This is a genomic window from Pseudoclavibacter sp. CFCC 14310, from assembly GCF_008831165.1.
In the GTDB taxonomy this organism is placed as follows: Bacteria; Actinomycetota; Actinomycetes; order Actinomycetales; family Microbacteriaceae; genus Pseudoclavibacter_A.
The window spans coordinates 342,886-432,901 of the sequence record NZ_WBKC01000004.1 but is presented as its reverse complement, the minus strand read 5'-3'; the positions used below and the strand labels follow the sequence as shown (position 1 = coordinate 432,901).

General features: G+C 65.5%; 75 protein-coding genes (1 of these 75 cut by a window edge). 50 read left to right on the top strand and 25 right to left on the bottom strand.

The window, feature by feature from the left end:
* Nucleotides 1-426 precede the first annotated feature (426 nt).
* From F8O06_RS11460 to F8O06_RS11445, 4 genes are all read left to right on the top strand, one after another.
* The gene (locus F8O06_RS11460) at nt 427-1,848 is read left to right on the top strand and encodes a Na+/H+ antiporter NhaC family protein (protein ID WP_158038671.1); all 1,422 of its coding nucleotides are present in this window, start codon (nt 427-429) and stop codon (nt 1,846-1,848) included.
* Nucleotides 1,849-1,982: 134 nt separating this feature from the next.
* Nucleotides 1,983-3,578 carry an N-acyl-D-amino-acid deacylase family protein gene (locus tag F8O06_RS11455; RefSeq protein ID WP_158038670.1) on the top strand — a complete coding sequence of 532 codons (1,596 nt, stop codon included), beginning with the start codon at nt 1,983-1,985 and terminating at the stop codon, nt 3,576-3,578.
* Nucleotides 3,571-4,776, top strand: coding sequence for an amidohydrolase (locus F8O06_RS11450; protein ID WP_158038669.1), 1,206 nt, complete (start codon nt 3,571-3,573; stop codon nt 4,774-4,776). Before F8O06_RS11455 ends, F8O06_RS11450 begins: the two co-directional genes overlap by 8 nt.
* Before the next feature lie 40 nt (nt 4,777-4,816).
* Nucleotides 4,817-6,175 carry an aminopeptidase C gene (locus tag F8O06_RS11445; protein ID WP_225733491.1) on the top strand — a complete coding sequence of 453 codons (1,359 nt, stop codon included), beginning with the start codon at nt 4,817-4,819 and terminating at the stop codon, nt 6,173-6,175.
* Between the two features lie 18 nt (nt 6,176-6,193).
* Here F8O06_RS11445 and F8O06_RS11440 read toward each other — a convergent pair whose 3' ends face one another.
* The 7 genes from F8O06_RS11440 to F8O06_RS11410 form a co-directional block, all read right to left on the bottom strand.
* Nucleotides 6,194-7,786 (bottom strand): serine hydrolase domain-containing protein, encoded by a 1,593-nt coding sequence (locus F8O06_RS11440; RefSeq protein ID WP_158038667.1) that lies wholly within the window; start codon nt 7,784-7,786, stop codon nt 6,194-6,196.
* Entirely contained in the window at nt 7,783-8,529 is a 747-nt protein-coding gene (locus tag F8O06_RS11435; protein ID WP_158038666.1) for a type 1 glutamine amidotransferase, read from the bottom strand. Before F8O06_RS11435 ends, F8O06_RS11440 begins: the two co-directional genes overlap by 4 nt.
* A gap of 123 nt (nt 8,530-8,652) precedes the next feature.
* Nucleotides 8,653-9,741 (bottom strand): dipeptidase, encoded by a 1,089-nt coding sequence (locus F8O06_RS11430; RefSeq protein WP_225733490.1) that lies wholly within the window; start codon nt 9,739-9,741, stop codon nt 8,653-8,655.
* A gap of 52 nt (nt 9,742-9,793) precedes the next feature.
* Nucleotides 9,794-10,672: an aminodeoxychorismate lyase gene (locus tag F8O06_RS11425; RefSeq protein ID WP_158038665.1), complete on the bottom strand. Its 879-nt coding sequence runs from the start codon at nt 10,670-10,672 to the stop codon at nt 9,794-9,796.
* Between the two features lie 99 nt (nt 10,673-10,771).
* Nucleotides 10,772-11,944 carry an o-succinylbenzoate synthase gene (gene menC / locus F8O06_RS11420; RefSeq protein WP_158038664.1) on the bottom strand — a complete coding sequence of 391 codons (1,173 nt, stop codon included), beginning with the start codon at nt 11,942-11,944 and terminating at the stop codon, nt 10,772-10,774.
* Nucleotides 11,941-12,744, bottom strand: coding sequence for a MurR/RpiR family transcriptional regulator (locus tag F8O06_RS11415; RefSeq protein WP_225733489.1), 804 nt, complete (start codon nt 12,742-12,744; stop codon nt 11,941-11,943). The genes menC and F8O06_RS11415 overlap by 4 nt, the downstream gene beginning before the upstream one ends.
* Entirely contained in the window at nt 12,741-13,595 is an 855-nt protein-coding gene (locus tag F8O06_RS11410; protein WP_192496941.1) for a GNAT family N-acetyltransferase, read from the bottom strand. Before F8O06_RS11410 ends, F8O06_RS11415 begins: the two co-directional genes overlap by 4 nt.
* Before the next feature lie 505 nt (nt 13,596-14,100).
* Between F8O06_RS11410 and F8O06_RS11405 the strand changes: the two genes are divergently transcribed.
* Nucleotides 14,101-15,333: a M20/M25/M40 family metallo-hydrolase gene (locus F8O06_RS11405; RefSeq protein WP_158038662.1), complete on the top strand. Its 1,233-nt coding sequence runs from the start codon at nt 14,101-14,103 to the stop codon at nt 15,331-15,333.
* Between the two features lie 10 nt (nt 15,334-15,343).
* Here F8O06_RS11405 and F8O06_RS11400 read toward each other — a convergent pair whose 3' ends face one another.
* Nucleotides 15,344-16,492 (bottom strand): C39 family peptidase, encoded by a 1,149-nt coding sequence (locus tag F8O06_RS11400; RefSeq protein ID WP_192496940.1) that lies wholly within the window; start codon nt 16,490-16,492, stop codon nt 15,344-15,346.
* Between the two features lie 284 nt (nt 16,493-16,776).
* Between F8O06_RS11400 and F8O06_RS11395 the strand changes: the two genes are divergently transcribed.
* The 15 genes from F8O06_RS11395 (at nt 16,777) to F8O06_RS11325 (ending at nt 31,137) form a co-directional block, all read left to right on the top strand.
* Complete coding sequence (locus F8O06_RS11395) at nt 16,777-18,624, top strand: ABC transporter substrate-binding protein (RefSeq protein WP_158038660.1); 1,848 nt, start codon at nt 16,777-16,779, stop codon at nt 18,622-18,624.
* A gap of 119 nt (nt 18,625-18,743) precedes the next feature.
* Entirely contained in the window at nt 18,744-19,787 is a 1,044-nt protein-coding gene (locus F8O06_RS11390; protein ID WP_158030514.1) for an ABC transporter permease, read from the top strand.
* Entirely contained in the window at nt 19,784-20,710 is a 927-nt protein-coding gene (locus F8O06_RS11385; RefSeq protein ID WP_225733488.1) for an ABC transporter permease, read from the top strand. The genes F8O06_RS11390 and F8O06_RS11385 overlap by 4 nt, the downstream gene beginning before the upstream one ends.
* 2 nt (nt 20,711-20,712) lie before the next feature.
* Complete coding sequence (locus F8O06_RS11380) at nt 20,713-22,365, top strand: ATP-binding cassette domain-containing protein (protein ID WP_158038659.1); 1,653 nt, start codon at nt 20,713-20,715, stop codon at nt 22,363-22,365.
* Nucleotides 22,362-23,372 (top strand): S66 peptidase family protein, encoded by a 1,011-nt coding sequence (locus F8O06_RS11375; protein ID WP_158038658.1) that lies wholly within the window; start codon nt 22,362-22,364, stop codon nt 23,370-23,372. The genes F8O06_RS11380 and F8O06_RS11375 overlap by 4 nt, the downstream gene beginning before the upstream one ends.
* Before the next feature lie 21 nt (nt 23,373-23,393).
* Nucleotides 23,394-23,939 (top strand): Lrp/AsnC family transcriptional regulator, encoded by a 546-nt coding sequence (locus F8O06_RS11370; RefSeq protein ID WP_158038657.1) that lies wholly within the window; start codon nt 23,394-23,396, stop codon nt 23,937-23,939.
* Nucleotides 23,936-24,757 carry a serine hydrolase gene (locus F8O06_RS11365; RefSeq protein ID WP_225733487.1) on the top strand — a complete coding sequence of 274 codons (822 nt, stop codon included), beginning with the start codon at nt 23,936-23,938 and terminating at the stop codon, nt 24,755-24,757. Before F8O06_RS11370 ends, F8O06_RS11365 begins: the two co-directional genes overlap by 4 nt.
* Nucleotides 24,754-25,845, top strand: a complete 1,092-nt coding sequence (locus tag F8O06_RS11360; RefSeq protein WP_158038656.1) for a C45 family autoproteolytic acyltransferase/hydolase — start codon at nt 24,754-24,756, stop codon at nt 25,843-25,845. The genes F8O06_RS11365 and F8O06_RS11360 overlap by 4 nt, the downstream gene beginning before the upstream one ends.
* Nucleotides 25,845-26,642: a serine hydrolase gene (locus F8O06_RS11355; RefSeq protein WP_158038655.1), complete on the top strand. Its 798-nt coding sequence runs from the start codon at nt 25,845-25,847 to the stop codon at nt 26,640-26,642. The genes F8O06_RS11360 and F8O06_RS11355 overlap by 1 nt, the downstream gene beginning before the upstream one ends.
* A 142-nt stretch (nt 26,643-26,784) precedes the next feature.
* Nucleotides 26,785-27,120, top strand: coding sequence for a 30S ribosomal protein S6 (rpsF, locus tag F8O06_RS11350; protein ID WP_225732897.1), 336 nt, complete (start codon nt 26,785-26,787; stop codon nt 27,118-27,120).
* Nucleotides 27,121-27,122: 2 nt separating this feature from the next.
* The gene (locus F8O06_RS11345; RefSeq protein ID WP_158038654.1) at nt 27,123-27,752 is read left to right on the top strand and encodes a single-stranded DNA-binding protein; all 630 of its coding nucleotides are present in this window, start codon (nt 27,123-27,125) and stop codon (nt 27,750-27,752) included.
* A 202-nt stretch (nt 27,753-27,954) separates the two neighbouring features.
* A complete protein-coding gene (gene rpsR / locus F8O06_RS11340) occupies nt 27,955-28,218 on the top strand; it encodes a 30S ribosomal protein S18 (protein ID WP_158030521.1) in 264 nt (87 codons plus the stop codon).
* A gap of 30 nt (nt 28,219-28,248) precedes the next feature.
* Nucleotides 28,249-28,701, top strand: a complete 453-nt coding sequence (rplI, locus tag F8O06_RS11335; RefSeq protein ID WP_158030522.1) for a 50S ribosomal protein L9 — start codon at nt 28,249-28,251, stop codon at nt 28,699-28,701.
* A gap of 217 nt (nt 28,702-28,918) precedes the next feature.
* Nucleotides 28,919-29,632 (top strand): GntR family transcriptional regulator, encoded by a 714-nt coding sequence (locus tag F8O06_RS11330; protein ID WP_158038653.1) that lies wholly within the window; start codon nt 28,919-28,921, stop codon nt 29,630-29,632.
* Nucleotides 29,633-29,778: 146 nt separating this feature from the next.
* Nucleotides 29,779-31,137 carry an aspartate aminotransferase family protein gene (locus tag F8O06_RS11325; RefSeq protein WP_158038652.1) on the top strand — a complete coding sequence of 453 codons (1,359 nt, stop codon included), beginning with the start codon at nt 29,779-29,781 and terminating at the stop codon, nt 31,135-31,137.
* A gap of 19 nt (nt 31,138-31,156) precedes the next feature.
* On the opposite strand, the gene F8O06_RS11320 is transcribed toward F8O06_RS11325, so the two are convergent.
* Nucleotides 31,157-31,933 (bottom strand): GntR family transcriptional regulator, encoded by a 777-nt coding sequence (locus F8O06_RS11320; RefSeq protein WP_158038651.1) that lies wholly within the window; start codon nt 31,931-31,933, stop codon nt 31,157-31,159.
* Nucleotides 31,934-32,207: 274 nt separating this feature from the next.
* Here F8O06_RS11320 and F8O06_RS11315 point away from each other — a divergent pair, with 274 nt between their 5' ends.
* Together F8O06_RS11315 and F8O06_RS11310 are read left to right on the top strand one after the other, a co-directional pair.
* Nucleotides 32,208-34,364 (top strand): alkaline phosphatase family protein, encoded by a 2,157-nt coding sequence (locus tag F8O06_RS11315; RefSeq protein WP_158038650.1) that lies wholly within the window; start codon nt 32,208-32,210, stop codon nt 34,362-34,364.
* Nucleotides 34,365-34,419: 55 nt separating this feature from the next.
* Nucleotides 34,420-37,080 carry an LPXTG cell wall anchor domain-containing protein gene (locus F8O06_RS11310; protein WP_158038649.1) on the top strand — a complete coding sequence of 887 codons (2,661 nt, stop codon included), beginning with the start codon at nt 34,420-34,422 and terminating at the stop codon, nt 37,078-37,080.
* Between the two features lie 41 nt (nt 37,081-37,121).
* Here the strand turns inward: F8O06_RS11310 and F8O06_RS11305 are convergent, their stop codons facing one another.
* Complete coding sequence (locus F8O06_RS11305; protein ID WP_158038648.1) at nt 37,122-38,513, bottom strand: NAD(P)/FAD-dependent oxidoreductase; 1,392 nt, start codon at nt 38,511-38,513, stop codon at nt 37,122-37,124.
* Nucleotides 38,514-38,810: 297 nt separating this feature from the next.
* Between F8O06_RS11305 and F8O06_RS11300 the strand changes: the two genes are divergently transcribed.
* Nucleotides 38,811-39,383 (top strand): cupin domain-containing protein, encoded by a 573-nt coding sequence (locus tag F8O06_RS11300; RefSeq protein WP_158030526.1) that lies wholly within the window; start codon nt 38,811-38,813, stop codon nt 39,381-39,383.
* A gap of 132 nt (nt 39,384-39,515) precedes the next feature.
* Nucleotides 39,516-40,991 (top strand): peptide MFS transporter, encoded by a 1,476-nt coding sequence (locus tag F8O06_RS11295; protein WP_158038647.1) that lies wholly within the window; start codon nt 39,516-39,518, stop codon nt 40,989-40,991.
* Between the two features lie 66 nt (nt 40,992-41,057).
* Here the strand turns inward: F8O06_RS11295 and F8O06_RS11290 are convergent, their stop codons facing one another.
* Complete coding sequence (locus F8O06_RS11290; RefSeq protein WP_158038646.1) at nt 41,058-41,702, bottom strand: TetR/AcrR family transcriptional regulator; 645 nt, start codon at nt 41,700-41,702, stop codon at nt 41,058-41,060.
* 567 nt (nt 41,703-42,269) lie between these two features.
* On the opposite strand from F8O06_RS11290, the gene dnaB reads away from it, so the two are divergent.
* From dnaB to F8O06_RS11255, 7 genes are all read left to right on the top strand, one after another.
* On the top strand, nt 42,270-43,724 hold the full coding sequence (dnaB, locus tag F8O06_RS11285; RefSeq protein WP_158031742.1) for a replicative DNA helicase: 1,455 nt from the start codon (nt 42,270-42,272) through the stop codon (nt 43,722-43,724).
* 277 nt (nt 43,725-44,001) lie between these two features.
* Entirely contained in the window at nt 44,002-45,834 is a 1,833-nt protein-coding gene (locus F8O06_RS11280) for an N-acetylmuramoyl-L-alanine amidase (protein ID WP_192496939.1), read from the top strand.
* A gap of 58 nt (nt 45,835-45,892) precedes the next feature.
* Nucleotides 45,893-47,488, top strand: coding sequence for a peptidase C39 family protein (locus F8O06_RS11275; protein WP_192496938.1), 1,596 nt, complete (start codon nt 45,893-45,895; stop codon nt 47,486-47,488).
* A 46-nt stretch (nt 47,489-47,534) separates the two neighbouring features.
* Nucleotides 47,535-48,149: an HdeD family acid-resistance protein gene (locus F8O06_RS11270; RefSeq protein WP_158038643.1), complete on the top strand. Its 615-nt coding sequence runs from the start codon at nt 47,535-47,537 to the stop codon at nt 48,147-48,149.
* Nucleotides 48,146-48,628 (top strand): hypothetical protein, encoded by a 483-nt coding sequence (locus tag F8O06_RS11265; RefSeq protein WP_158038642.1) that lies wholly within the window; start codon nt 48,146-48,148, stop codon nt 48,626-48,628. The genes F8O06_RS11270 and F8O06_RS11265 overlap by 4 nt, the downstream gene beginning before the upstream one ends.
* Nucleotides 48,629-48,908: 280 nt before the next feature.
* Nucleotides 48,909-50,360 carry an aspartate ammonia-lyase gene (locus tag F8O06_RS11260; protein WP_158038641.1) on the top strand — a complete coding sequence of 484 codons (1,452 nt, stop codon included), beginning with the start codon at nt 48,909-48,911 and terminating at the stop codon, nt 50,358-50,360.
* 69 nt (nt 50,361-50,429) lie between these two features.
* Complete coding sequence (locus tag F8O06_RS11255) at nt 50,430-51,335, top strand: LysR family transcriptional regulator (RefSeq protein WP_158038640.1); 906 nt, start codon at nt 50,430-50,432, stop codon at nt 51,333-51,335.
* On the opposite strand, the gene solA is transcribed toward F8O06_RS11255, so the two are convergent.
* Nucleotides 51,316-52,443: an N-methyl-L-tryptophan oxidase gene (solA, locus tag F8O06_RS11250; protein WP_158038639.1), complete on the bottom strand. Its 1,128-nt coding sequence runs from the start codon at nt 52,441-52,443 to the stop codon at nt 51,316-51,318. The two genes, F8O06_RS11255 and solA, sit on opposite strands and share 20 nt — an antisense overlap.
* Before the next feature lie 262 nt (nt 52,444-52,705).
* Between solA and F8O06_RS11245 the strand changes: the two genes are divergently transcribed.
* From F8O06_RS11245 to F8O06_RS11215, 7 genes are all read left to right on the top strand, one after another.
* Entirely contained in the window at nt 52,706-53,656 is a 951-nt protein-coding gene (locus F8O06_RS11245) for a transporter substrate-binding domain-containing protein (RefSeq protein WP_158038638.1), read from the top strand.
* An 83-nt stretch (nt 53,657-53,739) separates the two neighbouring features.
* Nucleotides 53,740-54,642: an amino acid ABC transporter permease gene (locus F8O06_RS11240; protein WP_158038637.1), complete on the top strand. Its 903-nt coding sequence runs from the start codon at nt 53,740-53,742 to the stop codon at nt 54,640-54,642.
* Nucleotides 54,639-55,400, top strand: a complete 762-nt coding sequence (locus tag F8O06_RS11235; RefSeq protein WP_158038636.1) for an amino acid ABC transporter ATP-binding protein — start codon at nt 54,639-54,641, stop codon at nt 55,398-55,400. Before F8O06_RS11240 ends, F8O06_RS11235 begins: the two co-directional genes overlap by 4 nt.
* Before the next feature lie 3 nt (nt 55,401-55,403).
* Nucleotides 55,404-56,147, top strand: a complete 744-nt coding sequence (locus F8O06_RS11230) for an SDR family NAD(P)-dependent oxidoreductase (RefSeq protein ID WP_158038635.1) — start codon at nt 55,404-55,406, stop codon at nt 56,145-56,147.
* A 64-nt stretch (nt 56,148-56,211) separates the two neighbouring features.
* On the top strand, nt 56,212-57,138 hold the full coding sequence (locus F8O06_RS11225) for an NAD(P)-dependent oxidoreductase (protein WP_158038634.1): 927 nt from the start codon (nt 56,212-56,214) through the stop codon (nt 57,136-57,138).
* A gap of 83 nt (nt 57,139-57,221) precedes the next feature.
* Nucleotides 57,222-58,394: a pyridoxal phosphate-dependent aminotransferase gene (locus F8O06_RS11220; protein ID WP_192496937.1), complete on the top strand. Its 1,173-nt coding sequence runs from the start codon at nt 57,222-57,224 to the stop codon at nt 58,392-58,394.
* A gap of 47 nt (nt 58,395-58,441) precedes the next feature.
* Complete coding sequence (locus F8O06_RS11215; RefSeq protein ID WP_158038632.1) at nt 58,442-59,827, top strand: NAD-dependent succinate-semialdehyde dehydrogenase; 1,386 nt, start codon at nt 58,442-58,444, stop codon at nt 59,825-59,827.
* Between the two features lie 34 nt (nt 59,828-59,861).
* Here F8O06_RS11215 and F8O06_RS11210 read toward each other — a convergent pair whose 3' ends face one another.
* The 3 genes from F8O06_RS11210 to F8O06_RS11200 form a co-directional block, all read right to left on the bottom strand.
* On the bottom strand, nt 59,862-61,154 hold the full coding sequence (locus tag F8O06_RS11210) for an MFS transporter (RefSeq protein ID WP_158038631.1): 1,293 nt from the start codon (nt 61,152-61,154) through the stop codon (nt 59,862-59,864).
* A 303-nt stretch (nt 61,155-61,457) separates the two neighbouring features.
* Complete coding sequence (locus F8O06_RS11205) at nt 61,458-61,862, bottom strand: tautomerase family protein (RefSeq protein WP_158030558.1); 405 nt, start codon at nt 61,860-61,862, stop codon at nt 61,458-61,460.
* Between the two features lie 67 nt (nt 61,863-61,929).
* Nucleotides 61,930-63,276: an aminotransferase class III-fold pyridoxal phosphate-dependent enzyme gene (locus F8O06_RS11200; RefSeq protein ID WP_158038630.1), complete on the bottom strand. Its 1,347-nt coding sequence runs from the start codon at nt 63,274-63,276 to the stop codon at nt 61,930-61,932.
* Between the two features lie 303 nt (nt 63,277-63,579).
* Between F8O06_RS11200 and F8O06_RS11195 the strand changes: the two genes are divergently transcribed.
* On the top strand, nt 63,580-65,220 hold the full coding sequence (locus F8O06_RS11195; protein ID WP_158038629.1) for a PucR family transcriptional regulator: 1,641 nt from the start codon (nt 63,580-63,582) through the stop codon (nt 65,218-65,220).
* Here the strand turns inward: F8O06_RS11195 and F8O06_RS11190 are convergent.
* Complete coding sequence (locus tag F8O06_RS11190) at nt 65,186-65,599, bottom strand: hypothetical protein (RefSeq protein WP_158038628.1); 414 nt, start codon at nt 65,597-65,599, stop codon at nt 65,186-65,188. The genes F8O06_RS11195 and F8O06_RS11190 overlap by 35 nt on opposite strands.
* Between F8O06_RS11190 and F8O06_RS12555 the strand changes: the two genes are divergently transcribed.
* Entirely contained in the window at nt 65,567-65,713 is a 147-nt protein-coding gene (locus F8O06_RS12555; protein ID WP_158038627.1) for a helix-turn-helix domain-containing protein, read from the top strand. The two genes, F8O06_RS11190 and F8O06_RS12555, sit on opposite strands and share 33 nt — an antisense overlap.
* A gap of 17 nt (nt 65,714-65,730) precedes the next feature.
* Here the strand turns inward: F8O06_RS12555 and F8O06_RS11180 are convergent, their stop codons facing one another.
* The 5 genes from F8O06_RS11180 to F8O06_RS11160 all read right to left on the bottom strand — a co-directional run bounded on the left by F8O06_RS11180 (nt 65,731) and on the right by F8O06_RS11160 (nt 72,240).
* Complete coding sequence (locus F8O06_RS11180; RefSeq protein WP_158038626.1) at nt 65,731-67,530, bottom strand: acetyl/propionyl/methylcrotonyl-CoA carboxylase subunit alpha; 1,800 nt, start codon at nt 67,528-67,530, stop codon at nt 65,731-65,733.
* Between the two features lie 2 nt (nt 67,531-67,532).
* Complete coding sequence (locus F8O06_RS11175; RefSeq protein WP_158038625.1) at nt 67,533-69,209, bottom strand: carboxyltransferase domain-containing protein; 1,677 nt, start codon at nt 69,207-69,209, stop codon at nt 67,533-67,535.
* A gap of 1 nt (nt 69,210) precedes the next feature.
* Nucleotides 69,211-70,008, bottom strand: a complete 798-nt coding sequence (locus F8O06_RS11170) for a putative hydro-lyase (RefSeq protein WP_158038624.1) — start codon at nt 70,006-70,008, stop codon at nt 69,211-69,213.
* Entirely contained in the window at nt 70,005-70,781 is a 777-nt protein-coding gene (locus tag F8O06_RS11165; RefSeq protein WP_158038623.1) for a LamB/YcsF family protein, read from the bottom strand. The genes F8O06_RS11170 and F8O06_RS11165 overlap by 4 nt, the downstream gene beginning before the upstream one ends.
* Before the next feature lie 151 nt (nt 70,782-70,932).
* The gene (locus F8O06_RS11160) at nt 70,933-72,240 is read right to left on the bottom strand and encodes an NRAMP family divalent metal transporter (protein WP_158038622.1); all 1,308 of its coding nucleotides are present in this window, start codon (nt 72,238-72,240) and stop codon (nt 70,933-70,935) included.
* Nucleotides 72,241-72,464: 224 nt separating this feature from the next.
* On the opposite strand from F8O06_RS11160, the gene F8O06_RS11155 reads away from it, so the two are divergent.
* Nucleotides 72,465-73,127, top strand: a complete 663-nt coding sequence (locus F8O06_RS11155) for a GntR family transcriptional regulator (RefSeq protein ID WP_158038621.1) — start codon at nt 72,465-72,467, stop codon at nt 73,125-73,127.
* Between the two features lie 3 nt (nt 73,128-73,130).
* Here F8O06_RS11155 and purB read toward each other — a convergent pair whose 3' ends face one another.
* Together purB and F8O06_RS11145 are read right to left on the bottom strand one after the other, a co-directional pair.
* Nucleotides 73,131-74,510 carry an adenylosuccinate lyase gene (purB, locus tag F8O06_RS11150; RefSeq protein WP_158038620.1) on the bottom strand — a complete coding sequence of 460 codons (1,380 nt, stop codon included), beginning with the start codon at nt 74,508-74,510 and terminating at the stop codon, nt 73,131-73,133.
* Nucleotides 74,511-74,584: 74 nt separating this feature from the next.
* A complete protein-coding gene (locus F8O06_RS11145) occupies nt 74,585-75,358 on the bottom strand; it encodes a nuclear transport factor 2 family protein (RefSeq protein ID WP_158038619.1) in 774 nt (257 codons plus the stop codon).
* Between the two features lie 193 nt (nt 75,359-75,551).
* On the opposite strand from F8O06_RS11145, the gene F8O06_RS11140 reads away from it, so the two are divergent.
* From F8O06_RS11140 to F8O06_RS11130, 3 genes are all read left to right on the top strand, one after another.
* Nucleotides 75,552-76,943, top strand: a complete 1,392-nt coding sequence (locus F8O06_RS11140) for an NAD-dependent succinate-semialdehyde dehydrogenase (RefSeq protein ID WP_158038618.1) — start codon at nt 75,552-75,554, stop codon at nt 76,941-76,943.
* Between the two features lie 102 nt (nt 76,944-77,045).
* Nucleotides 77,046-78,218: a pyridoxal phosphate-dependent aminotransferase gene (locus F8O06_RS11135; protein WP_158038617.1), complete on the top strand. Its 1,173-nt coding sequence runs from the start codon at nt 77,046-77,048 to the stop codon at nt 78,216-78,218.
* 26 nt (nt 78,219-78,244) lie between these two features.
* Nucleotides 78,245-78,703, top strand: coding sequence for an Lrp/AsnC family transcriptional regulator (locus F8O06_RS11130; protein WP_158038616.1), 459 nt, complete (start codon nt 78,245-78,247; stop codon nt 78,701-78,703).
* A gap of 56 nt (nt 78,704-78,759) precedes the next feature.
* Here F8O06_RS11130 and F8O06_RS11125 read toward each other — a convergent pair whose 3' ends face one another.
* Nucleotides 78,760-79,950 carry a helix-turn-helix domain-containing protein gene (locus tag F8O06_RS11125; protein ID WP_192496936.1) on the bottom strand — a complete coding sequence of 397 codons (1,191 nt, stop codon included), beginning with the start codon at nt 79,948-79,950 and terminating at the stop codon, nt 78,760-78,762.
* Between the two features lie 192 nt (nt 79,951-80,142).
* Between F8O06_RS11125 and F8O06_RS11120 the strand changes: the two genes are divergently transcribed.
* From F8O06_RS11120 to F8O06_RS11100, 5 genes are all read left to right on the top strand, one after another.
* Nucleotides 80,143-81,489, top strand: coding sequence for an MFS transporter (locus tag F8O06_RS11120; protein ID WP_158038614.1), 1,347 nt, complete (start codon nt 80,143-80,145; stop codon nt 81,487-81,489).
* A 68-nt stretch (nt 81,490-81,557) separates the two neighbouring features.
* Nucleotides 81,558-83,240, top strand: coding sequence for a thiamine pyrophosphate-dependent enzyme (locus F8O06_RS11115; RefSeq protein WP_158038613.1), 1,683 nt, complete (start codon nt 81,558-81,560; stop codon nt 83,238-83,240).
* 3 nt (nt 83,241-83,243) lie between these two features.
* Nucleotides 83,244-84,668: an aminobutyraldehyde dehydrogenase gene (locus F8O06_RS11110; RefSeq protein WP_158038612.1), complete on the top strand. Its 1,425-nt coding sequence runs from the start codon at nt 83,244-83,246 to the stop codon at nt 84,666-84,668.
* Between the two features lie 72 nt (nt 84,669-84,740).
* The gene (locus F8O06_RS11105) at nt 84,741-86,381 is read left to right on the top strand and encodes an amidohydrolase (protein WP_158038611.1); all 1,641 of its coding nucleotides are present in this window, start codon (nt 84,741-84,743) and stop codon (nt 86,379-86,381) included.
* Nucleotides 86,382-86,435: 54 nt separating this feature from the next.
* Nucleotides 86,436-88,493: an amidase gene (locus F8O06_RS11100; protein ID WP_158038610.1), complete on the top strand. Its 2,058-nt coding sequence runs from the start codon at nt 86,436-86,438 to the stop codon at nt 88,491-88,493.
* Between the two features lie 3 nt (nt 88,494-88,496).
* Here F8O06_RS11100 and F8O06_RS11095 read toward each other — a convergent pair whose 3' ends face one another.
* Nucleotides 88,497-89,711 carry an MFS transporter gene (locus F8O06_RS11095; RefSeq protein ID WP_158038609.1) on the bottom strand — a complete coding sequence of 405 codons (1,215 nt, stop codon included), beginning with the start codon at nt 89,709-89,711 and terminating at the stop codon, nt 88,497-88,499.
* Nucleotides 89,712-89,883: 172 nt separating this feature from the next.
* On the opposite strand from F8O06_RS11095, the gene F8O06_RS11090 reads away from it, so the two are divergent.
* A protein-coding gene (locus F8O06_RS11090; RefSeq protein WP_158038608.1) for a histidinol-phosphate transaminase crosses the window boundary here: on the top strand, nt 89,884-90,016 show its beginning. The gene runs 968 nt beyond the window's last position; the window shows 133 of its 1,101 coding nt (coding positions 1-133); it begins with the start codon at nt 89,884-89,886; its stop codon lies off the right edge, out of view.

Below are 90,016 nucleotides of genomic sequence, written 5' to 3'. Positions count from 1 at the left end.
CCCGGTTGGTGTCGGGCCCTCCCCTCCCCCGCGCCGGGGACACAGAAACATCTTGTGTCTGTCCCCGCGGCTCTCTCGTTAAGCCCGTTCTCTGCGAGCATCGCACCGCGGCCCTGACCCGCCAGGCCGTCGCGACCGATCCGGCTCACGTTCGGGAAAGTTCGGCCTCTGAGCGGCATCAGCAGGACTCGAAGAAGCTATACGATTCATATGATCACTAAGGTGTGGCTCATATGTAGCGAGAATGTCCTCGTCGAGCACGTCGCCTCCCTAGATATATCCGGCAAATGCGCCTGTAATCGTATATTTGCGCCCGAGATCGGTGACGAGCGTTCGCTGTCGACTTTAGGATTCGAAACACAACTGCAACATCCTTGCATTAGCTTGGCCTGAGCTCGGCTGTAGATCCCCCGCGGAAGGAACCTGATGTCCACAGCGCTGCATGCCCACCTCGAGAAGAGAGGCCCGCTCTCGACGAAAGAGCGCATCACCTATGTGATCGCCCTGGTCGGTATCGTCGCCTCAGCTGTACTCGGCGCGTTCAACAGCGCTCCCACGCTTTGGGGAGTGCTGCCGATCGTTCTCTACGCCGTGCTCTGCCTGATGGGCATGGACGTCGTGATCGCCACGGTCGCGGCGATCATCGCAGGCTTTGCCATGCTGCATCCCAGCCCGAAAGACGCCGGGGTCATGCTCGGCGACTCTTTGGCAGACTCGCTCGTGGTCATCGGTCTCATCATCATGCTTGGTGCCGGTGTGGGTGAGGTGCTGCGCGAGACGGGAGTCGCCGAGAAGATCGTGCGAAGCATCATGGGCCTGGTCGGCGGCCGTGGCCAGACCGCGATCAGCATCGGCATCATGGTGTCATGCCTGGTTCTGGTGCTGAGTCTCGGCACACTGGCCGGTGCGCTGGCGATCGCAGCACCCGTGCTGATTCCGATCGCAGCTCGCGTGGGCTTCACGAAGTCTGCGACTGCATCGATGATGTTCACCGGTGGATGCGCCGGTCTCGCTCTCGCTCCGTTCGCCGGTTCGAACGTGGTCATCATGGAGGCTGCCGAGGTCGGGTATCTCGACTTCGTCATCTACGGTGCCGGCCCGCTTGCTCTGCTCACCATGATCTTGGGCGTCTTCGTCGTGCGTTGGATGCAGAAGCGCACGAAGGACGATGCGAGCGACTACTACGAGACGATCGAGCCGGTGCAGAGCGAACCCGGTGAGAAGCGCCGTGTGGGCGCGGCCACTCTTGCCTTCGTGATCACGTTGGTCGTCAGCGTCGCCTATGCGATCGTCTCGAACTCGGGAACGACGTTCCCGCTGTTGGCCCTGCCTGTCATCGCCGTGGCCACGGGCCTGGCCGGCGGCCTGTCGCTCGTCGGTGTGCTCAAGCGCATGTACGACGGGATGTCGGGCATGATCAGCATGTTCGCACTGTTCTGGCTGCTGGCCGTGCTCTTCGCACAGATCGACGCATTGGCTCCGTTCCAGGTCATCCTCGACAGCTTCGGCGACAGCCTCGCCAGCGGATCGGCCTATGCGTTCACCATCATCATCGCGCTGCTCGGCTGGGTCGGGGTTCCCGGAGGAACCGCAGCACAGGTGGTGCTCATCGACAAAGTGTTCGGGGGCATCGGAGCCGCCCTCGGCGTTCCGGCCAGCGCCTGGGTCATCGTGCTGCTCTTCGCCTCGAAGGCCGACACCTATGGTCCGTTCCCGAACGGCAACATGATCGGAGCCATGGGTCTCGCAGGGTCGAGAAACCTGAAGAACATGATCATCACCGGATGGCTGCTGCTTGTGCCGACCTGTCTGATGTACTTGGTCATTCTCTTCTTCGAGACCCGATGAGTCTCTCTCGCTGATCAGCGATGAGTCTGCGCCGCCTCTGACACCATGTCGCGGTGCAGACTCATCGCCCGTATCAATGACCATCTGCACAATCGACAATTACGCGACAATCACGAACTGAGGAGTCGGAACCCATGGCTGAATGCGATCTCTCTTTCGATTCGGCGACCGTCATCGACGGAACGGGGCGCGCGCCGTTCACCGCCAACGTCGGCGTCAGCGACGGAATCATCGTCGCGATCACCACAGAGCCGCTCGCAGCACGAGAGCACGTCAACGCAGTGGGAAAGGTCGTGTGCCCGGGATTCATCGATCTGCATTCGCACGCTGACTTCTCGATTCAGGGAGCGGCCTCGGCAGAGACACAGCTCACACAGGGAGTCACCACTTTGGTGACGGGAAACTGCGGCTTCTCGCCGTTTCCCGTGATCGATCTCGACATGATGCGCGAATCCATCGGCTTCATGGATACGTCTGGGACGACGTTCGACTGGACGGACCTGCGTGGCTTCCGGCGTGCGATCAATGCCGCGCAGCCCGCTGTCAACATCGCTCCACAGGTCGGACACAATGCGCTGCGCATCGCCGCATTGGGCATGGAACGACGACCGCCGACAGAACCTGAGTTCGCACTCATGCAGGCCATGCTGGAGCAGGCGGCTGGCGATGGCGCCTTCGGCTTCACCTCGGGGCTGATTTACACCCCGGGCGTCTTCGCCGACGCCGAAGAGCTGCGGGCGCTCGCGGCGACTGCGCATAGAAGTGGCATGCTCTACTCGACGCATATGCGCAACGAGACGAACCGTCTGGTCGATGCCGTCGACGAAGCCCTCGACGTCGCCCGTGCCACAGGGGTTCGACTCGAGATCTCTCACCTGAAGGCCATGGGGCCCGAGAACCACGGAACAGTCGTCGATGCGCTCGACCGTATCGAGGCAGCGAGAGCGGAGGGCGTCGATGCGACCACCGACGTCTACCCGTATACGGCATCCAGCACCACGCTGACATCGCGGATGCCGCCGTGGGCCATGGACGGCGGGCCTGAGGCACTGGTGCGCCGACTCGGTCACACCGAGACGCGCGCCAAGATCGCGGGTGAGCTGGCTGCTCGCTTCGGGCACGATATCGACCCGGCCGGAGTCATCATCGCCGACCTCCCGGCCGGGCGCTACTCTTGGGCCGTCGGGCACTCGCTCGTGGACATCGGAGCTCGTGAAGGGTGCACTGCGCAGGAGGCGGCCCTGCGGGTTCTCGAACACCACCATGCGGCCGTCTCGATCATTAACCACTCGATGGCCGAAGCCGACGTGCGCACCATTCTGCGGCATCCGATCACTGCCGTCGCCAGTGACGGCTGGATACTCGACATGAGTCGCGAGGGCAATCCGCACCCACGCAGCTTCGGCACGTTCACCCGTGTGCTCGGGCATTACGCCCGTGAGACGGATGTGCTCGATCTCGTCGAGGCCGTGCGCAAGATGACGTCACTGCCGGCATCTCGGATCGGGCTGGCGAGGCGGGGACGTGTCGCCACCGGAGCGATCGCCGATCTCGTCATGTTCGACCCGATCACGGTGGCCGACCGGTCGACCTACCAGAGCCCATGGCAGCTGTCAGTGGGCATCGAACGGGTGCTGGTCGCCGGAGTGACCGCTCTCAACGACGGACGCCCCACGGGCGCGCGGGCCGGGAGCGTGCTCGACCGCAGAACGGAGGCTGCTCATGCATGATCTGCTGACCGAACACCTGCGCAGGCGGCTGGCAGAGAGCACCGCCACCGACACCGAGCGACGCAGCGTGGCAGGCATGCTGTCAGAGCTGAGTGCGGTGCACAGCCTGTCGCAGGCCGTTCACGACGACCCTGAGACCGCGTTCGACGAGCATCGAAGCGCGCAGCGAGCCCGTGACTTTCTCGGCCAGCGCGGGTTCGTCGTCGAAGACGTCGCCGATCTGCCCACAGCCTTCACCGCCGTGTACGACGCAGGCGAACCCGCGGGCAGTGATCCGTTCACGGTTGCCGTCTGTCTGGAGTACGACGCACTGCCGCAGATCGGCCATGCGTGCGGGCACAACATCATTCTGGGGCAGGGGCTCCTGACCGCTGTCGGGCTGGCAGCAGTCGCCGAAGAGACCGGCATACGGGTCGTCGTCATCGGCTGCCCCGCCGAAGAGCACGGTGGCGGCAAGATTCTGCTGCTGGAGCAGGGCGCCTTCGACGACGCAGACATCGCGATCATGGCCCACCCCGTGCCTGACGGATACAGCTACGACGCCCACAGCGCCCGATCGCTCGCAATCGGGCGCTTCCGCGCGGAGTTCACCGGAGTCTCAGCACACGCAGCGGCAGCACCTCATCTGGGCCGCAACGCCAATGATGCGGCAGTCATCGCGCAGGTCGCGGCAGGGCTGCTGCGTCAGCAGATTCGGCCGCAGGAGCGCATGTCGCTCATCGCGCGAGACGGGGGATGCGCCACCAACGTCATCTCTGACCATGCAGTTCTCGACTTCGAGTTCAGAAGTGACACGCTCACGGGCTTTGCTGCGTTGTCAGCACGCGTGACGCGCTGCCTCGAGGGCGCCGCGCATGCGGCCAACGTCGAACTCGCCATCACCTCGACCGAGCCGACATACGAACCACTGGCGCAAGACCCGGCGCTCGCCGATGCCTGGAACGAGGTGATGTCCCGGTTCGGTCGATCGCTGCTGCCCGACCGGCTGCCGGTGCCGGGCTCCACAGACATGGGCAATGTCTCCCAGCGCATCCCGAGCCTGCACCCATGGGTCAGCATTCCGGGAGTGCAGCATCCACTGCACTCTCAGGGGTTCTGCGCGGCAGCCGATACGATCGTCGCCTATGAGACGATGATCGACACGGCACTCGGACTCACCTGGGCCGCCCTTGCCTCGACCCCGAGAAGCCGCGAGTGACCTCGCACCGCCAACTCCACCAGAGATGAAAGAAGCAACTGTGTCCATTCCCGAATCCTCCCTCTCACCTGATCTGCTCGGTCAGCTCCGACAGCAGTTTCTCGCCGACCCCGCACGTGTGCGCGCGGAGAACGCCGTCACCAAGTCGAAGATCGACGACATCGCGCTGAATCGTCAGCGTCTGATCGACACGCCTCGCAGCATGTCGAATCGCCTTGACGACTGGGAGGCCGCCAACCAGAAGAACAGCGGGCGATGCTGGCTCTTCGCCGCGCTCAACCTGCTGCGCAGCGACACGCGAAAGAAGCTGGGGGTCAAGAACTTCGAGTTCAGCCAGAACCATGCCATGTACTGGGACAAGATCGAGCGAGCCAACTACTTTCTCGAAGACGTCATCGCCCTGGCCGACCGTGAGCCGGATGACCGCCTCATGTCGTTTCTGCTGAAGAACCTGCTGAGCGACGGCGGGCAGTGGAACATGGAGGTCAGCGTCTTTCTGAAGCACGGCGTGGTGCCCAAAGAGGTCATGCCAGAGACCGAGTCGTCGGGCAATACGAGCCGCATGAACTCATCGCTCAGCACCCTGCTGCGCAAGGGCGCCAAAGAGCTGCGCGAACTCGTGCGATCCGGCGCCAGCCTCGACGACGCCCGTGCGTTCAAAGACCGCCTGCTGGCCGATACACACACCATTCTGACCATTCACCTCGGTGTGCCGCCGACCGAGTTCGAATGGCAGTGGAACGACGACAAGAACGAGTTCCATCGTGCGGGCGTGTTCACCCCCCAGCAGTTCCTCGCGGAGTACACCGACATCGACCTGCGCGACTACATCTGCCTCGTCGACGACCCGCGCCCTGAGCATCCCAAAGGCTCGACGCTCACCGTCGCCCACTTGGGCAACGTCGTCGGCGGAGACCCGGTGCTCTACCTCAACGCAGACATCGACACGATCAAGAGCGTCACGGCGGCCACGATCGCCGACGGCGAGCCGGTCTGGTTCGGCTGCGACGTCGACCCGCAGTTCTACCGGGAAGACGGCGTCTGGGCTGCCGACCTGTTCGACTACTCCGGCGTGTACGGCGTTGATCTGAGCACGACGAAAGAAGACCGCATTCGCTACGGCGACAGCGAGATGACGCACGCGATGCTCTTCACCGGCGTCGACCTGGCCAGCGACGATGCAGAGCAGCCCGGCGCACCCCGTCGCTGGCGAGTCGAGAACAGCTGGGGCATCGAGAAGTTCGACAAGGGCTTCTGCACCATGCACGATTCCTGGTTCGACGAGTACGTCTTCGAGGTCGTCGTTCGCAAAGACCGTCTGCCCGCCGAGCTGCAGGCCGCGATCAGCGCCGAGCCGATCGTGCTCGACGCGTGGGATCCGATGGGCGCGCTCGCCTGACCTTGCCGGGTGGCTGCCTCACCGACCAGGTTCGGCAGTCACCGGCAGGCTGCGCATGGCACTCGGCCGATCGTCGGCACCGGCGTCTCCCGCGACCACGCTGAATGCCTGGACGAGCGGGTGACTCAGCCCGACCATCCGCAGCGTGCAGATCAGCTCGCCGGCTGCACCCGGCACACGCCAGCGCAGCACGGCCTCAGTGGGCGCGTCGATCAGGCGGGCTTCGAGGGCGGATGCTGCGGTCGGCACGCCCCCGACGCGCGCCCTGGCAGCGTTCAGAGCGGCGTCTCTCACATCGACGGGCTCGTCAGTGAGGACGTTTCGTGCGAAGAGATCGCTGAGCGATGCGATCGACTGCTCGCCGGTGCGCACGTGCGCATCGAGCAGCCGGGCGGCGCGCAGCGTTTCGGGCCATGGGCGCAGCTGAGCCCCGAGCACACCGGCAGGCTCGGCTCGGCTCGGCTCGGCAGCTGATGTGAGCACGACCTCGTCGAGCAGCCGGTCGTGCACGTCGATCGCGATGGCTGCGGCACTGGTGGCGTCGCTGTTGCCGAAGACGACCACACCCACGCCGCTGTCGACGTGCCAGCGCATATGCGAGGTGAACCCGGGCAGCCCTCCCGAGTGCTGCACGATGCGCCCGAGACGTCGATGGTGTTCGACGACCAGACCGTAGCCGTATCCGGCACCGGTGAGCGGCCGGCTCGACAGCCGTTCGTCAGTGCCGGCGATGATGGTGTGCACTCGCTGCAGCTCGCGACGCGCCGCAGCCGAGAGCACGTCTTCGCTCAGCGGGTGGTCTGTGAAGGCGGAGCGCAGAAAACGGCCCCATGCGGCGATGTCGTCGACGGTGCTGAAGAGCGCCCCGATGCAGCCGAGCGCGCCGCAGCCGACATAGGGCTCGTTCGCCCACGACGCGCCGGAATCGAAGGTGCGCCAGCCGGTCGCGGCGTCAGGCCGAGCAGACTCCGTCGCAATGTCGTCGAGTGAGTAGGCGGTGTGGTGCAGGCCCAGGGGGCGCAGCAGCCGCTCTGAGACGAACCGTTCGACGGGCTGCCCGGTCACCTGCTCGATGGCGCGCCCGATCAGCGAGATGCCCAGGTTGGAGTACTGGTAGGTCTCGTCCGGAGGCAGGGCGAGACGAAGTCCGTCGCTCAGCACCCGGCTCATCTCGGCCCGAGAGGCGCCGAGGTGGTTGTCGCCCCAGGGGTTGTCTTCGGCCAGGCCGCCGCGGTTCGACATCAGCATGTCGAGCGTCACGTGCACCGGTCGACCCTGGTAAGTCGCCGCTGCGAACTCGGGTACATAATCGGTGACCGGTGCGTGCATGTCGAGGCGGCCCTCATCTCGCAGCACCAGCGCCGCAGCGCCCAGAAAACTCTTCGACATCGAGGCGATGCGATAGATCGTGTCACGTGTCGGCGTGGCCGCATCTCGTCGCTGGTGACCTCGGCCGATCCAGGCGACCACACCATCCGCGTCGAACACCGCAGCGCTGAACGAGGGCGCCATGCGCAGTGTTGCCGCATCGAGACGCTGCTCGAGCGCCGCCGCACCGGCAGCCGCCAGCGCGTCGCGATCAGGTCGCAGATGATCGACGTGCAGACTCATCGCGAGACCTCGGCGTGCTCGCGCACTTCGCTGGCGAAGGCGTCGGCCAGCGCGCGGCTGATCGCGGTGTTCTCGCCGTCGTGGGCGTCGGCCTCGGCGATCATGTGGGCCAGGTCGAAGTTCTGCTCTGCCAGCGCTGCGTCATCCCAAGTGCGCAGCCGCTCGGCATTCACCTCAGGGTGAAACTGCAGGCCGCGCACATGCCGACCGAGTCGGAAGGCCTGGAACTCGCAGTCGGCGCTGCTGGCCAGCAGCACGGCCTGATCGCCGAGCGCGGTGATGCGATCCTCGTGGTTCTCGATCATGGGCGCAGAGGGGGCCAAGACGCCGATCACCGGGTCTGCCGTTCCCTCCGATGTGGTGCTGATGCGGGTCATCCCTCGCTCTGGCACACCCGTCTTGGCCTTGACTGTGCCGCCGCACACCTGGGCGAGCACCTGACCGCCGAGGCAGATGCCGAGGGTGGGCAGGTCACGGTCGATGGCCTCAGCGGCGAGCCGACGCTCCTGAGCGAGCCAGGGCGCACGCTCGTCATCGTCGGGCATGAGCCCCCCGCCGAGCATCACGAGCCCGTCGTACCCGTCGAGGCCCGCCGGCAGGCCCTCGCTGCCGATCCGTTGGTCGAGGTCGAGTCCGGCCTCTTCAAGCCACCGCTCCAGCCGTCGCAGGCCGCTCGACGTGGAGTTGACGACGACGAGCACACGAGGTGCGGTGCGGGCTGTCAGACGGTCGGTGGTGGTCATGGTCGCTCTCTTCTGTTGGTGCAGCTGGTCTGTAAGTGCAACCGGTCTGCCTATGGAGCCGGTCTGTCGGTGCAGGTGGTCTGTCGATGAATGCTGGTCGTGGGATGCCGCGCGGGCGTGCCCTCAGCGCTCGCCTGCGAGAAAGGCGAGGTGGTTCGCGTCTGAGGCCTCCAGAACGCGCAGCACGTTCTCGTGGGCGACTTTGTCGAGATCTGCGTTCGACCAGCCACGGTCGGCGAGCTCGGCGAGCAGCCGGGGGTAGCCGCTGACGTCGTCGAGTCCGCTGGGCATGCTGCCCGTGCCGTCGTAGTCAGCGCCGATTCCGACGGCGTCGACGCCTGCGAGATCGCGCACGTGCTCGATGTGGTCGGCGACGTCGGCGACGGTCACCATCGGCGGCTCTCCCTGCTCGCCGCCGATGACCCAGTCGCGTCGCGCCTGGCTGACGAACGAGGGCACGAAGGCCACCATGTGCAAGCCTCCGGTGGCACCGATGCGCCGAATCAGCTCGTCAGGCACGTTGCGCGGGTGGTCGCACAGGGCGCGCGCTCCTGAATGGCTCACCAGCACGGGCAGGGTGGATGCGTCGAGCGCGTCGCTCATGGTCGCATCCGAGACGTGGGCGAGGTCGACCAGCATGCCGATGCGGTTCATCTCGGCGACCACCTCCCGGCCGAACTCGCTCAGCCCATGACTGCGCGGTTCGTCAGTTGACGAGTCTGCCCACGGAATCGTCTGAGCCCAGGTGAGCGTCATATAGCGGGCGCCGAGCCGGGCGTACGAGCGCAGTACGCCAAGCGACTCGTCGATCTGGTCGCCGCCCTCGATGCCGATCAGCGATGCGATACGGCCGCGCTGCATGGCCTGCCGAGCGTCTGCCGCAGTGCGGGCCAGCTGCAGATCGTCGGGATACTGCGCCGCCAGCCGATGCACGAAGTCGATCTGCTCCAGCGTCGCGGTCACCTGCTCGGCGCCGTGCAGCGCCTCGTCGTCGACCCAGACCGACCAGAACTGGCCACCGACGCGACCGGCTCTCAGCCGTGGCAGGTCGGTGTGCAGATCTGGCAGACCCGTTCCGACTCCGTCGACACGGTAGTCGTGGTGCTCGCGGCAGGCCCAGGCAAGGTCGTTGTGCCCGTCGAAGACGAGCGGCAGCTCGGCTGCTGCGGGGAATGCCGCTGATGCGGAATCAGTGAGGCTCTGTGACGACATGGTGCTCCTCTGTGCTGCTGTGCTTGCGCGTGTGCTGCTGTGCTTGCGCGTGCTACTTCGTGCGCACCAGCAGCGCGTCGTTCAGCTGATCGGTGATCTCACGAGCGATCGGCATGGCCTGCCCATCAAGCTCGCGAACGGGAGCCGCGCACCGGGTGCTCGACAGCATCCACAGGCCGTCGACACGACCCAGCTCGTCGGCGGTGACCTCACGGTACTCGGTCTCATGGCCCAGTGACTCGAGCACGGCGAACGCGTCGGCCTGCGTGGTGCCCGCGAGGATGCCCTGGTCGGTCGACGGGGTGACGAAGCGCCCGTCGATGAGCAGGATCACGCTCGAGGTCGGCCCCTCGAGCACGAAGCCGTCACTGCTGATGAAGATGACGTCGTCGGCGCCGCGCCGCGCGGCCTCGCGCAGCACGGCCTTGTTCACCGCGTATGACAGAGTCTTCGCGCCCTGCAGCAGCCAGGGCGAAGTCTTCGCCACGTCGTGACGGTAGCCGCGGTCGAGAGTGACGGCTGAGATGCCATGCTCACGCTCGCCGTCGTGCTCATCGCCTTCGAAGACGTACACCCAGCCGACCGGCACCCCGGTGCCTTCGATTCCGCGGGTCATGATGAACTTCGCCGAGAGCAGATCAGCCGGCTCGTGTGCGGCGACGGCGGCCTCGATGGCCGCCTGCCAGACGTCGAGCCGCGGCTTCGGCAGATCGAGCATGGCGGCCGAGTGCGCGAAGCGGGCGAGATGCGCGTCGATGGCCATCAGAATGCCGTGCTGGACGCCAGCCGTCTCGAAGATGCCGTCACCGCGGGTGACGCTCAGATCCATGACGTTGATGTGCGGCGCATCAGGATCGGCCTGGTGGAACCGCTGTTCAGCGCTGACGCCTTCGGCGAGTTCGTCGACGAAGAACAGGACTGGTGCTGACATTGTGACTTCTTTCGTGCGGGTGCTGGTGTGCTTGTGGTGGGAGACAGGGCGGGGGAAGCTGTACGCGGTTCCGTCGAGATGTACGCGGTTTCGCTGGGATCAGGCCGATGTGAGCGGAACCGTGTGCATCTCAGCGGATCCGTGCGGAGCCGACTCCGCCAGATCGGTGTCGAGGTGGCGCAGCCGGTTCTCGGCGACCCAATCGGCGTCGACCTCGTGTCCGATGCCCGGGGCCGACGGCACGGCCACGGTGCCGTCGTGCGCGACGACCGGCGGCACGATGACGTCGCGAGCGTAGTACTTGTCCGAGCCTGAGACGTCTGAGGGCAGCGTGAAGCCTGGCAGCGACGAGATGGCCACGTTGGCAGCGCGCCCCACGCCGAACTCGTGCATGCCGCCGCACCAGACGGGGATGCCATGCTCGGTCGCAAGGTCGTGTGCCGCCTTCGCGACGGTGAGCCCGCCCATGCGCGACACCTTGATGTTGAGCACGCGGCCGGCGTCGAGCGCGATCATGGTCTGCAGATCGTCGAGCGAGACCACCGACTCGTCGAGGCACACCGGAGTCTGCAGACGCTGCTGCAGTCGGGCGTGCCCCACGAAGTCGCGTGGGGCGAAAGGCTGCTCGATCATCGTCAGATGCGCCGCGTCAAGGCCCAACAGGTAGTCGATCGTCTGGTCGTCGCTGGTGTACGCGCCGTTGGCGTCGACGTGCAGATCGATGTCGGGGTGCGCGGCACGCACTGCGTGAACCGGCTCGAGATCCCACCCCGGTGCGATCTTCAGCTTGATGCGGTGGTAACCGGCGACCAGCTGCTTCTCGACCTGCTCGAGCAGCGCGTCGATGGTCGGCTCGATGCCGAGAGACACGCCCGCGCGCACCTCGTGCCGGGTGCCGCCCAGCGCCGATGCCAGCGAGACGCCCTCGGCCTTCGCCCACAGGTCCCAGGCCGCGCCGACGAAGCCGGCCTTGGTGAACTCGTGACCGCGGATCTTCGCCCAGGCGGTCTCGAGCTCGGCAGGCGTCGCCCAGTCGGCATCCAGCGCACGGGGCACGAGGTAGCGCTCTGAGATCAGCCAGGCGGTGTCGGTCGTCTCTGGGCAGTAGAAGGGGTCGGCGGGTGAGGCGATCTCACCCCAGCCGGTGCGACCTGCGTCGTCGGTCAGCTCGACCAGAATGTGATCGAGACTCGACTTGCGATGCGAGCTGGTCTGAAAGCTGTGCACGAGTGGCAGACGCACCTCGTGCAGCTGGATGCGGGTGATCTTCATCGGTCGGAGTTCCCTCTCTGGTGGTCGTGCTTGCGGTGCTTTCGGGTTGCGCTGCGCCGCGCGCCCGCGCGTCGGTCGCCCTTGTCTGCGGGGTCGCTGTCGGCGGCGGATGCGTCGGTTGCGACCGGCTCTGCATGATACAGCCCCAGCGTGGCGCTGATGCGATCGCGCAGGGTCAGCCGTCGTCGGGCGCCTTTGGCGCTCGCGGCGGTGAGCGCGCTGAGCACGTGGCAGACGGCTGCCACGGATGTGGGGGAGTCGGCATAGGAGGCCGAACCGGTCTGCACGATCACGAGGCATGACGCCAGCGACGCAAGCGGGGCATCCGCCGAGTCGGTGACGACCACCAGCGTGCCGCCGGCCTCGGCGAACAGGCGACCGAAGCGCACGCTCTCGGCGCGGTAGCGACGCAGCGAGAAGACCACGAGCACGTCGGTGGCGCGCACGTCGGTGAGCACGGTGAGCTCGGTCAACGACTGGCCGTCGACGCTGAACACGTTCGAGAGTGCCGCCGAGAGGTCGGCGGCGAGCAGCGCGGCGTAGGTCGCCGACTTGCCTGCGCCCACGATATAGCGACGACGAGCGCCGAGCAGGGCGGCAGCGGCCGCCGGCAGAGCGCCCGATTCGGTCAGATGCTCGAACGTGGTGTTGAGCGAGGCGACCTCAGCCTGCATCAGACGGGTCTGCAGCACCTCTGCGGTGGCGTTCGTCTTGAGACGTTCGCCGAACCGGTCGTGCGGTGATGAGAGGGCGCGGTCGTGCAGGCGCTCGGCTCGTTCCTGTGGGGTGTCTGGCGTCACTTTGCGGCCTTCTTCGGTGCAGGCGTCGGGGCATCATCGGCTCGTTCCACCGCGAGGTAGACCGACGTCTCAGCGGTCAGACGCCGGCAGCTCACGATGACGAAGCCCTGGTCGTACAGGTCGTGCAGGCTCGACCGCAGGTTGGCCCGGCCCCAGCTGATCGCCTCTGTCTCGTCGTCGCCAGAGCTGATGCCCGCATCGATCGGCACCCAGCGTCGATCGCCGTCGGCGATCACGTGCCCCCAGTCGCTCTCGCCCAGTGCGGTCTGCGGGGCGAGGCTGCGGTATCGGGCATAGGGGTCGGGGCGGTCGTCCAGAATCCACTCGACGAGCACGCGGTCGGTGCGCTCGCGGCCGTAGTAGTCTTCGACGAACTTCACGCCGACGCCGCCCAGCGAGTTGAAGTTGAAGTGCCCGTTGCGTGAGAGCATCGGGTCGAACGTCCAGTGCATGCGGTGAGAGCCCCAGCCCAGCGCCACCTGCTTCTGCTGCTCTTTGAGCATGCGGCCGATGCCGTGCCCTTGGAATGCCGGATCGACGACGGCTGCCTGAGAGTAATGGAAAGAATGAGTCCCGTCGGTTCCTGGGAAACCGTAGGCGAAGCCGATCAGGTCGCCCGAGGGAGCCCGCACGCCCACCGCTGAGCCGCCGTTGTGCACCAAGGCGCTGAGCAGGTTGCTGTTGAGGGCCAGCCCTTTGTCGCCGTAGCGGAAGACGCGGTTGTAGAGCGCGCTGGCCTCGATGAACTCGGCGTGCTCCGAGAGCGTGCCGCTCCAGAGCGCCAGGTCATGCGGGCCCGCGGCCTCGGCCGCTCGTTTCGAGTCGGGCTGAGAAGTCGTGCAAGTGTTCACAAAAGACGAGTATACGTATCCTATGTTTCAGGTTTGTTAGCAAGATATACGGTGACTCCCGCATTACTTCAGGGAAGGTATCCTCGGTTTATGTGTCACATCGTCGGTGATGGTTATGTGTCGCGTCACCGGTGATGAAGGCGCGACGACGCACTGCATCGGCGGTCGAACCCGGTCGGTCAGGTGCTGCCGGGTCGTGCAGCGTTCTGGTGTAATTCGTACCGAGCGCTGTATCTGAGGTGCAATGAATGTGGTGAACGTCGGATTTCGCCACATTTGTTGCACATCAGTGTGGCCGTGGCAGTGCCGAGAGTGGCGGTGGCAGTGCCGAGAGTGGCGGTGGCAGTGCCGAGAGTGGCGGTGGCAGTGCCGAGAGTGGCCGTGGCAGTGCCGAGCGTGCACGTGCGACTGCCGCGCGGTTCGAGAGTGCAGAAGTCGCAGGGAGCACAGCATGCGTGCAGGGCACGCATGGCGATCGCAGAACGAGAGACTAGAGGAAGCGACGATGAACGCGGTGACGACGAGCAATGAGATCCACGAGCGAGTGCAGAACGGCCGAGAGCAGGTGTTCGAACGGCTGCGCGAGCTGGTCTTGCTTGAGACTCCCTCGTTCGCCCTCGAAGCGTCACGGCAGATCACCGATCTGCTCGGCGCCTGGTTCGAGGCGGTCGGCGGCACGGTCGAGCGTGTCGAGACCGAGGCCGGCGTACACCTGCTGATCGAGGTGCCGGGCACCGGCCGGTTCGACGCGCAGGCCGCCGAATCCGCACCTGGCGCCCCCGTCGCCGCAGCATCCGCCGTTTCGGGCGCGCCGGGCGAGGCCGACCTGCGGCCGCTGCTGCTGATCGGCCATTCCGACACGGTCTGGCCCTTCGGCACGCTGCAGGGCGACGTGCCGTGGGCCGTCGACGGCGACGTCGTTCGGGGGCCGGGCGTCTACGACATGAAGAGCGGTGTGATCTGCATGCTCACCGCGCTCGAGGTGCTGCGAGATCGTGAGCATCGCCCCGTGCGCATCATCATCGTGGCCGACGAAGAGGTCGGGTCGCCGACCTCACAGCAGCTGATGCGGCGTGCGCTGCAGGGCGTCGCCGGAGCGATCGGGTTCGAGTCGCCGCACCCCGACGGAGCGCTGAAAGTGGGTCGTCGCGGCAGCACGCGAGTGCGCATCGCGGTCACCGGGCGTGCCGCCCACGCCGCGCTCGACCCGAAGAAGGGCATCAGTGCGATCGACGAGCTGGTCGACCAGCTCGTGCGGGTGCGTGGCATCGTGGCGGCAGCGAGCGAGCATACCGAGGTGCTGTGCAACTCGGGCACGATCAGCGGCGGTACCCGCGCCAACGTGGTGGCGGCGCAGGCCGAAGCCGAGCTGGGGCTGCGCTTCATCGACGGCGAGTCGGAGCGCACCGTGCTCGACGCCCTGCAGCATCTGACTCCGGTTCGCGAGGGAGCAGTGGTCGACGTCGAGGTGCTCAGCCACCGCCCGGCATGGCTGGCGGGGGATGCCGACGCGGCGCTCTGCGATCGGGTCGCGCGGGCCGGTGCGGCGATGGGGGTCGAGATCTCAGGCCGACCGGCCGCCGGCGCCGGTGACACGAATCTGGTCGGGTCGCTTGGCGTGCCGACCGTGGACGGATTCGGCCCGCTGGGCGGCGGAGCGCATGCGGTGAGCGAACACATCGTGCTGCCGACGCTGTACCAGCGCATCGAAATGCTGGCGGTGCTGCTGTCGGAGTGAGCCGCCCCGCTTACCAGGTCGGCTCGTCGGCGGGCGCGGGCGGAAGCGGCACGTCGGTCGGGTGCACGAGATAGACGGTTCGGTTGCTGCGCCGCCATGCCAGGTCGAAGACTCCGCGAGGGTATGTGCGTCTCACGCCGGCGTCGTCCGGTGCGGCCGGGTCGTTCACGACCACGTCGCCGCTCGCTGTGAAACCCGCGATGACGAGCAGATGCCCGTCGGTCTCGTAGCCGGCCTCTGGCAGCTCGTCGCTGGTGAACGACACTGAGGCCGCCAGGGGAATGCCGCCGTCGGTCAGCGTCTGCGCCTCGGCCAGACTGTGCAGCCGAGTCACGAGAGCCTCGAGGCCCTGACCGTCGGCTTCGCGGCGGCCGACATGGGCGACGTTGAACGACCAGTTTCCGGCGCGCGAGTATGCGGCATCGTAGGTGCGCAGCGCCGTCCACGGCACCGGATGCTCTTTCGTCTCGGCGTCGAGGGGACGACCGCGCCAGAACTCCTGCAGCATCACCATCGAGGTCGGCGAGCACCACGATTCGCCGCCGCCGCCGACCGCTCGGTGAGTGTCGGCGTGCAGCATCTGTGATCGCACCGGCACGGCGAGCGGTGCTGTCCGGGGCTTCCGAGAGGCGTTCGCGCCCTGCTCATTCGCGCCCTGCTCGTGATTCTGGACCTGCTCGTGATGCTGGCACTTGCCGGGCGCGAAACCGGAGAGGGCGGCAAGATGCAGCACGACCTGGACGGCCGCCTCACCGGCTGGCTGCGCATCTGTCTCTATCTTCAGCCGTGCGGCGTTCAGGCGCCTGGGGGCCGCGGCCGTGAGCGTGTCGACCTGCAGAGACACGATCTGCGAAGTCGTCTGTGCGGAGGTGTCGGAGGATTCGCTGGAACGCGTCGTCGCCGACGGCGTGGTGATGTCGGCAGGCAGGTCGTTCCAGTGGGCTGTCGGCAGCCAGCCGGTGGTGGTGCCGTCGTCGAGACGAGCCTCCAGTGAGACGACGACCGTCGCCTCGGGCGGAGCCGAGAGGTTCCAGGAGGGCACGATCTCGGTGGCTCCGAAGTCGAATGTCACCCACGGAGAGATCCACTGGCCCTCGATGGCGAGAGGGCCGGTCATCCGGTGCAGAAGACTATGAGGGGCGTGAGGGGATTCTGGCATGATACGCATCATATATACGTTGCGCCATCGTTCGGCATATGCCCGGCCAGACGAGTAAACTGGTGCAGTGGGAAGCGATGGCGCTGGAAAAGATCCATGATTCATGCAAGGGCGCATGAATTCAACGAGCGATTCTGCTAAGTCACAACATTGTTTCCGATACGTAAAAAGATCAACGAAAGCCCTGTTTCGGTTTGACGTGTGTCGGGCCATCGGCTTGCATCATGTTAGCGAGCTGATGATCCCGTCATGATCATCGATCTCTGAACAAAGGAACAGCTACTATGCGATCTGGAAAAATCTCTCGACGGGTGCGACCGCTGGCCGCAACGTTCACGACCGCGGCACTGGTGATGGGCTCTGCCTTCGGCATCGGCGCTGCGGCATTCGCCGAGCCGGCGCAGTCGTCTGTGACGACGCAGGCAGAGGGCGAGGGCAGCGAACAGGTGCTGCGCATCGCCACGTCGGGCCACGTCGACAGCTTCAACCCGTTCACCTCGATCTACCTGACGCCCACGCAGATTCTGCGCAATGTCTACGAGAACCTGGTGCAGAACGATCAGCAGGACGGATCTCCGACCAAGGGCCTGGCCGACTCATGGACGGTCGAAGAGGACGGCAAACGCTGGGTCTACAAGATGCAGTCCGACCTGAAATGGTCTGACGGCCAGCCGATCACCTCGGCAGACCCGAAGTTCACCTACGAGCAGATGATGAACGACTCAAAGCTCGGCACGGCCAACGGCAACCTGGTCTCGAACTTCGAGAGCGTCGAGGCCCCCGACGACCAGACTCTGGTCATCAACCTCAAGACCCCCCAGGCGCCGAACCCCGGCCTCGAGATTCCGGTGGTGCCGAAGCACGTCTGGGAGGGCATCGCCGACAAGGGCGACTACGCCAACGACACCGATGTCGTGGGGTCAGGGCCGTTCCTGCTCTCGAGCTATTCGGCCAACCAGTCGATCACGCTCAAGGCCAATGACAACTTCTGGCAGGGTCGCCCCAAGATCGACGGCATCCAGTACGTCTACTACACGAACTCAGACGCACAGGTGCAGGCGCTGCGCTCAGGCGACATCGACTTCGTGACCGGGCTGAGCCCGACGCAGTTCAACGCGCTCAACGGCGCCGACGGCGTCACCACCCATTCGGGCGAGGGCCGCAGGTACACCTCGATCAGCATCAACTCCGGGCTCAAGACGCCCGAGGGCGAGGCCTACGGCACCGGATCACCGGCGCTGCAGGACAAAGCCGTGCGACAGGCCATTCGACAGGGCACCGACTCCGAGGCACTGCTCAAACAGGTGCTCGACGGTCAGGGCACTGTGGCGACCAGCTTCATCCCCTCGGCCTTCGACCAGTGGCACCTGCCGGATGACGACTCAGTGATCAAGAGCTTCGACCCGGACGCCGCCAAGCAGCTGCTCGAAAACGACGGCTGGAAGGCCGGCGCCGACGGCATCCGCGAGAAGAACGGGCAGAAGCTGTCGCTGCGACTGCTCGTCGACGCCGACGAACCGACCGAGCAGTCGATCGCCGAGTACTTCAAGCCGTGGATGCAGTCGATCGGCATCGCCGTCGACGTGCAGTCGTCTGACTCCGACACGATCAGCGATCGCGCGGCCAAGGGCGACTACGACATGTACTTCAGCGGCTGGAGCGTGAACCCCGACCCCGACTACCAGCTCGGCATCAACACGTGTGAGAACCTGCCCGATGCCGAAGGAAACAACGGCACCACGCAGGACGGCTACTGCAACCCTGAGTTCGACAAGCTGTACGCACAGCAGCGCTCAGAGCAGGATCATGACAAGCGCACCGAGATCGTTCGCGACATGCTGCGTCTGAACTACGACGACACCGCCCAGGTCGCGCTGTGGTACGGCAAGGCGCTTGAGGCCTACCGCTCGGATCGATTCACCGGATTCGGCACGCAGCCTGCCTCGAACGGCATGATCGCCGGTCAGGCAGGCTACTGGAGCTACATCAACGTCGAGCCGGCGTCAGAGGCAGGCAGCGGGTCAGGCACCGCAGTCGGTCTGTGGGTGGGCGCAGGAGTGCTCGTCGTGGTGATCATCGGCGGCGTCATCTTCTTCGCTCGTCGCAAGAAGCGCGCTGACGACGTCGAATAGGTCGAGAATGCTTCATAGGGGTGCGCTCGCAGAGGTCGGGCGCACCCCGCTTCGTCTGCCGGCCGTCTCGCGACGGTCGGCAGACACAACTGCAACAGTCGAGATTTCAAGGAGTCGACATGCCTGATGTCGTGGCGCCCGTCGGGGCGGTGCTGCAGAACGAGGCAGACGAAGAGAGCGTCGCTGGCGGCGGCTCAGGTCTGCGGTATCTGCTGAACAAGGTCGGCGGGGCGCTCATCAGCCTCGCCATGGTCATCGTGCTCGGATTCTTCGCGTTCAAGATCCTGCCCGGCGACCCGGTGCGTGCCATGGCGCGTGAGAAGCAGATGAGCGCCGAGCAGATCGCCCAGCTGCGGCAGGAGTACGGCCTGGACAAACCGCTGCTCGCGCAGTTCTGGGACTATCTGGTCAACGTGTTCTCGGGCAACTTCGGCGAGAGCTATGTGTACCACCAGTCGGTGTCATCGCTGATCGTGCAGTATCTCGGCCCGACGCTGCTGCTCACGGCGACCTCTGCGGTCATCGCGATCGCACTCGGCCTCTGGCTCGGGCAGAAGGCGGCCTGGCAGGCCGGCGGTCTGTTCGACAAGATCACGACCGGCACGTCGCTGGTGTTCTGGTCGGTGCCGACCTTCTGGCTCGGCCTGATTCTGCTGATGGTCTTCGGGGGCACGCTGCACTGGTTCCCGACCGGCGGCATGGTCTCGCCCAACGCACCTTCGAGCGGCTTCGGACTGGTGCTCGACGTGATCAGCCACATGATTCTTCCCGTGATCACCATGGTCGCGGTCATCTACGCCCAGTACGTCATGGTGATGCGCGCTTCGCTGCTCGAAGAGATGTCGGCCGACTACCTCACGACCGCACGTGCCAAAGGCCTGCGCGAAGATCTCGTTCGTCGCCGTCACGCAGTGCCGAACGCGCTGCTGCCGACGGTGACACTGGTCTTCATGCACCTCGGCGGTCTGATCGCCGGCGCCGTCACCGTCGAGACGGTGTTCTCATGGCCAGGTCTCGGCAAACTCACCTATGAGGCGATCAGCGGTCCTGACCTGCCGCTGCTGCAGGGCACCTTCGTCGTCTTCTCAGCGATCATCATCCTGATGAACCTGATCGCCGACCTCATCTACCGGCAGCTTGACCCGAGAGTGAGGCGGGCATGACCACCACGACCGAAACCACCATGGCATCCACCACATCACCCAGACGGCTGGCCTGGCGCCGCCGCACTCAGGCCATCGGCGACTCGTTCCGACTGTTCAGCCACAGCCGTTCAGGCATGGTCGGTCTGATCTTCTTGGTCGTCATCGTGCTGCTGGCCATTCTCGCTCCCGTGATCGCTCCTGCGCGCATGCTCGACGTCACGCAGCTCATGGATCAGCCACGCTTCGCACCGCCGTCACTGGCGCATCCTCTCGGCACCGACCATCAGGGCCGTGAGCTCTGGGTGCGGATGCTGTGGGGCGCCCGAGTCTCGTTGATCGTCGCGTTCGCCGCCACTGCGATGTCGATGATCATCGGCACCGTGATCGGTATGGCGGCCGGCCACTTCACCGGGTTCACCGGCGGGCTGCTGATGCGCATCGTCGACTTCTTCTTGGTTCTGCCGTCGCTCATTCTTGCGATCGTGCTCTCGACCGTGCTGTCGCGCGGCGTGCTGACGATCGTGATCGCCATCGGCATCACCTCATGGGCCTCGACCGCCCGAGTGGTGCGGGCGCAGACGCTGTCGGTCGAGTCGCGCGCCTACATCGAGCGCTCGCGCGTGCTCGGCGCCGGGCACTGGCACGTCATCTTCAAGCACGTGCTGCCCGCAGTCATGCCGCTGGTGATGGCCAACACGACGCTGACCGTCGGGTCTGCCGTGATCTCGGAATCGACGCTGGCGTTCTTGGGCCTCGGCGACCCGAACCAGCAGTCTTGGGGCACCATCCTGAAGAACTCCATGGACGTCTCGGCTGCGACGAGCGGGTACTGGTGGTACGTGCTCGTTCCCGGCATCGCGATTCTTCTGGTCGTGCTCGCCTTCACCTTGGTCGGCCGCGCCGTCGAGTCGATCGTCAACCCCACACTGAGGAGCCGCTGACCATGCCGGATCTCGTCTTCGACAACGTCTCGATCACCTATCGCACCTCGGGTCGCAACGACCGAGGCACCGTCGCCGCGGTGAAGGGGGTCTCGCTCGCTCTTCCGGAAGGCGGCACCCTCGGTCTCGCCGGCGAATCGGGCTCGGGCAAGTCGACGCTTGCCATGAGCGCGCTCAGGCTGCTGCCCAAGAACGCCCGCATCGATGGCGAAGTGCTGCTCGGCGACAAGCGAGTCGACGAGCTGAGCTTCGGCGAACTGCGAGCCGTGCGCTGGGCCGAGGCCTCGATCGTCTTTCAGGGGGCCATGCACTCACTCAACCCCGTGCGCACGGTGGGGCAGCAGATTCTCGAGGCCCTCGAACTGCACACCAAGGGCAAATGGAAGACCGCAGAGGCACGGCGTGCCCGTCTGCACGAGCTGCTGGAATCGGTCGACCTGGCCAAGGCCAAGGCCGCCAGCTACCCGCACGAACTCTCGGGTGGGCAGAAACAGCGCGTGATGATCGCCATGGCACTGGCCTGCGAACCGCAGATCATCATCGCCGACGAACCGACGACCGCGCTTGACGTGATCGTTCAGAAGCAGATTCTCGACATGATCGCCCACCTCGTCACCGAGCGGGGCATCTCACTGCTGATGATCAGTCACGACCTCTCTGTGCTCGCCACCGCGTGCGAGCGCATCGCCGTGATGCGCGGCGGCGAACTGGTCGAGGTGGGCGAGTCGCACCGCATCTGCACAGAGCCCAGTGAGCCGTACACTCAGCAGCTCGCACACGCCTTCCCGACGATCGGCGACCTCGCCTCGCGCATGCATCCGGTGACGCGCCAGCATCGAGACAAACCCGATGACGGGCTGAACCACGAGATGACCGATGAGGTGCTGCTCGAAGCGCGCAACGTGTCGATCACCTACCGCACCGGCAAACGCCCGCACACGGCTGTGCACGATGTCAACCTCGCCTGCCATCGCGGCGAGATTCTCGCACTGGTGGGCCAGTCGGGGTCGGGCAAGACGAGTCTCGCCCGTGCGCTGCTCGGTCTGCAGCCCGTCGATCCCGGCGGCGAGGTGCTCTACTCGGGCAGCCCCATTCCGACGCGGTCGAAAGAGCTGAGGCGCTTTCGTCAGCAGGTGCAGCTGGTGCTGCAGGATCCATCGGCGGCGCTGAACCCCAAGCTCAGCGTCTACGAGTCAGTGGCCGAGGGGCTGCGCATCCAGGGCTACGGCGGTGACGAGCACGCACGCGTGGTCGAGAGCATCGAGAACGCCGAGCTGCGCCCCGCATCGCGCTATCTGGGAGCGATTCCACAGGAGCTCTCGGGCGGGCAGCGCCAGCGGGTCGTGATCGCAGGCGCGCTCGCGCTGCATCCGTCGATGCTCATCGCTGACGAGCCGGTCGCCTCGCTCGACGCGTCGGTTCGCGGCGAGATCCTCGCCCTGCTGCTGGGGCTGCGTCGTCGCCTGGGGCTCTCTGCACTGGTGATCACGCACGACCTCGGTCTGGCCTGGAACATCGCCGACACCGTCGCCGTGATGCACCAGGGGCGCATCGTCGAACACGGCACGACCGAACAGGTGCTGCTCGACCCGCAGGACGACTACACCAAGAAGCTGCTGCAGGCGGCTCCGCAGATCGAGCGGGTGACGGCGTGAGCGCGGCACCCCAGACCGTCGGCGTTGCCGACCATGGCCATGCCAGCACGGATGCGGGCTTTCTCGACGACGCCTTTCTCAGCGAGGCGCCGCTGCGCCCGGGTGATCGCGTGCGCTTGGTGGCACCCTCCGGCCCGAGCAGCGCGGCCAGCATCGCGTATGCCGTCGAGCAGCTGAGCATCTGGGGGCTGCGTCCCGTCGTCGGTCGCCACGCCCACGACACCGACCGGCAGCTGCCCTACCTTGCGGGCACCGACGACGATCGCCGGGCCGACCTCGTCGAGGCATGGCTCGACCCGGAGGCGCAGGCGGTGGTCTGTCTGCGCGGCGGGTATGGTGCGATGCGGCTGCTCGACGAGATCGACTGGTCGGCGATGCGTGACGCGCGCATCAGCGCGGCCGGGCGAGCCAAGCTGCTCACGGGGTCATCCGACGTCACCGCCCTGCATCAGGCCTGGGGTGCGAACGTCGGCGTTCCCACGCTGTTCAGCCCGATGCCGGCCAACGCGGTGTTTCACGATTCGTCGTTTATTCGAGCCGATGTGCATCGTTGGATGATGGAGCCGTGGGGCGGTCGGGTGATCGCCGGGCCTCAGGCCGAGACGCTCGTCGCCGGCGAGGTGCGAGGGCGTACCTTCGGCGGCAATCTGAGTCTGATCGCGGCATCGATCGGTGCCCCTGAGTTCACGCTGCCCACGGGAGGCATCGCGATTCTCGAAGACATCGAAGAAGACCTCTACCGACTCGACAACCTCATGATCCAGCTGCAGCGCTGCGGCTGGCTGCGTGCGGCCGCCGGCATCGTGTTCGGCTCATGGCACGACTGCGCTCCGTCCGACGACGTTCGTGCGCTCATGATGCACTACGTGGGCGATCTGGGCGTTCCAGTGGCCTGGGAGCTGGGCATCGGGCATGACCCCGAAGCGCCGAGCGTTCCCATGGGCGCGACTGCCCGGCTGTGCGCTCCCGCGTCGGAGCATCCCCGTCTGGTCGTCGAGTCGATCTGAGACGCAGAGAGGTGATGCCTGATGACTGAGAGAGTCGACGAGATCGACCGCATCATCATCGATCTGCTGATGCGCGATGGGCGGGCACGTCTCGCCGCACTGGCCGATGCGACCGGGCTGTCGACGTCGGCCGTGCAGCTGCGTCTGCGCCGGCTTGAGAGCACGGGACTCATCACGGGCTATCAGGCACGAGTCGACTACGACCGGCTCGGGCGTTCGCTGACCGCCCTCATCGAGATCACCCCGGTCGATCCCGGGCAGCGGGACGACGCCCCCGAGCGGCTGCATCACGTCGAGGGCATCGTCTCGTGCTACTCGGTGGCAGGCGCGGCCAGCTACGTGCTGTTCGTGCGCGTGGCAGGGCCCGACGCGCTGGAACAGCTGATCGGCAGCATCCGTCTTCATGCCCGGGTCACAACTCGAACCACGATCATTCTGAGTACGCCCTTCGAACATCGCCATGAACAGCTGGCCGCCACGCCGACGGGAGCGCAGACCATGACCGACACCGCAACGACCGACCCCGCAACGACCGACACCGCAACGACCGACAAGGAGCCGCAGTGACCATCGAGATTCCCGAGCTGCATCCACGTGTGACCTGGTCGATCCAGGCCGCCGATGCGCAGACCGGCGAGGTGCTCGCCTCGCACCAGCCCGATACGCAGTGTGAGACCGCAAGCATCGGCAAGATCTTTCTGCTGATCGAGACTGCGCGGCGACTCGACGAAGGCAGCCTGGTCGCGGAGCAGCGCATCGAGATTCCCGACGAGTTGCGTGTCGCCGATTCAGGTCTGCTGTATCGCATGCACGATCAGCGCATCACCGTGCATGACGCCGCTCTTCTGGTTGGTGCGGTCAGCGACAATCTGGCGACCAACGCGCTCATCCATCTGTGCGGCCTCGACTCAGTGCGCGCGGTCGCACCGGAGCTGGGGTATGCGCGCACGTCACTGCATGACTACATTCGCAACGAGCGCACCCCCGATCTGCCCTGGACGCCGTCGTACGGCACCGCCGCCGAGCTCAGCGACGTGATCGGGCGGCTCGGGCGTCGCGAGATCATTTCGGCTGCCGTCAGCGAGCAGGTGCTCGACTGGCTTGCCGCAGACGTCGACACCTCGATGGTCGCCGATGCGTTCCTGCTTGACCCTCTCGCACACGTCGAACCCGAGTATCAGCAGATGGTGCTGCGTCATAAGACCGGCAGCACCGACTTCGCCCGTATCGATGTGGGCGTCGTCAGTGGGCCGCAGTCAGGCGTCGCCTATGCGGTCGCCGCCAACTGGAAGGGTGAGCCCGACGATCTGCGTGCTCCTGTGCTGCGGGCGATGCATGCCATCGGCGAGCAGATTCGCGAGCATGTCACCGGGCTGCCTGCATGACCGCCCAGGTCGAGTCGCTGCCGACTGTCGCGGGTCTGCCATGGACGGTCTTTCGCGGTGATCGCGAGTCGGTCTTTCTCGCCCTCGGTCGCCATCATGCCGAGCTGATCGCCTCGGTGCGCAGCCGTGTCGATCAGCAGTGGCAGTCGCTGATGAGTCGAATCGACGACCCGCAATGGGCCGAACGACTGAGCCGCATCATCGACAGCACCACTCGACAGCTGCCCGTTGAGGCACAGGAGCTCGCCTGGATCGCTGCAGGGGCCGGTCAGCACGAACTCGATCTCTGGGTGTACAACCTGCGCGGTGATCTCGGTCGCGACGGCACTGGGTGCTCAGACGTCTGCACGGCGAACGAGGGCCACGTCGTGCTGGGCCACAACGAAGACGGAGACGCCCATCTCCGCGACGATGTGCGTCTCATCACACTCGACATCGATGGCGACCCCAGCTGCACCGTGATCTGGTACCCGGGAATGCTGCCCGCGAATTCGTTCGTCGCGACCTCGGCGGGCCTGGTCTTCGGCCTCGACCACGTTCCCGTGACGACCCCCGCCGTGACCGGCTGTGGACGGCACTTCGTCGCGCGTCACGCCCAACGCCAGTCTGACGGGGAGGCGGCGCGCCGTGTGGTGCGCGAGACTCCGTGCGCCGGAGGCTTCTCGTTCGACATCGCAGATGCCCTCGCCGGTCGAGCCGACGTGATCGAGAACGCGGCCGGGCGGGTGAGCGAGGTCTCCGCAGCCTCCGCCGCGGTCTGCCACACCAACCATCTGCGTCTCGTCGACGGCACGCAGGCCGGGCTGAGCGTCGCCGATGACGACGAGTGGCTCGCCGAGAGCCGCGCTCGGCGTCGTGCCCTGTCGTCGGCGGTCGAGAGTGCTGAGACGTCGTCGGGCACGGTGGATGCCGCCGGTGTGCTGGCGGCACTGCGCGCGCCCGGCGTGCTGAACCGGCGTGACGACCTGTATACGCTGGCGACCGCGGTGGCCGACCTCACCGGCGATCGCATCACGGTGCAGGCGTCGACGAAGGCGTGGACAGGGCGTCTGAGCGCCTTCGTTCGGGGCGAGCAGGAGGAGATCTGATGCAGGTGCACGACGATGAGACCATGCAGTGGTCGGCCAAGGTGTTCGACATCGACACCGGCGAGGTGCTGCTGGAGCACTCCGTCGATCGAGTGCTCAACACCGCGAGCGTCGGCAAGGTCTTTCTGCTGCACACTGTGCTCGATCAGGTCGATCGCGGAGAGCGGGTGCTTGAAGAGCGGATCACACGTCGCCCGTCGGAGGTCATCGACAATTCCGGGCTCTGGTATCTGCTGCAGGCTGACACGCTCAGCGTCTACGACATCTGCACGCTGATCGGCGCGGTGAGTGACAACGCCGCCACGAACACGCTGTGTCGAGTGGTGGGGCTGGATGCCGTGCAGCAGCATACCGAGCGGCTGGGCTATCGTGACTCGGGTCTCGACGACATCGTGCGCTGGCCCATGCAGCCAGGGCAGTCGCCGACGCTTTCGCATGGCAGTGCGCGAGAGCTCGCGGACTTCGTGGCGCGCATCGCACGCGGCGAGACGCTCACATCGTCGAGCATCGACGTCTTCACCCGGTGGCTGGGCGCCGGCATGGACTGCTCGATGGTCGCCAGCGCATTCAACGTCGACCCGCTCTCGCATTACTACTACGACCCTGAAGTGTGGCTCTGGAACAAGACGGGCACGATCGGCTGCGCCCGCGCCGACATCGGCGTCGCGATGTCGCAGACACGTCGAGTCGCCTACGCGGTGCTCGCGAACTGGCGTCGCGGCGATGACCGGCGCGACGAGGCGCTGGCGCAGATGCGTGCGGTCGGCGAGGACATCCGGCGGCATCTGCTCAGGTGACTCTGGCAGAACTGCTCCTGCTGCTGATATAATTGGTCGGTCTGTGCCGTCGCATCCGTGTGTCGACGACCGGACAGTGAGATTACCCTCCTGCTGCAGAAGAGCTCTGCGGCCGTTCGAGTCCGAAGGAGGTGGGTGATTCATGTCTCAGAACATCAACAAGTATGAGCTGGCCGTGATTCTCGATCCGTCGGTGGATGACCGAAAGGTTGCCACGACCATCGAGAAGTTCCTGGCTGTCGTCCCGAAAGAGGGCGGCACCGTCGACAACGTCGACATCTGGGGTCGTCGTCAGTTCGCATACCCCATTCAGAAGAAGACCGAGGGGAGCTACGCCTTCGTGCAGATCAGCTCGACTCCTGACACCATCAACGAGGTCGACCGTCTGCTGCGTCTGTCAGACTCCGTGCTGCGCACCAAGGTGCTGCGCGCCGAAGACGCTCGTGTCGTGCTGCGTCAGCCCCGGAAGGCCAGCTGACCATGGCTGGCGAGACCGTCATCACGGTCGTCGGCAACCTGACCGGCGACCCTGAGCTGCGCTACACCCAGAACGGTGTCGCAGTGGCGTCATTCACGATCGCCTCGACCCCGCGCAGCTTCGATCGCGCCTCGGGTGAGTGGAAGGACGGCGATGCGCTGTTCCTTCGTGCGAGCGTGTGGCGTGACTTCGCAGAGCACGTCGCGAAGAGCCTGACCAAGGGCATGCGCGTCATCGCCCAGGGTCGGCTGCGCCAGCGGTCATACCAGGATCGTGAAGGCAACAACCGCACCAGCTACGAACTCGACATCGATGAGGTCGGTCCGTCGCTGCGCTATGCGACGGCTCAGGTCGAGCGCGTCGCTCGTGGTGGTGGCCAGGGCGGCTTCGGCGGCGGCCAGAGCAACCAGGGCGGCGGCCAGGTTGGCGGCGGTCAGGGCGGCTACGGCCAGCAGGGCGGTCAGGGCGGCTTCGGCGGTCAGTCGGCACAGCCTGCCGGCGGTCAAGGCGGTCAGAACCCGGGTGGTCAGAACCGCGGCGGTCAGCCCGGCGGCGACGCATGGGGCGAGCCCGTCTCGAGCGGCGACGGCTGGAATCAGCCGGGCGTCAACCTCGACGACACTCCGTTCTAAGCCGGTCTCAGACAGGGCGGTCGGGCACTTCCCACATCGAGTCATGCCATGTGGCATGTTTCGGCGCGAGAATCCGACATCTGCCATGTCTCGACAGGCAGGCCAGACGACCGGGCAGCCGATCGGCGGGCCGACAGCGCGGAGGCAGGGGCGACCCGGCATCCGCAACACACAGTTTCAAGAACTCAGAAAGAAGTAGAAAATGGCTGGTAAGGGAGCAGCGCGCGCCAAGGCCGCGCGCAACGCCAAGCTCAACCAGAAGGTTGTGCCCTCCAAGGTGATTCGCGTCGACGTCGTCGACTACAAAGATGTCAACACCCTGCGCAAGTTCGTGTCGGAGCGCGGCAAGATTCGCTCACGCCGCATCACCGGTGTGAGCGTGCAGGAGCAGCGCCTGATCGCACGCGCTGTCAAGAACGCCCGTGAACTCGCTCTGCTGCCGTACTCCGGCGCGGGCCGCCACTGAGGCGCGAGAAGCGAAAGGGACTGAAACACAATGTCGAAACTCATTCTGACCCAGGAAGTCGACGGACTCGGCACTGCCGGTGACATCGTCGACGTCAAGGCTGGCTACGCGCGCAACTACCTGCTGCCGCACGGCTACGCCGTCGCTTGGAGCGCCGGCGGCGCCAAGCAGGTCGAGCAGATTCGCGCGGCTCGTGCCGCTCGCGAGCTCGCGACCATCGAAGAGGCCAAAGACCTCAAGCTGCGCATCGAGAACGTGCGCGTGCGCCTCGAGACGAAGGCCGGCCGCGAAGGCCGTCTCTTCGGTGCGGTGAAGCCCGCCGACATCGCCGAGGCGATTGAAGCCGCCGGCATCGGCAAGGTCGACCGCAAGCGCATCGTCATCGCCGATCCGATCAAGGCGACCGGTGACCACAAGGCGCAGCTCAAACTGCACCCGGACGTCGTCGCAGACATCACGCTGCAGGTCATCGCCAAGAAGTGACCTCGCCGTGGTGAGCGCCGCAGGATGCTCTGTCTGAGCTGACTGCCCGCTTCACGTGGCGCGCAGGGCCCTGCACCCTCTCGAGGGGGCAGGGCCCTGCGTCGTTTTCAAACGGCGGACGCAGCGGTGATACTCTGGCCGCGCAGGCTCGGGGAAAGACCAATTGAACGACGCACAGTGCATCGTCCCGCCCATCTCAGAAGGTCGCGATCGACTCATGTCTCGGTATTCAGGCGTCGCCGCAGATCTTCGTCGGCGCATTCTTGACGGTGAATTCCTGGTCGGCAGCCGGCTGCCCTCAGAACAGACGCTCGGTGATGACTATCGTGTCTCGCGCAAGACCGTGCGCAATGCTTTGGCGGCACTGGAACGTCGTGGGCTCATCATGGTCAGACGCGGCAGCGGCTGGTTCGTCGCCCAGACGCAGCAGACACAGGGCTTCGATCAGATGCGCTCGTTCGCGCAGTGGGCGCGAGATCGTGGACTCGCTCCTGGCGGACGCATCGTCAGTCGTGAGCAGACAAAGGCGAACGTGCGCGAGGCACGCATGCTGCGCACGCACATCGATGACTCTGTGCTTCGCATGACCCGTGTGCGCACGCTCCAGGAGCGCACTGTGATGATCGAGCGTTCGACGTGGGCGCCGTGGGTGCTGCCCCTGATTCGCGACGTCCCCGACGACGTCGTATCGACGACTGCGACGCTGCGCGACCATGGTCTCCATGTCGTCTACGGGCAGCACCGCATCGAGGCGGTCGCGGCCTCGAGCGCAGACTCGAGACTGCTCGGCGTGCGCAGAAGCAGCCCGCTGCTGCAGGTGCGTCGCGTCACGTTCTCGCGAGACGGTCGTGTCGTCGAGGTGGGCGAAGACCGCTACCTGCCTGACACCATCGTGTTCGAGATCGCGGCCGCAGGAGCCGCAACGGCCTGATGCGCACACCTGGCCCCACTGACGGGCCGCTGCAGAGCATCGGATGCCCGTCGGTCGGCGTTCGTTCACCTGCCAGACATCGGCGCTCGGTTGACTGGTCGGCGTGTGTGCTCATCTGAGCCCGCGGCCCGCCGAGAGAGAGACTCATGACCAGCAAATCGACCATCATGGACACGAACAGCTTCAGCGCCGACGCCCTTGACCTGCTCGACGGCGAGACCCGCCAGCTGGTTGAGCGTCGCCTGACCGTGCTCGGAGGAGCCTACCGGCTGTTCTATCAGCACCCGGTGCATCTCGTTCGCGGAGAGGGCCAGTATCTCTGGGACGCCGCCGGGGCGAAGTACCTCGACATGTACAACAACGTCGCGAGCGTCGGCCACGCGAACCCCACGGTCGCGCGGGCCGTCGCTGACCAGATGATGCGCATCAACACGCACACTCGCTATGCGCACGAGAACATCGTCGACTACTCCGAGCAGATTCTGGCGACGATGCCGAGTGAGATCACGCGCGCAATGTATATGTGCACCGGTTCAGAGGCAAACGATCTGGCCATTCGGGTCGCACGCGAATACAGCGGCGGCACCGGCATCATCGTGTCGTCCGAGGCCTATCACGGCAATACCGATCTCACTTCTCGGCACTCGCCGGCGCTGGGCGGTGGGCAGCCGCTCGACGCTGCGTGCCGTCGGGTGCGCGTGCCGTCAGCGGATGCCATGGGCGGCCCCGGCTCACTGGCCCGAGAGAACTCGGGGCAGGCCTTCGCCCACGAGATTGAGAAGGCGATCGACGACCTCGAATCGCACGGTGTGCGGTTCGCCGGATTTCTGGCTGATTCGATCTTCTCGTCAGACGGCGTGCACCCCGGCCAGGCCGGCTGGCTGGCCCCGGCGGTCGATGTCGTGCACCGACACGGCGGCGTGTTCATCGCCGACGAGGTGCAGCCCGGATTCGCACGCACCGGTGAGGCGTTCTGGGGATTCGCCCGTCACGGCGTGGTGCCCGACGTGATAACCACGGGCAAGCCGATGGGGAACGGCATCCCGGTCTCCGGGCTCTTCGCTCGCGACGAGGTGCTCTCGGCGTTCAGCGATCGGCTGCCCTATTTCAACACATTCGGCGGCAGCCCGGTGTCAATGGCCGCGGCGCTCGCAGTGCTGCACGAGATTCAGACCCGTGATCTGCAGCAGCACGCGCTGCAGGTCGGCGAGCGGCTGCGCACCGAGCTGCGTCGCGTCGCCGAGCGGCATGCCGGCGTCGGCGAGGTGCGCGGGGTGGGGCTCTACACCGGTGTCGACATCGTGTCACCGGCTGATGGGCAGACAGCCGACGGTGCGCTGGCCCTGGCCGTGCTCGAAGGGCTGCGGGAGCGTCGGCTGCTCACCTCGGTGGCCGGCGCCGCCGGCAACGTGCTGAAGCTGCGGCCACCGCTGGTGTTCGACATGCGCGACATCGACCGGGCATGCACGACTCTCGATGAGACGCTCACTGCACTGGACGCCTGAGCTCAGTGGGCGCCCAGGCTCAGCCGGCGGTGGCCAGGTGCGTCGACGGTGAGCTGCGATCGACCGAGTTCTCGATGACGAAGGCGGCCGTCGCAGGCAGATAGCGATCGTCAGCGTATTCAATGGCGCGGTTCTGCCCATCGTATGAGACTCGACGTGATCGCAGCAGTGGAGCTCCACGGTCGATCTCAAGCCACTCGGCGTCGAGCTGGTGCGCTGCGACGGCATCGATGCGATGTCGCGCCCGCACCGGAGTGATGCGCACCGCGCGCAGCGTCTGGTAGATGCTGGCGTGATCGAGGTCTGCGGTCAGCAGGTGCAGCCCGACGCGCAGGGGAAACCACGAACGCTCGAGCATGGCGGGTTCGCCGTCGAGATATCGCGCCCGGATGTTCGTCACCACCGGGTCGCCGACGGCGATGCCGAGTTCGCGGGCGACCGTCTCGCCTGCCGCTCGCCGCGCAGTGTCGACCACGTGTTGGTCTGGTGTGCGCCCCAGGCTGTTCGCCCACTCAGTGAACGACATAAACGTATCGAACGACTGCCCCGGGATCACACGGTGCACACGTGGCGGTGCACCTCGACCGCCCACGACGGCGCCCTCGGCACGCAGCTGGCTGAACGCCTGTCGAATGGTCGCGCGAGAGACACCGAACTGGCTCATCAGTGCCTTCTCGGTCGGCACACGCTCGCCTTCGGCCCAGGTGCCGTTCTGGATGCGTTCGCGAAGCACCAGATAGACCTGCTCGTGCAGGGGCGGAGTGTCTGTGGGAGAGGGGCGGCCAGAACCTGTCATGACAACAGCCTAGGCCGCCGACCGAATCGGCAGACGGACGACGCGTGGCGAACGACGCGACGACACGCGACATCCGCCGAATCGCTGTCGAGAAGACCCCCAGAGTCGGGGCGATCAGGCCTGCTGTGCGCAGTCGGACCCTCATCTGCGGCTGCAGCACCCGAACGGTACCGAGGCATAACCGCATGTTCACCGCGACTTCATCCGCGACTTCTTGCATAGCGTTCGTGCGGCAGAAGCTGCGCACTGAGTCATCCATCCCCAAGGAGTACCCGTGTCTTCGACCCCTGTTCCCTTCGAGCCAGAACCCTTCGATCGCCCCGAGCTGGTTCCCGAGAATCTGCTGAAGCGCGGGTTCTCACGACGTCAAGTGCTGCAGACGCTCGGCCTGATGGGCGGTGCTGCGGTCATGGGGCGCCTGGGCGGCGTCGGATCGCCGCTCGCTCAGGCTGCCGAGGGATACCAGCTGCCCACCGGTTTCGCCGGAGACATGTCAGATCTCAAACATGTGGTGATCCTCATGCAGGAGAATCGCTCGTTCGACCACTACTACGGTTCGCTGCCCGGTGTGCGCGGGCATGACGACAAGCAGGCGCTGCGCTTTCAGAACGGCACAGATGTCTTCTCGCAGCCCAAGGGAACGTCATTCGTGAGGCCCACACATGTGACGACTGTGGCCGGGATGGAAACCGGACTCGATCACTCGTATGCCGGTGGCACCAAGGCGTGGAACGAGGGCCGATACAACGGGTGGATCGCCGCCAAGGGCGACAGCACCATGAACTACCTCACCGGTGATGAGATGCCCTGGCAGTATTCACTCGCCAGCGCGTACACGATCTGTGACATGAACCACTGCTCTGTGGCTGGCCCCACGACGCCGAACCGTCTCTACCTCTGGAGCGGAATGTCGAACGGCGGCACTGGAAACGGCGGCGAATCGAACGGAGACAAGGCGTGGGAGACCTACCCCGAACAGCTGCAGAAAGCCGGGGTCAGCTGGCGCATCTACGTCGACAACAGCGGCAACGGTTCGAGCTGGGTCGGCGACTATACCGACAACCCGATTCGCGGCTTCGCGAACTTCACCACGAACGGCAGCAGCGCGAAGGATCTCGCGAATCGGGCAGACGCCGAGAAGAACAAGCCCGGTGAGGGCATCATCTGGCGTGCCGGCGGCGAGCCGTACAAGGCGTCGGGCGCGCCCAACAACGATTCGGACGAAAACCTGAACGGCGTGCTGAAGAAATTCATCGACGCCTGCAAACCCGACGCCGAGTTCCCACTGCCCGAGGTCTCATGGGTGGTAGCCCCGTACAAGTGGTGCGAGCATCCCTCGGCCAACCCCGAGCACGGAGCACACTTCACGAACAAGGTCATCCAGACGCTGCAGAGCAATCCCGAGCTCTGGAAGAGCACGCTCTTCATTCTGACCTTCGACGAGAACGACGGCTACTTCGATCACGTGCTGCCGCCGCGGCCTGAGCCCGGCACCAAGGGCGAGTTCTCGGACACCACGCCGATCGGATACGGTGCGCGAGTGCCGATGATCCTCGTCTCGCCCTGGACGCGCGGCGGCTGGGTCTGCTCCGAGGTCTTCGACCACACTTCGGTCATCCGCTTTCTCGAGCAGTGGACGGCCTCGCGAGGCAAGCCGGCCAAGAGCTCGAACATCACCGACTGGCGGCGCACCATCAGCGGCGACCTGACCAGTGCGATCGACTTCGCCCACCCGATCGTCGACACCCCGTCGCTGCCAGACACCTCGGCACTGATCTACATCGCGGACAACGACCCGAAGGCGACTTTCACCGAGCAGGTTCCTGAAGAGCACAAGTGGTCGGCGGTCGCTGAGCTGCAGCATCGTCCGCTGGCGTTTCAGGCGCACGGTACGTTCAGCGAGGATCGTGCACACGGCACCGTTCAGGCGAACCTGTCGTTCGCAGGCGGAGCCCGAGGCAAGGGCGTCAGCCTGCAGGCCTTCCCCGACAAGTATGCGGAGTTCTCGAACACCCCATACACGGTCACGGCTGACCAGCCGCGCACTCACAAGGTGGATGTGTCGAAGTCTGATGGCCGATACGCCTTCAGCGTCTACGGCCCCGACGGCTTCGTGCGCTCGCATGCGGGCACGGTCATCCCGGCCGGCCAGAACACGGGAGGCGTACCGCGCGCAGACGTCGAACTCGTGTCGGGTGCAAAAGCCGGTGTGCGCATCACTCTGCACAATGACGGACGTCGCCCAGTGAAGTTCACGCTCACTGCGAACGACTACGACGGGCGCACGCAGTCGGTGCGTGTCGCACATGACCAGAGCCAGACCATCACCTGGCCCACGAAGAACGGCTACTACGACGTCGTCATCACCGCAGACAGCGGCACCGGGTGGAAGCACCGCTATGCGGGCCGTGTCGCCGAGATCTCGGCCTGAGCTCGCATCCGCGGACATCCCACGAATCACGACAGCGAACCAGGAGAACTCTGAAATGCAATTCTCACTCACCAAACGCCGACGAACGCACCAGGCCACGCGCCTGAGCGTGGTCGGGGCAGCTCTCGCCGCATTGCTCGGCATGCTCCTCGCCCCCAGCACGACGGCCTCGGCCGACCCCTCACTCGATCAGGACTTCACCACTCCCGCCGCCACGCAGATGCCGGCAGGCTGGACCAAGACCGACGTCAACACCGCCGGGATGAAGGACGGCTGGGACGGATGGACGTTCCACACGCTGGACGAGACGGTCAAGAAGTGGGGCGCGGGCGGCAAGTACACCGACTTCACGAAAGCACAGGGACAGGTAGCCATCGTCGAATCGGATCAAAACTCGCCGTCGAGCGGTGCCTTCAGCTCCACTCTGTGGAGCCCCGAATACAGCTTCACTGATGTCGAAGCGGTGCAGATCGCCTTCGACAGTCAGTATCGTCAGGGACAGAACCCGCCGGCGCATCTGCTGGTGAGCGTCGACGGCGGCGATCCGACCGCTCTGGACGAGTTCGCCGACACGCGTTCGAATGAGACCGTCGCCAAGACGGTGAACCTTGCTCCCGGCACCCACAGGGTCAAGTTCGGCTGGGAGTATCTCAAGAGCAATAACAACTGGTACTGGATGATCGACAATGTGCACGTCAAGCCTTTGTCCAGCACGAAGGTCGCCGATTTCACGCCGGCCATGCCGAACCAGGTGGGTGGCTGGACGAAGAACGACGTCAACACAGACGGCATGAAACCCGGCTGGGACGGATGGAGTGCGCACAGCCTCGACGAGATCGACTCCACCTGGGGGTCGAACGGTCGATTCTCGGAGTTCACCAAGGCTCAGGGGTCGGTCGCAGTCGTCGAGTCGGACGGCAACAAACCGACCAGCGGCAAGTTCAGCTCGACGCTGTGGTCGCCCACCTATCAGTTCGACGGCAAGAAGCCGTATGCGCAAATCACCTTCGACAGCCAGTACCGAAGCGGACAGAACTCGCCGGCACACCTGGTGGCGAGCATCGATGGTGCGCAACCGGTCAGCATTGACGACTACTCAGCCGATCGCTTCAACGAGACCGTGACCAAGTATGTCGAGCTCGGCGCCGGGGCACACACCGTCAAGTTCGGCTGGCAGTATCTGAACAGCAGCAACAACTGGTACTGGATGATCGACAATGTCCAGGTGAAGGCAAGCACCGGCCCACACACCGGCACGCAGCTGCCTGACGGTTTCGTGACCGACGCCTTCTATACCCCGCAGACTCCCGCTGGCAGCGATGTGCGACTGCGTGCCGCGGGACTGTGGCATGGCGAGGCTCCGGCGAAGTTCGAGAAGACTGACGGCCCGGACTGGCTGTCGGTGAGCGACGACGGCGTGGTCAGCGGCACTGCCCCGGCCGACGAGGTCGGCAGCTACGTGGATGCCACGGTCAGCGCGCCGCTCGGCGACGGCACCAGCGAGATCACGGTCACAGTGCCGGTGATCGCCGCCGATGCGCGCCCCGAGGTCGTCGCGGCGACCTGGAATCTCTGGGACGCCGGTGCGAACGTCGACGATGCGTTGTCGAAAGAGCTGAAAGCGATCGCCGACAACGGCCTCTCCGTCGTCGGTGTGCAAGAGGACGACGGCACCGTCGCCACGAAGCTGGCCGACGCGCTGGGCTGGTATCACTCGCAGGCCAGTGACGGGCTTGGCCTCGTGTCGGCCTGGCCGCTGTCAGACGAAGCCGACGCGACGGCGGATGCCCCTGCCGCAGCCGCGACCGCAGACATCGCTGGCACAGAGGTGCGTGTGTGGGTGGCGGGTCTGAGTGATGAGCAGTATGGCCCGTACCGTGCCTGCTTCGATGGTGTGCACGATCCTGCGGCGCTGGTACAGGCAGAGAGACAGACCACACGTTTTGCGCAGGCACAGGCTGTTGCAGCGCGCCTCGCCGACGATGTGAAGGCATCAGACGAGACGCCGCTCATGCTGCTCGGCGATCTGGAGTCGCCTTCGGGGCAGGACTGGACGGCTGCGACGGCCGCTCAGCACTGCGGCGTCGGTGCAGTTGACTGGCCGGTGACGGCTGCACTGCGTGCAGTGGGAACCGGCAGCACGCAGCTGACCGATTCGTATCGTGTGGTGCATCCAGACCCGATGGCCGATGCCGGTGACACTTGGTCTGCGTTCGTCACCGAAAACGAAGAGCATGCCGCGGCAGAGCCGCAGGATCGGGTCGACGCCGTCTGGTTCGCAGGCAGCCGCCTGACGGTCGAGGATTCGAGCACCGTCGTCGCCGGCTTCCCGAGTGATGCGGATCCGGCCTCGAACGCCTGGCCGAGCGATCATCGTGCGGTGGCGACGACGTTCTCAATCGGAGAGAAGCCGAGCACGCCCACGGATCCCACTGATCCGACGGATCCGACTGACCCCACTGATCCGACGGGCCCAACCATCCCGGTGGAACCCACAGACCCGACGAATCCATCGCAGACGACCGATCAGCCGGCACCTGATGCCGAGGACGAGTCTCATCGTCAGCAGCCGACCGACGAACACCCGCAGAAATCAGCTGACGGCTCGCTTGCCAAGACTGGATCGGAATCGGGCTGGGTGCTCGGCATCGGTGCCACGGCCACTCTGATCGGTGCACTCGTGCTCGTTGCCGGACGGCGTCGCCGTCAGTTCTGACTGACAGCGGTGTGGCTGGTCGGTGTCCGTCGGGGCGCCGATCAGTCCATTCCGGTGATCTTCGCGGCGAAGCGTGCGATGGGTGCCGTGCGCTCGGCGTTCGCCCGCTCCTCTTGGGTGTCTGCTACGCCGAAGAGGCCGTACATGCTGGTGATGCCGATCCATCTGGCGGGCTCGGGCTCCCACAGGGGCGGGCGGTGTCCGAACCAGGGCAGCCTGCTGTATCGGGAGTCGACCCCGCAGATGCGATCGGCCAAGGTGTTGGCTGCGACGAACGCCGTGGTCACACCGTGACCGGCGTATCCTCCAGCCGTGCCGATGCCGGTCTGCTGGTCGAGATCGACGAATGCGCACCAGTCACGCGTGACGCCGATCACGCCGCACCACGCGTGTGCAAGCGGTATCTCTCCCGCATCGGGAAAGTACTCGGTCAGGCGACTGTGCAGCAGCTGCACGGTCTTGTCATCGACCTCGCCGGCGTGATCCGTTCGTGAACCGTAACGGTATGGCTTGCCGCGGCCGCCGATGGCGATGCGGCCGTCGGCCGTGCGCTGCGCATAGGTGAAGACATGAGCCGAGTCGCCGAAGCATTCGTCATCGTTCCAGCCGATCGTCGACCACTGTGAATCGGTGAGCGGCTCGGTGATCACGATCGATGAGTTCACAGGTGCGATGCGGCGCTTCGGCATGCCGTCGATCTGACCGCTGTATGCCTCAGTGCAGACCAGCACGTACGGTGCTCGCACTCGTTGGCCCTGCGCTGTGCGCGCGGTGTGTGCAGCCACGGCGGCGACACGAGTGTTCTCGTGAATGACTGCGCCTCGGCGTTCGACGAGCCGAGCCAGACCGGTGACGAGCAGAGACGGATCGATGCGTGCGGTCGTCGTGTTGAACATGCCGCCCACGGTGCCGTCGACGCGGATGCGCTCGTCGGCCTCCTGCCGGCTGAGCATGGTGATGTGCTCGGGGCGGTAGCCCCAGTCGAGCGCGCTTCGCTGAGAGGCCTCCTGGCGGGCAAGGGCGGCAGGAGTGCGCGCCACGCGCAGATGCCCGCCCTTGACCTGATGAGCGTCGATGTTCTCTTCGCTGAGAATGTCGATGATCTCGTCAACGGCTTCGATCATCGTGCGCTGAAACTCGATGACGGTGTCTCGGCCGGATGCTGCTGCGAGTTTGCGGCGATTCGCGCTGAGCAGCGCCGAGACCCATCCGTCGTTGCGGCCGGATGCTCCGTGGCCGACGAAGTCGCTCTCGAGGATGTGAATGCGCAGCGCAGGGTCGTGTCTCTGCAGCAGATACGCGGTCCACAGGCCGGTGAATCCTGCGCCGACGATGCAGACGTCGGTTTCGAGGTCGGCTTCGAGGCGCGGACGCTTCGTCTGCAGACCGTCGAGATCTCGATCCATCCAGAAGGAGATGTGTCCGTTCTTCATGATCGTTTCGCTTTCGGCTGGTGGAGCAGCCCCGGTGGTCGACTCCGTGAGAGTTCCCCTTGTCAGAAGCTGACTGGAACGTGAAGGCCTGCTGCTGCCCGGAAGGGGGGAGAAACCAGGCAGCAGCAGGTGATATGCATAATACCGTCGTATGAGAATTTGGCAAACGATGTTGGAGTGTGCTCCCTCAAAAGAAGCTCTTTCCCTTATAAAGACAAGGTTCGTCAATTGTAAAAAATGTATTACCAAAAATATATTCTCTTGAGCCTCAGCAGAATCTGGGATTGACTACTGCTCATGACAGACCAGCAGGATCCCACGCTCATCGCCGGCATGCGCATCCGTCGACGCAGACAGGCGCTTCACCTGCGCCTCAGCGACGTGGCATCTCAGGCTGGAATCACTGAGGGACATCTCTCACAGATCGAACGCGGCAAGTCGAACGCGAGTGTGGCGACGCTGCAGCGCATCTGTGCAGTGCTTCGACTCGAAGTGGGAAGCATCTTCGCCCCTTCTGAGAGCGACCAGTCGTCATCCGTGCTGCGCCACGCAGACGCCCAGGGCATTCACTATGGCGAGGGCGCTTCGAAGATCAGGCTGAACCCTCGAGGCTTCGACCATCTGGAGCTGCTGTTGGGAAGCTTCGATCCCGGCGGTTCGACCGGGCCCGAAATGTACACGCACGGAGACTCAGAAGAGATTCTGCTGGTCGTCGAAGGCGAGGTGGACGTCTTCATCGAAGACGAGAAGCACCACCTCGCAGCGCTCGACTCGGTGCACTATCGCAGCAGCCAGCCGCATCGAGTCGTCGAGAGCACCGGCATCCAGCCGGCGCGTGTGGTCTGGGGAATGTCGCCCCCGACGTACTGACGGGCGTCACGTCCCACCCCAAGCTCGCCGCGCTCCTGTTGCGGAGTCGCGGCATGCGGGCGCCGTCCGGGCCCGCACCATCCGCTCGGTTCCCCCACCTCTCCGAGCACCGAATGTCGAGGAGAACGCACGATGACAACAGCACCATACGTCCAGACGCCGCCGGGAGACGCGCCTCACGGCTCCCGCCGAGACCACATTCCCAAGGGCATCTGGCAGATGGCCTTCACCGAGCTCTGGGAGCGATTCTCGTTCTACGGGCTCCAAGGGATCCTCTCGTTCTACCTGCTCTACTCGTTGGACAAGGGCGGTCTTGAGATCGCACCCGCCGCGGCCGCGGGAATCGTCGGCGCCTATGGAGGCTCGGTATACCTCGCGCAGCTGCTCGGCGCCTGGGCCGGCGATCGACTGATCTCTCCGAAGCGCATGGTGCTGATCGGCGGCATCGTCATTACCGCAGGGCACATCGCTCTGGCAGCGTTGCCAGGGCTGACCGGCCTCGGTGTGGGGCTGGTGCTGATCATCGTCGGCACGGGTGCTCTCAAAACCAATATCACCACGATCGTCGGCTACATGCTCGAAGGGGAGGAGACCAGTCGTCGGGATGCCGGCTTCTCGTACTTCTACATGGCGATCAACGTGGGCGCCGTGGTCGGCCCGCTGCTCACCGGGCTCGCGCAGAATCAGCTGGGCTTTCACTACGGCTTCGGTCTGGCCGCGATCGGCATGGTCGCTGCCCTTGTCCAGTACATTCCCTCCATGAAACGGCTGCCGGAGCGGGCCGGCCAGGTCGACAACCCGCTGCCGCGCGATCGCCGGTTCGTTCCCCTCGCATGGATCGCCGCGGCGATCGTCGTCATCGCAATCGCCTGGTTCACCGGCCTGCTGCATGCTGAGAATCTCTCAAGCATCGTGACGATCATCGCCCTGATCGCCGCTGGCGCGTACTTCGCGGTGATGCTGACGTCTCGGAAGGTGACCGCGTTCGAGAAGCGCCGGGTGGCGGCGTTCCTGCCGCTCTTCCTGCTCTCAGGCATCTACTTCGGTCTGCTGTTCCAGAAGTTCACCGCGATCTCGATTCTGGTGACCGAACGCATCGATCTGCACATCGGGTCGTGGACCTTCCCGGTCGCCTGGATCACCATGGTGAGCCCGCTCTCCGCTGTTCTGATCACCCCGCTGATTGCGCGTCTGTGGCAGCGGCTGGGCAAACGGCAGCCGAAGCCGGCGACGAAGTACGCCATCGGCCTGATGCAGATCGGCTGCGCGTACGCCTATCTGCTGCTCATCTCGAGTGTCACCGGCGACGCGACGATTCCGCTGCTGCTGATCCTCTTGTTCATGTGCCTTGCCGGCTCGTCAGAGGTGTTCGTCGGGCCGATCGGTCTGGCTCTGGCGACGAAGATCGGTCCGAAGTCATTCGAGGCGCAGATGGTCGGGCTCAACTTTCTCTCACTGGCACTCGGCTCGTCGCTCTCGGGGCTGCTGGGCCAGCTCTTCACCGCGATTCCGAACGGCACGTACTTCACCATCGTCGCCGCCGCGGGCATCGTTCTGGGCGGCCTGCTTCTGCTGCTGCGACGGCCGCTGAACCGCATCATCGAGTAACGTCGCCGGGGCGCGGCGAGAGCGCTGTCTGCACGTGAGGGTCGGACTGCCTGAAGGCGTCGGCCCTCACGTAGCATTTCTGCCGACCAACGCCGCGGCAAGCCCCACGAAGATCGCTTCTGTGCGGTCGTCGACCCCGGGAACGGTGTGGTCGGCGAGCGTGCTGCTCAAGGCGGGCCCGCCGGTGAGGCTGGTCGCCTCGGCCATGGCGTAGCCGTCTGTCAGCCGCAGCAGAATGTCGACGCAGGTCTCAACCGGCATCAGCGGGTGAAAGACTCCCTCTTCTGTTCCGCGTCGGATGACCGTCATGAACGGGCGCCCCCACTCGAAGTAGAGCGACTCGAGCAGCGTGCGATGTCTGGGATTGTTCATGGCGGAGTTCGACAGTGAGATCCAGATTCGTGCGCGCTGACGAATGTCACCAGAGACGCGGTACCCGTGCAGCAGCGACACCAGCCCCTGCCAGGGGTCGCCCGCATCGGGAATGTTCGACCAGATCTCGCTGATCGTTGCGAGAGTGTGCGCCGAGAGCGCTGCGTCGATGAGATCGTCGCGAGAGCCGAAGTAGTGCTGCACTGTGCCGATTGACACATTCGCCGACGCGGCCACGTCCTGAAACCGCGTGTTCTCGATGCCGCGCTCGGCGATTGTCTCGATGGCATGCCGAAGAATCTCATGGCGCCGAACTTCGCCGCGTCGAGTGACAGTCATGTCATCACGTTACCTGAGGGCGGGCGTGTCGTTGGGGCTCGTCAGCGATCGACTCCCGGTGTGGCAGATCTGCGCCTCACGATGCACGTCGCCCGGAATCACGGAGATCCGCCTGTGGATAACCTGGGGATAAACGTTGTGGAATGAGGCCGTAGTGCGCTGGTCGGGGTGTTGTCAAATGCTGGAAAACCTTCAACATGAGCTTCAGGTGAACTTGTGGTGCGAAGTTATCCACAAGAGAATCCCCGGAATTCCGGGGGAGTTCGGCGCACTTGTGGAAGGGTGTGCACAAAAAGGCGAGTTATTCACATGGTTATGCTCAGGTTGGGGAGAGTTCTCACCAGGTTATCCACAGAAAGATTTCGTGGATGGGGATAACCTGCAGCCCGAGGGGTGCACAATTCGGCCTGAGGTGCATAGAGTGGTGCGGGCTGTCTCTCGACGAGGTGCGGGCAGCCACCTCGACTGACCACGGTGTGACCGTGCGGCGCTCCGCACGAGGAGCGATGTCGCAGGGTGCTGTCATGCTGACGGCGACGGATCGCACGGCGGAGGAGGCCACTCATGATGAGCATCGCAAACATCACGGGCGACGCCTCTGGTGGGTCTCGCTCGAAAGGCGACTGGAAAGACGACCGCCGTGGTGGGTCTCGCGGCGAAGGGTTCGCAGGCACGCTCTCCGGAGTCGACCGCACTCCGCCGCATGACGATCTGAGCGAGCAGTCGGTGCTCGGCGGCATGCTGCTGAACAAAGACGCCGTGGCAACCGCTCTCGAAGAGGTCAAGGCCACCGACTTCTATCAGCCGAAGCACGAGATCATCTTCAACGCGATCTTCGACCTGTACTCGAAGGGCGAGCCGACCGACGTCATCGCCGTGACCGACGAGCTGACCAAGACCGGACAGATCTCGCGCGCCGGGGGCATCGAGTACCTGCACACGCTGACCGCCATCGTGCCGACGGCCGCAAACGCCGGTTACTATGCGCGCATCGTCCAAGAGAAGTCGCTGCTGCGCCGCCTGGTCGAAGTTGGGACGCACGTCGCACAGCTCGGCTACAACGCCGAGGGCGAAGTCACCGATCTGGTCAATGAAGCGCAGGCCGAGATCTACGGGGTCGGCGGCAAAGATCAGTCCGAAGACGTGAGCCCGCTGTCGGCGGCGGTCGAGAAGGCCATCGCCGAGATCGAATCGGCCAAGGGGCGCGACGGCTCGATGACCGGCGTGCCCACGGGCTTCGTCGATCTCGACAAGCTGACCAACGGCCTGCATTCCGGCCAGCTGATCATCGTGGCTGCTCGACCCGGTCTCGGAAAGTCGACTCTGGCGCTCGACTTCGCCCGCTCTGCGGCCATCGCGCACAATATGCCCACGGCGTTCTTCTCGCTCGAGATGGGGCAGACCGAGATCGCGATGCGACTGCTCTCGGCCGAGGCGGGGGTCGAGCTGCAGAAGCTGCGCAAGGGCATGCTCGACGGTCAAGACTGGACCACGATCGCTTCGACGCATGGGCGCATCAACGACGCGCCGCTCTATCTGGACGATTCTCCCAACCTGACGTTGGTCGAGATTCGTGCGAAGTGCCGTCGTCTCAAGCAGCAGATCGGCCTGAAGCTCGTCGTCATCGACTACTTGCAGCTGATGACCAGCGGCAAGAAGGTCGAATCGCGTCAGCAAGAGGTCAGTGAGTTCTCGCGCGCACTCAAGCTGCTGTCGAAAGAGCTGAACGTGCCGGTCGTCGCCCTGTCGCAGCTGAACCGTGGCCCAGAGCAGCGACAGGACAAACGGCCTGCTCTGAGCGATCTGCGTGAGTCAGGCTCGATTGAGCAGGATGCCGACATGGTGATTCTGCTGCACCGCGAGTCGAGCTACGAACCCGGAGCGGTCTCGGGCCTGGGAGAGGCCGAGATGATCGTGGCCAAGCACCGTAACGGCCCGACGGCGAACCTGCGAGTGGCGTTCCAGGGGCATCTGTCGCGTTTCGCGAACATGGCGTACAGCGACGTCGAAGAGCCGGTCTAAACGGGCGGTGCATTTGCTGTCCTGCGTGTTTTTTGTCGGATAATATCCGACAAATGTGCAATATTGCAGCAAGGTAAACGATTGTTGCGAAGTAGTGAATGCACGGTGCCTCTACGGTCCACGCTCCTAGAGTGACTCTTGTCCCCCAGAGCTGACAGCCTGTCCAAAGGTCACTGTCAGCTCAGTCACATGTGCGTAGTGTCGCGCCTTCGTGAAAGAGTCCCACATGCCCATCTCTCGACGTCACTTTCTTCTTGCTCTGAGTTCGGCTGCTGCCGTGAGCACACTGAACGCCTCGCGGCCACCGGCCGCCGTCGCCGCAGAGGTCTCCGCCGGCCTCGAAGCGGCGGCCGCAGACCATCAGGTGCCGATATCCGTCATCGCAGCCTTCTGCGTGCTCAACCACGATGGCTCGAACTCCCAATCGGGCCTTCCGACGACCCTGGTCGACGGATCCTCTGCGCGTCAGGCGAGAGACGCAGCGTACGGCGGCAGCGCGCCGGCTCCTGTCGACCAGCTGGGTGAAGCCGTTCGGCTCTCCGGCCGACCTGCACAAGAGGTCGTGAGCGATCCGGCGGCCAATCTCCAGGCGGCTGCAGCGCTGCTCGCCGACGCTCAGCGACAGTCCGGTGGAAGCCTGGGGCAGGACACCGACCCTGCCGACTGGATCGCGGCGGCGACGCTGGTGAGCGGCCGCCCGTCTCTCGACGCTCAGACTTCGTTCGCTGACGGTCTTCGCGAGCGTCTGAAGCAGGGCACGACGCTGAAGGTCGGCCGTGACGTCGTGCGCCAGCCGGGTCGGTCAGTCGACCGAACCGGGAGCGACAGGGCGCTGCGCCGACGCCGCGACCGGTGGCATCACGCAGTGCCGTCGTCATCGCCCGTCGACGCGCCGCGCGACCTCGGCGTGGAGTGGGTCGAGGCGCCATATCTACAGACGGGCGCCGGCGTCGGAGACTACGGCAACCATGACCTCGGCGACCGGCCGCGCAGCCCCTCGCTCGACATGGTCGTCATCCACGACACCGAGTGCTCATACGATCAGGCGATGAACCTCGTACAGGATCCGAACTACTTGGCGTGGAACTACACCGTTCGCTCCTCAGACGGAAAGATCGCCCAGCACCTGCGCACCAAAGACATCGGCTGGCACGCTGGCAATTGGTACGTCAACACGCACGCCGTCGGCGTCGAGCACGAGGGGTACGCGATCAGCGGCACCGAGTGGTACACCGACGCCATGTACCGCAGGTCGGCTCGTCTGGTCGCGTATCTGTGCGAGAAGTACCGCATCCCGGTCGACCGCGGCCACATCCTCGGACACGACCAGGTGCCCGCTCTCAAGACTGAGGGCATTCGTGGCATGCACTGGGATCCGGGACCGTTCTGGGACTGGGAGCGCTACTTCAGCCTGCTGGGCAGGCCTCTCGACCGAGGGACGACGCCGGCAGGACGTCGTCTGCGCCCGGGCAGCACCGTTCGGATCCTGCCCGGATTCGCCGAGAACCTGCAGGTGATCACCGGCAGCTCTGCGCAGGGCACCCTCGACGGTTCGCCGACCTCGTGCAACTTCGTGCCGCTGCGCACCGCGCCCGACGACAACGCGCCGCTGCTCGTCGACGTCGGACAGCATCCGAATGACACCCCCACCACCGACGTCGCCGATGTCGGCGCTCGTGCCTCGGCGGGCACGGACTACGTCGTCGCCGACGTACGCGACGACTGGATCGCAGTCTGGTACCTCGGTGCTCGCGGCTGGCTGCGCAACTCGGCCCAGCGGCCCGTCGTGCGGGTCGTGTCGCGGCCGACGGTCGCTGAGATCCGGCATGACGACACGGCGGTCTTCGGTGCCGCCTACCCAGAGGCCCCGGCCTTCACGAATGCGGCGGATGTGGTCGAGGCCCCGCCTCTCGTCTACCGGCTCGGGCGAGGGCAGCGCTATGTGGTCGTCGACGACCGACCGGCGACCGACTACTACCGCGCGCAGACCTTCGATCCTGACACCCCCGGCGATCATGTCGACATCGTGGGGCGCACCCAATACCTCTTGGTGTATCTCGGGCACAGACTCGCCTTCATCAAGCGGGATGACGTGAGGCTGCACCGCTAGGTCCTGAGCCGAGGCAAGACTGCCGTCATCCCACAGCATGCGTGGAAGGAAGAGATTCGTGAACAGAAAGACGCTTCGTGCGGCGCTTTCCGCCCTGACCGCGATCGGGGCCGTGCTCATGATCGGGGTGCCCACCGCGACAGCCGCTGAGCTGCCGCAGAGTGAGGCCCAACCCAGGACGGCCGACTTTCAGGCCTGGGACTCGGCAGCAGACTTCAGCCTCGGAGAGAGGACGGGAGTCGAGATCGACCGAGACGAGACGCTGAGTCTGACGTCGATGCCCGAGGGGCGTACGTCGTATGCCGACCCCTTCGCAGATCATCGTGCCGCTGTCGAGTATGAGACCGGCACATGGACGTCACCTGTGCACGACATCGGCTTCGAGGCCTCAGACGCCATCGTCTCGTGGAACGCGACGACTCCGACCGGCACCTGGGTGCAGAGCGAGATGCGCGGCCGGCATGCCGACGGAACATGGACCGACTGGTTCGTGATGGGGCGTTGGGCCAGCGGCATGGACTTCGCTGCCGGCGACATCCACCGCACCTCGGTCGACGGGCAGTCGAACGCCGATGGAGACGTCTACACCGACACGTTCTCAGCCGCCGACGGCAGACCGATCGTGAGCGACCAGGCGCGGGTGACCCTGCTGCGGCCGGTCGGGGCGCTCGCCGATGTGTCGGTCTCACTGGTCAGCGTCGTCGCCTCTCGTCCTGCCACGGGAACCACGACGACCAGCACGTCGAGCATGACAGAAGACACCGTGCTCGACGTGCCGCAGCTGTCACAGGAGATCCATCGCGGAGAGTACCCGGAGTTCGACAACGGCGGCGAGGCCTGGTGCTCACCGACCTCGTCGAGCATGGTGCTCGGGTACTGGAAGAAGGGGCCGACGTCGGCAGATCTGCAGAGCGTCACAGCGCCGAACGGCGACCCGCAGGTCGACTGGGCGGCGATGCACACCTATGACTTCGCATACGAAGGGGCGGGGAACTGGCCCTTCAATACGGCATACTCCGCGTCATTCGGTCTGAAGAGCTTCGTGACCAGGATGCCGAACCTGGCCGAAGCCGAGACGTACATCGCCGCAGGCATTCCTCTCGTCGCATCGGTGGCGTTCACGCAGGCCGAACTGCCCCAGGCAGGGTACTCGACGAACGGACACCTGCTCGTCATCGTCGGATTCACCGCTGCGGGCGATGTCATCGTGAACGATCCGTACTCGCCGACCAACGCGGATGTACGGCGAATCTATCCCCGTGCGAACTTCGAACGGGTCTGGCTGAAGGGCTCGAACGGCACCGCCTACGTCACGCTGCCGCAAGGTCACCCGCTGCCCGGAGAGGCATCGCCCGTGTCTCCCACGACGCCAACAGACTCCGACCCTGCGAACCCGAAGTCGTCTCCGGCTGGCCCGACGGCACCTGCCGTGCAGCAGAATCCCGTGCCATCAGCGGGTGCGGAAGACCAGCAGGGTGTGCCGAGCTCGTCTGGCACGGCAGGCGACCAGCCGCAGCAGCTTGCGCAGACCGGATCTGACCTGGCGGCTTGGCGTGCCGCTGCTGCTGCCGCGGCAGGAGTCACGCTGGCCGGGCTCTTCACCGCCATGGTCGGTCGTCGCAGGAACGTGCGTCGGCTCGCTCGCGGCAGGTGAGACGATGGCGCTGGTCGAAAGGCAGCTCGACTAGACTCAAGTCGATATGAATGAGATCTCTGTGAGCGAACGAGCGCTCATCACGACTGTGACGCCCAAAGCCTGGTGGTGGGTGCTCGCTCGCGGCGTCGTCAGCGCTGCCGTGGGCGTGATCATCACTCTGAGCCTGAACCACACCGATCAGTTCACCGCAGTGCTCTTCGCGATCTGGGCCGTCGGCGTCGGCATCTCGCTGGTCGGTTTCGCCGCCGCAGGCCTCACCGAGACGATGTCTCGTTTCTACGTCGGCGTGCTCGCAGGCGTCACGGTGCTGGCCGGCGTGCTGAGCACGTTCTGGCAGGGTATGACCGACCAGCCGATCTCGACGCTGATTGCCGTCTGGGCGATCGTGGCCGGGCTGGTCGAGCTCTTTCTCGGGCTGCGTCTGTCGGCCGGGTCGGACATGCGGGCCGACCACATCATCGCCGGAGCGCTCACGGTGCTCTTCGCCGTTGCGGAGTTCTTCGGCGGGGCAGGCACCACTTGGGCGGCCGGTCTGCTGGGTTTCTACGCTGCCCTGGTCGGCGTGCAGCTCATCCTGGCAGGCGTCGGACTGCGCGGCGTCGGCCGCAGGGCTGCTGCCGACGGCGAAGAATCTGAAACGGAGCAGCGCAACGCATGACTGAGCAGCACGAATCGGCGTCGAGAAAAGAACCCGAAGACGCAAACCGCAGAGCACAGGAGCAGAAGCGCCCGCCGATGCAGGCTCGCGCGAAGCCGTACGAGATCGTGAGCCTCGCGGGAGTCTTCAGCGTCTTCGCCGCGGTGGTCGTCATGATCGGCACCCGTTCGGTCACTCTCACTGCGACCGCTTTCGGCGTCGCGTTCATCGTGGTGCTTGTCGTGTTCGCGACTCTGGCGCTGACGGTGAAACCCGATCAGAGCGAGAAGCAGGAGATTGAGCGCGAGCGGCGGCAACGCGAGATCGACGAAGCGATTCGCCAGGAGGCCGCTCGCATCGAGGCACAGACTGAGCGGGTCAAGAAGCTCAACGATCGCATTCAGGAAGAGCAGGCCGCAGACGCAGCCGCAGAGGAGGACACCGGCGAGGGCACCGGAGACGGCACCTCTGAGGGCAAGATGGGTGACTCGCAGCGCTGACCGCTCAAGGCCGCCTCTCACCGAACTCCGCCGTAGTCTCGTCGGCTGACGTGTCGAGACTGCTGACGCCTGCGGTGTCAGCATGATGGCGGCGCAGGGCTGTGGGCGGGCCTGCGCGAGCAAGCGCCGTGGCGGACCACCGCTGGCCGTGCCGGCCGGTCTCTGTTAATACAGACGACACAGCCGCTCTTCTAGACTGTTCGACATGCAGCAGGCAGACGAGGGCCGGCTGCGCAGGTCATGCGACCGCTTCAGTTCCCACAAGGAGAAAACACCGCGCATGAGCAAGATCATGGATGCCCAGACCGTCACCCCGCCCACCGCGGACATACGCCAGGAGACCGATCTGCTGGGCTCGCTGGACATCGACAATTCGCACTATTACGGCATCAACACGGAACGTGCGCTCCACAACTTTCCGATCACGCACAAATCAGTCGGCAACTATCCGGAATTCGTCAATGCTCTGGCCGTGCTGAAAGAGGCTGCGGCCTCGGTGAACGCCCGTCTGGGGCTCATCAAACCCGACACCTCGAAAGCGATCGTTGACGCCTGTGAGCGCATCCGCTCGGGAGCGCTGCACGATGAGTTCGCCGTCGGCATGATCCAGGGCGGCGCTGGCACGTCGACCAACATGAATGCCAATGAGGTCGTGGCCAATGCCGCCCTCGAAGAGATCGGCGCCGCAAAGGGACGCTACGATCTGATCGACCCGCACAATGACGTCAACTGCTGCCAGTCGACCAACGACGTCTACCCCAGTGCCATCAAGATCGCCCTGCTGCTGATGCTCGACGAGCTCAGCGAGGCGTTGGCCTATACAGCCGATGCCTTCGCGGTCAAAGAGAGCGAGTTCGCGCATGTGCTCAAGCTCGGTCGCACCCAGCTGCAGGATGCCGTGCCGATGACGCTCGGCCAGGAGTTCGGCACCTATGCAGAGATGATCCGCGCTGACATCAAGGTGCTGGCGGCCGCACGTGCGCTGCTCAAAGAGCTGAACATCGGCGGCACTGCCATCGGCACCGGCATCAACACTCCACCTGAGTACGCGCCGGCGATGATCGTCGAGCTGAACCGACTGACCGGGCTCGGTCTCTTGGGTGCCGGCAACCTCGTCGAGGCGACACAGGACGTCGGCGGTTTCGTGCAGCTCTCAGGCGTGCTCAAACGCATCGCGGTCAAGATCTCGAAGGTCTGCAACGATCTGCGGCTGCTGTCGAGCGGCCCGCGTTCGGGCCTGGGCGAGATCAACCTGCCTCCGGTGCAGGCTGGCTCGTCGATCATGCCCGGCAAAGTGAACCCGGTGATTCCCGAGGTGGTCAACCAGGTCGCGTACGAGATCATCGGCCACGACGTGACCATCTCGCTCGCGGCCGAAGGTGGGCAGCTGCAGCTGAATGCCTTCGAGCCGATCATCGCGCACTCGCTCTTCGAAGAGATTCGTCATCTCGAACGCGCTCTGCGCACACTGACCGATCGCTGCATCGTCGGCATCACGGCCAACACCGAGCATCTTCGCGAGCAGGTGTGGAACTCGGTGTCGATCGTCACCGCTCTGTCGCCCGTGCTCGGCTACCAGACGGCCACGCGCGTTGCGCAGGAAGCGCTGGAACAGAAGCGCAGCATCCCCGACATCGTGCGAGAAGAAGGACTCATGAGCGATGAGCAGCTTGAGGCCGCTCTGCTGCCCGAGCACCTGATTCACCCGTGGATCCCGGTGGTCGAGGAGTGAACTGACCCTGCGAACGGCGATCGGGCTGCCACTGTGCCGCGACTCACACGGCCGGTAGAGTAGTCAGTCATGCACATCGAGATTCGAGAGGCACATGCCTTCTCAGTGCTCGCTGAGAGTCTGAGCTTCACGAAGGCCGCCGCATCGCTCGGCGTCTCGCAGTCTGCGCTCAGTCAGACCATCACGCGACTTGAGACCAAGGTCGGCTTCGCCCTGCTGCGGCGTTCGTCCAGGATGGTCATCCTCACTCCGGCTGGCGAGACCGTTCTTGTGGCCGTGCGACGGCTGCTGCAGACCGAGTCGAACCTGCAGGAGACCGTGCAGGCGATGACCACGGCCACTGACCCGTCCGAGCGGCTCATCCCGGTGCGCATCGGGGTGGCCATGACGCTGCTGCTCGGCTTTCTGCCCCAGGTGCTCAGCCAGGTCGATGGAATACTGCCGCTGATCAGGCGCATGGGCGAGTCGCGGCAGTCACGGGCGTTTGCCCACGGGGAGCTGGACATCGGCTTTCAGCGCGTGTGGGAGACCGCCGGGCCAGGTCTCATCCCGGTCGGCTCGGAGCGACTGCTTCTGGCCTGTCACGCTGATCATCCGATGGCGACGGCCAGCGCGGTCCATGTGTCCGATGTCGCCAACGACCGGCTGCTGCTCTTCCCGCGCGAGGTCGCACCGGTCGCCTACGACACCATCATCCGTGCGCTCTCGAAGAGCGGGCGGCATCAGCCGTTCGTCAGGCACTATGAAGACGAAGGCGAGCTTCTCGGACTGGTGGCCTGCCGAGTCGGTGTGGGAATCGTGCCAGAGAGCATGGCCAGACTGCGCAGCCCCGACATCGCGTACGTTCGCATGGCGGGCCCGGAAGCCGTCAGCCCGATCGCGATCAGATACGACTCATCCAGCACGGGCACGACGCAGATCGCACAACGACTCGCTGCGGTCGCATCCGAAGTTCTCAGTGCCCGGCGACGCTGAACCGTTCGTCGTAGAGCGCCGGGGCGTCGTCCTCGGTGAGTTGGGCGGCCAGCTCGCCGTAGACCGGGGCGAACTTGAAGCCGTGCCCGCTGAGACCGGCGAACGTGACCACACGACCTGAGTCGGATCGATCGATGATGGGCACTTTCGTCTCGGTGAACGCGTCGGGGTGCACGCTGTAATGGACCGGTTCCGGGTGCAGCGACGGAAAGAACGCAGCCGCCTCACGACCCAGTTTCTCCAACACCGCGGAATCGAGGGTGCGAGGCATGCTCGTGACCGACTCGACAGGAGGCAGGCTGCGATCCGGGCTGACTTTGACGCTGTAGCCCTCGAGCGCAGGTGCACCGAAGAAATGCACACCGTCGCGGTCGCGAATGAACGTGGGAAAGGCGCCGGGGGCGAAGTCCTGGATGCGCTGCGGCATGAACCAGGTCAGGATGAGCGGATAGATCTTGACCAGATCGGTCAGCCGAGGGTCGAGCTTCTGCCCCCAGGCACCGCCCGCGACGATGACCTGTTCGGCCAGATAGGTGTCGTCATCGGTCTGCACGAGCACGCCGTCGCCGCGCTCCTCTATCGAGCGAACTGGAGTATTGCCGCACAGTTGAGCCCCGAGAGACCGGGCCTGCTCGAGTGCGCTGAACACAGCCGCCTCTGGGCGCAGGCCGCCGCCCAGGTAGTCCAGCACTCCTATCTCGTCGTCGTGCACGCGCATCTGCGGGTAGGCCGCTCGGAGGTGCTCGGCATCGAACGTCGTATGCGGCAGGTCGTGTCGTCTCACACTCTCGATGACGTTGCTGATCGAGGCGGCACCCTGCTGCCCGACCGAAAGGGTTCCGACCTTCAGCAGCAGGTCTCGGTGCGACAGCTGCTCGAGCTCGACCCAGAGCTCCCGGGCGCGCAGCAGCAGGGGTACATACATGCTGCCCTCATGGTAGGCGGTGCGAAACAGTCGCGACTCGCCGGTGAATCCGCCAAAGGGGTGCATCAGAGGAAACTGCTCGAGGCCGATCACCTGTCGACCCCTCTCTGCGAGGCGCCAAGCCGCCATGGATCCTACTGTGCCGAGACCGACGACGACGACATCGGCTTTTGTTACTGACATCTGTGCTCCTGGAAACGCTCGATGTGGAATGCCGCTAAGGCAGTGGACGTATCCACCGTCCTCCCAAATCCCACGTCAGCGCAAAGCCGGCGAGCAGGCGTGCTTATAGATGTATTCAGTCTGCTCATGCCCGGTCGGCCCGTGCGGCCTCGACGCGTGCGAACGGCCGAATCAGTAATGAAGTGTTCACAAAGCGAAATCTCAAGGTAAAGGTCCGCTCTTACCGTGATCAACGTTCACAGCACGACCTGAAGGGTGCGACATGAAGCAAACACTGAAGACACGCAGATTTCTGCGCAGCATGCTCACGGCGGGGCTGGCTGTCGCCTCGACCGTGGCGCTGACCGCGTGCAGCGGCAACACCGCTTCGACCAGCGGCGGCGACGATATCAAGCAGGGGCTCAACACCTTCGACAGCGTCGAGGCCTATCAGCCCGCTGTCGATCTGCTGCCGGCCAGCGTGAAAGACGCAGGCACGCTGAAAGTCGTGATGAACGTCGGGTCTGCGCCGACGAAGTTCTTCGACACCGACGGAAGCACGATCATCGGGCTGAACCCCGACGTGGCACGGCTCTTGGGCAAGACGCTCGGGATGAACGTCGACATCGAGAACGTGCAGTTCGACGGCATCATCCCAGCTCTCGAAGCGAGCCGGTTCGACTTCGCCGTGGCCAGCATGGCGACCAGCGCAGATCGCGTCAAGGTTCTCGACATGATCGACTACGGGCACTGGGGAAGCGTCCTGGTGACGCCGTCGTCGGGCTCCGACCTCAATGGTGAAGAAGACATGTGCGGCAAACAGATCGGGGTGCAGCAGGGATCATTCCAGCAGAACACCACGCTGCCGAAGGTCAATCAGACGCAGTGCCTGGACAACGGGAAGCCCGCGATCAACGTCGTGACCCTGCCGAGCATGCCCGAGGCTCTGGTTCAGCTGAACTCGAAGCGTCTTGACGGCGTCGTCGGGGATACCCCGAACATGACGTACAGCATTCAGCAGCAGCCTGATCTGAAGATCGTCGGTCCGGTGAACAAGTCCGGTGACACCACCGTGACGCTGGCGACCAAGAGCGGCAGCGATCTCACCCCGGCGCTCACTGAGGCGATGAAGCATGTGATCACCCTTCCCGAGTACAAGGAGAGCTTCTCGGCCTGGGGTCTGCAGGATTCGACCGTCAGCGAAGTCGGCGTGCACACCGCCACGCAGCCGTAGCGGGATCATGAGCAGGGCGTCGGCGGTGGCGTCGACGCCCTGCTCCTCTCTGCCAGATCCCACATACTCGAGACAGGACCCCTATGACTGACATCCGGAAACCCTACCGGCCGAAGACCCTGGTCATCGGCTGGATCATCGCTGTGCCATTGGTCGTGCTGCTGATCGTCTTTCTGGCGACCAACGAACGGTTCCGATGGCAGGTGGTGGGGCAGTACCTCACCGCACCCGCGATTCTGAGCGGCGTCTGGCTGACCATCTGGCTGACCTTCGTCTCGATGCTGATCGGCGTGGTGCTCGGTGTGATCCTCGCCGTCATGGTGAGGTCGAAGTCAGGTCTGCTCTCATGGCTGGCCTCGGGATACATCTGGTTCTTTCGGGGCACTCCTCTGCTGGTCCAGCTGGTGTTCTGGTACAACCTCTCTGCGCTGCTTCCCTCACTGTCGGTCGGCAGCACACAGATCGACATCAATGCGATCATCACGCCGATGACCGCTGCCATCCTCGGCCTCGGCCTCAACGAGGCCGCCTACATGGCAGAGATCGTCCGTGCCGGCCTGCTGAGCGTCGACAACGGTCAGAAAGAGGCAGCCGAGGCGCTCGGTCTGCGACCGGTGCAGGTGCTGCGCAAAGTCATCCTGCCGCAGGCTATGCGCGCGATCATTCCGCCTACCGGCAACCAGGTCGTGGGCATGCTGAAGAACACTTCGCTGGTCAGCGTGCTCGGTGCTGCCGACCTGCTGCATTCGGCGCAGGTGATCTACTCGATGAACTTCCAGACCATCCCCCTGCTGATCGTCGCCAGCCTCTGGTACCTCGTGCTGACGACCGTTCTCTCAGTGGGGCAGCACTATCTGGAGCGGTACTTCGGGCGCAGCCTGACGAACCGCAACTTCAAACGCAAAGCGCCGGCAGCAGGGACTGAGCAGATCATGACCGTGCCGATTCAGACCGTTGATCTGAAAGATCAGGAGGACGCAAAATGACCGAGCAGATCAGGATCTCGCACGTCGACAAGTCGTATGGCGAACGGCAGGTGCTGTTCGACATCGATCTCAGCGTCGCCAAAGGTGAGGTGGTCTGCGTGATCGGGCCCTCCGGCTCTGGCAAGTCGACCATGCTGCGATGCGTGAACAGTCTGGAAGAGATCGACTCCGGCGAGATCAACGTCGACGGCGAACTGATGGGCTACTCGAAACGAGGCGACGTCTACACCCGGCTGTCGCCCACAGCCTTGGCTGCGCAGCGCGAGAACATGGGCATGGTCTTTCAGCGGTTCAACCTCTTTCCGAACCTGACTGCGGCAGACAACATCGCTCTGGCGCCGCTCATGGTGCGAGGCCGGCCGAAGGGCGAGGTCATGCAAGAGGTGCAGGCTCTGCTCGAAGACGTCGGACTCAGCGGTTTCGGCGACTACTACCCGGCTCAGCTGTCCGGCGGCCAGCAGCAGCGCGTCGCGATAGCGCGGTCGCTGGCGATGCACCCGACGGCGATGCTCTTCGACGAACCGACCAGTGCGCTCGATCCCGAGCGGGTCGGCGAGGTGCTGAAGGTCATGAAGAACCTGGCGCGCGAGGGCATGACGATGATGGTGGTCACGCATGAGATCTCATTCGCGCGTGAGGTCGCCGACCGTGTCGTCTTCATGGACGAGGGACGCATCGTCGAAGTGGGGGAGCCTCAGCAGGTCATCGACGCGCCCGAGCACGCCCGGACGCGTTCGTTCCTCTCGAAAGTGCTGTGATCCATGAGCGCACCTGCCGCTGACGGCGCAGCCGGACTCCGGTCTGAGGCTCGGGTGGCGATGGTCACCGGGGCGACGCGTGGCATCGGGCTGGCCGCAGCGCGCCTGCTGGCCGCACGAGGCTGGGCGCTCTCACTCGGCGTGAGAGACGTGGACCGCGTTCCCCCTGATCTGCGCGATCTCGACGACCGCCGCATCCTGACTGACCACTATGACGCGGATGACCTGGCGACTCCCGTCTCTTGGCGTGCGGCCACGAGAGCGCGTTTCGGTCGTATCGACGCTCTGGTGCACTGCGCCGGAATCAGCGGCGACGACCCGTTCGACACGGTCGACGCCTCCGCTCTCGAACAGGTGTGGCGCATCAACACACTGGCACCGACAGTGCTCGCTCAGACGGTTCTGCCTGATCTGCGCCGCAGCGGCAGTGGTCGCATCCTGCTGACCGCCTCAATGTCAGGTCGGCGAGTGCGGAACGACCACATTGCCTACACCGAGAGCAAATTCGCCGTCATGGGCCTTGCGCACACCCTTCGCAGAGAGGCTTGGGACGACGGCGTGCGCGTCTGCGCCCTGTGTCCGAGTTTCGTTCGCACCGACATGACGTCAGGCGTCACCAAAGTCGACCCATCCGAGATGACCCCGCCTGAGACGATCGCCGAGCTCATCGCGACGGTGATCGAGCTGCCGAACACAGCCTCGATCGCAGAGCTGGCGGTCAACTGCAGGCTCGAAGACACTGTCTGACCCATCTGAGCTGTGACCGAGAGAGCAGCGCTGCGGCCCACGAGCGCCACCCGAAAGGAGGCCGATGATGCACATCGCCACTGTTATCAGCGACGCACGTCTTGACGATCAGCTGCGAGAACTCCAAGCCACGCTCGGTGCGAACTGGCAGGTGCAGGCGAAGCGGGATTTCGCCGAGGCCGATCCTGCAACCGTCGCACTGGTCGTGCCACCGGGCACTTGGCTCGGTGAGGAGCAGATCGACAGACTGGCTGCTGTGCGTGTCGTCGCGACGACGTCAGTGGGCACCGACCATGTCGATGTCGCTGCTCTGGAACGCAGAGGCATACCGGTGGTCACGCCGCACGGCTTCAATATGCGTGAAGTCGCCGACCACACGCTTGCCTGTGTGCTCGCGTCGACGCGCGACATCGGCAACGGCGTGAACATCGTGCGATCCGGTGGCTGGGGGTCGCTCCAGACGAAGCCGCGTCGCATCTCATCGACCGTTCTCGGTCTCGTCGGCTTCGGAGACATCGCGCGGCTCGTCGCCACGGATGCGCTGGCGCTCGGAATGCATGTTCTCGTCTGCAACAGGTCACCACTGCCTGCGGCATTCCTGAACCTCGGGATCGAACAGACAGACTTGGCCACGCTGATGGGGCGATCACACATCGTCTCGGTACACCTGCCGCTGACCGCCGAGACTCGCGGGCTCATCGACGGCGCTGCATTGGCCGGAGCGATGCCCGGCGTCAGCATAGTGAACACGGCACGCTCGGGGGTCGTAGACGAAACTGCGCTTCTCGACGGTCTGCACAGCGGCATCGTGAGCCAGGCCTGGCTCGACGTGCTGCCCACGGAGCCGCCGGACGAAAACGATCCGCTGCTGCACTTGGACAACGTCTTCGTGACACCGCATATGGCCTGGCTGTCGCCCCAGTCACGTGTGGCCGGATACCGCATCGTCGGCGAACGCATCGAGAGACTCATCCGAGACAGCGAGCGCTGACTCCCCAAGCGACCAGACAACGCCTGACGCATCGTCGGACGCAGAGCGTCGGCCATCGCCGACCCTCGAGAAAGGAACCCATCGTGCACCTCAGCAGACGCGCACGTTCGCTGCAGTACTCTGCCATCAGACAGATCTCCGAGAAGGCCAACCGCCGAGGCTCAGACATCATTCGACTGGACATCGGCGAGCCGGACTACCCGGAGCCTCCACTGCTCGCCGAGATCATGCCGGACATCGTCGCCGCCGGCAGCTTCTACGCCCCGACTGCCGGGCTGCCCCGCCTGCGCGAGGCGCTTGCGGCACGGCACTCGCGCACCTTCGGCTGCGAGATCTCGCCAGAGGCGGTCATCGTCAGCGCAGGCGGAACCGGTGCTCTCAACACCGCTATGGCGCTGTTGGCCGATGAGGGAGACTCCATCGCCATTCCCACACCTGGCTATCCCAACTACCGCACGCTGGCTCCGCTGCTCGGCTTCACGACGAAGACCTATGCTCTTGACCCGGAACGAGGGTGGCAGCCGGATCTCGATGAGATCGAGCAGCTGTTCGCCAACGGCACGAGAGCAGTGCTGCTCAACTCGCCGCAGAATCCCGCAGGGTGCGTGCTCGACGCAGATACGGTGCTGCGCATCGCAGAACTGTGCCGTCGCTATGACACCTGGATCATCTCGGACGAGGTCTATGCGGCTATGCAGTTCTCGGGTCAGCCCATCAGCGCCTTCGCCTTGGCGCCAGATCGCGTGATCAGCGTGCACTCGTTCTCGAAGGAGTTCTCGATGACGGGCTATCGCATCGGGTATGCGCTGGTTCCCGAAACATGGCGCGAACGGTTTCCGATGATGATGATGGGCCTGATGGGGTCGCCGTCGTCGGTCTCTCAGAGTGCGGCCCTGGGCCTGGCCGAAGAGCGGGTCGACGGCATGCGAGAGTTCTATCGGCGTCGTCAGGCGCTGGCAGGCCGCCTGCTTGAGGCGGAGGGAATCGAGTCGTGGCAGCCGTCGGGCACGTTTTACCGGCTGATCCGTCTGCCCGAAGAGGTCGTCGACTCGTTCGAATTCGCGTTGACGCTCATCGACCACCAGGTCGCCGTCGTGCCCGGACTGGCCTTTGGCGACATTCCCGGCGTCGGCACGCGCTATGTTCGACTGAGTCTGACTCAAAGCGACGACCAGATCAGCGCAGGGGTGAGGCGCATCGCACAAGCGCTGCGAGACGTGCCGGAACAATTCCAGCGGCGCACAACTCAGAGCTGAGCCAGTGAGCAGGTCACTGGCCCAAGAACGAACAGAACTGGAGCATCATGGCATATCGATCGATCAATCCGTTTACCGAACAGGTCGAGCAGGAGTTCCCCTTCGCATCCGATGCCGAAGTCGAGTCTGCACTGCAGCAGGCGCAGGACGCCTTCGAGACATGGCGACAGACCTCTCACGAACACCGCTCGGAGCTGCTGACGCGCGTTGCTGACGAGCTGCACGACGTGCGCGATGAGTACGCCCGCATCCTCACTGCAGACATGGGCAAGCTGCTTGCCGAGGCCTCTGCAGAGATCGACTCCTGCGAACGCATTCTGCGCTGGTACGCCGAACACGCCGCCGGCTATCTGCAGCCCCAGGTGCGGCCGTCCGGCTCATATGTCGGTGGAAGCTACGAAGTCGTGCCCACTGCGACCGGTGTGATCTACATCGTCGAGCCCTGGAACTTCCCGTACTATCAGATCGTCCGGGTGCTTGCCCCACAGCTGGCGGCTGGCAACGTGGTCATCCTGAAACACGCGTCGAATGTGCCGAGGGCCGCCGCCGCCTGGCAGAAGCTCATGACGCGGGCCGGGGCCCCAGAGGGACTGTTCACGAATCTCTTCGTCACTCACGAGCAGAGTGCACGGATCATCGCAGACGACCGTGTTCGTGGTGTCGCGCTTACCGGATCAGAGGCCGCGGGAGCGGTGATCGCGGGCCAGGCTGCCCAATCGCTGAAGAAGAGCACGATGGAGCTCGGCGGTGCGGATGCGCTGATCGTGCTCGAAGACGCAGAGGTCGAGAAGGCTGCGCGCTGGGCGGCACGTGGCCGGCATCGCAACGCCGGTCAGGTTTGTGTCGCTTCGAAACGCATGATCGTCGTCGACGCCGTGTACGAGCGTTTCGTCGAGGCCTATCGCCAGGCGGTGCGTGAGCTTGTGGCGGGCGACCCGACCGCACCTGAGACGACCTTGGCGCCGCTCAGCTCTGAAGGCGCGCGAAAGGGCCTCATCGAACAGGTCGAACGCGCTGTCGCGAACGGGGCCCATGCCGAGACCGTCGAGATCAGTGTGCCCTCCACAGGGTGGTTCATGCAGCCGGTGATTCTCACCGGCATCGACGCCGACAACCCGGCCTATCTCGAAGAGTTCTTCGGTCCGGTGACCCAGTTGTACCGAGTCGCCGATGAGGATGCGGCGGTCGCGCTGGCCAATTCCAGCCCGTATGGGCTGGGTGGGTCGGTGTTCACCGCCGACACTGCTCGTGGGCGCTCAGTCGCTGAGCGCCTTGACACCGGTATGGTCGCGATCAACCGCCCGGCGCTGGGAGGCCCCGATGTGCCGTTCGGCGGCACCAAGCGCTCCGGCTACGGGCGTGAGCTCACAGACCTGGGGCTGCTGGAGTTCGTGAATCTCAAGGTCGTCGGCGTCGGCGACATCGACGGCTGAGCCGAATCGCGCAGTGCGGCTCGCTCGTGAGAGCTCAGCTCGACGCTGGGCTCCGCGAAGCAGCCGCACCCGGCCGCTTCGGCAGCAGAGTTGCCGCGATCAGGGCCGCCACCAGACACATCGTGATGATGCCAAGCGCCACACCCGCCCAGTCGAACTCCTCGAAGACGCGCCCGAGCATCCACCCGAACACGCTGTTGCCGACGTAGAAGACGAGCTGGTAGATCGCGGTCGCCTGCGAGCGGCAGGGGCCGGCGATCAACGAGGTCATGGCAGACGTGACCGGGCTGGTCACGAAGTATCCTGCGGTGAAGAGGGCGACGCCCAGCACGATGACGGCCAATGGTGCGGTCAGGGTGAGCGCAGCGCCACCGATCATCATGCCGATGCCGGTGTAGAGCAGGCGGCGATGCCCGAAGCGTCCGGCGACTGACCCCGACCACCTCGCCGTGAACGTGCCGACGAGATAGACCGTGAAGACCATGCTGGTGACGGCAGTGCTCAGACCATATGGCGCGGCCTGCAGGTGGTAGCCGAGAAAGCTGAACAGCGACAGAAAAGATCCCATGAGCAGGAAGGGCTGCGCGTAGGTGCCCCAGAGCGCAGGCGTGGTCAGCGCCATGGTGAACCGCTGCCAGGCCGACAGCGATGGGACAGGGGATGCGACGGTGCGTTCCTGCCGCGTCTGCGCAGCGGCGGCGGCAGTGACATCCTCTGTGCGCAGCCGCGAGGGCAGATAGCCGTGCGGGGCAGGCACGGCTATCACGAAGATCGAGCAGGCGACCACACAGAGCACCGCGACGGTCATCAGCCCCAGCTGCCAGCCGAAGTGCTCTGAGACGAGACCGGCGATGAGACGCCCGAGCAGGCCGCCGATGCTGTTTCCAGACACGAACGCGCCTGCCGCGGCGGTGACGCGGCGTGCGGGCAGCTCGTCGGCGATGTATGTGACAGCGATCGCCGGGATGGCGGCAAGCGCAAGGCCTTCGATCAGGCGAGAGCCGAGAATGAGCGGCAGCGAGTGCAGGAACGGAGTGACGAGGCCGATGACGGCGGCAGACACGGCCGACACCTTCATCACACGCACTCGCCCCCAGCGGTCTGCCGCAAATGCCCACGGGAGCACGCCTATCGCAATGCCCGTGGTGGCCATCGAGATCGTGAGCGCGGCCTGGGAGGGATCGACACCGAAGTCGGCTGAGATCTCTGGCAGCACCGACTGCACGCTGTAGAGCTGGGCGAAAGTTGCGAAGCCGGCTGCGAAGAGTGCGAAGACGATGCGGTGGAAGAGCGCGTCGGTCGCGTCTGGCCGCGATTTGGCGGGCATGAAAGCTCCTGTGTGAGAGTGCGCGGCCCGCACGCAGACATTCTGATTCGCGAACCGGCACGATCATACTGCCGTTGTGTTTCTGCGGTGTGACAAGCGGCACGCCTCGGCCGCATTCCGCCCCGTCGACTGGCTGCGGCAGGCGATGAACTCTCGGCACACCTGGCCGAAAAAAATACAGCCAGCCGCGTGAAAGGCGGTCAGGCATCGAGGTGATGCCGACGGCTCTTTCAGCGAGCTGGCTGTATCTCAGCCGGCTGTGTCGTCAGCAGGCCGGCAGCTGCTTTGCTAGATTGCTGCGCGTCAGCGCTTCGGCACCCCCAGCTCGCCCGTCACATACTGGGCACGCCCGAACCCGAAGGTCCAGTCATTGGGCGTGTTCTCGAAGTAGCCGAGAAAGATGTCTTCGCCTGCCACTCCGACGGCCGCGAGGTTCTCGGCGATCTTCGCGTAGAGCGCCTGCTTCGCCTCCGGCGTGCGGCCACCCTGCGTGAACACGTGAATCATCACGACGCCGTCGCTGCGCTCGAAGCCCAACCCGGCATCTTCGGCGATGATCTCGCCCGGCTCGTGCTTCGTGATGATCTGGAACCGGTCACGCACCGGGATCTTGTAGACGTCGACGATGGCGCTGTGGATGCTGTCGGCGATGGCACGCACGCTGGCGTCGTCGCGGGTCTTGTTCACGTCGATTCTGACGAGGGGCATGTTGGGGATTCTCTTTCTCTGTGTTCGAACGGATGCGGAATTACGTGAGTGGTGTGCGGCCCGCTGATCAGGCCTGAGCGGCCTCGTCGGCGATCGACAGGGTCTCGTCGATGATGTCGAGGCCCTTCTTCAGCTCGTCGGCGGTGATGATCAGGGGAGGCGCGATGTGCACGCGATTGCCGTGCACGACCGGCCACAGGCCCTTCGCGATCGCAGCCTTCTCGATGGCGACCAGCGGGTTGTTCTCGCCGCCGGCCTCGATTGCGGGCAGCGCCTCGCGGGTGGTGCGGTCACTCACGAGCTCGATCGCGGCGAACAGGCCTTTGACGCGGAACTCGCCGATTGAGGGATGCTTCGCCTGCATCTGCTCGAGCCACGGCACCAGCACGGTGCTCTCGAGCTCGCGCACATGCTCGAGCAGGTGATCGCGTTCGAACACTTCGAAGGTCTTGACGCCGATGGCCGCGCCGAGCGGGTGCCCCGAGTAGGTGAGGCCGCCTGAGTACTTGCGCTCGTCGAACGTCGCGGCGATGGCGCCGTTCATGATCACGCCGCCCAGGGGCGAGTATCCCGAGTTGACGCCCTTGGCGAAGGTGAGCAGATCCGGTGTCACGTCGAAGCCCTGCACGGCGAAGAGGTAGCCGGTGCGGCCGAACCCGACCATGACCTCGTCGGCGATGTACTGGATGCCGTACTTGGTCGCGAGCTCGCGCACCCCCTGCAGATAACCGGGCGGCGGCACCAGCACGCCGTTGGTGCCGACGACGGTCTCGAGGATGACGGCCGCGATGGTGTCGGGGCCCTCAGAGAGGATGGTCTGTTCGAGGTGGGCGAGTGCACGCTCGGTCTCCTGCTCCGGGGTCTCGGCGTAGAACGCCGAGCGGTAGGCGAAGGGGCCCCAGAAATGCACGACCGAGGGGTCGGGAACGACAGGCTGCATCGTGCGGCGGCCCTCGCCCGTGAGCGCGATGGCTGTGCCGGTCGCCCCGTGGTAGCTGCGGTAGCTGGCCAGCACCTTGCTGCGGCCGGTGAACTCGCGGGCCAGTCGAACGGCGTTCTCGTTGGCGTCTGCTCCGGCGTTGGTGAAGAACACCTTGCCGTCGTTGATCGGGCCGTTCTGCACGATGAGGCGAGCCAGTTCGCTGCGTTTGTCGTTGGCGAATCCCGGGGCGATGGTCGCGAGGGTCTGAGCCTGGTCGATGATGGCCTGGATGAGATCGGGATGCTGGTGGCCGAGATTCAGGTTCACCAGCTGTGACGCGAAGTCGAGGTATTCGTTGCCGTCGTAATCGCTGAAGTAGACCCCATGCCCGGTCTTCACTGGAATGGGGTGGATCTTCTTCTGCGCCGACCAGGAGTGCAGCACGTAGCGTGCATCCTCTTCGACGACGGTTGCTGCATCGAGCTCAGTCATGAGTGAACCTCTCTGTGTGGTGCATCGCGAGTGGGACAGTGCCTGTGGCGTGCCGGCTGCGCGGGTTGATTGCTGTCAACGATATGAGGCTTGAGGTGCGAGAACGCGCATGATTCCGTTCATCTTCGCACTGTAATGTAGACGATATGCTGCATGTGGGGTGCTGGCAGGGCGAAAAAGCGCGGCAAGTCACGCCACGACAGCGGGGGTGAGACCCACCTCGGCATATGAAGGCTGGGTTACAGGGTGCCGTCGGATCGCCCGATGCAGCGCTCACGTGCATGTCAGTCAGAGGAGTAACGCATGAACGCCATCACTCTGCGAGGGCTGCTGCAGCGTCAGGATCTCTCGCTGCAGTTGGTGAGCGCGATCACCGACGACGGCAGCGGCGCGCTCGATCACCCGATTCGATGGGGGTACAGCACCGATCTGCTCGATCCCACCCCGTTCCTGCGAGGCAGCGAGCTCATTCTCACCACAGGGCAGCAGCTGCTGTCGGCATCAGACGTCGAGACCGTGACGCGCGACTATGTCGAGCGCATCGCACGGGGCGGAGCGGTCGGTCTCGTGTACACCCTCGAGCACCCTGACCCCCGATGGGAGGCTGTGCTGCGGCGAAGCTGCGTCGCAGCGGGCATGCCGCTGCTCGAAGCCCCCTTCTCGACCCCCTTCATCAGCATCAGCGAGGCCATCAGCTCCGGGCGTGCGGATCCTGAGCGCGAGAGCCTGCGCAAGGTGCTGCATGCGCAGCACGCCCTCACACTCGCCTCTCTCGAGCGCATGCCCGCACAGGCGCTCGTTCGCGAGCTCGCGCTGCTGCTGGGCTGCTCCGTCTGGCTCTGGGGAGGCGGAGCTCGTCTGCTCGGAGTCGCCCCGGTCGACCCTCCGCCGAGCTGGGTGGAGCCGCTTGTGCGAGATCGGATGCATGACGCCCGGCGTCGCCGTCAGTCGGGACGTGAGGAGCACGACGGTCAGCACCTGATCATCCACATGCTCAACGCGCCCGAAAGCACCGCACCCATCGGGGCTCTCACCCTGCTGTGGGCCGCATCGGCAGCAGGGCGGCTCGCCAGGCGACCTTCGCAGCGGCGCAGCGCCGAGGCGAACGATCGTGATGAGCGCATGATCGTCAACACGGCCGTCGCCATGCTGCAGCTGGCGCTGACCAGTCGACCGCCGGGGGGCGTCGACCATGACGAAGTGGTTCAGCTGGGGCTGCGCGCGCTGCTGACTGACGAAGTGGGCACGGGCCGTGCCCTGCTCGAGCGCTCATTCGCCGACGGAGGTCGACTCGACGCGGGGGCGCACCAGTGGCAGCTGGTGTGCTCGGGGCGTGCGCTGGCGACGCGGGGCGAACCTGCGCTCAGCGTTCGCGACGTCGTCGCCGGTGTCTGGGTGACCTTGGTCGCGACGCCGCTGAACGAAGACCCCGACGACACGCTGCGTCGGCTCGCGCGGGTGAACTCGAACGGGCCGGTCGAGAGCGCGGCCCGGCGTGCGCCGGTGGTGGCGGTCGACCTGCCCGCATTCGGTCCGGCGCAGATCCATGGCCTGTCGGCTTCGTTCGCCGCCGCACTCTGGCGATACCGGCAGCTGCCTGACGCGGCAGGAGTGATCGAACGTCTCGATGCCGGCCAGACAGCCGTGCTGCGTGTGCTGTCGACTGATTCGGATGCCGCCGCGGTGCTGCGGCGTGTCGCGACGATGGCCGATCCCGCTCTGGCAGCCACGTTCACGGTCTGGTGCGACTGCATGTACGAATGGCAGGCGGCTGCCGACCGGCTGGGCGTGCACCGCAACACCGTGGTGCGTCGCGTGCGCACCTTGGGCGCCGCACTCGGATGCGACCTGGAACACGACGCCGACGCCTGTCGGGTCACGTGGCTCGCACTTGCGGTGCAGGCCGAGCTCAGCGGTCCTGCGTCGGCAGCGCCTCGAACGTGAGCGAGGCCGAGGCATGCCCGGCCTTGACGACGATCATGACCTGGTCGTCAAGACGTGGCCGGTGCACTGAGATGGTGCCACGATAGGTGCCTTCGCCATCGGCGACAGGGCGAAGCAGATGCCCGTCGGCCCACACTTGGGCATCCGTATCGGCGGGCAGCCGCACCTCCACCTGCCAGAATCGTGCGTGCCGTGAGATGCTCACCTCGGGCACCACGTCGGCCGCAGATGCGGGCGTTCGACTCGTCGTGCCGACCTCGATCTGGTCGCTCGGGAGGGTCGGGGTGAGGAATGCGGGCTCGCGTCGCCGTGTCGCCTGCTCGTAAGCCCAGGCGGCATCGATCAGATGGTCGTCGCTGTACGCCGCCTGCAGGTGCATCGTCACACGCTGCGAGCCTGCATCGAGAAGTGCGCGCGGGTGCTCGATGCGGATCTGCGCGATCCGAAGGTGCGACACGAGCTGTGGCTCGCGCTGCAGGCGCTGCCTGAGTGATGCGGCGCAGTCGACGTTCACCGCACGAGAGCGATGCATGCTCCGCCGCTGATCAGCGCGCTGCCGACCTTTGCGTCGCGGTGCAGCACCCCCGCGCACGGCGCGAGCACCTGTGTCTCCATCTTCATAGCCTCCATGACTGCGAGCACCTCGCCTTCGGCGACCGACGCTCCGTCTTCCGCCTTCCACGCGACGAGCGTTCCGGTGATCGGCGCGCACACCGCACCGGGCTCGTTCGACCCGACTCCGCCGGCTGCGGCATCCGTGGCGGATGCGCTGGCCGTGACCGCCTCGCCGCTGGGGCCGCTCTGCAGCACGGCGGCCGCAGAGACTCCGCCTGCCAGCGAGCCGACCAGCTGTGCCGGAAGCCCGAGCTCGACACGGCGGCCGTCGAGCTCGATCCAGGTGCGTGTCAGCGGTTCGTTCGGCATCGGGTCAGAGAAGGGCTGATGCAGCTCGTCGAGCCAGGAGCATTCGGTCTCGATCCACCTCGTGTGCACCGCGAAGCCGTCAGCATCGGCGGCGGCGAACGCTGGATCGTCGACGACGCGCCGGTCGAAGTCCAGCAGCGTCGGCACGCCGTCGACCTGGAACTCCTGCAGCGCCTGGCGGGCCTTGCGCAGTGCCTCGTCGCGATCGGCACCCCAGACCACGAGCTTCGCCAGCAGCGAGTCGTACAGCCCGCTCACCACACTGCCCGCGACGACACCGGAGTCGAGACGCACGCCCTCGCCGCCCGGAGCGTCGAAACGGCTGATGCGCCCGGGTGCCGGCAGAAACCCACGCCCGGCGTCTTCGGCGTTGATGCGGAACTCGAAGGCATGGCCCCGTGGCAGCGGGGTCTGGTCGATCTCGAGCGGCAGCCCGTCGGCGACTCGCAGCTGCTGCCGCACCAGATCGACGCCGCTGGTCAGCTCGGTGATCGGATGCTCGACCTGCAGGCGGGTGTTCACTTCGAGAAACGAGACCGTGCCGTTCGCCCCGACCAGGAACTCGACCGTGCCGGCGCTGACATAGTCTGCGGCCTCGCAGATGCGCTTCGCCGCCGACTCGATCGCGCTGCGCTGCTCGTCGGTGAGGAACGGCGCCGGTGCCTCTTCGACGACTTTCTGATTGCGTCGCTGCAGCGAGCAGTCACGAGTGCCGACCACGACGACGTGACCGTCGGCGTCGCCGACGACCTGCGCTTCGACGTGTCGCGGGTGTGGCACGTACTGTTCGATGAAGCATTCTCCGCGGCCGAACGCGGCGACCGCCTCTCGTACGGCCGACTCGAACTGGTCGACCACCTCGTCGAGTCTCCAGGCCACCTTCAGGCCTCGTCCGCCGCCTCCGAACGCGGCTTTGATCGCGATCGGCAGGCCGTGCTGCTGGGCGAACGCCAGCGCCTCGGCTCCGTCGGCGACCGGTCCCGGAGTGCCCTCGACGAGTGGGGCTCCGACCGAGGAGGCCAGCTGGCGAGCGGTCACCTTGTCGCCGAGCGAGCGGATCGTCTGCGGCCGAGGGCCGATCCAGATGAGTCCTGCGTCGATGACGGCCTGAGCGAAGTCGGCGTTCTCTGACAGAAAGCCGTAACCGGGGTGCACGGCGTCAGCATGCGCACGTCGGGCGACGTCGATGAGTGCGTCGATGTCGAGGTACGTGTCAGCGGCAGTGGCCCCGGGCAGGGCATAGGCCTCGTCGGCGACGCGGGTGTGCAGCGCATCGGCATCGGGGTCGGAGTACACCGCGATCGAGGTCACCCCATAGGCGGCGCAGCCTCGAGCGATGCGCACGGCGATCTCGCCGCGGTTGGCGATGAGCACTCTGCTGATCATGTTCAGTTCTCCTTCGTGAGAGATGCGTCGTCGGCGGCGGATGCCTGCCCCGGAGGGTCGGTGACCGCACGAAAGCGAATGCTGGCGCCGATCGGCACCTGTCCGGCGAGATTGAGGTGATATGAGGCGACCGAGCCGATGACGGGGTAGCCGCCGGTCAGCGGGTGATCGGCCATGAACAGCACCGGTTGCCCGTTGGGCGGCACCTGCAGAGCACCAGAGGAGGTGCCCTCAGACTCGAGCTCTCGGTGGTCGCGGCGCTCCAGCGGCGTCGGCCCGTGCAGGCGCAGACCGACGCGGTTCGACTGCGCCGTGACCTCCCACTGCTGATCGAAGAGCGTCTGCACCGCGTCACCGGTGAACATCTCGGTACGCGGCCCGAGCACCACATCGAGAGTGACCACGTCGCCCGGAGCGGGCAGACGGCTGTGCAGAGTGCCGTCGGGCGCATCCGCACCCCAGATCTGTGCGACCGCAGCGACCGCGGCACGGCGCACCGGCAGCACGTCACCGGCGCGCAGAGGCTTCGGGCCAAGGCCCGAGAGCACATCGGTCGAGAGGCTGTCGAGCACCGGGGCGACGGCGAACCCACCGCGTACGCCGACGTATGCGACGCTGCCGCGCGTGGGAAAGCCGAGCTCGAGCGTCTCGCCGTCGCGCAGAGCGAAGGCCTGCAGCTCGGGAGCCGAGCGGGGAGCCTGCATCCGGGCTGCTGGGCGTTCAGCGTCCGTCTCCGTCTCCGGCGTCGACGCGGGGCGGACGGTGGCCGACACCTGCGCGCCGGTGACGGCGAGCACCAGTTCGCCGATCGCTCGCAGTCGCAGACCGCCGTGCGTCTCGATGCTTGCGGCATCGGAGGAGTTGCCGACGAGACGGGCCGCCAATCGGGCGCTGTCATGGTCGAGAGCACCGGAACGTGAGACGCCGAGATCGGCGTGCCCCGGTCGCCCAAGATCTTGCAGAGTCGAGCCGAGCCCAGGCTCGACGACCTCCAGTGCGGTTCGCGAGCCGCTGTCGTCGCCTGCGATGGCAGAGGGCTGGGGTGCGGCCGGCTGCTGCCGCGTCGATCTCTCGGTCTCGACGAAGCGCACGCGCATGCCGGGGCGCAGGGTCGCGGGAGGATCCAGGCGCAGATCGAACATCGGCAGCTCGGTGGTGCCGATGACCTGCCAGCCGCCGGGGCTGACGCGCGGATAGATCCCGCTGTACGTACCGGCCAGACCGACGGCTCCGGCGGGAATGGCAGTGCGCGGGGTGCTTCGGCGCGGCACGTTCAGCCTCGGGTCGCCGCCGACCAGATAGCTGAAGCCGGGAGCGAAACCGGTGAACGCGACGGTGTAGGTCGAGGCGGTGTGCATGGCGATGACGTCTGCAGGAGTGACGCCGAGCAGATTCGCCACCTCGGCGAGGTCGTCTCCGTCATAGCTGACCGGCACCTGGACGATCTCCCCGTCGGCACCGAGCGGCGCGCTCACGTCGCGTTCCAGCAGCAGCGCGGTGAGCTCGGCGGCATCGATGCGGGTCGGGTGAAAACGCACGAGCACCGTTCGAGCGGCAGGAACGAGCTCGTGCACTCCCGCAATCGGATCGTCCAGCAGCGACTGGTTGAGAGCCACCGCCTGCGAGAGCTCGTCCAGCTCGACTAACAGCACATCGGTGTTGACCGGCAGCACGCGCATCTCAGACCTCGTACGTCGTGTCGGAGACGTCTGAGACGAACATGTATCCCGGGGCGTGCGTGATCGCGAACGGAAGCCGCGAGGCCATGACGGCCGCCTGCGGAGTGACGCCGCACGCCCAGAACACCGGCACCTCGCCGTCATGCACGGGCACTGCATCGCCGAAGTCGGGTCGTGCCAGATCGGCGACGCCCAGGCCGGCCGGGTCGCCGACGTGCACTGGCGAGCCGTGCACCGCCGGATAGCGACCCGAGATCATCGCCGCCTCGGCCACCCGATCCGAGGGGATCGGCCGCATCGACACGACCATCTCGCCGTGGAAGGCCCCCGCGGGGCGACACTGCCGATTCGTGCGATACATGGGAACGTTCGTTCCCTCTGCGATGTGCCGAACCTCGATGCCCGCCCGCTGCAGCGGCGTCTCGAAGGTGAAGCTGCAGCCGATGAGAAATGCGACCAGATCAGGGTGCTCCGCCCAGGCCTCCGTCGCATCGGTCGGCTCGTCGACCAGCTCGCCGTCGCGCCACACCCGATACTTCGGAAGGTCGGTGCGCAGATCCGCGGTCGGCGCCAGCACCGTGCGAGGCGAGCCGGGATCGGTCACGTCGAGCACCGGGCACGGCTTCGGGTTGCGCTGGGCGAAGAGCAGAAAATCGTAGGCGTACTCGCGTGGCACGGCCAGCAGGTTGGCCTGCGCCATGCCCGGGGCGACGCCCGCCGTGGGCAGGCACTCGCCGGCGCGGTAGCGCTCGCGGGCCGTTCGGGCTTCGAGCTGCGCGGATGCGATGGGGGAGTTCATGCGGCCTCCTCAGGGTCAAGCGTGGAACGAACGGCAATTCCTTCGTGCTGTAAGCGGTCACGAATCGCCCGGGCCATGTCGAGGGCACCCGGCGAGTCGCTGTGCACGCAGACCGATTCGGCATTGAGATGGAGCTGGCTGCCGTCGACGGCGATCAGCGTGCCGGTCTCGGCGAGACGAACGATGCGATCGGCCACGGCATCCGCATCGCTCAGGACGGCACCTGGCTCGCGACGTGAGACGAGCGTGCCATCGGGCTGGTAGCCCCGGTCGGCGAAGGCCTCAGCGATCACCCGGAGGCCCGCTTCGTCGGCGACACGGGCGAAGACCGAGCCGGCCAGTGCCATCACGGCCAGGTCTGAGTCGTACTCGCGGATCGCCTCGACCACAGCCGCAGCCTGCACCGGATCGATGGCGATGCGGTTGTAGAGCCCGCCATGCGGCTTGACGTAGCGCATGCGCCCGCCGGCCGACCGCGTGATGCCGTCGAGCGCGGCGATCTGGTAGAGCACGTCGGCGGTCAGCTCCGGCGAGGCGACATCCATCGCGCGACGCCCGAAGCCGGCGAGATCTCGGTATGCAGGGTGGGCGCCGATGACGACGCCTCGGCCGACGGCCGACTTCGTCGTGTGCATGAGACCGATCGGGTCGCCGGCGTGAAAGCCACAGGCGATGTTCGCGCTGGTGACGATGTCGAGCATGGCGTCGTCGTCGCCGAGCGACCACCGGCCGAAGCCTTCGCCCATGTCGCTGTTGAGGTCTATTGCTGTCATGATGCTCCAATTCTGCGCCCGAAGTCTCGACGACGGGCGGTGCAGGTGTGGTGCTGCGGTGATGATGCTGCGAGGTCACCGCGGTGATGGAGGGCCGGCGGGCGCTCCGGGGAGGGGAGAGCACCCACCGGCCCGGGTCTGAGCGATCAGGCTACGAGAGGCCGAGCAGAGCGAAGATCGGCTGGATCGACGAGATGCCCATCCACCAGGTGAAGACGCAGACGAGCGCTCCGAGGATGAGCAGCCAGATCGGGTAGCGGTAGTTGCCGAGCAGATCGCGCCGGGCGAAGCCGATGTAGATCATCAGCGTGAGGCCGATGGGCAGGATCAGTCCGTTGAAGCCGCCGGCGAAGACCAGCAGTGCTGCCGGAGCCGTGCCGAGCAGCAGGTAGACGACCAGCGAGACGGCGATGAAGCCGATCGTGGTGATGTTGCGCAGACGCGGTTCGAGGAACTTCGGGCTGAAGACGTTGAAGAATGACACCGAGGTGTACGCGGCGCCGATGGTCGACGTCGTGCCGGCCGCCCAGAAGATGACACCGAAGATGCGGAACCCCCATTCGCCGAGCGCGACCTGGAAGGCCTGCGCGGCGGGGTTGGCGGTGTGACTTGCGAGATCGATCGTGACTCCGCTGGCTGCGACGCCGAGAATGGCGAGGAACAGCAGGTAGCGGATGACGCCGGTGATGGTGACGCCCCAGAACGATGCCGTGCTGATGGCCTTGATGTTCTCGCTGCCGGTGATCTTCGCATCGAGCAGGCGATGCGCGCCGGCATAGGTGATGTAGCCGCCGATGGTGCCGCCGACGATCGTGGTCAGTGCGGCGAGGTTGACGTTGTCGGGCATCACGGTCTCGGTGAGCGCGTGACCGACGGGGGGCTGCACGACGAAGAGCACGATCACCACGATGGCGACCTTGACCGCGGCGAGCGCGATCACCACTCGATCCATCACCTTTCCGGCGCGTTTGTACAGAAAGATGCCGATCGCCAAGAGCGCGCCGATGAGCCCGCCGATCTTCGGGTCAAGCCCGATCGCGGCGTTCAGCCCGAGGCCGATGCCGGCGATGTTGCCGATGTTGAACACGAGCCCGCCGAAGATGACCAGCACGGCGAGCACGTAGCCGGTGCCCGGAATGGCGGCGTTGGCGAGCTCTCCGGCGGTCTTGCCCGAGAGCCCGATGATGCGCCAGACGTTCAGCTGCACGATGAAGTCGATGACGATCGACAGTAGGATGCCGAATCCGAAGGCTGCGCCGAGCTGCACGGTGAAGGTCGCCGTCTGCGTGATGAAGCCGGGGCCGACTGCAGACATGGCCATCAGGAAGACCGCGCCGATCAGGGAGCTTCGGCGTTCTTTCAGAAACTGAGCGGTCTGGCTGCCCTTCGAGGCAGAAGGACTGACGCTCGATGATGAGGGCTCTCGGGTTTCCGACCCGGGAGAGGTCTCTGCGCTCATGGTGCTCCATTCGAACAGGCGGGCGTCGGCCCGCGGTCGTCGTTGACTGTGCGATATCGTACAGGTTGTTCAACAAAGAGCATGAACACTTGAAATATGATCGGAGTTTCGTTCATGTTACAAGTAGGTGAAGTGAACAATTACCGACCCGTTGAGGCCGGACGCGCTGCACGTGCCACCAGGGCGCAGCCGGGAGCCGAAACGGGGCGGGTAGAATTTCTGCTGTGACCCAAGCGCTCCCACTCTCCGTGCCTGAGAAGGCGGCGCAGGCTCTGCGCGTACTGATCACCGACGGCGAGGTCTCGCCGGGAGACAAGCTTCCAGAGGCCGATCTGGCCGAGCGACTGGGCGTGTCTCGCAACACGTTGCGAGAGGTCTTCCGCCTGCTCGCTCGCGAGCGCCTGGTCGAGCACGTTCCCAATCGCGGAGTGTTCGTCAGCCGTCCCGGTCTTCCCGAGGTCTTCGACGTCTTCCGGGTGCGGCAGCTGATCGAACCCGAGGCGATCGCCGGTGCCGCACCGGGGCATCCGTCGCTCGAGCGCATGCGAGACTGCGTGCTGCGTGCTCGAGCCGCGGCCGAGGCCGATGACTGGCGCGCTGTCGGCACGGCCGATGTGACGTTTCACGAGGCGGTGATCGCCCTCGCCGACAGCCCGATACTCGCAGACCTGTATCGGTCGCTCGCCGCGCAGCTGCGGCTGATGTTCGGGCTGATCGGCAGCCCGCGCTACATGCATGAGCAGTACATCGACCGCAATGAGCAGATCGTCGGCCTGATTCAGCGGGGCGACTCTGCGGATGCGGCGCAAGAGATGCGCGCATACCTGCACGACGCCCAAGAGCAGATCGTCAACGCCTACGTCTCCGGGCGAGTCTCCTCTGTCTGACCCTCACCGCGTCTTCGCCAGCTGAGGCGCGAGCCCGATGTAGGTCTCGGGGCGCAGCGCCAGCAGGCGCTGCTTGGCCTCGTCGCCGATGTCGAGCCCGCGCACGAACTGCTCGAGGTCGGCCTGGCCGATGCGGTGCCCGCGGGTGAGCCCCTTGAGCAGCGTGTACGGGTCGTCGATCTTCGAGCGACCGGCGGCGACCTCGGCGCGAATCACCGTCTGAATGGCCTCGGCGAGCACCTCCCAGTTGTGGTCGAGGTCGTCGAGCAGTGCCGGGGCGGCCAGCTCGACCGTGTTCAGCCCCTTGGCGATGTTGTCGAGCGCGAGCAGCGAATGGCCGAAGGCGACGCCGATGTTGCGCTGCGTGGTCGAGTCGGTGAGGTCTCGCTGCATGCGGCTGGTGATCAGCGTCTGCGCGAGCGAGCCGAACAGCGCGTTCGAGAGCTCGAGGTTCGCCTCGGCGTTCTCGAAGCGAATCGGGTTGACCTTGTGCGGCATGGTCGACGACCCGACCTCTCCTGCGACCGGGATCTGATGGAAGTACCCCATCGAGATGTACGTCCAGAAGTCGGTGGCGAGGTTGTGCAGGATGCCGTTGAAGTGCTCGACCGTCGAGTAGAGCTCGGCCTGCCAGTCGTGCGACTCGATCTGCGTGGTCAGCGGGTTCCAGGTGAGGCCCAGGCCCTCGACGAAGTCGCGTGAGACGTCGGGCCAGTCGGCACTCGGGTCGGCCACCACGTGCGCTGCATAGGTGCCCGTCGCACCGTTGAACTTGCCCAGATACTGCTGCTCGCGCACGTGTCCCAGCTGGCGACGCAGCCGGTGCGTGAACACGGCCAGTTCTTTGCCCATCGTGGTGGGCGTCGCCGGCTGCCCGTGCGTGTGGGCGAGCAGTGGCACGTCGCCGTAGCGCTCGGCGAGCTCCGCGATCTGGGCGACCACGGCATCCGCCTTCGGCAGCCACACCTCACGCACCGCGTCGCGCACGATCACAGCGTAGGAGAGATTGTTGATGTCTTCGCTGGTGCAGGCGATGTGCACCAGCTCGGCGCGATCGGCCAGCCCCAGGGCAGGCAGGTGCTGGCGGATGAACACCTCGACGCTCTTCACATCGTGCTTCTTGACGGCCTCGAGCTTGGCGAGCTCATCGATGCTGTTCTGGTCGAAGTCGGTGACCAGCGCTCGCAGACCGGCCTTCTGATCCGCGGTGAGCGGGCTGGTGCCGAACAGACCGTTCTCGGTCAGAAAGATCAGCCACTCGACCTCGATGTGCACTCGCGCGCGGTTCAGGCCCGCCTCGCTGAGGTACTCGCCGAGGCCGCTGACGGCCTTCTGGTAGCGGCCGTCGAGAGGGCTGAGTGGCTGGTGGTCGAGAGTGCTCAAGAGGTGGCTCCTGTGGATGCGATGGCTGGTCTGCGTGAACATGACCAGCTTAGTGCGGGAGCCGTGCGAGGCAGTCAGAACAGACCGTAGGGATGCACAGCCTCGCTGTCTGCCGGAATCTCGGCGATCGCATCCCACAGCTCGACGATCTTGCCGTCGGCCACGCGCCACAGTTCGAGGAAGGCGTGTCTGACGCCGCCGATGCTGCCCTCTGACTGGGTCAGCACGAAATCGTTCTGCGCGACGCGTCGGTGCGTGCGGTCGTAGACGAGGGGAGTGCCTTCGCTTTTGAGTTGGTGAAGAAACTCCACGACGGCCTCGGTGCCGTCGGCGATGTCGGGGCTGTGCTGGCGAAAGCCCTCGCCGTTGCTGAACGTCGCCCACTCGTCATACCGCTGTTCGATCAGCACGGTCTGGAAGAAATCAGCGACTTGGCGGCGGCTGGTCTCGGTGTCGACGCTTCGGTCGGTGTGCACCGGCCCGTCGAGCTGTGTTCTGCCGCTCGCATTCGGGGGCGCTTCGGGAACGAGGCCGTCCCAGTGCTCGACGATTGCCCCGTCGGCCACCCGATAGATGTCGAATCCGATCAGCGGTTCGTCGTCCAGCCCGGTGTATCGGCCGTGCAGCGCGACGAGGTCGTCGTCGACGAACTGTCGGACGAGTCGATACCTGAGCGTCGGTGCCTCTTCGACCAGCTGCTTCAGTCCTATTCTGCCGTCAGCGACGAGTGGGGAGTGCTCGATGAAGCCTGGAGCGAAGGCGTCGGTGTCGAGCACGCTGGTGTCTCGGTCGCCGAACAGCCGCTGGTGGGCGGTGACGACGAGCTCGAGGGCCTCTGCTGCAGTCATGTCGGGCCTTTCTGAGAAGACTGGGCTGCCCGGATGGAAGACTGGGCTGCCCGGATGCGGCCAGCCTAAGCGATGCTCCCGCAGCCGCGGCGGTACGTATACGATCACCGGCGATTCCTCCCATTCCGTCCACTCCGATGACGCGGCGGATAGGCTGGCCGCCAACCGACCCCAACGACAAGGAGACCTCACTATGTCAACGTCGACATACGCTGTGACCAATCCCGCCACGGGTGAGAGGCTGGCCGAGTACCCGGCCATCCAGGACGCCGCGCTCGCCGAGGCGATCAGTCGAGCCACCGAGGCACACGCACGCTGGAGCACGACTTCGATCGCCGAGCGCGTCCAGGCCATCCACCGCGTCGCCGCGCTGCATCGGGAACGCCGAGATCGGCTGGCTGAGATCGCCACCCGCGAGATGGGCAAGCCACTCGAGCAGTCGCTGGGCGAAGTCGACTTCTCGGCCGACATCTACGACTACTATGCCGACCATGCCGAAGCGTTCCTGGCGGATGACCCGATCGAGCCGGCCAATCCCGGCACGGCGTTCGTACGCAAGGCCTCGCTGGGGCCGCTGCTCGGCATCATGCCGTGGAACTTTCCCTACTATCAGGTGGCTCGCTTCGCCGGCCCGAACCTGATCATCGGCAATACGATCCTGCTGAAACCCGCTCTGCAGTGTCCGGAGTCGGCGCAGCAGATCGAAGACATCATGGCTGAAGCCGGAGTCATCGACGGGGCGTACGTCTCGGTGCTCGCCACTCATGAGCAGATCGAATCGGTCGTCGCCGACCCACGTGTGCGCGGAGTCTCGCTGACCGGCTCTGCCCGTGCCGGTGCGGCGGTGGCTGCGCTCGCGGGGCAGCACGTGAAGAAAGTCGTGTTGGAGCTGGGAGGCTCCGACCCGTTCATTCTGCTCAGCACCGACGATCTCGATGCCACGGTCGAAGCTGCCGTCGCCGCGAGACTCGACAACAACGGGCAGTCGTGCAACGGGGCGAAGCGCTTTCTGATCGTCGACGACCTGTACGACGAGTTCCTGCGGCGCTTCGTCGCGGCGCTCAGCGACGTGCATGCGCAGAACCCCGCAGTGGCGCCGGACATCGCGCTCGGGCCGCTCAGCTCGCTGTCGGCTGCCGAGCTGCTCAGCGATCAGGTGCAGCGAGCACTCGACCAGGGGGCCACTGCGGTGCTCGGCGGCCCCGAACACCGCGGCGCCTACTTCGATCCCACAGTTCTCACCGGGGTGACGCCTCAGAACGACGCCTATCGTGAGGAGTTCTTCGGCCCGGTGGCGCAGGTCTATCGCGTCAGCGACGAAGACGAGGCGGTGCAGATCGCCAACGACACGGAGTACGGCCTCGGCTCCTACCTGTTCACGACGGATCGCGCCCAGGCGCTGCGCGTGGCAGATCGCATCGACGCCGGCATGGTGTACATCAACGAAGTGGGCGCCGACTCGGCTGAGCTGTCGTTCGGCGGGGTCAAAGGCTCAGGCAACGGCCGCGAACTCGGTGCGCTGGGCATTCAGGAGTTCGTCAACAAGAAACTGATCCGCTCTGGAGACACCGATCTGCTGAGCTGAACACAGTTGGCCGGAAAATATCCGGCAGATATTGCAGACACCGGAATTCCTCCGTAATCTGAATGTGGTTGTTTACTCATTCGCAGGTTCAGGAGGACGCAGATGGTTCCGGGAGATCTCTCGCTCGTCGCACAGAGCACGCCGCGCTCGGGAATTCGTGACGTCTTCGACGACTGCGAGCTGATTCCCGACGTCATCACTTTCGCCGTCGGCGAGCCGGCGGAGTCGGTGCCCGAACGCGCGGCCAAGGCCGCATGCGAGGCGATCAGCCGAGGCGACACCCACTACACCAACGTGCTCGGCGTGCCCGAATTCCGCGCCGCCGCAGTCGCATACACCAAACGCGCCAAAGGTCTCGAGTACGACGCCGAGACCGAGGCCCAGGCGGTGCCTGGAGCGACCTTCGGCCTGTATCTCGCTCTGCGGGCGCTGCTCAACCCCGGTGACGAAGTCATCATTCCCTCACCGCACTTCACCTCGTACGATGCGCAGGTGCTGCTCTGCGAGGGGCGGCCGGTGACGGTGCCGCTCCGGCCTGAGAACGGCATGAGGCTCAACGCCGAAGACATCGAGCGCGCGGTCACCTCGCGAAGCAAGGTCGTGATCGTGAACTCGCCCGGAAACCCAACCGGGGCGGTGACCTCGGCGGCCGAGCTGGAGCGTATCGCCCAGGTCTGTCAGCGACATGGTCTGTGGGTGATCTCGGACGAGGTGTACCACGCCTTCGTCTACGGCGACGCCCCGGTCGCCCCGTCAATCGCGTCGTGCCCGGGCATGCGCGACCAGACCGTCATCGTCGACAGTCTGTCGAAGACGTATGCGATGACCGGGTGGCGCATCGGCTACCTGCTGGGGCCGAGCGCTCTGGTCGAAGAGACGGCGAAGATCGCCGAGCTGATCCATTCGTCGAACAACACCCCTGCGCAGTTCGCCGGAGTCGCGGCGCTCAACGGCCTCGACGCCGACATCGCACGCATGCGCGACGCATATGCCGTGCGCCGTGACGCGGTGCTCTCTGCTCTGCAGGATGCGCCGAACCTGCGCGCAGTCGCGCCCGACGGCGCCTTCTACGTGTTCGTCGACGTGCGCGACAGCGGTCTGGACTCTGCCGAGTTCAGCAGCCGTCTGCTGCAGCAGGAGCACGTGGCCGTCGTGCCGGGTGAGGCGTTCGGGCCGCTCGGGCAGGGGTTCGTGCGCATCTCATATGCGGGCGATCTCGATGAGATCGTCGAGGGCATGGGGCGGCTGGTCAGGTTCGCCAATCAGCTTGGCTGAGCGGTGCGAGCCGTAGACTCGGAGTCATGGACAGCATCGACCAAGCCATCGTCACCGCACTGCTGACCGAGGGGCGGTCGACCCTCGCGCGCCTCGCCGAGGTCTCCGGGCTCTCCACCTCGGCTGTGCAGTCGCGGGTGCAGCGTCTCGAGCGAGACGGCACGATTCGTGGGTATCGAGCGGTCATCGACCACGAGGCTGTGGGCCGGCCTCTGACCGCATTCATCGAGATCACGCCGTTCGACCCGGCCGCCCCTGACGATGCCCCCGAACGTCTGCGGGGCGTCGCGGGCATCGAGGCCTGCTATTCGATTGCGGGGGATGCCAGCTATCTGCTGCTGGTTCGGGTTGCGGCTCCGAGCGTGCTCGAAGAGCTGCTGCAGCAGATTCGCAGTGTGGCGAACGTCAGCACGCGCACCATGGTGGTGCTGCGTACGTACTTTGAGGGTGAGCCCGAACCCATCGGTGAGCCGCAGCGCGACTGAGGTCGTCTCTGCCGTGCTGGTGAGGTCCGAGCGCGGTCAGCGCTCACCGATGTGAATCACGTCCGGGTGGTACTGGAGGTGTCGGCGAGCAGCACGTGGACATAGGCTGCATCACGGGGAGTCGTCAGATCCAAGCCGGTTAGGTCGATAAGCCGGTGGAGGCGATTGAGTACTGTGTTGCGATGGCAGCCGAGAGTGGCAGCGGCTTCGGCCGCGCTGCCAGAAAGCAGAAAAGTGCGGACCGTCTGCATGAGCTGGCCCCGCTCGCGTGGTGAACAGCCCTCAAACGCTCGGTCGAACGAGATGAATGCCTGCGGGGCGCGATGTCGCAGCGTGCGGGCGGCGAAGCGAGTCCAGACATCCTGTACGGTATACGGGCCGACATCGGTCGGTTCCAGCACTCGTGCAATTTCGGCAGCGGCCCGACTGGCTGCTGGAATCTGGCTCAAGCCTGCCACCCTGCCCACGTGCCCGCAGGACAGGTCTGCCAATGCCCGGAGAGGATGGGCTGGGGAGTCTGGAATGTCGGCGGGCCAGAACATCACCCAAATTTGCGTCGGCTCCGCATGGAAGACAACGCGCCGTGAGTAAGTCTGCGCACGAAGGCGCACTCGTCCGATGGCGGGATCGTTGATCCCTGCGCAGACCTCGTACGTGGCAGTCGGGTCCAAGCCGAAGGCAACTCCCAGTGAATTGGTGAGTACCGTGTCTGGTGATGTCTTCGAGAGGAACCTGCTCAGCATAAGCGCGCGCTGATCCTGATCTTCGCGAAGAATGAGGTTGCGCTCCACGTGATAGCTCGTCTGCGCATAGCGCGCATAGCTGTCGACTGCATGCCAGAGGTCTTTGACATGTGTCGCCAGTACCGCGAGGTCCTGCTCATCAGACATGGCGAGCAGACGATCCCAGATGATGCGGAAGTCGATCTGAATGGCCTGAACGAGGGCGTTCACGCTGATCCCAGCCCGGGCTCTGGTGCGCCCCAACTCGCTGGCGATGTGCTCCATGTGCTCCCAACTCGGATGCTTTTCTGGGTCGAGGGCGAGAACGGCGGCGAGGATCGACCGGTAGGAGGAGAACGCCGTCTCGACGAGGTCGGAGTGATTGGGTTGCTGCAGCTCGTAGACGCTGAGTCGGTTCATCTCGTCGATGAAATCGGCTACGAGGTATTCGACGTTGTCGTGGAGCTGCGAAATCATCTCACGCCAGCGAAGATTCGCTGCCGAGGAGTTTGACGCATATGACATTGGGATTTTTCCTGACTGTAACATTCGGATGATTGTCGGCCGTCCGTCTGAATAGCATGTGCATATGCCCAATAGGGCGGGGGTGATTTCCAGCATATCGTGGACAGTTTTCAGCAATCTGACTGATTGCATAGGTTTTCAAGAAAGCAGGTGATGTGCCTGCGCCTCTCTCGTGAACCTAAGGAGCGAGCAATGACTGATGCTCGAAATGCTGATCCCGACACTGCGGTGAACGTCAGCACGGATGTTGCGAAGCGCGCCTCCATCGCGGCGTTCGTTGGCACTGCCATGGAGTGGTACGACTTCTTCCTGTTCACCACTGCTGCTGCATTGGTGTTCAACGTCGAGTTCTTCACCAGTGAGAATGCGTTCGTCGCCTCGATGGCCTCTTTCGCCACCTTGGCCGTGGGGTTCGTCGCCCGACCGATCGGCGGTCTGATCTTCGGGGCTCTCGGTGACAAGATTGGACGCCGTCGAGTACTCATGATCACAGTGATCGGCATCGGCGTGGTGACAGCACTGATCGGCATGCTGCCGACCTATGCGCAGATCGGTGTCTGGGCTCCGACGCTTCTGGTCATTCTGCGCTTCTTACAGGGGCTTGCAGTCGGTGGAGAGTGGAGCGGGGCCGTCACTTTCGCGATCGAGCACGCTCCGGTCGAACAGCGAGCCAAGTATGCGGCCATTCCTCAGCTGGGGTCGCCCGTGGGCACGATTCTCTCCTCCGGAGGCTTCTTTCTCGTGTCTGCCCTCTCCAGCGAGGAATTCTTCATCTCATGGGGCTGGCGCATTCCCTTCCTCATCGCCATCCCGCTGCTGTTGGTCGCGATCGTCATTCGCAAGCATATGGAGGAATCTCCGGTCTTCATGCAGCTTGAGGCGGAAGATGCCATTGCCGAACAGCCCATTCGCGAAGTCTTCAAATCGTCGTGGCGTCAGATCGTCATTGCAGCCATGGTCGCATTCACCGGTGTGGGCGGGTTCTACGTCGTCACCACGTTCATCGTCAGCTATGGCAAGTCGACACTGGGCTTGCCCGCGAATCTGCTGCTCTTCGCCGCGATGATTGCGGCTATCGCCGAGCTTGGTGTGCTGTGGATCGGCGGCAGGCTGGGAGTGCGCTATGGGGCGAACCGAGTGGCAGTCGTCGGTGGCATCGCAACCGTGGTGATGGCGTTCCCCGTCTTCCTACTGGTCACGACCAAGGTTCCTGTGCTCGTGGTCTTGGGCATGGTCATCGGTATCATCGTGGTCTCCATCCCCTACGCCGCACAGGGTGCGATCCTGACCGATCTCTTCCCGGCGCGTCTGCGACTGTCGGGCGTGGCCATCTCGTCGAACCTGTCGTCGGTGCTCAGCGGCTTCATGCCACTCATCGCCACGGCCCTCGTAGCGACGCAGGGCGGTCACTGGTGGCCGGTCTCCGTTCTGCTCGTCGTTGTCGCGGCCATCACGCTGACCGGAGCCCTACTCGCACCACGGCATAGCGCCGTGCACCACATCACGGGTGCGCAGCTTCCTGCGCGCACCGAGGCCTGAACCTGGTCAGCCGTTTCCCTGGTGTGGGCGCATTCCCCCGAAATCGACTCTACAAAGGACCTGGAATCATGAGCGAACCTCAAAAGATGAGCGCCGGCCACCTGATCGTGCACCAGCTGGAGCGCGAAGGCACACGTCGAGTCTGGCTTGTGCCCGGTGAGAGCTATCTCGACGTTCTCGACGGATTGTACGACTCCGCGATCGAGGCCATACCGTGTCGGCAGGAAGGAGGTGCGGGCTTCGCGGCCCTCGCCGAGGCGCGCCTCACTGGACAGCCCGGAGTCGTCATGGTGACCAGAGGGCCAGGCGTCGCCAACGCAATGATCGCGGTGCACACCGCATGGCAGGATGCCACCCCGCTCGTTGTGCTGGTCGGACTGATCCCGGTTCGGGAGCGCGGCCGTGAGGCATTTCAGGAGTTTAGCCTCGAGGGCTGGTTCGGAACCACTGCGAAGCATGTGGTCACGCTCGACCAGCCGGAGGACGCCGCGTTCGTCGTGTCGCGTGCATGGCACATCGCGCGAAGCGGTCGCCCGGGGCCGGTGGTCATCGGCCTGCCGGAGGACGTTCTCGTGGAATCGGTGAGCGCGCCCGCCCCGGGCTTCCCCCACCAGCTGCCCCGGAGCGAGGCCACCGCCGCGGAGCGGAAGGAACTCGTAGCGCTGGTCGCAGGTGCGCGTCGCCCCATGGCCGTCGTCGGCGGTGATCACTGGGCGCAACGCACCAGTGATCGTCTGGTCGCGTGGGCGTCTGCGCAGGGGGTGCCCGTAGCCACCGATTTCCGTTCCTACGATCTCGTCGATCACGACGCCGCATGTTTCGCCGGGCCGCTCGGATACGCCCGTGACCAGCGACTGGCCGACCGGCTCGACGCGGCCGACACCGTCGTCTACCTCGGCTGCGCGCGGACCGACGTGCTCAGCGACAGGTATTCGCTCGCCGCCGACGCCCGATCGGTCGTCATCAGCGCCGATCCGGAGGCGCACGGCCACTTCGGCCGCCTCGATCTGCAGCTGGTCTGCGACCTCGAATCCGGAGTCGATGCGCTGACCGGCACCCGTGCGACGGCCGTCGAGCCCGACTGGATGAGCGACGCGCATCAGGACCATGTCGCCTTCGCGACGCCGCACCCGGACGGCGGGCGCTTCGTCGATCTCGGCGCGGCCTTCGGCATCCTGCGCAAGCGGCTGGAGGCGGAGCCGGATCCGGTCATCACCTATGGCGCAGGCAACCACGCGCTGTGGGCGCAGCGCTATCTTCCCGCACACCGCACCGCCAGCCTGCTCGGGCCGAAGAACGGCGCGATGGGGTTCGGCATCCCGGCCGCAGTCGCCGCGGCCATCGTGGAGCCTCAGCGTCGTGTGGTCTCGGTCGCCGGCGACGGATGTCTGCTCATGAACGGCCAAGAGCTCGCCACGGCACACGCCCATGGTGCGCGCGTGCTGGTCATCGCCGTGGACAACAGCGGTTTCGGCACGATCCGCGAGCATCAGCAGCGGCACTATCCGGGGAGGCCGTCCGGCACATCTCTGACGAATCCGGATCTCGCGCTGTACGCGCGCGCCTTCGGCGGCTATGGGCGGCGTGTCGAGACGACCGAGGAGTTTAGCGCGGCATTGGACGAGGCGCTTGCCGCACCAGGAGTCGCACTGCTGCACCTCATCGCCGATCCGGCGGTGCTGGAACCTGACGTTCACTCGATCGAGCCCGCTGATGGCGCCGCGACGGGTGCCCGAGGCGAGGAGGCCTGACGCATGATTCGGCTCACCAATTTCATCGACGGATGCGAGAACCCGACCAGCTCGACGCTGCCGCTGGTCGACCCGACCACGCGCGAGATGATCGGCACGGCGCCGGACAGCTCGGCGGCCGAGGTCGATTTCGCGGTGCAGGCGGCGGCTCGGGCCTTCACCTCCTGGGGGCGAACCACGCCGGCCGTGCGCCAGCGTGCGCTGCTCGGACTGGCCGATCTGATCGAGCAGCATGCTGACGAACTGGTGGATGCGGAAGTCGCGCTGACCGGGAAGCCCCGCGCCGCGACCCGTCAGATCGAAGTGCTGCGGTCGGCCGACCAACTGCGATTCTTCGCCGGACTGGCCCGGGTGCCCTCAGGAACGGCCCAGACCGAATACGTGCAGGGGTTCACCTCTACGATTCGCAGGGAGCCGCTCGGAGTCGTCGCACAGATCACTCCCTGGAACTACCCGCTGATGATGGCCGTCTGGAAGCTCGGACCCGCCTTGGCCGCGGGCAACACCATCGTCATCAAACCTGCAGAGACCACGCCGTGGAGCACCGTCATACTCGCCCGCCTGGCCAACGAAGTGCTGCCGGCCGGCGTGGTGAACGTCGTCTGCGGCGGACGGGCGACCGGTGAAGCGCTTGTGGCGCATCCCCGACCCGACCTGGTCGCGATCACGGGGTCGACTCGCGCCGGGAAGTCGGTCATGGCATCGGCTGCCCAGACGGTTAAAGAGGTGCACCTCGAGCTGGGCGGCAAGGCGCCGGCGATCGTCTTCGCCGATCGTGCGACGCCGCAGAGCGCCGCACAGATCGTGCAGGCGGCGTTCTTCAACGCCGGGCAGGACTGCACGGCGATCACACGTGTGCTCGTGCAGCGCGAGCAGTACTCGCAGTTCGTCGAACAGCTCGGCAGCGCGGCGAGGGAGCTGATCGTCGGCGATCCGGATGAGGAGGGAGTGTTCCTCGGCCCGGTCAACAGCGCGGCGCAGTTCACGCGCGTGCTGGGCTTCCTGGAACGCCTTCCCGCACACGCGCGCGTCGTGACAGGCGGGCGGGGGCGTGAGCCCGGGTACCGCGTTATGCCGACGGTCATCGCCGACGTGCTGCAGAGCGACGAAGTGGTTCGAGACGAGGTCTTCGGGCCGGTGCTGACCGTGCAGCCCTTCGACGACGAGAACGAAGCGCTGGAGATGGCGAACGACTCGGTGTACGCGCTGGCGTCGAGCGTGTGGACGAATGACATCGAGCGGGCGAATCGGGTGGCGCAGCGACTCGACTACGGCACCGTCTGGGTGAACTGTCATCAGGTGCTGCCGGCGGAGAATCCGCACGGCGGCTTCAAGCAGTCGGGGATCGGCAAGGACCTGTCGGTGTTCGCCTACGAGAGCTACACGCGTGTCAAGAACATCACGGTGGCGGTGTCGGCACAGGCATGACCGACAGCCCTAGGGGCGCCCGCCACGACCGTGCAGAGGCGCGGCCGAAACGTACACAAGAGTGAGGAAGACATGTTCCGCTTGGACACCATCTATGAGAACGCCGAGTTCGTGACGATGGATCCGCAGCGTCCACAGGCTCGACGAGTCGGGGTCATCGACGGCACGATCGTGGGCGTCGACGACGACATCGACGGTCTGGAGGCCGCTCAGCACGTCGACCTGCGAGGCACGACCGTCCTACCGGGGTTCAACGACGTGCACTGCCATACGACGTGGTTCGGCCTCACCCTGGCCGAGGTCGACCTCTCAGATCTGCACACCCTAGAGGCGCTTCTCGACCGCATCGGACAGGCGGCCAGTGTGGCGAAGCCGGGGGAGTGGATCCGGTGCACGGGTTTCAACCACCATCTTTATGGCGGGGGGCGTCCGCACCGCCGGGATCTCGACCGGGTGAGCCCGCAGAATCCGGTGTTCATTCGGCAGACCTCTGGCCACTCGTCCGTGGTCAACTCGGCGACGCTGCGTCTCATCGGCGCCTTCGACGCGGAGTTTCACGATCCGGAAGGCGGTCGTGTCGTCCGCGATGAGCACGGGGAGCCGACCGGGCTCGTCGAGGAGCAGGCGCAGCAGCTCGTGCAGCAGCTCACCCTTCCGTACTCGGTCGCAGCGATCGAGGCCGCCCTCGACCGCGCCACCGCGCAATACGCACGGGAGGGCATCACCAGTTTCACCGAGGCAGGCATAGCGGCGGGCTGGATCGGCTACAGCCCGGCCGAATTCCTCGCGTATCAGCAGGCGCTACAACACGGCCGGCTGCGCGCTCGCGCTCAAGTCATGCCGTTCATCGGAGCGCTGCACGCTATCGCCGCCCATGAGGACGACGAACTCGGCATCACCCTCGACCTCGGGCTGCGCAGTGGTCTCGGCGACGCCCGGCTGAGCATCGGCCCGACCAAGATCTTCACCGACGGCGCGCTGTCAGGCGAGACCGCCGCACTGACCCAGCACTACTGCACCCACGAGGAATTCTCCGGGTACCTGCAGGATGACGCCGACACGCTGCACGATCGCATCGTGCAGGCGGCCAGGTCTGGTTGGGCCGTCGCCGCGCACGCCATCGGAGACCGCGCGATCGACGTCGCCCTCGATGCGATCGAGGAGGCTCTGCATCTCGCCGGGCGTCCCCCGCTGCCGCACCGCATCGAGCATGCGGCGGTGCTGCGGGACGATCAGCTCGAACGCATGCGCGCGCTTGGCGTCGTTCCCACGCCACAACCCGGGTTCTTCGTCAACATCGGTGACGGCATGCTGCGATCGCTGGGGGCGCAACGGGCGGCGCAGACCTATCGGGGCCGGTCGCTGATCGACGCGGGCATCGTGCTCCCGGGCAGCTCCGACCGGCCGTGCGCGCCAGGGGAGCCGCTCGTCGGCATCGAGTCGTTCGTCACGAGGGAGACCGGGTCTGGGCAGCTCTTCGGCTCGGCTGAGGAGTGCCTCACCGTCGATCAGGCCCTGTACGCGTACACGGTCGGCTCGGCGCAGGCCACCGGCATGGAACACCGCAAAGGCAGGCTGCGTCGCGGCATGGTGGCAGACATGGTTGCGCTCGAGAGGGACCCGAGAACGGTCGACTCCCACGAGATCTCGGAGATCCCCGTGTGCGCAACCGTGCTCGGGGGAGAGTTCACCCATGAGGCGCTCGAGAGCTGAGCGATGGCAGGGCAACGGACACATGAACCGATGAGAGATGGACAGGAGACGTCGATGACTGACGTAGACGTGGTAGAGAAGTCAATCCGCGAGCTTTCGGAGCTCCTCGACGGAGGTGAGACCACATCCGTGGGCCTGGTCGAGGCGTATCTGCGCCGCATCGCGGCGTTCGATCGGCAGGGGCTCCTGCTGAACTCCGTGGTGCGCATCAACCCCGCGGTCTTCGAGGAGGCGCAGGCGGCCGACCGGCGCCGCGCCGCGGGCGAGTCACGGGGACTGCTCGACGGCATCCCCTTCACCGCGAAGGACAGTTACTCGGTGAAGGGGATGCCGGTGTCGGCCGGCTCTCCGGCGTTCGCCGATCTCGTCGCAGGGCAGGACGCGCATGCGGTGGCCGTGCTGCGTCGCCGCGGCGCGGTGTTCCTGGGGCTGACCAACATGCCTCCGATGGCCGACGGCGGCATGCAGCGAGGTCTGTACGGGCGTGCCGAGAGCCCCTACAACGAGAACTTTCTCGCGGCCGCCTACCAGTCGGGGTCGTCGAACGGGTCGGGTACGTCGACTGCAGCCTCGTTCGCGGCGTTCGGGCTCGGCGAGGAGACCTGGTCGTCGGGGCGGGCTCCGGCCTCGAACGGCGGTCTGGCGGCCTACACGCCTTCGCGAGGCGTGATCTCGGTGCGGGGAAACTGGCCCCTGGTGCCCACCATGGACGTCGTCGTGCCGCACGCGCGCTCGGTCGACGACCTGTGTATCGTCTCGTCGGCACTCTCAGAGGCTGACGCCGGGACCGCCGGCGACTTCTGGCGGGAGCAGCCGTACGTCGCACTGCCCGAGCACCACCCGCTTCCCGATCACACGTCGCCCGTCGCACTGTCCGGCCTCGGCTTCGCGGTTCCCGACATGTACCTGAACCGCGATCCTGACAGCACGCGCCCGATTGAGACCCGGGCCAGCATCGTGGAGCTCTTCGAACGGATGCTGACCGAGGTCGCCGGGGCAGGTGCGGTCGTGCGCCGTACGGACTTCCCCGCCGTCTCGAACTACGAGGGCGACCGTGCGGGCGCGCCGACTTTGGACGACCGAGGCATCGTTCCCGCGGCTTTCCTGAAGAAGGAGCGCCACGACCTGACCGTGTACGCCTGGGACCGTTTTCTCCGGCTGAACGACGATCCGAACCTGCATGCCCTGGCCGATGTCGACGGACCGAAGATCTTCCCGCAGCCGGAGGGGGCTGTGCCATTCAGCGATCAGACCGACGTGACGATCGCAGACTATGTCACCTGGGCGCAGCGCCACGTGCCGGTGCTCGATGAGATTGATGAGATCGGCGCGGGGTTGCACGGTCTGGAGCGCACCCGCAAGATCGACTTCGAGGAGTGGCTCTCGCAGGCCGGTCTGGATGCGGTGCTGCTGCCGACTGTCGGAGACATCGGCCCCTTCGACGCCGACTTCAACCCCGAGTCGAACCGGCTGGCCATGCGAAACGGCACGTGGGTCGCCAACGGTAACCTGGTCTTCCGTCATCTGGGCATTCCGACTGTGACGGTCACGCTCGGAGTGCTGCCGGACATCCACATGCCGGTCGGTGTGACCATTGCCGGCCCGTCGGGGGCAGACGAGCGCCTCTTCGCCATCGCCAGCGCACTGGAGCAGCTGATCGCAGGTCTCGGCGAGCCCTTCGGGCGTCATGAGCCGAATCGCCTTCGTGAGCGGCAGCTCTCACCGGTGAAAGCCGGTAGCCCGATTCCGCAGGCGACTGCAGCCGACGCCGAAGGCGTTCGTACAACGCCTCCTGCCATTGAGATTGCTGTCGCTGCTGGCGCCAGTGACGATGAGGGCACTGTCGAGATCACGGTGACTGGACGAGTCGAACGGGTCTCCGGTCTGCTGAGAGTCACGGTGAACGCCGGGAGCGTGCCGGTGATCTGGGCTGATGCCCCGGCGGCATCGGAGCATGCCGCATTCACCGCTCGCACGAAGGTATCGGCTCACGACCTGTATCGTCTGCACAGCACCTGGCGTGGACCGTACGGAGCTCTCGCCGTCGCTGTCGTCGAGCAAGAGAGCCAGCCTGTGGCCGCAGCGTGGGCGACGACCGGCGAGCAGTGCTGACGGTCAGCGCTCGCCGATATGAATCACCGGCACAGCGCTGGTGTCGAGCAGCGGCCCTGAGTGCACCGTGAGATCGGGCAGCTTGGACGTTCCGAACGCCGGCAGCAGCACCGCCAGGACGGCGAGCCCCGCACCGAAGAGCATCGCCGACTGCGCCCCGACGTGGTCGACCAACACGCCTGAACCGGCGCTGCCCATGGCAATGCCGGCGAGCAGCCCGCTCGACATCCATCCGAAGGCCTCTGTGGCATCCCCGCTGCGCAGGCTCGACGAGACCACGTTGTACATCACCGCAAGCGAGGGGGCGGTCCCGAGTCCGGCCACGAAGAGCGCGGCCCCGACCCACCACGGGTTCGGCGACAGCGCAGCCGCCAGCGTTCCGATCGCCAGGGCGCTCTGCCGCGTGGCCATCGACCAGGGCCGCATGGCCACCCGCGCCATCACGATGCCGCCGACGATCGAGCCGATCGCGAACACCGCGATGATGATGCCCACCGTGAACTGCTGCCCGTCGAACATGGCGACCGCCGCAGCCTCGACGGCGCCGTAGCTGGCGTTCTGCAGCGCACACGAGACGATGGCGATCAGCACCGGCCATTTGAGCAGCACGCCGCCGAGTCTCTTGCCGCTGACGGGAAAAGTCGCGAGTCGAATCGCCGGAGCCGTCAGCAGCAGCACGCCGCCGACGAAGCCGAGGGCGGCGACCAGAGCCAGCGCGATGCTGGTGCCGGCCAGCGGTGCCACCGCCGTGACCAGCACCGGGCCCACCACCCAGATCAGCTCCTGCGTGATGGAATCGAGCGAATAGACCTGCGCACTGAGCCGAGGCGGCACCAGCACCGGATAGAGGCTGCGCGTGATCGGCAGAATCGGCGGCGTGCAGAAGCCGAGCACGATCGCCAACAGCATGAACGCCCACAGCCGATGCGGGCCGAAGGCGATGGCCGTCATGGCCGCCGCGTTGAGCAGCAGCGTGGCCCCGAGCAGACGCCTGGCGCCCAGCACGATCATCCAGCGCCCCATCAAAGGGCCGGACACCGCCGCGCCGATCGAGAAGGCGGCGACGGTGAGTCCGGCGTCCGTATATCGTCCGAGGACGTGCTCGACGTGCATGAGCAGCGCGATGCTCAGCATGCCCTGCGGCATGCGTGCGATCAGCTGCGAGCCCATCAGGCGCACCAGACCGTCGACGCGCACGACCTCGCTGAGAGAAGCCATCAAAACCTCGCAGACACGACAGCGTGAACCACAGATCACTCAGTTGAAAGGGAAGATCAGGTCGAGGAGCCGCGGCTCGGATCGGCATGACGCTGTTGATTGTCGCATAGAACAGAGGGCTTCGGTGCGTGTGGGGCGGGCGAATCGTGCGCAGACGGCATACACTGAAAGAATGGATGACCCGCGACAACAGCCGTCCGTCAAGACGGCTCCAGTGAAGATTCGACCCGAGATCGCCAGCGCAGCTGCCTATCGACAGGGACGCCCCGCTCCGATCGGCGGGTTCAAACTCAGCTCGAACGAAG

Coding starts and splice junctions, on each gene's coding strand:
- F8O06_RS11190 (WP_158038628.1), bottom strand. CDS start 65,599: ATGCACCTGCAGGCGGCGTACAGCGACGACCATCTGATCGATGCCGCC.
- F8O06_RS11175 (WP_158038625.1), bottom strand. CDS start 69,209: ATGCGCGTGCTGCCGGTCAACACCGATGTGCTGTTAGTCGAGCTGGAC.
- F8O06_RS11320 (WP_158038651.1), bottom strand. CDS start 31,933: ATGACAGGTTCTGGCCGCCCCTCTCCCACAGACACTCCGCCCCTGCAC.
- F8O06_RS11450 (WP_158038669.1), top strand. CDS start 3,571: ATGCATGATCTGCTGACCGAACACCTGCGCAGGCGGCTGGCAGAGAGC.
- F8O06_RS11295 (WP_158038647.1), top strand. CDS start 39,516: ATGACAACAGCACCATACGTCCAGACGCCGCCGGGAGACGCGCCTCAC.
- F8O06_RS11305 (WP_158038648.1), bottom strand. CDS start 38,513: ATGAAGAACGGACACATCTCCTTCTGGATGGATCGAGATCTCGACGGT.
- F8O06_RS11270 (WP_158038643.1), top strand. CDS start 47,535: ATGAATGAGATCTCTGTGAGCGAACGAGCGCTCATCACGACTGTGACG.
- F8O06_RS11265 (WP_158038642.1), top strand. CDS start 48,146: ATGACTGAGCAGCACGAATCGGCGTCGAGAAAAGAACCCGAAGACGCA.
- F8O06_RS11260 (WP_158038641.1), top strand. CDS start 48,909: ATGAGCAAGATCATGGATGCCCAGACCGTCACCCCGCCCACCGCGGAC.
- F8O06_RS11125 (WP_192496936.1), bottom strand. CDS start 79,950: ATGTCATATGCGTCAAACTCCTCGGCAGCGAATCTTCGCTGGCGTGAG.
- F8O06_RS11145 (WP_158038619.1), bottom strand. CDS start 75,358: ATGACTGCAGCAGAGGCCCTCGAGCTCGTCGTCACCGCCCACCAGCGG.
- F8O06_RS11130 (WP_158038616.1), top strand. CDS start 78,245: ATGGACAGCATCGACCAAGCCATCGTCACCGCACTGCTGACCGAGGGG.
- F8O06_RS11370 (WP_158038657.1), top strand. CDS start 23,394: ATGACTGAGAGAGTCGACGAGATCGACCGCATCATCATCGATCTGCTG.
- F8O06_RS11385 (WP_225733488.1), top strand. CDS start 19,784: ATGACCACCACGACCGAAACCACCATGGCATCCACCACATCACCCAGA.
- F8O06_RS11240 (WP_158038637.1), top strand. CDS start 53,740: ATGACTGACATCCGGAAACCCTACCGGCCGAAGACCCTGGTCATCGGC.
- F8O06_RS11405 (WP_158038662.1), top strand. CDS start 14,101: ATGAACGCGGTGACGACGAGCAATGAGATCCACGAGCGAGTGCAGAAC.
- F8O06_RS11200 (WP_158038630.1), bottom strand. CDS start 63,276: ATGACTGAGCTCGATGCAGCAACCGTCGTCGAAGAGGATGCACGCTAC.
- F8O06_RS11255 (WP_158038640.1), top strand. CDS start 50,430: ATGCACATCGAGATTCGAGAGGCACATGCCTTCTCAGTGCTCGCTGAG.
- F8O06_RS11215 (WP_158038632.1), top strand. CDS start 58,442: ATGGCATATCGATCGATCAATCCGTTTACCGAACAGGTCGAGCAGGAG.
- F8O06_RS11160 (WP_158038622.1), bottom strand. CDS start 72,240: ATGAGCGCAGAGACCTCTCCCGGGTCGGAAACCCGAGAGCCCTCATCA.
- F8O06_RS11430 (WP_225733490.1), bottom strand. CDS start 9,741: ATGTCGTCACAGAGCCTCACTGATTCCGCATCAGCGGCATTCCCCGCA.
- F8O06_RS11310 (WP_158038649.1), top strand. CDS start 34,420: ATGCAATTCTCACTCACCAAACGCCGACGAACGCACCAGGCCACGCGC.
- F8O06_RS11195 (WP_158038629.1), top strand. CDS start 63,580: ATGAACGCCATCACTCTGCGAGGGCTGCTGCAGCGTCAGGATCTCTCG.
- F8O06_RS11440 (WP_158038667.1), bottom strand. CDS start 7,786: ATGAGTCTGCACGTCGATCATCTGCGACCTGATCGCGACGCGCTGGCG.
- F8O06_RS11110 (WP_158038612.1), top strand. CDS start 83,244: ATGATTCGGCTCACCAATTTCATCGACGGATGCGAGAACCCGACCAGC.
- F8O06_RS11170 (WP_158038624.1), bottom strand. CDS start 70,008: ATGAACTCCCCCATCGCATCCGCGCAGCTCGAAGCCCGAACGGCCCGC.
- F8O06_RS11120 (WP_158038614.1), top strand. CDS start 80,143: ATGACTGATGCTCGAAATGCTGATCCCGACACTGCGGTGAACGTCAGC.
- F8O06_RS11360 (WP_158038656.1), top strand. CDS start 24,754: ATGACCGCCCAGGTCGAGTCGCTGCCGACTGTCGCGGGTCTGCCATGG.
- F8O06_RS11290 (WP_158038646.1), bottom strand. CDS start 41,702: ATGACTGTCACTCGACGCGGCGAAGTTCGGCGCCATGAGATTCTTCGG.
- F8O06_RS11115 (WP_158038613.1), top strand. CDS start 81,558: ATGAGCGAACCTCAAAAGATGAGCGCCGGCCACCTGATCGTGCACCAG.
- F8O06_RS12555 (WP_158038627.1), top strand. CDS start 65,567: ATGGTCGTCGCTGTACGCCGCCTGCAGGTGCATCGTCACACGCTGCGA.
- F8O06_RS11205 (WP_158030558.1), bottom strand. CDS start 61,862: ATGCCCCTCGTCAGAATCGACGTGAACAAGACCCGCGACGACGCCAGC.
- F8O06_RS11300 (WP_158030526.1), top strand. CDS start 38,811: ATGACAGACCAGCAGGATCCCACGCTCATCGCCGGCATGCGCATCCGT.
- rpsR (WP_158030521.1), top strand. CDS start 27,955: ATGGCTGGTAAGGGAGCAGCGCGCGCCAAGGCCGCGCGCAACGCCAAG.
- F8O06_RS11095 (WP_158038609.1), bottom strand. CDS start 89,711: ATGGCTTCTCTCAGCGAGGTCGTGCGCGTCGACGGTCTGGTGCGCCTG.
- F8O06_RS11345 (WP_158038654.1), top strand. CDS start 27,123: ATGGCTGGCGAGACCGTCATCACGGTCGTCGGCAACCTGACCGGCGAC.
- F8O06_RS11235 (WP_158038636.1), top strand. CDS start 54,639: ATGACCGAGCAGATCAGGATCTCGCACGTCGACAAGTCGTATGGCGAA.
- F8O06_RS11165 (WP_158038623.1), bottom strand. CDS start 70,781: ATGACAGCAATAGACCTCAACAGCGACATGGGCGAAGGCTTCGGCCGG.
- F8O06_RS11395 (WP_158038660.1), top strand. CDS start 16,777: ATGCGATCTGGAAAAATCTCTCGACGGGTGCGACCGCTGGCCGCAACG.
- F8O06_RS11460 (WP_158038671.1), top strand. CDS start 427: ATGTCCACAGCGCTGCATGCCCACCTCGAGAAGAGAGGCCCGCTCTCG.
- F8O06_RS11400 (WP_192496940.1), bottom strand. CDS start 16,492: ATGCCAGAATCCCCTCACGCCCCTCATAGTCTTCTGCACCGGATGACC.
- F8O06_RS11210 (WP_158038631.1), bottom strand. CDS start 61,154: ATGCCCGCCAAATCGCGGCCAGACGCGACCGACGCGCTCTTCCACCGC.
- F8O06_RS11330 (WP_158038653.1), top strand. CDS start 28,919: ATGTCTCGGTATTCAGGCGTCGCCGCAGATCTTCGTCGGCGCATTCTT.
- rpsF (WP_225732897.1), top strand. CDS start 26,785: ATGTCTCAGAACATCAACAAGTATGAGCTGGCCGTGATTCTCGATCCG.
- F8O06_RS11180 (WP_158038626.1), bottom strand. CDS start 67,530: ATGATCAGCAGAGTGCTCATCGCCAACCGCGGCGAGATCGCCGTGCGC.
- F8O06_RS11100 (WP_158038610.1), top strand. CDS start 86,436: ATGACTGACGTAGACGTGGTAGAGAAGTCAATCCGCGAGCTTTCGGAG.
- menC (WP_158038664.1), bottom strand. CDS start 11,944: ATGAAGATCACCCGCATCCAGCTGCACGAGGTGCGTCTGCCACTCGTG.
- F8O06_RS11140 (WP_158038618.1), top strand. CDS start 75,552: ATGTCAACGTCGACATACGCTGTGACCAATCCCGCCACGGGTGAGAGG.
- F8O06_RS11435 (WP_158038666.1), bottom strand. CDS start 8,529: ATGACCACCACCGACCGTCTGACAGCCCGCACCGCACCTCGTGTGCTC.
- F8O06_RS11455 (WP_158038670.1), top strand. CDS start 1,983: ATGGCTGAATGCGATCTCTCTTTCGATTCGGCGACCGTCATCGACGGA.
- F8O06_RS11105 (WP_158038611.1), top strand. CDS start 84,741: ATGTTCCGCTTGGACACCATCTATGAGAACGCCGAGTTCGTGACGATG.
- F8O06_RS11135 (WP_158038617.1), top strand. CDS start 77,046: ATGGTTCCGGGAGATCTCTCGCTCGTCGCACAGAGCACGCCGCGCTCG.
- F8O06_RS11390 (WP_158030514.1), top strand. CDS start 18,744: ATGCCTGATGTCGTGGCGCCCGTCGGGGCGGTGCTGCAGAACGAGGCA.
- F8O06_RS11380 (WP_158038659.1), top strand. CDS start 20,713: ATGCCGGATCTCGTCTTCGACAACGTCTCGATCACCTATCGCACCTCG.
- F8O06_RS11425 (WP_158038665.1), bottom strand. CDS start 10,672: ATGTCAGCACCAGTCCTGTTCTTCGTCGACGAACTCGCCGAAGGCGTC.
- F8O06_RS11230 (WP_158038635.1), top strand. CDS start 55,404: ATGAGCGCACCTGCCGCTGACGGCGCAGCCGGACTCCGGTCTGAGGCT.
- F8O06_RS11225 (WP_158038634.1), top strand. CDS start 56,212: ATGATGCACATCGCCACTGTTATCAGCGACGCACGTCTTGACGATCAG.
- F8O06_RS11355 (WP_158038655.1), top strand. CDS start 25,845: ATGCAGGTGCACGACGATGAGACCATGCAGTGGTCGGCCAAGGTGTTC.
- rplI (WP_158030522.1), top strand. CDS start 28,249: ATGTCGAAACTCATTCTGACCCAGGAAGTCGACGGACTCGGCACTGCC.
- dnaB (WP_158031742.1), top strand. CDS start 42,270: ATGAGCATCGCAAACATCACGGGCGACGCCTCTGGTGGGTCTCGCTCG.
- F8O06_RS11245 (WP_158038638.1), top strand. CDS start 52,706: ATGAAGCAAACACTGAAGACACGCAGATTTCTGCGCAGCATGCTCACG.
- solA (WP_158038639.1), bottom strand. CDS start 52,443: ATGTCAGTAACAAAAGCCGATGTCGTCGTCGTCGGTCTCGGCACAGTA.
- F8O06_RS11325 (WP_158038652.1), top strand. CDS start 29,779: ATGACCAGCAAATCGACCATCATGGACACGAACAGCTTCAGCGCCGAC.